Source organism: Streptomyces sp. 2114.4 (assembly GCF_900187385.1).
GTDB classification, from domain to species: domain Bacteria; phylum Actinomycetota; class Actinomycetes; order Streptomycetales; family Streptomycetaceae; genus Streptomyces; species Streptomyces mooreae.
This window is the reverse complement of the sequence record NZ_FYEY01000001.1, coordinates 6877112-6992454: the sequence shown is the minus strand read 5'-3', so window position 1 is coordinate 6992454 and position 115343 is coordinate 6877112. Positions and strand designations below refer to the sequence as shown.

92 protein-coding genes, 2 tRNA genes and 3 pseudogenes (2 of these 97 running past the window's edge) are annotated in these 115343 nt (G+C 71.2%); 46 read left to right on the top strand and 51 right to left on the bottom strand.

From position 1 onward, the window contains the following. From CFW40_RS30865 to CFW40_RS30790, 16 genes are all read right to left on the bottom strand, one after another. Positions 1-477: the start of an aspartate aminotransferase family protein gene (locus CFW40_RS30865; protein WP_088801065.1), read on the bottom strand. It extends 909 nt beyond the left edge of the window; only the first 477 of its 1386 coding nucleotides appear in the window; the start codon lies at positions 475-477; its stop codon lies off the left edge, out of view. Then, positions 474-2354 carry a 1-deoxy-D-xylulose-5-phosphate synthase gene (dxs, locus tag CFW40_RS30860; protein WP_088801064.1) on the bottom strand — a complete coding sequence of 627 codons (1881 nt, stop codon included), beginning with the start codon at positions 2352-2354 and terminating at the stop codon, positions 474-476. Before dxs ends, CFW40_RS30865 begins: the two co-directional genes overlap by 4 nt. A 125-nt stretch (positions 2355-2479) precedes the next feature. Continuing rightward, a complete protein-coding gene (hpnH, locus tag CFW40_RS30855) occupies positions 2480-3505 on the bottom strand; it encodes an adenosyl-hopene transferase HpnH (RefSeq protein WP_088801063.1) in 1026 nt (341 codons plus the stop codon). Positions 3506-3510: 5 nt separating this feature from the next. Then, the gene (locus CFW40_RS30850) at positions 3511-4176 is read right to left on the bottom strand and encodes a 1-hydroxy-2-methyl-2-butenyl 4-diphosphate reductase (protein ID WP_088801062.1); all 666 of its coding nucleotides are present in this window, start codon (positions 4174-4176) and stop codon (positions 3511-3513) included. After that, a complete protein-coding gene (shc, locus tag CFW40_RS30845) occupies positions 4176-6206 on the bottom strand; it encodes a squalene--hopene cyclase (protein WP_088801061.1) in 2031 nt (676 codons plus the stop codon). The genes CFW40_RS30850 and shc overlap by 1 nt, the downstream gene beginning before the upstream one ends. A gap of 107 nt (positions 6207-6313) precedes the next feature. After that, complete coding sequence (locus CFW40_RS30840; protein ID WP_176956330.1) at positions 6314-7378, bottom strand: polyprenyl synthetase family protein; 1065 nt, start codon at positions 7376-7378, stop codon at positions 6314-6316. Positions 7379-7431: 53 nt separating this feature from the next. Further along, positions 7432-8889, bottom strand: a complete 1458-nt coding sequence (gene hpnE / locus CFW40_RS30835; protein WP_371127055.1) for a hydroxysqualene dehydroxylase HpnE — start codon at positions 8887-8889, stop codon at positions 7432-7434. Between the two features lie 100 nt (positions 8890-8989). Beyond that, positions 8990-9943: a presqualene diphosphate synthase HpnD gene (gene hpnD, locus CFW40_RS30830; RefSeq protein ID WP_088801059.1), complete on the bottom strand. Its 954-nt coding sequence runs from the start codon at positions 9941-9943 to the stop codon at positions 8990-8992. Further along, positions 9940-10806: a squalene synthase HpnC gene (hpnC, locus tag CFW40_RS30825; RefSeq protein WP_088801058.1), complete on the bottom strand. Its 867-nt coding sequence runs from the start codon at positions 10804-10806 to the stop codon at positions 9940-9942. Before hpnC ends, hpnD begins: the two co-directional genes overlap by 4 nt. Positions 10807-11255: 449 nt before the next feature. Beyond that, on the bottom strand, positions 11256-12059 hold the full coding sequence (locus tag CFW40_RS30820) for an ABC transporter ATP-binding protein (protein WP_088801057.1): 804 nt from the start codon (positions 12057-12059) through the stop codon (positions 11256-11258). Further along, complete coding sequence (locus CFW40_RS30815) at positions 12052-12981, bottom strand: ABC transporter permease (protein ID WP_088801056.1); 930 nt, start codon at positions 12979-12981, stop codon at positions 12052-12054. The genes CFW40_RS30820 and CFW40_RS30815 overlap by 8 nt, the downstream gene beginning before the upstream one ends. Positions 12982-13059: 78 nt before the next feature. Continuing rightward, a complete protein-coding gene (locus CFW40_RS30810; protein ID WP_088801055.1) occupies positions 13060-13932 on the bottom strand; it encodes a glycosyltransferase family 2 protein in 873 nt (290 codons plus the stop codon). A gap of 23 nt (positions 13933-13955) precedes the next feature. Then, entirely contained in the window at positions 13956-14735 is a 780-nt protein-coding gene (locus tag CFW40_RS30805; protein WP_088801054.1) for a CDP-alcohol phosphatidyltransferase family protein, read from the bottom strand. Continuing rightward, complete coding sequence (locus tag CFW40_RS30800; RefSeq protein ID WP_088801053.1) at positions 14713-15774, bottom strand: iron-containing alcohol dehydrogenase family protein; 1062 nt, start codon at positions 15772-15774, stop codon at positions 14713-14715. Before CFW40_RS30800 ends, CFW40_RS30805 begins: the two co-directional genes overlap by 23 nt. Next, complete coding sequence (locus CFW40_RS30795) at positions 15762-16499, bottom strand: sugar phosphate nucleotidyltransferase (protein WP_069570960.1); 738 nt, start codon at positions 16497-16499, stop codon at positions 15762-15764. Before CFW40_RS30795 ends, CFW40_RS30800 begins: the two co-directional genes overlap by 13 nt. Next, complete coding sequence (locus tag CFW40_RS30790) at positions 16496-18301, bottom strand: DUF5941 domain-containing protein (protein ID WP_088801052.1); 1806 nt, start codon at positions 18299-18301, stop codon at positions 16496-16498. Before CFW40_RS30790 ends, CFW40_RS30795 begins: the two co-directional genes overlap by 4 nt. 558 nt (positions 18302-18859) lie before the next feature. Here CFW40_RS30790 and idi point away from each other — a divergent pair. Next, entirely contained in the window at positions 18860-19471 is a 612-nt protein-coding gene (idi, locus tag CFW40_RS30785) for an isopentenyl-diphosphate Delta-isomerase (protein ID WP_088801051.1), read from the top strand. Here the strand turns inward: idi and CFW40_RS30780 are convergent. The 3 genes from CFW40_RS30780 to CFW40_RS30770 form a co-directional block, all read right to left on the bottom strand. Next, positions 19446-19937, bottom strand: a complete 492-nt coding sequence (locus tag CFW40_RS30780; RefSeq protein WP_088801050.1) for an ATP-binding protein — start codon at positions 19935-19937, stop codon at positions 19446-19448. The two genes, idi and CFW40_RS30780, sit on opposite strands and share 26 nt — an antisense overlap. Positions 19938-20188: 251 nt before the next feature. Further along, positions 20189-20262 (bottom strand) — tRNA-Met (locus CFW40_RS30775). Between the two features lie 119 nt (positions 20263-20381). Beyond that, positions 20382-22055, bottom strand: a complete 1674-nt coding sequence (locus CFW40_RS30770; protein WP_088801049.1) for an ABC-F family ATP-binding cassette domain-containing protein — start codon at positions 22053-22055, stop codon at positions 20382-20384. A gap of 54 nt (positions 22056-22109) precedes the next feature. On the opposite strand from CFW40_RS30770, the gene CFW40_RS30765 reads away from it, so the two are divergent. Further along, a complete protein-coding gene (locus CFW40_RS30765) occupies positions 22110-22880 on the top strand; it encodes an enoyl-CoA hydratase/isomerase family protein (RefSeq protein ID WP_088801048.1) in 771 nt (256 codons plus the stop codon). Between the two features lie 46 nt (positions 22881-22926). On the opposite strand, the gene CFW40_RS30760 is transcribed toward CFW40_RS30765, so the two are convergent. Together CFW40_RS30760 and CFW40_RS30755 are read right to left on the bottom strand one after the other, a co-directional pair. After that, on the bottom strand, positions 22927-23571 hold the full coding sequence (locus CFW40_RS30760; RefSeq protein WP_088801047.1) for a DJ-1/PfpI family protein: 645 nt from the start codon (positions 23569-23571) through the stop codon (positions 22927-22929). Between the two features lie 112 nt (positions 23572-23683). Next, positions 23684-24655 (bottom strand): GlxA family transcriptional regulator, encoded by a 972-nt coding sequence (locus CFW40_RS30755; protein WP_088801046.1) that lies wholly within the window; start codon positions 24653-24655, stop codon positions 23684-23686. Between the two features lie 143 nt (positions 24656-24798). Here CFW40_RS30755 and CFW40_RS30750 point away from each other — a divergent pair, with 143 nt between their 5' ends. Both CFW40_RS30750 and CFW40_RS30745 read left to right on the top strand, forming a co-directional pair. Next, positions 24799-25668: a hypothetical protein gene (locus tag CFW40_RS30750; RefSeq protein WP_088801045.1), complete on the top strand. Its 870-nt coding sequence runs from the start codon at positions 24799-24801 to the stop codon at positions 25666-25668. Positions 25669-25821: 153 nt separating this feature from the next. Continuing rightward, positions 25822-28275, top strand: a complete 2454-nt coding sequence (locus tag CFW40_RS30745) for a Tex family protein (RefSeq protein WP_088801044.1) — start codon at positions 25822-25824, stop codon at positions 28273-28275. Between the two features lie 91 nt (positions 28276-28366). On the opposite strand, the gene CFW40_RS30740 is transcribed toward CFW40_RS30745, so the two are convergent. After that, positions 28367-29344, bottom strand: coding sequence for an alpha/beta hydrolase family protein (locus tag CFW40_RS30740; protein WP_371127248.1), 978 nt, complete (start codon positions 29342-29344; stop codon positions 28367-28369). Positions 29345-29532: 188 nt separating this feature from the next. Between CFW40_RS30740 and CFW40_RS30735 the strand changes: the two genes are divergently transcribed. After that, the gene (locus tag CFW40_RS30735) at positions 29533-30129 is read left to right on the top strand and encodes a TetR/AcrR family transcriptional regulator (protein ID WP_088801043.1); all 597 of its coding nucleotides are present in this window, start codon (positions 29533-29535) and stop codon (positions 30127-30129) included. A gap of 170 nt (positions 30130-30299) precedes the next feature. On the opposite strand, the gene CFW40_RS30730 is transcribed toward CFW40_RS30735, so the two are convergent. Beyond that, positions 30300-32309 (bottom strand): FUSC family protein, encoded by a 2010-nt coding sequence (locus tag CFW40_RS30730; protein WP_088801042.1) that lies wholly within the window; start codon positions 32307-32309, stop codon positions 30300-30302. A gap of 231 nt (positions 32310-32540) precedes the next feature. Here CFW40_RS30730 and CFW40_RS30725 point away from each other — a divergent pair, with 231 nt between their 5' ends. Together CFW40_RS30725 and CFW40_RS30720 are read left to right on the top strand one after the other, a co-directional pair. Beyond that, a complete protein-coding gene (locus CFW40_RS30725) occupies positions 32541-33575 on the top strand; it encodes an FAD-dependent oxidoreductase (RefSeq protein ID WP_256331197.1) in 1035 nt (344 codons plus the stop codon). A 237-nt stretch (positions 33576-33812) separates the two neighbouring features. Beyond that, complete coding sequence (locus CFW40_RS30720; RefSeq protein ID WP_088801041.1) at positions 33813-34685, top strand: D-alanyl-D-alanine carboxypeptidase family protein; 873 nt, start codon at positions 33813-33815, stop codon at positions 34683-34685. A gap of 119 nt (positions 34686-34804) precedes the next feature. Here the strand turns inward: CFW40_RS30720 and CFW40_RS30715 are convergent, their stop codons facing one another. The 4 genes and pseudogenes from CFW40_RS30715 to CFW40_RS30700 form a co-directional block, all read right to left on the bottom strand. After that, positions 34805-35566: a GNAT family N-acetyltransferase gene (locus tag CFW40_RS30715; protein WP_088801040.1), complete on the bottom strand. Its 762-nt coding sequence runs from the start codon at positions 35564-35566 to the stop codon at positions 34805-34807. Positions 35567-35904: 338 nt separating this feature from the next. After that, positions 35905-37688 (bottom strand): annotated as a pseudogene (locus CFW40_RS30710) (BCCT family transporter). A 38-nt stretch (positions 37689-37726) separates the two neighbouring features. Beyond that, positions 37727-39073 (bottom strand): M14 family metallocarboxypeptidase, encoded by a 1347-nt coding sequence (locus tag CFW40_RS30705; RefSeq protein ID WP_088801039.1) that lies wholly within the window; start codon positions 39071-39073, stop codon positions 37727-37729. A 90-nt stretch (positions 39074-39163) separates the two neighbouring features. Next, positions 39164-41128, bottom strand: a complete 1965-nt coding sequence (locus CFW40_RS30700) for a Xaa-Pro dipeptidyl-peptidase (RefSeq protein ID WP_176956332.1) — start codon at positions 41126-41128, stop codon at positions 39164-39166. Positions 41129-41402: 274 nt separating this feature from the next. Here CFW40_RS30700 and CFW40_RS30695 point away from each other — a divergent pair, with 274 nt between their 5' ends. Next, positions 41403-42890 (top strand): M1 family metallopeptidase, encoded by a 1488-nt coding sequence (locus CFW40_RS30695; RefSeq protein WP_088801038.1) that lies wholly within the window; start codon positions 41403-41405, stop codon positions 42888-42890. Positions 42891-42978: 88 nt separating this feature from the next. Here CFW40_RS30695 and CFW40_RS30690 read toward each other — a convergent pair whose 3' ends face one another. Next, positions 42979-43830 (bottom strand): oxygenase MpaB family protein, encoded by an 852-nt coding sequence (locus CFW40_RS30690; protein ID WP_176956333.1) that lies wholly within the window; start codon positions 43828-43830, stop codon positions 42979-42981. Positions 43831-44278: 448 nt separating this feature from the next. Between CFW40_RS30690 and CFW40_RS30685 the strand changes: the two genes are divergently transcribed. Then, positions 44279-44497 carry a hypothetical protein gene (locus tag CFW40_RS30685; protein ID WP_088801036.1) on the top strand — a complete coding sequence of 73 codons (219 nt, stop codon included), beginning with the start codon at positions 44279-44281 and terminating at the stop codon, positions 44495-44497. A gap of 33 nt (positions 44498-44530) precedes the next feature. Then, on the top strand, positions 44531-46222 hold the full coding sequence (locus CFW40_RS30680; RefSeq protein ID WP_176956334.1) for a hypothetical protein: 1692 nt from the start codon (positions 44531-44533) through the stop codon (positions 46220-46222). Positions 46223-46509: 287 nt separating this feature from the next. Here CFW40_RS30680 and CFW40_RS30675 read toward each other — a convergent pair whose 3' ends face one another. The 3 genes and pseudogenes from CFW40_RS30675 to CFW40_RS30665 all read right to left on the bottom strand — a co-directional run bounded on the left by CFW40_RS30675 (position 46510) and on the right by CFW40_RS30665 (position 49214). After that, positions 46510-46893 (bottom strand): hypothetical protein, encoded by a 384-nt coding sequence (locus tag CFW40_RS30675; protein ID WP_088801035.1) that lies wholly within the window; start codon positions 46891-46893, stop codon positions 46510-46512. Between the two features lie 377 nt (positions 46894-47270). Continuing rightward, positions 47271-47531: pseudogene (locus CFW40_RS30670) on the bottom strand (Appr-1-p processing protein); the annotation flags it as partial. Between the two features lie 222 nt (positions 47532-47753). Further along, positions 47754-49214 carry an amino acid permease gene (locus tag CFW40_RS30665; protein ID WP_088801034.1) on the bottom strand — a complete coding sequence of 487 codons (1461 nt, stop codon included), beginning with the start codon at positions 49212-49214 and terminating at the stop codon, positions 47754-47756. A gap of 554 nt (positions 49215-49768) precedes the next feature. Between CFW40_RS30665 and CFW40_RS30660 the strand changes: the two genes are divergently transcribed. Continuing rightward, on the top strand, positions 49769-50530 hold the full coding sequence (locus CFW40_RS30660; protein ID WP_305524011.1) for a MerR family transcriptional regulator: 762 nt from the start codon (positions 49769-49771) through the stop codon (positions 50528-50530). A gap of 153 nt (positions 50531-50683) precedes the next feature. On the opposite strand, the gene CFW40_RS30655 is transcribed toward CFW40_RS30660, so the two are convergent. The 5 genes from CFW40_RS30655 to CFW40_RS30635 form a co-directional block, all read right to left on the bottom strand. Continuing rightward, positions 50684-52888, bottom strand: coding sequence for a 3-hydroxyacyl-CoA dehydrogenase NAD-binding domain-containing protein (locus CFW40_RS30655; protein ID WP_088801032.1), 2205 nt, complete (start codon positions 52886-52888; stop codon positions 50684-50686). Between the two features lie 31 nt (positions 52889-52919). Further along, positions 52920-54134, bottom strand: a complete 1215-nt coding sequence (locus CFW40_RS30650) for an acetyl-CoA C-acetyltransferase (protein WP_088801031.1) — start codon at positions 54132-54134, stop codon at positions 52920-52922. A 66-nt stretch (positions 54135-54200) separates the two neighbouring features. After that, on the bottom strand, positions 54201-55343 hold the full coding sequence (locus tag CFW40_RS30645) for an acyl-CoA dehydrogenase family protein (protein WP_088802467.1): 1143 nt from the start codon (positions 55341-55343) through the stop codon (positions 54201-54203). 211 nt (positions 55344-55554) lie between these two features. Next, positions 55555-56739 (bottom strand): CaiB/BaiF CoA-transferase family protein, encoded by a 1185-nt coding sequence (locus tag CFW40_RS30640; RefSeq protein WP_088801030.1) that lies wholly within the window; start codon positions 56737-56739, stop codon positions 55555-55557. Positions 56740-56916: 177 nt separating this feature from the next. Beyond that, the gene (locus tag CFW40_RS30635; RefSeq protein ID WP_088801029.1) at positions 56917-57285 is read right to left on the bottom strand and encodes an MmcQ/YjbR family DNA-binding protein; all 369 of its coding nucleotides are present in this window, start codon (positions 57283-57285) and stop codon (positions 56917-56919) included. Positions 57286-57444: 159 nt separating this feature from the next. Between CFW40_RS30635 and CFW40_RS38770 the strand changes: the two are divergent. Next, positions 57445-57669: pseudogene (locus tag CFW40_RS38770) on the top strand (MgtC/SapB family protein); the annotation flags it as partial. 320 nt (positions 57670-57989) lie between these two features. Here CFW40_RS38770 and CFW40_RS30625 read toward each other — a convergent pair. Continuing rightward, on the bottom strand, positions 57990-59612 hold the full coding sequence (locus tag CFW40_RS30625; RefSeq protein ID WP_088802466.1) for a sialate:H+ symport family MFS transporter: 1623 nt from the start codon (positions 59610-59612) through the stop codon (positions 57990-57992). A 312-nt stretch (positions 59613-59924) separates the two neighbouring features. On the opposite strand from CFW40_RS30625, the gene CFW40_RS30620 reads away from it, so the two are divergent. Continuing rightward, the gene (locus CFW40_RS30620) at positions 59925-61112 is read left to right on the top strand and encodes a trans-acting enoyl reductase family protein (RefSeq protein WP_088801027.1); all 1188 of its coding nucleotides are present in this window, start codon (positions 59925-59927) and stop codon (positions 61110-61112) included. A gap of 26 nt (positions 61113-61138) precedes the next feature. Here the strand turns inward: CFW40_RS30620 and CFW40_RS30615 are convergent, their stop codons facing one another. Then, positions 61139-61843 (bottom strand): endonuclease V, encoded by a 705-nt coding sequence (locus tag CFW40_RS30615; protein ID WP_088802465.1) that lies wholly within the window; start codon positions 61841-61843, stop codon positions 61139-61141. A gap of 218 nt (positions 61844-62061) precedes the next feature. On the opposite strand from CFW40_RS30615, the gene CFW40_RS30610 reads away from it, so the two are divergent. Together CFW40_RS30610 and CFW40_RS30605 are read left to right on the top strand one after the other, a co-directional pair. Further along, complete coding sequence (locus CFW40_RS30610; RefSeq protein ID WP_088801026.1) at positions 62062-63483, top strand: amidase; 1422 nt, start codon at positions 62062-62064, stop codon at positions 63481-63483. Positions 63484-63664: 181 nt separating this feature from the next. Then, positions 63665-63964 (top strand): YciI family protein, encoded by a 300-nt coding sequence (locus CFW40_RS30605; RefSeq protein ID WP_088801025.1) that lies wholly within the window; start codon positions 63665-63667, stop codon positions 63962-63964. Between the two features lie 166 nt (positions 63965-64130). Here the strand turns inward: CFW40_RS30605 and CFW40_RS30600 are convergent, their stop codons facing one another. After that, entirely contained in the window at positions 64131-65597 is a 1467-nt protein-coding gene (locus tag CFW40_RS30600; protein ID WP_088801024.1) for a sugar porter family MFS transporter, read from the bottom strand. A 454-nt stretch (positions 65598-66051) separates the two neighbouring features. Here CFW40_RS30600 and CFW40_RS30595 point away from each other — a divergent pair, with 454 nt between their 5' ends. The 4 genes from CFW40_RS30595 to CFW40_RS30580 all read left to right on the top strand — a co-directional run bounded on the left by CFW40_RS30595 (position 66052) and on the right by CFW40_RS30580 (position 69567). Continuing rightward, positions 66052-66957 carry an SIS domain-containing protein gene (locus CFW40_RS30595; protein ID WP_088801023.1) on the top strand — a complete coding sequence of 302 codons (906 nt, stop codon included), beginning with the start codon at positions 66052-66054 and terminating at the stop codon, positions 66955-66957. A 70-nt stretch (positions 66958-67027) separates the two neighbouring features. Next, a complete protein-coding gene (locus tag CFW40_RS30590) occupies positions 67028-67909 on the top strand; it encodes a class II fructose-bisphosphate aldolase (protein WP_088801022.1) in 882 nt (293 codons plus the stop codon). A 145-nt stretch (positions 67910-68054) separates the two neighbouring features. Next, positions 68055-68858: a DeoR/GlpR family DNA-binding transcription regulator gene (locus tag CFW40_RS30585; protein ID WP_088801021.1), complete on the top strand. Its 804-nt coding sequence runs from the start codon at positions 68055-68057 to the stop codon at positions 68856-68858. A 397-nt stretch (positions 68859-69255) separates the two neighbouring features. Continuing rightward, on the top strand, positions 69256-69567 hold the full coding sequence (locus CFW40_RS30580; protein ID WP_088801020.1) for a hypothetical protein: 312 nt from the start codon (positions 69256-69258) through the stop codon (positions 69565-69567). Between the two features lie 68 nt (positions 69568-69635). Here the strand turns inward: CFW40_RS30580 and CFW40_RS30575 are convergent, their stop codons facing one another. Further along, positions 69636-70253, bottom strand: a complete 618-nt coding sequence (locus CFW40_RS30575; RefSeq protein ID WP_088802464.1) for a TetR/AcrR family transcriptional regulator — start codon at positions 70251-70253, stop codon at positions 69636-69638. Between the two features lie 142 nt (positions 70254-70395). On the opposite strand from CFW40_RS30575, the gene CFW40_RS30570 reads away from it, so the two are divergent. Both CFW40_RS30570 and CFW40_RS30565 read left to right on the top strand, forming a co-directional pair. Then, complete coding sequence (locus CFW40_RS30570) at positions 70396-72375, top strand: FUSC family protein (RefSeq protein WP_256331198.1); 1980 nt, start codon at positions 70396-70398, stop codon at positions 72373-72375. Between the two features lie 84 nt (positions 72376-72459). Then, complete coding sequence (locus CFW40_RS30565) at positions 72460-72966, top strand: MarR family winged helix-turn-helix transcriptional regulator (RefSeq protein ID WP_088801018.1); 507 nt, start codon at positions 72460-72462, stop codon at positions 72964-72966. 232 nt (positions 72967-73198) lie between these two features. On the opposite strand, the gene CFW40_RS30560 is transcribed toward CFW40_RS30565, so the two are convergent. Continuing rightward, positions 73199-74302, bottom strand: coding sequence for an oxidoreductase (locus tag CFW40_RS30560; protein WP_088802463.1), 1104 nt, complete (start codon positions 74300-74302; stop codon positions 73199-73201). A 556-nt stretch (positions 74303-74858) separates the two neighbouring features. Here CFW40_RS30560 and CFW40_RS30555 point away from each other — a divergent pair. Further along, positions 74859-75272: an SsgA family sporulation/cell division regulator gene (locus CFW40_RS30555; protein WP_088801017.1), complete on the top strand. Its 414-nt coding sequence runs from the start codon at positions 74859-74861 to the stop codon at positions 75270-75272. A gap of 148 nt (positions 75273-75420) precedes the next feature. On the opposite strand, the gene CFW40_RS30550 is transcribed toward CFW40_RS30555, so the two are convergent. Continuing rightward, complete coding sequence (locus CFW40_RS30550) at positions 75421-76053, bottom strand: TetR/AcrR family transcriptional regulator (RefSeq protein WP_088801016.1); 633 nt, start codon at positions 76051-76053, stop codon at positions 75421-75423. 178 nt (positions 76054-76231) lie between these two features. On the opposite strand from CFW40_RS30550, the gene CFW40_RS30545 reads away from it, so the two are divergent. The 3 genes from CFW40_RS30545 (at position 76232) to CFW40_RS30535 (ending at position 79029) form a co-directional block, all read left to right on the top strand. Beyond that, positions 76232-76750 carry a PH domain-containing protein gene (locus CFW40_RS30545; RefSeq protein WP_088801015.1) on the top strand — a complete coding sequence of 173 codons (519 nt, stop codon included), beginning with the start codon at positions 76232-76234 and terminating at the stop codon, positions 76748-76750. Then, positions 76747-78435 carry a PH domain-containing protein gene (locus CFW40_RS30540; protein WP_088801014.1) on the top strand — a complete coding sequence of 563 codons (1689 nt, stop codon included), beginning with the start codon at positions 76747-76749 and terminating at the stop codon, positions 78433-78435. The genes CFW40_RS30545 and CFW40_RS30540 overlap by 4 nt, the downstream gene beginning before the upstream one ends. A gap of 180 nt (positions 78436-78615) precedes the next feature. After that, positions 78616-79029: an SsgA family sporulation/cell division regulator gene (locus tag CFW40_RS30535; protein ID WP_088801013.1), complete on the top strand. Its 414-nt coding sequence runs from the start codon at positions 78616-78618 to the stop codon at positions 79027-79029. 179 nt (positions 79030-79208) lie between these two features. Here the strand turns inward: CFW40_RS30535 and CFW40_RS30530 are convergent, their stop codons facing one another. Next, positions 79209-79979: a polysaccharide deacetylase family protein gene (locus CFW40_RS30530; RefSeq protein WP_088802462.1), complete on the bottom strand. Its 771-nt coding sequence runs from the start codon at positions 79977-79979 to the stop codon at positions 79209-79211. A 147-nt stretch (positions 79980-80126) separates the two neighbouring features. Here CFW40_RS30530 and CFW40_RS30525 point away from each other — a divergent pair, with 147 nt between their 5' ends. From CFW40_RS30525 to CFW40_RS30515, 3 genes are read left to right on the top strand one after another with little or no spacing between them, the layout of a single operon-like run. Continuing rightward, the gene (locus CFW40_RS30525) at positions 80127-80834 is read left to right on the top strand and encodes a response regulator transcription factor (protein WP_088801012.1); all 708 of its coding nucleotides are present in this window, start codon (positions 80127-80129) and stop codon (positions 80832-80834) included. A gap of 17 nt (positions 80835-80851) precedes the next feature. Then, entirely contained in the window at positions 80852-82435 is a 1584-nt protein-coding gene (locus CFW40_RS30520) for a HAMP domain-containing sensor histidine kinase (RefSeq protein ID WP_088802461.1), read from the top strand. Further along, positions 82432-83133, top strand: a complete 702-nt coding sequence (locus CFW40_RS30515) for a GerMN domain-containing protein (protein WP_088801011.1) — start codon at positions 82432-82434, stop codon at positions 83131-83133. Before CFW40_RS30520 ends, CFW40_RS30515 begins: the two co-directional genes overlap by 4 nt. A 73-nt stretch (positions 83134-83206) precedes the next feature. On the opposite strand, the gene CFW40_RS30510 is transcribed toward CFW40_RS30515, so the two are convergent. Further along, on the bottom strand, positions 83207-83800 hold the full coding sequence (locus CFW40_RS30510) for a hypothetical protein (RefSeq protein WP_371127250.1): 594 nt from the start codon (positions 83798-83800) through the stop codon (positions 83207-83209). Positions 83801-84060: 260 nt separating this feature from the next. Here CFW40_RS30510 and mutA point away from each other — a divergent pair, with 260 nt between their 5' ends. The 4 genes from mutA to CFW40_RS30490 all read left to right on the top strand — a co-directional run bounded on the left by mutA (position 84061) and on the right by CFW40_RS30490 (position 90896). Then, positions 84061-85944, top strand: a complete 1884-nt coding sequence (mutA, locus tag CFW40_RS30505; RefSeq protein ID WP_088801010.1) for a methylmalonyl-CoA mutase small subunit — start codon at positions 84061-84063, stop codon at positions 85942-85944. Next, on the top strand, positions 85944-88175 hold the full coding sequence (scpA, locus tag CFW40_RS30500) for a methylmalonyl-CoA mutase (protein WP_088801009.1): 2232 nt from the start codon (positions 85944-85946) through the stop codon (positions 88173-88175). The genes mutA and scpA overlap by 1 nt, the downstream gene beginning before the upstream one ends. A gap of 10 nt (positions 88176-88185) precedes the next feature. Next, the gene (gene meaB / locus CFW40_RS30495; RefSeq protein ID WP_088801008.1) at positions 88186-89193 is read left to right on the top strand and encodes a methylmalonyl Co-A mutase-associated GTPase MeaB; all 1008 of its coding nucleotides are present in this window, start codon (positions 88186-88188) and stop codon (positions 89191-89193) included. A 287-nt stretch (positions 89194-89480) separates the two neighbouring features. Next, a complete protein-coding gene (locus CFW40_RS30490; protein WP_088801007.1) occupies positions 89481-90896 on the top strand; it encodes a DEAD/DEAH box helicase in 1416 nt (471 codons plus the stop codon). A gap of 29 nt (positions 90897-90925) precedes the next feature. On the opposite strand, the gene CFW40_RS30485 is transcribed toward CFW40_RS30490, so the two are convergent. Both CFW40_RS30485 and CFW40_RS30480 read right to left on the bottom strand, forming a co-directional pair. Continuing rightward, positions 90926-91828, bottom strand: a complete 903-nt coding sequence (locus CFW40_RS30485; protein ID WP_088801006.1) for a LysR family transcriptional regulator — start codon at positions 91826-91828, stop codon at positions 90926-90928. Between the two features lie 110 nt (positions 91829-91938). Then, a complete protein-coding gene (locus CFW40_RS30480) occupies positions 91939-92445 on the bottom strand; it encodes an ATP-binding protein (protein ID WP_088801005.1) in 507 nt (168 codons plus the stop codon). Positions 92446-92640: 195 nt separating this feature from the next. Between CFW40_RS30480 and CFW40_RS30475 the strand changes: the two genes are divergently transcribed. Continuing rightward, positions 92641-92883: a DUF397 domain-containing protein gene (locus CFW40_RS30475; protein WP_088801004.1), complete on the top strand. Its 243-nt coding sequence runs from the start codon at positions 92641-92643 to the stop codon at positions 92881-92883. A 112-nt stretch (positions 92884-92995) separates the two neighbouring features. Continuing rightward, positions 92996-93904: a helix-turn-helix transcriptional regulator gene (locus CFW40_RS30470; protein WP_088801003.1), complete on the top strand. Its 909-nt coding sequence runs from the start codon at positions 92996-92998 to the stop codon at positions 93902-93904. Between the two features lie 109 nt (positions 93905-94013). Here CFW40_RS30470 and CFW40_RS30465 read toward each other — a convergent pair whose 3' ends face one another. After that, a complete protein-coding gene (locus CFW40_RS30465; protein WP_088801002.1) occupies positions 94014-94829 on the bottom strand; it encodes an SAM-dependent methyltransferase in 816 nt (271 codons plus the stop codon). A gap of 603 nt (positions 94830-95432) precedes the next feature. Between CFW40_RS30465 and CFW40_RS30460 the strand changes: the two genes are divergently transcribed. Further along, positions 95433-96332 carry a class I SAM-dependent methyltransferase gene (locus CFW40_RS30460; protein WP_088801001.1) on the top strand — a complete coding sequence of 300 codons (900 nt, stop codon included), beginning with the start codon at positions 95433-95435 and terminating at the stop codon, positions 96330-96332. Between the two features lie 97 nt (positions 96333-96429). Here CFW40_RS30460 and CFW40_RS38765 read toward each other — a convergent pair whose 3' ends face one another. Continuing rightward, the gene (locus tag CFW40_RS38765; protein WP_305523230.1) at positions 96430-97806 is read right to left on the bottom strand and encodes a CdaR family transcriptional regulator; all 1377 of its coding nucleotides are present in this window, start codon (positions 97804-97806) and stop codon (positions 96430-96432) included. 194 nt (positions 97807-98000) lie between these two features. On the opposite strand from CFW40_RS38765, the gene CFW40_RS30450 reads away from it, so the two are divergent. Beyond that, complete coding sequence (locus tag CFW40_RS30450; RefSeq protein ID WP_088800999.1) at positions 98001-99515, top strand: hypothetical protein; 1515 nt, start codon at positions 98001-98003, stop codon at positions 99513-99515. Positions 99516-99626: 111 nt separating this feature from the next. Here CFW40_RS30450 and CFW40_RS30445 read toward each other — a convergent pair whose 3' ends face one another. Further along, positions 99627-100205, bottom strand: a complete 579-nt coding sequence (locus CFW40_RS30445; RefSeq protein WP_220457244.1) for a DUF6314 family protein — start codon at positions 100203-100205, stop codon at positions 99627-99629. Positions 100206-100434: 229 nt separating this feature from the next. On the opposite strand from CFW40_RS30445, the gene CFW40_RS30435 reads away from it, so the two are divergent. From CFW40_RS30435 to CFW40_RS30390, 10 genes are all read left to right on the top strand, one after another. Further along, entirely contained in the window at positions 100435-101904 is a 1470-nt protein-coding gene (locus tag CFW40_RS30435) for an aldehyde dehydrogenase family protein (protein WP_088800998.1), read from the top strand. Next, positions 101901-103475 (top strand): APC family permease, encoded by a 1575-nt coding sequence (locus CFW40_RS30430; RefSeq protein ID WP_088800997.1) that lies wholly within the window; start codon positions 101901-101903, stop codon positions 103473-103475. The genes CFW40_RS30435 and CFW40_RS30430 overlap by 4 nt, the downstream gene beginning before the upstream one ends. A 15-nt stretch (positions 103476-103490) precedes the next feature. Then, positions 103491-105053 (top strand): GMC family oxidoreductase, encoded by a 1563-nt coding sequence (locus CFW40_RS30425; RefSeq protein WP_088800996.1) that lies wholly within the window; start codon positions 103491-103493, stop codon positions 105051-105053. Between the two features lie 398 nt (positions 105054-105451). Beyond that, positions 105452-106399, top strand: a complete 948-nt coding sequence (locus CFW40_RS30420) for a MurR/RpiR family transcriptional regulator (RefSeq protein ID WP_088800995.1) — start codon at positions 105452-105454, stop codon at positions 106397-106399. Between the two features lie 105 nt (positions 106400-106504). Beyond that, entirely contained in the window at positions 106505-107983 is a 1479-nt protein-coding gene (locus tag CFW40_RS30415) for an APC family permease (RefSeq protein WP_256331199.1), read from the top strand. After that, positions 107980-109287 carry a glutamine synthetase family protein gene (locus tag CFW40_RS30410; RefSeq protein WP_088800994.1) on the top strand — a complete coding sequence of 436 codons (1308 nt, stop codon included), beginning with the start codon at positions 107980-107982 and terminating at the stop codon, positions 109285-109287. The genes CFW40_RS30415 and CFW40_RS30410 overlap by 4 nt, the downstream gene beginning before the upstream one ends. Continuing rightward, positions 109277-110425 (top strand): amidohydrolase family protein, encoded by a 1149-nt coding sequence (locus CFW40_RS30405; RefSeq protein ID WP_088800993.1) that lies wholly within the window; start codon positions 109277-109279, stop codon positions 110423-110425. Before CFW40_RS30410 ends, CFW40_RS30405 begins: the two co-directional genes overlap by 11 nt. Beyond that, positions 110422-111582 (top strand): M20 family metallopeptidase, encoded by a 1161-nt coding sequence (locus CFW40_RS30400; RefSeq protein ID WP_088800992.1) that lies wholly within the window; start codon positions 110422-110424, stop codon positions 111580-111582. Before CFW40_RS30405 ends, CFW40_RS30400 begins: the two co-directional genes overlap by 4 nt. A gap of 85 nt (positions 111583-111667) precedes the next feature. Next, positions 111668-112915 (top strand): ornithine--oxo-acid transaminase, encoded by a 1248-nt coding sequence (gene rocD, locus CFW40_RS30395; protein ID WP_088800991.1) that lies wholly within the window; start codon positions 111668-111670, stop codon positions 112913-112915. A gap of 300 nt (positions 112916-113215) precedes the next feature. Then, positions 113216-113431 (top strand): hypothetical protein, encoded by a 216-nt coding sequence (locus CFW40_RS30390; protein WP_088800990.1) that lies wholly within the window; start codon positions 113216-113218, stop codon positions 113429-113431. Between the two features lie 321 nt (positions 113432-113752). Here CFW40_RS30390 and CFW40_RS30385 read toward each other — a convergent pair. Together CFW40_RS30385 and CFW40_RS30380 are read right to left on the bottom strand one after the other, a co-directional pair. Then, a tRNA-Leu gene (locus tag CFW40_RS30385) sits at positions 113753-113839 on the bottom strand. 261 nt (positions 113840-114100) lie between these two features. After that, a protein-coding gene (locus tag CFW40_RS30380) for an aldehyde dehydrogenase family protein (RefSeq protein ID WP_176956336.1) crosses the window boundary here: on the bottom strand, positions 114101-115343 show its 3' portion. 353 nt of this gene lie beyond the right edge of the window; only the last 1243 of its 1596 coding nucleotides appear in the window; the start codon falls outside the window, past its right edge; the stop codon is at positions 114101-114103.

The window sequence follows — 115343 nt, the reverse complement described above, 5'->3', positions numbered from 1 at the left end:
GAGGGAGCCGGTGGTCAGGCCGTGGAAGGCATGGGTGCAGTAGAGGATGCGGGGTCTGCCGGTGGCGTAGCGGGCGAACTTCAGGGCGGTCTCGACGGCTTCGGTGCCGCTGTTGCCGAAGAAGACCCGGTCCAGGTGGGGCGCGCAGGTCAGCAGTTTCTCGGCGAGCAGGCCGGGCAGCGGCTGGCAGTCGAAGCGCGTGAGATCGGCGAGCTGGGCGTCCAGGACGTCGTGCAGCGCCTTGCGGACGACGGGGTGGTGCCGGCCGAGGCCCATCACCCCGAATCCGGCGAGCATGTCCAGGTAGTCCTGGCCGTCGGCGTCCCAGAAGTAGGCGCCTTCGGCCCGCTCGTAGACCTTGTCGAAGCCGATGGTGTGCAGCATGCGCGGGAGCTGGTGGTTGAGGTGGCGCACATGCAGGTCGTAGCGCTCGCCGCCGCGTGCGGCGAGCAGTTCGGTGAGATCGAATCCGGTCACGCGTGGCTCTCCTTACGGGCCAGCGCGGCGCTGATCCGGCCGGCGATCTCGGCCGGGGTGAGGCCGAGGTCGGCCAGCAGCTCACCGCGCTTGGCGTGTGCCAAGAACTGCTCGGGGATGCCGAAGGTCCGCAGCGGCACGTCCACACCGGCGTCCCGCAGCGCCTGGCCGACCGCCCAGCCCACGCCTCCGGTCCGGCAGTTGTCCTCGACGACCACCACCATGGCGTGGTCCGCGGCGAGCCGGGGGACGGCGTCGTCGACCGGTTTGACCCACCGTGGATCGATGACGGTCGTATCGACGCCGCGTGCCGTGAGCAGTTCGGCGACCCGCAGACAGGCCGGAGCCAGCGCGCCGACCGCGACCAGCAGGACGTCGGGATGCGGCGCCCGGTGGAGGACATCGACACCGCCGATCCGGTCCACGGCCGGGACCGGATCGTCCACCGGTTCCTTGGGGAAGCGGACGACGGTCGGTGCGTCGGCCACGTCCAGCGCTTCGCGCAGCTGGGCGCGGAGCTGGTCGGCGTCGCGCGGTGCGGCGATCCGCAGGCCGGGGACGACCTGCAGGATCGACATGTCCCACATGCCGTTGTGGGAGGCGCCGTCGGTGCCGGTGACACCGGCCCGGTCCAGCACGAAGGTGACGCCGCACCGGTGCAGCGCCACATCCATCAGCACCTGGTCGAAGGCCCGGTTGAGGAAGGTGGCGTAGACCGCGACGACGGGGTGCAGACCGCCGGTGGCCAGCCCCGCCGCCGACACCACCGCATGCTGTTCGGCGATGCCCACGTCCCACACCCGGTCGGGGTAGGCCGCGGCGAACTTCCCGAGCCCGACCGGCTGCAGCATCGCCGCGGTGAGGGCGACGACGTCGGCACGTTCGGCGCCGATACGGACCATCTCGTCGCCGAAGACGGAGGTCCAGGACGGCCGGGCCGCCGGGGTGACGGGTGCGCAGGTCAGGGGGTCCATCGCACCGACCGTGTGGAAGTGGTCGGCCTCGTCCTCCAGGGCGGGCCGGCAGCCGCGGCCCTTCTCGGTGAGGCAGTGCACCAGGACCGGGCCGTGGAAGCCCTTCGCGCGGCGCAGCGCCGATTCGACGGCCGCGATGTCATGGCCGTCGATCGGTCCGAGGTACTTCAGCCCCAGGTCCTCGAACAGGCCCTGGGGCGCGAAGGCGTCCTTGAAGCCCTTCTTGGCGCCGTGCAGGGAGCCGTAGAGCGGAGCTCCGACGACCGGGGTGCGCTGGAGCACGTCCTTGCCCCAGGCCAGGAATTTCTCGTAGCCGTCGGTGGTGCGCAGGGTGGCGAGATGGTTGGCGAGGCCGCCGATGGTCGGGGCGTAGGAGCGCTCGTTGTCGTTGACGACGATGACGAGCGGGCGGTCCTTGGCGGCGGCGATGTTGTTGAGGGCTTCCCAGGCCATCCCGCCGGTGAGCGCGCCATCCCCGATGACGGCCACCACATGGTCGGTGCCGCCCCGCACCTGCCGTGCCTTGGCCAGGCCGTCGGCCCAGCCCAGCACCGTCGAGGCATGGCTGTTCTCGATGACGTCGTGCGCGGACTCGGCGCGCGAGGGATAGCCGGACAGGCCGCCCTTGGCCCGCAGCTTGGAGAAGTCCTGTCGACCGGTCAGGAGTTTGTGTACGTAGGCCTGGTGGCCGGTGTCCCACAGGATGCGGTCGGCGGGTGAGTCGAAGACCCGGTGCAGGGCGATGGTCAGCTCGACCACGCCCAGGTTGGGCCCCAGGTGGCCGCCGGTACGGGCGACGGCGTGCACGAGGAAGTGCCGGATCTCCTCGGCGAGTCCGTCAAGGCGCTCGGCGGGGAGCGCCTTGAGGTGGTGTGGCTGCCGGATCTTCTCCAGCATCGTCATGTGCGCTCCCCCTCCGGTTCGGCTGACAGGGACCGGCCGGCCCGGCTCGTGCCGCCATGCGGCGCAGGAGCCGGGCCGGACCGGGACGACGGGGCGGCCGGGCGCGGCTCACCGCGGGTCAACGGTCACCCGCGGTTGCCCGCGACGGTCTCCTTGGCCGCCCGGAGGGATTCCTTCAGCGACCCCATGGTGGCGAGGACGGCGGTCGGCTCGTAGCCGCAGTGCGCCATGCAGTTGGCGCAGCGCGGGTCCTTGCCGCGGCCGTACTTGTCCCAGTCGGTCTCCTCGATGAGCTCCCGGTAGGTGGGGACGTACCCGTCGCTCATGAGGTAACAGGGGCGCTGCCAGCCGAAGAGCGAGTAGTTGGGGATCGCCCACGCCGTGCACGGGAAGTCCGCCTTGCCCTCCAGGAAGTCCAGGAAGAGCGGGCTGTGGTTGAGCCGCCAGCGGCGCCGGTTGCCGCCGGCGAAGGCCTTCTTGAACAGCTCACGGGTCTGCTCCACACCGAGGAAGTGCTCCTGGTCGGGGGCCTTCTCGTAGGCGTAGGCGGGCGACAGCATCATTTCGTCGACCTGCAGGTCGTCATTGAGGAAATTGAGGACCTCGATGATGGTCTGCGGGGTGTCGGTGTTGAAGAAGGTGGAGTTGGTGGTGACCCGGAAACCGCACCGCTTGGCCTCCTTGATCGCTGCCACCGCCTCGTCGAACACGCCTTCCTTCGCGACGGATTCATCGTGCCGCTCGCGCATGCCGTCGATGTGCACGGCGAAGGCGAAATACGGCGAGGGGGTGAAGTTCTCCATCTTCTTGCGCAGCAACATCGCGTTGGTGCACAGGAAGACATACTTCCGTTTGGCCACCAACTGCCGCACGATCTCGTCGATCTGCGGGTGCATCAACGGCTCGCCACCGGCAATGGAGACCATCGGGGCGCCGGACTCCAGCACCGCACCGACCGCCTGCGCCACCGGCATACGCTGTTTGAGCACGCCCGCCGGATGCTGGATCTTCCCACAGCCCTCGCATTTCAGATTGCACGCGAAGAGCGGTTCCAGCTCGACAATGAGCGGGAACTTCTCCCGCCGGCGGATCATCTTCTGTTCAAAAAGATAGGTCCCGACCCGGATGGACTGACGGAGCGGCATGGCCATCTGGCTCACCTCCAGGGGAGCAGCAAAGAACGGTGCCATTCGAAGAAAACAGGAAGTACGGAGCGCAGCACGCGGAAGGCCGATATTCCACCGCGCACCGTGCCGATGCGTACGAGTTCATGTTCTGGAGCGTCCACGACCACCCGGACGGCCGCAACCGGACGGATGCCGGCGCGCCGGGCCACCCGGAGGGTCACGGCGGATTCCATGTCCACCGCGACCGCACCCGCGGCATGCAGCGCGGCCCGCTCCGCGCCGCGTACGACGTGGTCGGAGCCGCGCAGCAGCCCGGTGTGCACGGTCAGTCCGCGCTGCCGCAGGGCCCGGAGCAGCGGGCCGTTGTCGTGGCAGAGCGTTTCCGGCGCATCCGCATGGTGATCGCGGGTGGCCTCGGCGACGACCACGTCCCCGGGGCGCATCCCGGGAGCGAGGCCGGCGCAGAAACCGCTGGCCACGACGGGAGAACCCTCGGTGACCGCGCCCGCACGCAGCGCACGGACGAGGGCGCGTTCGGCCGCCTGGGGACCCATGCCGGTACGGAGCGTGACCAGCTCCGGCCCGCCCCCTGGCGCCGCTCCCCCGCGGAAACCGCCGCGCAGCGCGAACCGCTCGATGCCGAGCGCACAGGCGACCAGCAGGGGCGGGCCCGCGTCCGCCGGGGGGCGGGGCATCAGGCCCTCACCGGTGCGGCGGCCGGTCCCCCGCCCAGGTAGCGGCCCAGGGCGGTCAGCGGGAAGACCTGGCGGTAGAGGTGATAGTTGATGGAGAAGTCCCAGGGGAAGCCCGTGCCGGTGAAGTACGGCTCGTCCCAGGACCCGTCCTCGCGCTGGGTCGCGGTCAGCCAGCGCACTCCGCGCCGTACCGCCTCGCTGTCCCGCTCCCCGGCCGCGAGCAGCGCCATCAGCGCCCAGGCGGTCTGTGAGGCGGTCGAGGCGCCGCGTCCGGCCCACTTCTCCTTGTCCTGGTAGGAGCGCTGGTCCTCGCCCCAGCCGCCGTCCTCGTTCTGCACCTGCTCCAGCCAGCGCACCGCCCTGCGCACCGCGGGGTGCGAGGCGGGGATTCCGGCCGCGGCGAGCGCGGGGAGCGCCGAGCCCGTGCCGTAGAGGTAGTTGGTGCCCCAGCGGCCGAACCAGGCGCCGCTGGGCTCCTGTTCGGCCAGCAGCCAGGCGATGCCGCGGCGGGTGCGCGGGTCGTGGGTGTGGCCGACATCGGCCAGCATCTCGACGACATGGGCGGTGACATCGGCCGACGGCGGGTCGATGACCTCCCCGAAGTCGCAGAACGGCAGCCGGTTGGGGAACGGGCTGGTGTTGTCGACGTCGAAGGCGCCCCAGCCCCCGCCCTTGGACTGCATCCCGAAGTTCCAGCGCACCGCGCGGTCCACCGCGGCGGCGACCCGCTGCGGATCGGGGTGCTCGACCCGGCGCAGCGCGAGCACCACCTCGGCGGTGTCGTCGATGTCCGGGTAGTTGTCGTTCTCGAACTCGAAAGCCCAGCCGCCGGAGGGGAGTTGGGGCCGCTTCACGCTCCAGTCACCGGGCCGGCGGATCTGCTCGGCGAGCATCCAGTCGACGGCCTTGACCAGCTGCGGATGGTCGGCGGGCAGTCCGGCGTCGGCGAGCGCGATGGTGGCCAGGCAGGTGTCCCAGACCGGGGACTGGCAGGCCTCGATCATCCGGGTGGGGCCGGCGGGACCGTCCTCGCGCCAGACGGCGAAACGGTCGAGGGAGGCCAGGCCGGCGCGCAGCACCGGGTGGTCGAGGTCGTAGCCGAGGAGGTGCAGGGCGATGACGGAGTAGACGGCGGGGGGCTGGATGCCGCCCCAGCAGCCGTCGTTCTCCTGCCGCTCGATGATCCAGCGGGCGGCGGAGCGCATCGCGGCGCCGCGCAGCTTGCGCAGGGCGACCTTGTGGTAGAGGTGCAGCGCCTTGTCCAGGCGCTGGAAGAGCCCGTCCCACGTGGTGGCGGGGGCGAGCGGCCGCGGCGGGTTGGGCCGGCGCGGATCGGTGTGCAGCTCGTCGAGGCCGAACGGCGCCGGGCGCACCGGGCGCTTCGCCGAGACGATCGTCAGCGGCACGATGGTCTGCCGCGCCCAGCATCCGAAGTCATAGATGTTGAGCGGGAACCACGAGGGGAAGTAGATCAGCTCCGGCGGGAGTTGGGGCAGGTCGTCCCATTTCCACCAGCCGAAGAGCGCCAGCCAGATGCGGGTGAAGACCCGGGCCGCGGCGACTCCGCCCTGTTCGCGGACCCATGCGGAGGCCTTGGCCAGGTGCGGGGCGTCGGGGTCGTCCCCGGCGAGGCGCAGGGCGACATAGGCCTCGACGGTGGTGGAGAGTTCACCGGGCCCGCCGTGGAAGGTGGCCCAGGTGCCGTCCGCGTGCTGCCGGCCGCGGATGTGGCGGGCCGCGGCCTCGGTGATCTCCGGGTCCTGGATACCCAGGAACTGACGGAGCAGCAGGTCTTCGGCGTCCATCGTGACGTTGGTCTCGAGGTCGCCCTTCCACCATCCGGCGGGGTCCTGCACGGAGAGCAGATACTCCGTGGCGCGGGCGGTCGCGCGCCGGGCGGCTTCCGCCGTGTCCTGCGCCGCGGCGGTGCGCGTGGGCGTGGCTGTTGCGGTTGTCTCAGCGGTGGCATCGCTGGCCGAGGGGGCCCGGGGCGGCAGCGCCCCGGTGCTTCCGTCGGTCGTCGCTGTCATGGCTTCCCCTTCTGCAGTGAACTGTGCAAAGCGTGCTCAGGGATTCCGTCGGCCGGCGCCTGGCTGGCGCCGGCCGGCGACTGCGATCTATTCGGTGGAGCTGGTGCTCATCTCTCCCGGACAACGACGAAGTCCGCGAGTGCGACGAGCTGTGCACGGACCTTTTCCGGCATCTCGATCTCGTTCAGGGCGGCAATGGCGGTGGCGTGCTGGCGGCGCGCCTCCTGGGAGGTCCACTCGCGGCCGCCGGCCTCCTCGATGAGGGCCGCGCGGGAGGCGAACTCCTCCTCGGTGAAGTCGGCGATCTCGGTCTCGCTCTTCTTCGCGTCGTCGGCGAGGATGCGGGCGAGACGCTCGGCGGCCGGGCCCTCGGCGGCCAGCGCGGCGACGACCGGCAGCGACTTCTTGCGCTGGCGCAGGTCGCTCCAGGGCCGCTTGCCGGTGGCGTCCGGGTCGCCCCAGATGCCGAGCAGATCGTCGACGGCCTGGAAGGCGAGGCCGAGGTGGTAGCCGTACCGCTCGAGGGTGTCCGCGGTGCGGTCGTCGGCACCACCGAGGACCGCACCGATGGAGACGGCGCAGGCCAGCAGCGCGCCGGTCTTGTTGCCCTCCATCTCCAGGCACTCCTCGACGGTGACCCGCTCGCGGTGCTCGTAGGAAATGTCCTGGGCCTGACCGTCGATCAGTTTGCGGGAGGCCTGGGTGAGCCGGCGGGTGGCCCGGCCGGCGTCGACCGTGCCGAGCTCCAGCAGTATTTCGTTGGCGAGGGCGAACAGCGCGTCACCGACGAGGATGGCCTGTGCGGGCCCGTGTACCTTCCAGACGGTGTCGCGGTGCCTGCGCTGCTCGTCGCCGTCCATGAGGTCGTCGTGCAGCAGCGAGAAGTTGTGCACCAGCTCGACGGCGACCGCGCCGGGGATGCCGGTCTCGGGGGCCGCGCCGGCGGCCTCGGCCGACAGCAGGGCGAGCGCGGGCCGTACGGCCTTGCCGCTGTCGCCCGTGGTGGGGCGGCCCTCGGCGTCGATCCATCCGAAGTGGTAGGCGGCGACGGTGTCCATGGGAGGAGCGAGCCGGTCCACGGCGGCACGCAGCACGGGAGTGGCGAGTGTCCGCCCGCGCTCCAGCAGCGCGGTGACGCTCTCGGTGTCGATAGCTGGGGAAGCCGGGTTCACGGTTTCTCCTCTGTTTCCGGTGCTCGTGCTCGTGGGAGCGCTCGTACTCGTAGTCATGCCGCCTCCTGAGGCAACTGGCCCTGGGGGAAGCCGAGTTCGGTGAGTGCCTCGCGAGCGGCGGCAGTGCCGCTGCGAACAGCGCTTTCCATGGTCGCGGGCCACCCGGTGGCGGTCCACGCACCGGCCAGGAACAGGCCGGGGGCTTGGGTGCGGGCGGCGGGGCGGAGCCTGCCGACGCCCGGCGCGGGCGCAAAGGTCGCGGTGCGCTCGCGGGTGACGAAGAAGTCGTGGATCCTGGCGCCGCGGGCGGCGGGCAGCAGCCGCTCCAGCTCGGGCAGATAGCGGGCGCGGAGCTTGGCGACCGGCTGGTCGATCTCTTCCTGCGCCGCGGACTGCGAGACCGCCAGATACTGGCTGCGCTCCTGGCCGGGCAGGCCCGTCAGCCCGGAGGCGTGGGTGCGGTCGAAGACCCACTGGACCGGGGAGCCGACCGCGGCGAAGAAGGGGCGGCGCAGCACCTTGCGGTCGTAGACGACATGGAGGTTCAGGATGGGGGCGGTGCCGATGTCCAGCAGCCGGTCCTTGCCGTCCAGTGCCGTGCCGGGCAGCAGGGCGTGTGCCTCGCGCTGGGGTACGGCGAGGACGACGGTGTCCGCGGTCAGCTGCTCGCGCTCGTGCGGCCCCTTCTCCACCGTGACCTGCCAGCCGTCGTCGTGACGCAGGAGGGCCCCGGCGCGGGTGCGCAGGGCGATGCGGACGCCGGCCTTCTCCAGGGCCGTGCGGGCGAGGTCGTCGTGGACGTCGCCGAGCGGGACCCGGGCCCAGCCGATGTCCGCGGCACCGGGGGCGGACAGCAGTCCGGTCTTGAAGACCTTGGCGGCCAGGCCCATCGAGGCGTCCTCGGCACGGGCGTTGAGTGTCGCGATGCCGACCAGGTCCCACAGCGCCTCGACGGCGCGGGCGGACTGGCCGTGGCGGCGCAGCCAGCTGCCGAAATCCTGCCGGTCCAGGGCGGGGTCGGCCGGGTCGAGGCCCTTCAGCGCGAGGGTGGCGCGGACGACCCCGGCGCGTTCGGCGGGCGAGAGGTGCGGGTAGCCGGCCAGGCTCCCGGCGAGGTGCAGCGGTACGGGCAGCGCCGTGCGGCGCAGCCGGCCGAGCCGCATCCGGTCGGCGTCGAGGACGGGTACGTCCATCCGGTCCTGCAGGGGCACCAGGTGCGTGGCGCCGAGCCGTTCGAGCAGCCGGCTGTAGGCGGTGCAGCAGCGCAGGAAGACATGCTGGCCGTTGTCGACGGTCAGCTCGCCGACGCCGGACTCGCGGCGGAAGGAGAAGACCAGCCCGCCGAGACGGGGGCGGCCCTCGACAAGGGTGACCCGCAGGCCCGCGTCGGCCAGCGCGAGCGCCGCGGTCGTGCCCGCGAGCCCGCCGCCGATCACCACCGCCGCCGCCCCTTCGGGACGGCCGGACGGCAGGTCGTGCCGCCGGCCGGGCCGCCTGGCTCCCGATGTCATGTGCTCTCCCCCCGTACTGCTGTGAGGGACGCAGCCACCCCCGGGAGGGTTGCCCGCCGCACTGACGCGGGATCACCGCTGTCGTTCGCCGCCCGGCGCATCATCCGCGCCTCCGCACGGACTCCCGGCGGCCGATCGCCCGCGCGTCGAGCCCGGAGAGCCCGCGCACCGCGACGAAGGCCTTCTCGCGGCCGGGCAGGGTGACCCGGCCGCGCAGCACCGCCTCGGGGTCGGCGGCGATCCGGGCCAGCAGCCGGTGGTAGATGCCGGCCATCGCGGCCACGCAGGCGCCGCTGCGCCGGTCGAGCATCGGCAGCAGCCGGAATCCCTCGGCGAAGAGCGCGCGGGCACGTTGCACCTCGAAGTGCACCAGGCCGCTGAAGTCGGAGCCGGGCGGCGGCACGGGCCCCTCGAAGCCCGCCGCGCAGCCGAACTTGGCAAGGTCCTCGGCGGGGAGGTACGTACGGCCGTTCCCGGCGTCCTCGCGAAGATCCCGCAGAATGTTGGTGAGTTGCAGGGCCAGTCCGAGGGTGTCGGCGTACTCGAAGGCGCGCTCGGCGTCCGGTGCGCCCGGTACGGTGCCGAACACGCCCAGCGAGAGACGGCCGATCGCGCCGGCGACACAGCGGCAGTACCCCCGCAGCTCGTCCCAGGTCTCGTAGGTCTCGCCGCGCACGTCCATCAGCACGCCGTCGATCAGCTCGTCGAGACCGTCCAGCGGCAGCGGGAAGCGGCGGGCGGCGTCGGCCAGCGCGACGGCCACCGGGTCGGTGTCGTCCTCGTCGACCCGGCCGTCCTTGATGCGTGCCAGCACCGCCCGGGTGTCCTCCAGGCGGCGTTGCTTGGCGGCGGGTTCCAGGGTGCCGTCGCCGATGTCGTCGACCCGGCGGGAGAAGGCGTAGAGCGCCGACATGGCCTGCCGCTTGTCGGCCGGCAGCAGCCGGATGCCGTAGGCGAAGTTCCGTGCCTGCTGCCCGGTGACGGCCTCGCAGTAGCGGTACGCAGCGAGCACCGGCGCGGACGCGTGTGCGGTTGCCTCCACGGTCCGACTCACCCCTCTCTTCGCAATGTCGCCCCTACCTCGCGCAGCAGGCTGAGCTTGGTCGGCTTGGGCGGTCCAGGGAGTACGTCGTAATCGGCGGCCGCGACCGCCTGGAGTGCAGCGCGTCCGCCGGCCACGAAACCGGCCAGCAGCAGCTTGAGTCTGCCGTGGACGCTACCCACCAGCGGGGTGCCCTCACGCAGCAGCTCACGGGCGCGTTCGGCCTCGTAAGCGATCAGCGCGCGCACCGATGCGCCCCCGCTCGGCGCGGCCAGATCGGCCTCGTCGACACCGAAGCGCTTCCTGTCCTCGGCCGGCAGGTAGATGCGGTCGCGCCCCAGGTCCTCGGCCACGTCCTGGATGTGCTCGACGATCTGGAGGGCGGTGCAGACCGCGTCGGAGTGGCGGATGCGGGCGGGGCTCGCGGTGCCGGTGAGGGCGAGGACGAGGCGGCCGACGGGGTTGGCGGACAGCTCGCAGTAGGCGGCCAGATCGCCGTAGGTGGCGTAGCGGCTCACCCGCTGGTCCTGCCGGTTGGCCTCGATGAGATCGAGGAAAGGCCCGGGGGTCAGCCCGCAGCGGCGGACGGTCGGGCCGAGGCGGCGCAGCAGCGGATGCCCGGGGCCGGGGGCGCGGTCGCTGAAGACGCGGCGCAGGTCCGCTTCGAGGGCGTCCAGCAGCGCGGGCCGGTCGTCGTACTGTGCGCGGTCGAGCCCGAGGAGTACGGCATCGCCGCCGCCGGGCGCGAGATCGCCGTCGCCGATGTCGTCGACGAGCCGGGCGAAGCCGTAGACGGCCATCAGATCGGTCCGCCAGGCACGGGGCAGGAAGAACGGCGCGACGGGGAAGTTCTCGTGTGCGGCCTGATCGAGCACGGTGCGCGTCTGCTCCCGTCCCTCACCTGCCGCCCCCCTCCGGAGGAAGGCGCGACGCGCCTGCTCGTTGTCTCGGCTCACCGGGGGCTGCCCGGCGCAGTTCGGTGCCGGAGCGAACCAGTAGCCATTGCCGTCACGTCTCCCGTTCTACACCGCCAAGACAAAACATCCCATTCCGGACACGCCGCAGTCGGCGCCGCGCCCTGATCGAGACCGCATCACCCGCTTGGGCGAGCATTGCCCGACATATCCCACTTGTGCCGTTCGGCACCCGTACAGCTTACGCCGTACATCTCGCCCGCGTCCGAGGGGGTACCGAAGGCCGGGGCAACCATCCCGCCGACACCCACTACGCCCGAACTGTTCCAGGTGTCAACGGAATTGACCTTTTCCTCACGCTCGAAGGCCCCCGCGAGGCGACTCACGGAGGCCTTCGGGTGCGGGACGGACTATTTGCCCGTCTCCTTTTCGTACGCCTTGATCACTTCATCCGTCGGGCCGTCCATCAGCAGCTCGCCACGCTCCAGCCACAGGGTCCGGTCGCAGGTGTCGCGGATGGACTTGTTGTTGTGGCTGACGAGGAAGACGGTGCCGGCTTCCTTGCGCAGTTCGCGGATGCGAGCCTCGGAGCGCTTCTGGAAGCTGCGGTCGCCGGTGGCCAGGGCCTCGTCGATCATCAGGACGTCGTGGTCCTTGGCCGCGGCGATGGAGAACCGCAGGCGGGCGGCCATGCCGGAGGAGTAGGTGCGCATCGGCAGCGAGATGAAGTCGCCCTTCTCGTTGATGCCGGAGAAGTCGACGATGCCGTCGTAGCGCTCGCGGACCTGTTCGCGGCTCATGCCCATGGCCAGGCCGCCCAACAGGACGTTCTTCTCGCCGGTCAGGTCGTTCATCAGGGCCGCGTTGACGCCCAGCAGCGAGGGCTGGCCGTGGGTGTAGACCTTGCCGCGCTCGGCGGGCAGCAGGCCGGCGACCGCCTTGAGCAGCGTCGACTTGCCCGAACCGTTGGAGCCGATCAGGCCGATCGACTCGCCGCGGTAGGCGGTGAAGGAGACGCCCTTGACCGCGTGCACCTCGCGCACCCCCGTGGAGGGCTTGCGGCGCACGATGCGGTTCAGCGCCGCGGTGGCGCTGCCCTTGCCCGCGCCGGTGCCGTAGACGCGGTAGACGATGTGCAGATCGTCCGCGATCACCGTCGGGATCCGGGCCTCGGCGGCCTCGGTCGGCTCGATGCCGTGCTTCTGTTCAGCCACGTCCGTACCGCTCCTCAGCCTTCCAGAAGTACACAAAGCCGATCACGCCCATCAGCAGCGCCCAGCCGCCGGCGAACGCCCACACATGGGGCGGCAGCTTCGCGGCGGTGAAACTGTCGATCAGCGCGAAACGCATCAGGTCGATGTAGACGGCGGCCGGGTTGGCGTTGAGCAGGACCTCCACGAAGGCGGGGACGTGCTTGCCCTTGAGGATCAGGTCGATGCTGAACATCACGCCGGACGCGTACATCCACGTCCGCATGATGAAGGGCATCAGCTGCGCCAGGTCCGGGGTCTTCGCCCCCATCCGCGCCATGACCATCGCCAGGCCGGTGTTGAAGACGAACTGCAGCGTCAGCGCCGGGAAGGCCAGCAGCCACGACCAGGTCGGGACCTGTCCGAAGCCGAGCAGGATGATCACCAGCACGCCCATGGAGAACAGCAGCTGCTGCAGCTGCATCAGGCAGAACGAGATCGGCAGACAGGCCCGCGGGAAGTGCAGCGCCCGCACCAGGCCGAGGTTGCCGGAGATCGCCCGGGTACCGGCCATCACCGAGCTCTGAGTGAAGGTGAAGATGAAGACACCGGTCACCAGGAACGGGACGAAGTCGGGGACGCCCCGGCTCGTGCCGATCAGTACACCGAAGATCAAGTAGTACACGAGGGCGTTCAGCAGCGGCGTGGCCACCTGCCAGACCTGGCCCAGCTTGGCCTGGCTGTACTGCGCCGTCAGCTTGGCGCTGGCGAACGCGGAGATGAAATGCCGGCGGTCCCACAGCTGCCGGACGTACTCCGGCAGCGAGGGACGGGCCCCGCTCTGCGAGAGCCCGTACTTCTGGGCCCGCTGGGCAGGGGTGAGCCCCTCATCGGAAGATGGCGGGGCACTCATGGCGACCGCACCGTCGTGCGTGGTCTCGCTCACAGTTGACACTTTCGTCCTCAAGGTGCGCTGCCGGGGCCACGCCCCGGTTCGCGCCTGATGCTCTCAGAGATGAGCTTGTCAGATGACGGGAGGGCGGCCCAGTCGGGTCAGTCGCCAAACGGTAGCCCACTTCATGGGGCGCCTGGGACCGCTCGGGGTCGCCCAGCCCTCCTTGAAGCCGCCCAGCCACGCCCGTAGCGCCGGTCGCGAGGGCCGGCGGGCCAGGGTGAGCAGAAACCAGACACCGAGATAGACCGGAACCAGCAGGGCGGGAAGGTTGCGCCGGGCCAGCCATACCCGGTTACGGGCCACCATCCGGTGGTAGACCGCATGCCGGGCCGGTGCCGTCGTCGGATGGAAGAGCACCATGTCCGACCGGTAGTCGATCTGCCAGCCGGCGTCCAGCGCCCGCCAGGCCAGATCGGTCTCCTCGTGGGCGTAGAAGAAGTCGTCGGGCAGCCCGCCGACCTCCTCGAACACCTGCGTACGGACCGCGTTGGCACCGCCGAGGAAGGTGGTGACCCGCGACGAGCGCAGGGGGTCCGAGGCCCGCAGCCGCGGCACATGGCGGCGCTGGGTCTCCCCCGTGTCCGGGTCGGCGATCCGGAAGCTGATGATCCCGAGATCGGGGTCGGCGGCGAAGGCCTCCCGGCACAGCTCGGCGGTGTCCTCCCTGGCCAGCAGCCCGTCGTCGTCCAGGAAGAGCAGGACGTCGACCTCGTTGCCGCCGGGGCCGAACGCCTCGATGCCGACATTGCGGCCGGCCGGGATGCCGACGTTCTCCGGCAGCTCGACGGTCCGTACGCCCTCGGGAAGCTCGGGCAGCGGCGAACCGTTGCCCACGACCGCGATCTCGATCGGGTCGCCCTCCTGCTTGGCGACCGAGTCCAGCAGCGCGCGCAGTTCCTCGGGGCGGTTGCCCATGGTCAGGACAACCGCACCGAGCTTCATGCTCCTCCCCACACCGGCTCCCGTCACTTGAGCCTGCTGGAGGCGAGGATGGACACGAGGTGCAGCAGGGTCTGCAGGAGCGCGATGCCCGCCAGCACGGCGACGCCGAGCCGCGAGAAGAACAGATCGCCCCTGACCGTGTCCAGGACCGCCAGGACCAGGATCAGCAGGGAGGCCTCGACCCCGAGGACCAGGCGGTGGAACTTCAGCGCCGCGGCCGCCTTGCGGGCCAGCGCCATACCGGACGAGCGCGGCTCGGACGCCGTCTCCTTGACCGGCGGAAGACCGCCCTGGTGACGGGCGACACCGACGAGGTCGGTCTCGGCCTTGATCAGGATGGCGCCGAGCGCGGCGAGGGTGCCGAGGAAGGCCCACAGCCAGTCGATCCGGCCCGAGCCCCACAGGTCGGCGGCGCGCAGGCCGAAGCCGACGAGCACCGCCGCGTCGCACAGGTAGGCGCCGACCCGGTCCAGGTACACCCCGCCCAGGGAGAACTGCTTCTTCCAGCGGGCGACCTCACCGTCGACACAGTCGAGCAGCAGGTAGAGCTGGACCATCAGCACGCCGAGCACGGCCCCCGGGATCCCCGGCACCAGCAGGGCGGGTGCGGCGAGGACGCCGGCCACGGTCATCACGTAGGTCAGCTGGTTAGGGGTGATCCGCGTGTTCACCAGGTGGCGGTCGATGCGCAGCGAGAGCTCGCGCATGTAGAGCCGGCCGGCCCAGTGCTCGCCGCTCCGCCGGTCCTTCACCCCCGGGGGGTGAACGACCGGCCGGAGCTCAGCTACCGATGGCTTGTGCATAGTCGGCGTAGGCGTCCCTGATCTGGTCGGTGGACAGGTCGAGGTGTTCGAGGATGGTGTAGCGCCCGGGGCGGGTCTTGGGTGCGTACTCGACGGCCGCGACGAATTCCTCGTCCGTGAAACCGATCTCGCCCGGCGTGGCCGGCAGGCCGTGCCGGCGCAGCACCTCGACCATCAGGTCACGGGTCTCCTTGTCCCCGCGCAGATGCGTGGCGAAGGCGGCGGCGAGGCCGCACTGCTCGCCGTGGCTCGCGGCGCGCTTGGGGTAGAGGATGTCGAGCGCGTGGTTGATCTCGTGGCAGGCGCCGGACGCCGGACGGCTGTCACCGGCCACCGACATCGAGATGCCGGTCAGGACCAGGCCCTCGGCCAGCACCTGGAGGAAGGCGTCGTCGCCGACCCCGCCGGGGTGCCGCAGCACGGCCTCGCCGGCCTGGCGCGCCATGGCGGCGGCCAGTCCGTCGATCGCCTCGCCGGTCTCGCGGTGCGAGAGCTCCCAGTCCGCGACCGCGGAGATGTTGGAGATCGCGTCGCCGATGCCGGAGCGGACGAACCGGACGGGGGCCTCACGGATGATGTCGAGGTCGATCACCACGGCGATCGGGTTCGGCACACCGTAGGAGCCGCGGCCCGCGTCGTTGTCGAGGGTGGCGACCGGCGAGCACAGGCCGTCGTGCGACAGGTTCGTCGCCACGGCGACCAGCGGCAGGCCGATGCGGGCCGCGGCGAACTTGGCGCAGTCGATGATCTTGCCGCCGCCGAGGCCCACGACCGCGTCGTAGTGCCCCTTCTTCATGGCGTCGGCGAGCTTGATCGCTTCGTCCAGGGTGCCGCCGCCGACCTCGTACCACTCGGCGCCGGGCAGCGCGGGGGACAGCCGCTCGCGCAGCCGTGCCCCCGAGCCGCCGCTGATCGCGATGGCGAGCTTGCCCGACGCGGAGATGCGCTGATCGGCCAGCAGGCCCGCCAGGTCGTCCAGGGCGCCGGCGTTGATGTCAACGACGACCGGGGACGGAATGAGGCGGGTCAGTACTGGCATGCGATGTCACGGCCCTTCGCCAGGTCGTCGTGGTTGTCGATCTCGACCCACTTGACGTCGCCGATCGGGGCCACGTCCACCTTGAAGCCGCGGTTGACGAGCTCCTGGTAGCCGTCCTCGTAGTAGAGGTCGGGGTCCCGCTCGAAGGTGGTCTTCAGGGCGTCGGCCAGCTCGTCGGCGGCCTCGCCCTCGATGAGGGTGACGCCGATGTACTCACCGGTCGCCTCGGCCGGGTCCATCAGCTTGGTGATCTTCTGGACGCCCTTGGCGGGGTCCACGACGACCTTCATCTCCTCGTCGGCGAGCTGCTTGACGGTGTCCAGCGCGAGGATGATCTTCTGGCCGTTGCCGCGGGCGGCGAGCAGGGTCTTCTCGACGGAGACCGGGTGCACGGTGTCGCCGTTGGCGAGGATCACGGTGTGCTTGATCGAGTCACGGCCGCACCACAGGGAGTAGGCGTTGTTCCACTCCTCGGCCTTGTCGTTGTCGATGAGGGTGAGCTTGAGGCCGTACTTCTGCTCCAGGGCCTCCTTGCGCTCGTAGACGGCTTCCTTGCGGTAGCCGACGATGATCGCGACCTCGGTCAGGCCGATCTCGGCGAAGTTGCCGAGGGTCAGGTCGAGGATCGTGGTGTCCCCGTCGACCGGCACCAGGGCCTTGGGCAGAGTGTCGGTGTAGGGACGCAGACGCCGTCCGGCGCCGGCGGCCAGCACGAGGCCGATCATGCGGGTTCTCCTTCATCGTGTACGGCGGGTGCTTGGGAGGACACCCAGAAACGGATGCTCTCGATGAGCACCAGCAGCGCCAGGACCACAGCAAGGGCCGTGAGCGCGATTGTGAAATCTGTGGCGAACAGGGCGGCCGCGAGGACGGTGATCACGAGGATCCGTCCCTCATGTCCGCCGGTCGCCCGGACGAGCCACCGCGGCGGGGCTCCGGTGCCACCGCGGATGCGGTAGACCGTGTCGTAGTGATGGTAGGCGAGCGCCGCGACCAGCCCGAACGCCGCGGGAAGGGCTCCGGGCGCCTCTGTGCGGGCGGCCAGGACCAGGATCGTGACGTATTCGCCGGCCCGGAAGAAGGGCGGGACGAGCCAGTCGAGGGCGCCCTTGAGCGGCCGTGCCACGGCGGCACCGGCCAGCAGTGCGGAGCAGACGGCGACGCCGACGGTGAGCCAGGACCTCGGGTCGTCCTGGAAGATCACCCAGACCAGCAGCACGGCGGCTGAGAGGAACGCCATGACCGGCGCCAGGAAGGAACCGGTACGGCCCCGGCCGCGGCCACGGCCGGCGATCAGCTCGGCGAGCGGCCCGGAGTCGGCGAGATCGGCCAGCGCCTGGGCGGCGCGGTCGGTGCGCCGGGCCCGCCGGGTCAGCGAGCGCAGCACCCGGCCCGCGGTGGTGTAGCAGGCGGCCAGCGCACAGCCGATGAGCAGGGCGTAGAAGACGATGCGCGGGGTGGTGAGCGCGGTGAGCACGGCGATCATGGCCCAGCGCTCACCGATCGGCAGCACGATCATCCGGCGCACCCAGACCGTCCAGCCGACGCTGTCGAGCTTGCCGGAGAGCGCGGCGGTGGGGCTGGTGTTGGCCGTGGCGTCGTGGTTCGCCTCGTTGAAGGAGAAGTCGACGACATGGCGGCAGGTCATCAGGACCATCGCGCCGAGCGCCAGCGCCCAGACGTCATCCCCGCCGCGCGCCGCGCCCAGCGCCAGGCCCGCGTAGTACGCGTACTCCTTGGCCCGGTCGAAGGTGGCGTCCAGCCAGGCGCCCATCGTCGAGTACTGCAGGGAGTAGCGGGCGAGCTGCCCGTCGGTGCAGTCCAGGACGAAGGAGAAGAGGAGCAGCAGGCCGGCCACGACGAAGCCGCCGCGGCTACCGGTGGCCGCGCAGCCGGCCGCGATCAGCGCGGTGAGCAGGGACGCGGTGGTGACCTGGTTGGGGGTGAGCCCGCGGCGCGCGCACCAGCGGGCCAGGTAGCGGGAGTACGGGCTGATGCAGTAGGTGGTGAAGAACCCGTCACGGGACTTCACGGCGGTGCGCAGCCGTACGGCCTCGTCGTCGACGGCGGCGACGGCTTCCCGGGCGTCCTCGCGCTGTGCCGGGGTCAGCGCGACGGTGGCGACCAGGCTGCCGAGCTCGACGCGGTGCAGTCCGCTCACCTCGCGGTCGAGGGATTCGGTGAGCGTGTCGGTGAGGACGTCCGTGAGGTGGGCGGTGCCGGCACCGACCGGGATCCTGCCGACCGCGCGGGCCAGCGCGGCGCGCGCCTCGGGCTGCGCGGTGAGCGCGCCCGGCACCGCCGCGGCGGGGAAACGGGGGTCGGTCAGTGCGAGCCGCAGGGCGTGCAGATGGCCGACGAAGCGGGGGTCGACGACGGCGACCCGCTCCTGGGCGGGCACCGCGGCGAGCAGCTCGGCGGCGGATGCGGCATCGTCCGCGATACGCACGTCAAAGCCCAGCGTGCGCAGGTCGGCTTCGAGCGGCGACCCGGCGACCGGCGGACCGGTGAGGATGGCGGTCGACAGTCGAACTCACTCCTTGGATGCTGACAAGGCAGCACGGACGGTTCGTGATCGATCCGCATTCGATACGAACTACCCGGGCAGCGGGCGTGGCACACCTGGCGCCCGGTGGGCTGGGGTGGCACGTCGGCAGAGGCTATCGGATCGCCGGATGCGGCCGTTCACCGCGCATTCACCGCTCGATCGAGTGACCGACGGCTGCGCCTGCCGCGATCATCATGGTGGATCAGGTGGCCCATGAACAACTGGCCCGCGGACCTGGCATTCCCTCCGGTGCCGGTTATGAGCGGGCTGGTCACGGGGCGGGCGAGTTGTGCCGGGGCCGGTGTGGCGAGAGCCATCCCAGGTCCGGGGGTGGCCGGCGTCCGGCGCCGCCGTCACCGGGACGCGCGTGCCGCCCGTATCGGGGGCGAAGGGCGCGGCAGCGGGGTGTGGACCATCTCACGCCCAGGCGCGCAGAAGGAGCGGCGCGCTGGCATGTGGCGCCGCGCACCCACTGTGCCGCTGATGGGGACCTGACTAGGGCAGACTTGGCGTCGAAGACCGACGACAAGGATGGGCATGCCGATCACACCTGCCAACGGACAGACCGCCGGGGACCCGGCGGTGAGCACACCGGGCGGCGCCGCCGAACCGATCATGCTGGAGCTGGTCGACGAGGACGGTACGACGATCGGCACCGCGGAAAAGCTCGCGGCCCACCAGGCTCCCGGGCAGTTGCACCGGGCGTTCTCCGTCTTCCTCTTCGACGAGAAGGGGCGGCTGCTGCTGCAGCGCAGGGCGCTGGGGAAGTACCACTCCCCCGGTGTGTGGTCCAACACCTGCTGCGGCCACCCTTATCCCGGTGAGGCACCGTTCGTGGCCGCGGCCCGGCGGACCTCGGAGGAGCTGGGCCTGGCGCCCGCCCTGCTGGCGGAGGCGGGCACCGTGCGTTACAACCACCCCGACCCGGCCTCCGGCCTCGTCGAGCAGGAGTACAACCACCTGTTCGTCGGGCTGGTGCGGGCCGAGCCGGCGCCCGACCCCGAGGAGATCGGCGAGATCGCCTTCGTGACGCCGGAGGAACTGGCCGAGCGGCATGCCCAGGCGCCGTTCTCCGCCTGGTTCATGACCGTGCTGGACGCGGCGCGGCCGGCGGTGCGCGAGCTCACCGGAGGGTCGGCGGGCTGGTAGCGAGCGGGGTGAGCGGCAGCTCGGCCCAGATGGCCTTGCCGCCGTTCCTCGTGTTCTCGACATCGCACTTGCCACCCGCCTCCGCGGTGAGCGTCTTGACGAGCCACAGGCCGCGGCCGCCGACGTCACCCTGTTCCGCCTCCAGTGCCTTGGGGCGGTAGGGGTGGCTGTCCTCGACCGCTACCCGTAGCCAGTTCGCCCCGATGGTGACCTGGACGGCGATCTGGGGCGAGAGCAGGGCGGCGTGCCGGACGGCGTTGGTGACGAGTTCGGAGACGATGAGCAACAGGCCGTCCATGATCTGGGCGGCCACGGGAACACGCTGTTCGGCGAGCAGATCCCGGACCGCGTGGCGTGCCTGCGGCACCGAAGACTCCAGTGCCGGGGCGGTGAACCGCCAGACACCTTCGTACGCGAGCGGGGAGGTCAGCTCTTCGGGGGGTTCTGCGGGGGGTCCGGAAGGCATCCTCACAGGAAGAGTGTTGAGAATGCGTTGGTCCGGACCGGCCAGCTGAACACAAGTCAGCGCTTATCGACGCCTTATGGCCGATTGCGAATGAGGCGATCGGCCCGGCGACCGATCCTGTTGCTTTTATGGGTTGTTCGCGGACTTACCGGAGGTGACCCCCGTACGATCCGCGCCCCGGGGCAGTGCATCCGGAACGCACAGCGCGGCGGGACCTATGCCTGGGCATCGGTCCCGCCGCGCTGTTTCAGTAGCGGGGACAGGATTTGAACCTGCGACCTCTGGGTTATGAGCCCAGCGAGCTACCGAGCTGCTCCACCCCGCGTCGGTGAACACCACCCTACGGGCCGGCCGCCTCAGGGCCAAATCGATAATCATCGCGGGTGCCGCGGGCCCGCCGGTCGCGGATCACCGCCCGCATCGCACGGTGATCCGCCCGCGGCCTCAGACCGCCCGGTCGGTGACCCGTCCGCCGTCGACCTCGATACGGCGGGTGGTGTGCACCGCTTCGAGCATCCGGCGGTCGTGCGTGACCAGCAGCAGGGTGCCGGGGTACGAGGCGAGCGCGGACTCCAGCTGCTCGATGGCCGGCAGATCGAGGTGGTTGGTCGGCTCGTCCAGGACGAGGAGATTGACCCCGCGGCCCTGGAGGAGAGCCAGCGCGGCGCGGGTCCGCTCCCCCGGCGACAGGGTGCGCGCGGGGCGCAGCACATGCGCCGCCTTCAGCCCGAACTTCGCCAGCAACGTACGGACATCGGCGGGCGGAAGGTCGGGGACACAGGCCCGGAAGGCGTCCATCAGCGGCTGGTCGCCCTGCCCCTGGTCGCCCGGCCCCTGCGCGCCGAAGAGCCGGCCGCGCGCCTGGTCGACCTCACCGACCACCACGCCGGGGCCCAGGGCGGCGTGCCCCGTCTCCAGCGGGAGCCGGCCGAGCAGGGCGGCGAGCAGGGTCGACTTGCCGGAGCCGTTGGGGCCGGTGATGGCGACCCGGTCCGCCCAGTCGATCTGCAGGTCCACCGGGCCGAAGCGGAAGTCGCCGCGCCGCAGGCCGGCACCGCGCAGGGTGGCCACGACCGCGCCGGCCCGGGGCGCGGCGGCGATCTCCATCCGCAGCTCCCACTCCTTGCGCGGTTCCTCGACCACCTCCAGCCGCTCGATCAGGCGCTGGGTCTGCTTGGCCTTGGCGGCCTGCTTCTCGGTGGCCTCCACCCGGGCCTTGCGGCCGATCTTGTCGTTGTCGGGAGCCTTGCGGCGGGCGTTCTTGACGCCCTTCTCCATCCAGTTGCGCTGGGTGTGCGCCCGGGTCTCCAGGGAGGCCTTGGTGTCGGCGTACTCCTCGTACTGCTCCCGCGCATGACGCCGGGCCCGTTCGCGCTCCTCCAGGTAGGAGGTGTAGCCACCGCCGTAGGTGTTGACCTGCTGCTGGGCGAGGTCGAGTTCGACGACGCGGGTGACCGTGCGGGCCAGGAACTCGCGGTCGTGGCTGACCAGGACGGTGCCGGCGCGCAGCCCCGTGACGAAGGACTCCAGCCGGTGCAGCCCGTCCAGGTCGAGGTCGTTGGTCGGCTCGTCCAGCAGGAAGATGTCGTAACGGGAGAGCAGCAGCGAGGCGAGCGAGGCGCGGGCGGCCTGGCCGCCGGAGAGCGTGGTCATCGGCTGGTCGAGGCTGACGGACAGGCCGAGCTGTCCGGCGGTTTCCTCGGCGCGCTCGTCGAGGTCGGCCGCGCCCAGCGCGAGCCAGCGCTCCAGGGCCGTGGCGTAGGCGTCGTCCGCGCCGGGCCGCTCGTCGACCAGCGCCTGGGTGGCGGTGTCCAGGGCGAGCTGGGCGTCGGCCACGCCCGTACGGCGGGCGAAGAAGGTGCGTACGGTCTCTCCCGGGCGGCGGTCGGGCTCCTGGGGGAGGTGGCCGACCGTGGCGGTGGGCGGGCCGAGGGAGAGCGTGCCGTCCTCCGGGGTGTCCAGGCCGGCCAGCAGGCGCAGCAGCGTGGACTTGCCCGCGCCGTTGGCGCCGACGAGGCCGACCACATCGCCGGGGGCGACGACCAGATCGAGGCCGGAGAACAGGACACGCTCGCCGTGGCCGGCGGCGAGGTCTTTGGCGACAAGAGTTGCTGACATCAGGCCGCCGATCGTATCCGCCCGGTCCGCCGTGGTCGCTCTAATATCCGGAGCATGGAACCCGGTCTGAAGACGCATGTCAGCGACGGCACAGCGACCGTCACCATCAGCAATACCGGCAAGCGGAATGCCATGACCGTGCAGATGTGGCGGGACCTGCCGCCGCTGCTGGAGCGGCTGGCGGCCGACCGCGCGGTCCGGTCGCTGGTGCTGACCGGCGAGGGCACGACGTTTTGCGCGGGTGCCGACATCGGGTCGCTGCGGGATCCGGCGGGCGAGTCGCAGGGCCTGGCGGCGGCGGCCGAGGAGGCGCTGGCGGCGTTCCCCGGGCCGACGCTGGCGGCGATACGCGGCTACTGCGTGGGCGGCGGCACCCAGTTGGCGGCCGCCTGCGATCTGCGGTTCGCGGAGGAGGGCGCACTGTTCGGGGTGACGCCGGCCAAGCTGGCGGTCGCCTATCCGGCGGCCGCCACCCGGCGGCTGGTCCGGCTGGCCGGGCTGTCCACCGCCAAGTACCTGTTGTTCTCGGGTGAGTTGATCGACTGCGCACGGGCGCTGCGGACGGGCCTGGTGGACGAGGTGCTGCCCGAGGGCGCGCTGGACAAGCGGGTGGCGGAGTTCTCGGCCGTCCTGGCGAGCCGGTCGCTGCTGACGCAGACCGCGGCGAAGGAGCTGGCCGACGGGACCTGGGACGTGCCGCCGGCCGAGGCCGAGGCGCGCGGCGCCCACTGGGCCGCGCAGGCGCGGGCGAGCGGCGACACCGCGGAGGGTGCCGCCGCCTTCCTGGAGCGCAGGGCGCCGCGCTTCACCTGGCCGACGGGCTGATGCCGGAGCGGGCCTCAGGCGGGCCCACGCCTCGTGGGACGGTTGCTCACTCCTCCCCGGCAAGCAGGAACCGGCTGCGCTCCCGCAGCATCGCGGTGATCTCGGCCGGTGCCTTGTCCGGGGAGCCCGCGTCGTAGGGCGGCTGCGGGTCGTATTCGATGCCGAGCTGGATCGCCTGGGCCGCGGCGTCCCCGGCGATGTGGCCGGCCAACGTCAGCCCCATGTCGATGCCGGACGAGACGCCGGCCGCCGTGACGTACTTGCCGTCGAAGACCACCCGTTCCCCGGTCGGCTCGGCCCCCAGCGCCGGGAGCTGGTCCAGCGCGAGCCAGTGGGAGGTCGCCCGGCGGCCCTTGAGGAGGCCCGCGGCGGCCAGGATCAGCGAGCCGGTGCACACCGAGGTGGTCCAGGTGGTGCCGGCGTCCACGGCGCGGATCCACTCGTGCACCGGGCCGTCCGCCATCTGCGCCCGCTGCCCGGGGCCGCCGGGCACGACGAGGATGTCCGGTGCGGTGACCTCGCCCAGCGCGGCGTCGGCGACCAGCCCGAGCGAACCGAGCTCGTTGCGGTACGGGCCGGTGCGCTCGCCGACGAACACCGCCTCGGCTCCCGGCAGCCGGCTGAGGGTTTCGTAGGGGCCGACGGCGTCCAGTGTGGTGAAGCCGTCGAAGAGAAGGATCGCGAGCTGCATGGCGTTTCCTGTCGGTAGGTCGGTAGGTCGGTAGGTCGGCAGGTCGGTAGCGGTACGTCGGTATCGGTCGATGTGGTGCCCGGCCCGGTGGAGCCCTTGCTGCCGGCCGGGGTCAGGGAGCGGCGACGGGTGGTCCGGCGGTCCGGAAGCGGCGACGGTATTCGGCCGGAGAGGCGCCCAGGACGCGCAGGAAGGCGCGGCGCATCGCCTCGGGGGTGCCGTAGCCACAGCACCGCGCCACCTGCTCGATGCCGTCGGCGGAGTCCTCCAGGTGCCGCCGCGCGGCCTCCAGCCTGACCCGGTCGACATAGCGCCCCGGCGTCATGCCCACTTCGTCGCGAAAGGCACGGGCGAAGTGCCGCGGGGAGAGGCGGGCGCGCTGGGCGAGGGCGTCGACGGAGAGGTCCCCCGCCGGGTTCTCGGTGATCCACTGCTGGACGTCGCGCAGTGGTCTGCGCTGTGCGGTCTGCGCGGCGAGCTGGGCGCTGAACTGGGTCTGGTTGCCGGGCCGCCGCAGAAACACGACCAGATGGCGGGCGACGGTCAGCGCGAGGTCCCGGCCGAGATCTTCCTCCACCAGGGCCAGCGCGAGGTCGATACCGGCCGTCACGCCCGCGGAGGTGGCCAGATCGCCGTCCCGTACGTAGATCGGCTCGGGTTCGACGCGCACCGCGGGGAACCGTTCGGCGAGGGTGTCGCAGAGCATCCAGTGGGTCGTCGCGCGGCGGCCGTCCAGCAGCCCGGCCTCGGCCAGCAGCAGCGCTCCGCTGCACACCGAGACCTTCCGCCGGGCGCGGTGGGCGTTGCCGCGCAGCCAGTCGATCAGCCGGGGGTCGGGGGTGCGGGTGCCCTGGCCGCCGGGCACCAGCAGGGTGTGCGGCGGCCCGGCGGCGCCGAGGGTGGTGTCGGGGATCAGGGTCAGCCCGCTGGTGGTGCGGACCGGGGCGCCGTCGAGGCCGGCGGTACGGATCCGGTAGGCGCCCGGGGCTTCCTGGGCCGCTCCGTGGAAGACCTCGACCGGTCCGGAGACGTCGAGAGCCTGCACACCGTCGAAGAGAACGACGAGTACCTCGCGCTGTTCCATGCCTCCATCCTGGGCAGCGGGGGCGAAGGCGGCAATGACGGATTTCCCACCCTTTCTGCCATCGCACGGGCCGGCAGCGCCCGGTGGCTCCCCTCCGGTGCCCTGCACGCACCTCCATACCGACGGGTCGGTAACCTGCCCGTATGACCACTTCCAGCGCACTGCCCGAGCAGGCCGGCCGTACCTGCCACAACGTCGTCAACCCGTTCCACTCCACGCACTACTTCGCGCCGGAGCTCGCGGCGGAGATGGCCAAGGCCGGCATCGAGAACCGCAGCGCCGCCTACTTCGCCTGCCGCGCAGCGGCCATGGGCGCGGTGGGCCCCGGCACCATCACGGCCACCTTCTACAACTTCAAGCACGACCTCATCGCCGAGCACGTCCCGGACGTCTGGACGGTCACCACGCCGCAGGCCGTGCTGGACGCCCGGCTGCGCGCCGTGGACGCCACGCTCCGCCGGCTCCTGGGCCCGGAGGCCGTCGAGTCGCCGGAGATGGCGGAGGCCGCGCACCTGGCGCTGCGCGCCGTCGAGGGCTGCACCCGCCAGGCCCGGCCGCTGTACGCCGCGCACGCCGACCAGCCGGTGCCCAGCGCCCCGCATCTGGCCTACTGGCACGCCGCGACGCTGCTGCGCGAACACCGCGGCGACGGCCACCTGCTGGCGCTGCTCGACAACGAACTGGACGGGCTGGAAGCGCTGGTCACCCACACCGCCAGCGGCCGCGGGATGAGTTACAAGGGCGTCATGGCGACCCGTGGCTGGTCGGAGGAGGACTGGGCGGCGGCGCAGGAGCGGCTGCGGGCCCGCGGCCTCCTGGACGCCGAGGGCGAGTTGACCGAGGACGGCGTCCGGCTGCGCAAGGACCTGGAGCGGACGACGGACCGGCTGGACCGGGCGCCGTACGAGCATCTGGGCGCCGACGGAGTGGCCCGGCTCACCGAGCTGGCGACCGGCTTCACCACCGCCGCCATGAACGCCGGGGCGTTCCCCGCCGCGCTGTTCGGCAAGTGAGGCCTGCGTAGCGCCATCGGCCCTCGCGGCCGCCCGCGGGCGGGCGCGAGGGCGGCGCGGACACCCCCGGGCGGCCGGGCGGTGCGACAGTCCGGGCCGTCAACCGGCACAATGCAGGCTCACGCAAGCGCTGGAAGGCGGGTCAGGATCAACGTGACGGCATCCACTGAGCCCATCGGGACCCTCGGGTCCATCGAAGCGAGGATCGCCGGGGAGCTCGGCGTCAAGGAGCGGCAGGTGAAGGCCGCGGTCGAACTGCTCGACGGCGGCTCGACGGTTCCGTTCATCGCGCGCTACCGCAAGGAAGCCACCGAAACGCTCGACGACGCGCAGCTGCGCTCGCTCGAGGAGCGGCTGCGCTATCTGCGGGAGCTGGAGGAGCGGCGGACCGCGATCCTGGAGTCCGTACGGTCCCAGGGCAAGCTCGACGCCGCCCTGGAGGCGCAGATCCGCGGCGCCGAGTCCAAGGCGCGACTGGAGGACATCTACCTCCCGTTCAAGCCCAAGCGGCGCACCAAGGCACAGATCGCGCGGGAGGCGGGCCTGGAACCGCTCGCCGACGGGCTGCTCGCCGATCCTTCGGTGGAGCCGTCCGCGGCCGCCGCGGCGTTCGTGGACGAGGGCAAGGGCGTCGCCGATCCGGCCGCCGCCCTGGAGGGCGCGCGGGCCATCCTGACCGAGCGGTTCGGCGAGGACGCGGACCTGATCGGCGAGCTGCGCGAACGGATGTGGTCGCGCGGGCGGGTCGCGGCGAAGGTGCGTGAGGGCAAGGAGGAGGCGGGCGCGAAGTTCGCCGACTACTTCGACTTCGCCGAGCCGTTCACCGAACTCCCCTCGCACCGTGTGCTGGCGATGCTCCGCGGGGAGAAGGAGGAGATCCTCGATCTCGCCCTGGAGCCGGAGGACCCGTCGGCGGCCACCGAGGGTCCCAGCTCCTACGAACAGTCCATCGCCCACCGCTTCGGCATCGCCGACCGGGGCCGGCCCGGCGACAAGTGGCTGCAGGACACGGTCCGTTGGGCCTGGCGCACCCGGGTGCAGGTGCACCTCGGGATCGATCTGCGGCTGCGGCTGCGACAGGCCGCCGAGGACGAGGCGGTGCGGGTCTTCGCCTCGAACCTGCGCGATCTGCTGCTGGCGGCGCCCGCCGGTACGCGCGCCACGATGGGCCTGGACCCCGGTTTCCGCACCGGTGTGAAGGTCGCCGTGGTGGACGCGACCGGCAAGGTGGCCGCCACGGAGACCATCTACCCCCATGTGCCGCAGCAGAAGTGGGACGCCTCGCTGGCCACGCTGGCGAAGCTGGCCCGCGAGCACGACGTCGAGCTGATCGCGATCGGCAACGGCACCGCCTCCCGCGAGACCGACAAGCTGGCGGCCGATCTGATCGCCGCGCAGCCGGAGCTGAAGCTGACGAAGGTGATGGTCTCCGAGGCCGGCGCCTCGGTGTACTCCGCTTCCGCGTTCGCCTCGCAGGAGCTGCCGGACCTGGACGTCTCGCTGCGCGGCGCGGTGTCCATCGCCCGGCGGCTGCAGGACCCGCTGGCCGAGCTGGTCAAGATCGACCCGAAGTCGATCGGCGTCGGGCAGTACCAGCACGACCTGTCCGAGGTGAAGCTGTCGCGCTCGCTGGACGCGGTGGTCGAGGACTGCGTGAACGGCGTCGGCGTGGACGTCAACACCGCCTCGGCGCCGCTGCTTTCGCGGGTGTCGGGCATCGGCTCCGGGCTCGCCGAGAACATCGTGGCGCACCGGGACAGCAACGGCCCGTTCCGCTCCCGCAAGGCCCTCAAGGACGTGGCGCGGCTCGGCCCCAAGGCGTACGAGCAGTGCGCGGGCTTCCTGCGGATCCGGGGCGGCGACGACCCGCTGGACGCCTCCAGCGTGCACCCGGAGGCGTACCCGGTGGTGCGCCGGATGGTGAAGTCGGCGGGCAGCGAGGTCGGTTCGCTGATCGGCAACACGGCGGTGCTGCGCACGCTGAAGGCCGCGGACTTCGTCGATGATTCCTTCGGCCTGCCGACGGTGAGCGACATCCTGCAGGAGCTGGAGAAGCCGGGCCGTGACCCCCGTCCGGTCTTCAAGACGGCGACCTTCAAGGAGGGCGTGGAGAAGATCGGCGATCTGCAGCCGGGGATGCTCCTGGAGGGCGTGGTGACCAATGTCGCCGCCTTCGGGGCGTTCGTGGACGTGGGCGTCCACCAGGACGGTCTGGTGCATGTCTCGGCGATGTCGAAGACCTTCGTCAAGGACCCGCGGGACGTGGTGAAGCCGGGCGACATCGTGCGGGTCAAGGTGCTCGATGTCGACATTCCACGGAAGCGGATCTCGCTGACGCTGCGGCTGGACGACGAGCACGGCAAGGGCGCCCCGGCGACCGGCGGCGGCGAGCGCCGGGGCGGTTCGGGCGGTTCGGGCGGTTCCGGCGGTGGCCGGGGACCGCGTGAGGGCGGTGGCCGCAGCGGTGCGCCGCGCCAGCGGCAGGGCGGCGGCGGGCAGCGCGGCGGCGACCGCCGGGGCGGCCGCGACGCCGGGCCGGCCAACGACGCGATGGCCGATGCCCTGCGGCGGGCCGGACTCCTGGGCACGGAGCGCGGCGGCCGCTGACGGACCACGGCTGCGACCGGCGGCAGCGGGACGGGCGCCCGCTGCCGCCGGTACGGCTGTGGTGCGCAGGTGCTGCGGACGGCCTGCCGGCCTACTTGGATTCGATCCGTCCGACGGGGCGAGGACCGCTCGCCGACGCCTCACGTGCGGCCTGCCAGGTGCGGTCGCCGGGGTGGAGCGCGGTGCGGAGGTAGGCCGCGGTGAGCCGCCCGACGGCGGCGACCCGCTCGGGGCTCTCATCCGTGGTCTCGGCGGCGTCGTACCCCGGGATCCCGCCGAGGGCGTGCCCCGCGCCGAACAGGGTGAGCAGGGACTTGGGGCCGGGACTCAGGGTGTAGGGGTCGGCGTGCCAGCCGGGCCCCCGGTCCGTGAAGTGCGGGGAGTCGTCCTCGTCGCCGGCGACGACCAGCGCGGGCGTGGTCATCGTGGAGAAGTCGGTGGTCCGCAGCACGGGCAGCGCCTGCGCCATGGGCCCGTTGAGCACGTCGCCCCGGCCGGGCGCGGCCAGCAGCACGCCCGCCTTTATCCGGGGCTCGATGAGGCTCACTTCCTCGCCGTCGGCGGGGTCGGTGACCCGGGCGCCGAGCAGGAGGCCGGCGGTGAAGCCGCCGAAGGAGTGTCCGGCCACCGCGACCTTGGTGTGGTCGATCCGCCCGGCGAGCAGTGGCACGGCCTTTTCGATCACGTCGAGCCGGTCGAGGAGGTGCGTCATGTCCTCGGCGCGCGAGCGCCAGAAGAAGGGTGCTCCGGGGGCGTCGGCGAGCAGGCGGCTCAGGGTCCTTGAGCTGAGATGGGTGGGCTGGACGACCACGAACCCCTGTGCCGCCCAGAAGTTGACGAGCGGCGCGTAGCCGTTCAGCGAGGAGAGGTGGTTCGAGGGTCCGTGGCCGTGCGAGAACAGGATGACGGGAAGTCCCGTTCCGCTCGCGGGTGCGGAGACGCGGACCTGCATGTCCACGGGGCGTCCGGGAACGGACAGCACCACCGGGCTGAAGGACAGGACCGGGACGGGCGCGCCCGGGGTGCCGCTGGGGTCGGTGGCGGTGTCGGTGTCGGTGGAGGCGTTCACGAGGTGTGGGTTCCCCTTCTGTGAGCCCGTGCCGCCCGCCGGTCTCGTGCGACCGGCTGCGGACAGGGCGGTAGAGCGCGTCCGGCTTCGGCCAGGGAGTGTCTCCCCCTAAGCTGAAACGGAACGCTGCTCCATTTAATATCCGGATCGGCGCTCCGTTTTGTCAAGACGCACCGAGGGAGAACGTGATGCCCACCGAGGGCCCCGCCGGAGAGCCACCGGCCCGCAGCAAGCGGGCCGACGCCCAGCGCAACCGGCAGACGGTGCTCAGCGCCGCCGCCGACGTGTTCGTCACCTCCGGTGTCGACGCGCCGATCCGGCAGATCGCCGCCAGGGCGGGCGTCGGAATGGCCACGATCTACCGCCACTTCCCGACCCGGGCGGATCTCGTCACCGCGGTCTACCGCCACCAGATCGAGGCCTGCGCCGAGGCCGGCCCGGCCCTGCTGGCCGGCGCCGCTTCCCCGTTCGACGCGCTGCGCCGCTGGATCGACCTCTTCGTCGATTTCCTGGTCACCAAGCACGGGCTCGCCGACGCCCTGCAGTCCGACAGCGACCGCTTCGCCGCGCTGCACACCTATTTCCTCGACCGCCTGCTGCCCGTCTGCGCCCAACTGCTCGACGCCGCGGTCGACGCCGGTGAGATCGGGCCCGGCACCCAGCCGTACGAGCTGATGCGCGGCATCGGCAACCTCTGCATCGGACGCGACAGCGACCCCCACTACGACCCCCGCCGTCTGATCGAACTGCTCCTCCAGGGGCTGCAGCAGCCTCGACCGGCCTGACGGCGGCGTTCACGGACGACGACGTTCACGGGCCGTGGCGTTCACGGGCCGTGGCGTTCACGGGCCGTGGCGTTCACGGGCCGTGGCGTTCACCGACCACGTCGTTCACCGGCAACGAGGTATACGGGCGGCGGCGTTCACCGGTGAAACCGGCAGCGGGGTACCGCGGTTCAGGGCGCCCCCGCATAGCCACGGATGCGCTCCACTTCCGCCACCACATCCGTGAGCGTGGCGCAGTCCGGAACCGGCAGCAGATCAGGGCCCGGCAGCTCGCCGGCCGGCCGGCGGCGCGGGTCCTCCAGGGCGTCGGCCATCGCCGACAGCGCCTGGCACAGCCGCTCGGCCTCGGCCACGCTCGGGCGGCGGGCACCGTGGTCCAGGCGTACCGCGCAGGCGGTCGCGGCGTCCACGATGCGTTCGGCCGCGGTGACCACGGTCAGCCAGTCGGGGTTGCGGTCGCGGGCGGCGAGGAGTTCGGCCGCGGCGGTCTCCGCCGCGGCCCTGGCCTCCCCCAGCGACCGGTAGGCGGCACGGCGCAGCGCCAGCCGCCGGGCGGGGTCCGTGCCCGGTGCCGACTCCAGGACGTGCCGGAGGAATTCCTCGGTGCTGTGCAGCGCGGAGGTGACACGGTGGCCGACCCGGCGGCGCGGGTCGGCGAGCCGTGGCAGATGCCCGACGACGAGCACGATGCCGCAGGCGATGGAGGTGTCGACGACCCGTTCGGCCGCGGCTTCCTGAGAGCCGCTGGCGTAGACGAACGACAGCACCATGAGGGTGATCGCCACGGTCTGGAGCGCGAAGTGGCGCGTGGCGAACGGCAGCAGCGCGCCGCCCGCGCCCGCCACCAGCGCGGGCCACCACGAACCGGTCAGCACCAGGCCCGCCCCGGCGAAGAGCAGCACGCCGGCGACGGTCCCGGCGAAGCGGTTGACCGTACGGGAGAAGAGCGGGCCGAGGTCGGGTTTGACGAGGAAGGTGGTGGTCGCCGGGAGCCAGTACCAGTGCTCGGGGCGCAGCAGCAGGGCCACGGCGGCGCTCGCGGCGATGCAGACGGCGACCCGCAGGCCGTAGTCCCGCCCGGCGGGCCCGAAGAGGCTGCGTCCGCGCCGGGTCCGCCCGCCGGCGGCAGCCACCGCCGCGCGGGCCACGGCGGTCGGCGCGGTCAGCCAGGCGGGACGGCCGACGGGGGCCGGTGCGGGCGGTTTTGGTGCCGGGGACAGCGGCTCCTGGCGGGCGAACGCGACCGCCGCGTCCAGCAGCGCCTGGTCGAAGGCGCCGCGTGCGGCCGTGCTGGTCTCCGGGGCGGACAGCCGGCCCGGGGACCCTCCGGTGCGCAGGGCCTCGGCGAACTTCCGGGGACTTAGTGCCACCCGGGACGGCAGCGGCCGGGCCTCCCACAGCAGTGCCACGCTGGCCTCGCACAGCGCGGTCGCCGCGGCGAACCGCTCGGTGAGCAGGAGCTCTTCGGTACGGGCGGGGCGCCGCAGCAGCCTGCTGGTGAGCCGGCGCAGCCGCAGGGCCTCGTCGGCGCGGTCCAGGGCGGCGGTGAGGCGGCGCCTGGCGGGCTCGGCTCCGGTCCCGCCGGCCGCGCCCAGGGCATCGGCGAGCGCGTCGAAGACCGTGGCGACCGCCGCCCGCTCGCCGCTGAGCGCACCGCCCGCGGGACGGGGCGAGCGCAGGACGAGCCGCAGCAGGAGCAGCCACAGGCAGCCGGCGAGGACGAAGAGGGCCTTCGCCCAGGGCGTCCCGGGCAGCGGCATCCCGGCGCCCAGGACGGTGGTCGCCAGCATCTGCATACCGGCGTTGGAGCGCACCGGCCCGGCGACGCTGCCCGCGCCGGAGACGAAACCGACGGCGAACAGCGCCAAAACGATCCACCAGCCCGCACCGGCCGTCTGCAGCGAGGCACCGATCAGCATGCCGAACGCCGAGGCGAGGGCGGGCAGACCGATGTGGACCATGCCGGTGCGCCGAGTGCCGGGACGGTCGTTGACCCCCGCCAGCATGGAGCCGAGAGCGCTCAGTACGCCGGGGGCCGGGTGGCCGGTGGCGATGCCGGCACCCAGCAGCGGCCCCGCGCACAGCGCACCGCGGGCGACGGCGGCCCAGGGCACGGGCAGCCGCTGCCAGCGGAACGGGTGGGCCAGCCAGGCGGGCACGGCGCGCTGCGCGCGGAGCATGAGCCTCCTCAGACGACGGCGTACGGACGGAAAGAGCGGAATCCGAGGGGCGACATCGGCCAACGGTGCTGCTACCACCCTAAGGTCCGGGCTTGTCCGGACCACCGCCGCGGGGTTACCACAAGATCACGAGCGCACGGCAGGAAGGCGGCGCCCCCCCGCGGTCCCCGGCCGTCCGGTCTTGCCTCCCCCACCCTCGTCAGGGCCCGCCCCACCCGTTACCGTCCCGCCATGGCGATCAACACAGGTGGCATGGACGTAGCGGTGATCGGCGGCGGCGTGATCGGCCTGACCTCGGCGATCGCGCTGGCGGAGGACGGGCACCGGGTGCGGGTGGTGAGCCGGGACGCCGCGGGCGCCACGACCTCGGCGGTGGCCGGCGGGCTGTGCTGGCCGTACCGCATCCGGCCCTACGAGCGGGCGGTCGAGTGGTCCGTGCGGTCCTTCCACGTGCTCACCACGCTCGCCCGGCGGCCGGAGGAGACGGGCGCCCGGATGGTGACGGGCACGATGACGGACGCGACGGGCGGTGGGCGGGACGCGCACCCCGGCGACCGTTCCGACGACGATCTGGCCGCCTGGTACGCCGCGGTGCCCGGATTGCGGCGGGCGAGCGCACAGGAGCTCCCCGAGGGGCATGCGGCCGGGTGGCGGGCCCGTACCCCCCTGGTCGACATGCCGGCCCATCTCCGCTACCTGGAACGGCGGTTGACGGCCGCGGGCGGCAGCGTGGAACGGCGTGAGATCACCTCACTGACCGCGGCCGGCCGGACCGCCGACGTGGTGGTGAACTGCTCGGGGCTGGGCGCGCGTGAGCTCGTACCCGATCCGGACGTCCATCCGGTCCAGGGGCAGCTGGTGATCGTGGAGAACCCCGGTATCGAGGAGTGGTACGTGTCCGCCGACGCGGGTTCGGCGGACACGACGTATGTGCTGCCGCAGCCGTACGGCGTGGTGCTGGGCGGGACGGCGCGGGAGAACGCGTGGGCGCGGGAGCCCGATCCGGCGGTGGCGGAGGCGATCGTGGCGCGCTGTACGCGCCGCTTCCCCGAGCTGGCCAGGGCCCGGATACGGGAGCACAAGGTCGGGCTGCGTCCGGCCCGGCCGGCGGTGCGGCTGGCGGTGGAACGGCTGCCCGACGGCACGCCGTGCGTCCACAACTACGGGCACGGGGGCGCGGGGGTGACCGTGTCGTGGGGATGCGCGGACGAGGTGCTGCGGAGCGTATGGGCCCTCCGGGAGGGTGACGGGCCACGGGGCCGCTGACGGTGGCGACGCCCCGCCCGGCCTCGGCGCCGGGCGTGTGACGCCTGTCCACCGGACGGCCGACGGGGCACCCGGGACTTGTGAATCGGCGCCGGACGAGATGAAGTTGCCGCCCAAGGGCGCACATCCTTTCACCGGTCTCGTGCGTCTCATGAGCAAGCGGCATTTCCATATCGCCGCACTTCAGGGGCATTTGGAGTATACATTTTGAAAAACCGCAAAATCGGCAAAAGGGGCATGCGTCGCGCATCCGCGGCGGTTGTCACCGCGGGAGCCGTCCTGACCGCCGGGGCGCTCGCCGCTCCGGCACAGGCCGCCACGCCCACGCCCCCCACGATCGTCGCCAAGGGCGGCTTCGTGATGAACAACGGCACGGGGAAGTCCCTCTTCACCAAGGCCGCTGACACCCGCAGGTCCACCGGCTCCACCACCAAGATCATGACGGCTCGGGTGGTGCTGGCGCAGGCGAACCTCGACCTGGACGCCAAGGTCACGGTCCAGAAGGCGTACAGCGACTACATCGTCGACAACAACTGGGCCTCCTCGGCCAAGCTGATCGTCGGCGACAAGGTCACCGTCCGCCAGCTGCTGTACGGGCTGATGCTCCCGTCCGGCTGCGACGCGGCATACGCGCTGGCCGACAAGTTCGGCAGCGGCTCGACCCGGGCCGCGCGCGTGAAGTCGTTCATCGGCAAGATGAACTCCACCGCCAAGTCCCTGGGCCTGAAGAACACGCACTTCGATTCGTTCGACGGCATCGGGAAGGGCGCGAACTACTCGACGCCGCGCGACCTGACCAAGCTGGCGAGCAGCGCGATGAAGTACTCCACCTTCCGTACGGTCGTGAAGACGAAGTCGACCACGCAGAAGGTCACGACGAAGAGCGGTGGATACCGCAACATGTCGTGGGAGAACACCAACGGCCTGCTCGGCAGCTACTCGGGCACCATCGGCGTCAAGACCGGCTCAGGTCCGGAGGCCAAGTACTGCCTGGTCTTCGCCGCCACCCGGGGTGGCAAGACGGTCATCGGCACGGTCCTGGCCTCCTCCTCGGTGGTCAACCGCACCGCGGACGCCAAGAAGCTGATGGACTACGGCTTCAAGAAGTAGCCCGTTCCGGGACGTACGAGGGGCCTGTGCGCAGCCATCCGGCCGTGCGCAGGCCCCTTCGGCGTCCCGGGTCCGGCCGCCACCGCTCGGCACGAGGCCGGCCGGGACGGCGCCGCCGGTCAGCCGGTGGCGATCCGCGCCGACACGCAGGGGTCCTCGTTGCGGTAGCCGAGGCGGTCGTAGAGCCGTTCGGCGGGAGCGTTGTCCGCGAGCTGCCACAGCGTGCAGAAGCCGTGGCGGCGTACGGCGTACCGGGTCAGCCACGAGGTCAGGGCCGCGCCGAGTCCCTGACCGCGCTGGCGGGCGTCCGTGGCGACGGACGCCATCAGCGGAGCCCCGCTGTCCCGCAGACTGCTCAGGGCGCCGCAGGCCACCAGCTGCCCGTCCGTGCCGCGGATCCCCACCCACAGGGTCACGTCACTGGAGCCGGGGCCGGTGGAGTGGGCCGGGCTGTGCTCGTTGAGGAAGCCGAGCAGTTCCCCGTGGTGCGAGGCGTCAAGGGTGACCACCCGCTCCTCCGCCGGGTGTACGGGCGGTTCCTCCAGCGTCCAACGGAAGATCCACTCCACGACGTCGGTCACCGGCAGATGTCGCCTGACCTGGCCGGCGGTGCCGCGCGGCCCGGTGAACTCCCGCACCCGCTCGGGCAGGCCCTGCGCGGCACGCAGCACCAGCCCGGCGGCCGGATCCGGTTCGCCGACGCACCACAGATGCCCGCGGGCGTCGTCGAGCCAGGCGGCGGCGCCCTGGCCCGACCAGCTGATGCGGCCGGCCGGACGGCGCCGTGCCGCGCCGAAGCGCAGCAGCGCGCCGCCGGTTTGCCGCTCCAGGCCCTGGTCGAACAGGTCTGTGGTCCGGGGGAGAAGAGTCGTTGCCTGCATCGCTCTCTGAGGAAGTTAAGGGAGGCGAACGGCCCGGACACGCCCATGCGCGACCGGAGACCGTCCATCTGGGTACAGGGGGGAGCCCGGCAGCGGCTGCGCACGCGCGCGCCCGGCCGACCGGGACGGCCCACTGTGACATACCGCCCCCGGCCCGGGGCAAATCCGCTCGGCACACCCCCGGACCCGCACCGGCCGACGGCGGGGTCACGGGCCGCGGCGGGGCCCCGGACGGCCGGAGGGGCCTGCCGGAGGTGGCTCCGGCAGGCCCCTCACCTGCGCCTACGGCACCTCGGTGCGCATTCCCGGAGGGACGCGTCCGTCAGGTGAACAGTTCGTCAAGGAGTCGTGCTCCGGGAGGGTTCGCCGCTCCGGGCCCCGGCGCAGTCGGTGTTCCCGCGGTCCTCGGCGTCCCCACGGTCCTCACCGTTCCCGTTGCCGCCCGGCCCGATCCGGAACTCGAAGTCGCCGTCGTACTGCTCATGGCCCGCGATCACGGCCATCTCGACGGCCTCCTCGCCCTTCTGGCCGCGCACGATCAGCGGATCGCTGCGCAGATCGCGCATCAGCGCCCAGCACATGGCGATCATCACGACCATGAACGGCACCGCGACCAGGATCGTCAGATTCTGCAGTCCGGTCAGGGCGTCGCCCGAGCCGCCGCCGATCAGCAGCATGATCGCGGCGACCGCGCCGGTCACCACCCCCAGAAGACCACCACGAGCCGGGTCGGCTCGAAGGTGCCCTTCTGCGACAGGGTGCCCATGACGATGGAGGCGGCATCGGCGCCGGAGACGAAGAAGATGCCTACCAGGACCATGACCAGGATGCTCATGACCGTGGCGAGCGGATACTGGTGCAGCACGTCGAAGAGGTGGCCTTCGGGGGTGCTCGACCCGCTGAGCTTCTTGTCGGCCTGGAGCTTCATCGCCGAGCCGCCGAAGACCGCGAACCACGCCAGGCTGACCACGCTCGGAACGAGGATGACGCCGCCGATGAACTGGCGGATCGTCCGGCCCCGGCTGATCCGGGCGATGAACATCCCGACGAAGGGCGTCCAGGAGATCCACCACGCCCAGTAGAAGACCGTCCAGCTGCGCAGCCAGCTGCCCACGTCGGCGCCGCTGCTGGCCTCCGTACGGCCCGCCAGTTGCGGCAGCTCGCCGATGAACGAGCCGAGGGAGGTCGGCACCAGGTTGAGGATGAGGATGGTCGGGCCGACCACGAACACGAAGACCGCCAGGATCACCGCCAGCACCATATTGATGTTGGACAGCATCTGGACGCCCTTGGCGATGCCGGAGACCGCGGACAGAATGAAGGCGATGGTCAGCACGGTGATGATGACGACCAGCAGGCTGGTGCTGACGCTGTCCATCCAGCCGAGCACCTTGATGCCGCTGCCGATCTGCAGCGCGCCGAGCCCGAGCGAGGCCGCGGAGCCGAAGAGGGTGGCGAAGATGGCCAGGATGTCGATGACCTGACCGCCCCAGCCGTTCGCCCGCCGGGTCCCGATCAGTGGGGTGAACACCGCGCTTATCGTCTGCCGCCTCCCCCGCCGGAAGCAACTGTAAGCGATGGCCAGCCCCACGACCGCGTAGATGGCCCACGGGTGCAGCGTCCAGTGGAACATCGTGGTCGCCATCGCGGTGTCCATCGCCTGGGCGGCGTCCTTGGGGTCGGTTCCCGGCGGGGGTTTGGTGAAGTGCCCCAGTGGCTCGCTGACGCCGTAGAACATCAGGCCGATGCCCATGCCCGCACTGAACATCATCGCGATCCAGGACACGGTCCGGAACTCGGGGTCCTCGCCCTCCTTGCCGAGGGTGATCCGGCCGTACTTGCTCACGGCGAGCCAGATCGCGAAGATCACAAAGCCGGAGGCGGAGAGCACGAACGCCCAGCCGCCGTTGTCGATCACCCAGTTCAGCATGGATGTCGAGGCGTTCTTGAGGGATTCGGTGGAGGTCGCTCCCCAGGCGATGAAGGCGAGGGTGAGCAGCGCGGTCACACCGAAGACCACACGGTCGGTCTGCGGGGGCCCGGTCCGCCGCGGGTCTTCGGGAAGATCCGCGAGGGAAGGGGTGGCACCCCCGTCTCTGGCTCCTTTGACTGTGTCCGACACGTCAACCTTTCCATGTACTTCAATGGGCCATATTTTCCTTACCCGTTACCCCCTACCACACGAGGGCAGACGTTCATGGGCTTCGCGACCGTAAGGTGATAACCGGCCCGTTGGTCCAACAGCAGCGGGACGAGCGTGCGCAGCGACTGGCGCAGCGGTACCACGGCGCCGTCGCCGGCCCGCTTCCAGAGGACTCCGTGCAGCGCCAGTACGTCCTTGACCTGCGCGAACCGTTCCGCGTCCAGACGGTAGGCGCAGGGCGGGGCGGCCAGGATCTCGTCGGCCCCGGGGAGTTCGTTGTCCGCACCGCCGAGGTAGACCGGGCCGTGGTCGGCGTAACCGGCGAGGCGGGCGGCGGTGGTGGCCGCCTCGATGCGCGGGCGGTGCCGGACGGCGAAGGTGAACGCGGCCTTCAGCGCGGCCAGTTGGGAGTCCACCCGGCGCCGGTTGTTGAACACGGGGTCAGCCTTCTCGGCGGCGGTGAGGGCGTCGACCCGGGTCTCGACGAGCAGTCCGACCGAGCCCTTCACGCCGGTGGCGTTGCGCAGAATCCGTTCCTGGCCGTCGCCCGCGACCTGCTTGACCGGGTCGCCGGTCTCCGGGTCGGTCCAGATGCCGTAGACGCCGGTGGAGAATCCGGCGCGGCGGACGGCGGGTTCGACGAAGTCCCGGGAGAGCGCGGTGGCCTCGCGGTGCACCCCGTCGGCGGTGTTGAGGTTGCGGGGCCACAGGGACAGCAGGTCCTTTTGGTAATACGGCGCGGTGGGGCCGTATTCGTGCAGGTCGAGGAGGGTGTCGGGGCGGTAGTCGCGGAGGACGGTGGCCGTCGCGCGGGACTCGGCGGTGTGCAGGGCCAAGTGGTCGCGGTTGATGTCCACGCCATCGGAGTTGCCCCGGGTGTCCGCGGCCCGGCCGTCGGGGTTGGCGGTCGGGAGGACCAGCACGCTGGTGTGCTCCAGGAGCCGCCGGACGGCCGGGGCCTTGCTGTAGGCGAGGGTGCGGACGGTGGTCAGACACGCCTCGCGCCCGGCGGGTTCGTCACCGTGCTGGGAGCACACCAACAGGACGGAGTTGCCGCGGCGGACGTCCGCCGGGCGCTCGGGGGCCGGGGCGCCGATCCTGACGAGCCGGATCGGGCGGCCCTGCCGCGTGGTGCCGATCCGGTCGACGCGCACCCGCGCCGAGGCGCGGTCGACGGTGGTGAGGAACGTCTGCTCCTCGGCTTCGCTGGTCCAGCGGGCACCATGGCTGGTTTCGAATCCCGTACGGGGTGTGGGGGTTGTGGCCCCGCCGGCGGGAGGGGCCGGCGGGGTCGCGCCGAGGAGGGGGGCCGTCAGTCCGATGACCAGCGTCCCCAGGGCGAGGCGGCAGATACGGGACCTCACGGAGGTGCCTCCCTTGGGTGGGCGGTGGGGGTGACGTGCGGTGACGTGCGGGCCGGGGCGGGGCCGCCCGCGGTGGGCGGCCCCGGGCGGTCATCCGCCGGCCGGCATCCGGCTGATCGCGCGCGGCGGGGCGATCCCGGCCGGCGGTGCGGCGGCTGCCGGGTGCCGGGGCGCGCCCGTGGTGGCCCGTGCGAAGGCCGGGGCGCCGCCGGTCAGCGGCAGTTGGGCAACGGTGCGGGAGAGGTCGAGGGTGAGCTTCGGGGTGGACGCGGGCGGGTCGATCAGGCCGGCGTCGGTTCCGGCCACGATGAGCGCAAGCCGGTGTCCGGTGGGCACGAGGTGATCGCTCGCGGCCAGGTCCAGGGTGAGGGTGTAGCGCTTGCCCGGGGTGAGCGGGCGGCCCTTGTGGGGGTCGGCGTAGGTGCCGAGGTCGGCCCAGCCACGGCTGAAGACGGTGTATCCGACCTTCCGGGTGTCGGCGGCGGTCTCCTTGAAGCAACCGGTGTCGTCCGGGGTGCCGGCGCCCCAGCAGGTGCGCGTGCCGAGGGTGGTGATGCCCTCGCCGTCCGCCGCGTAGTTGCGGATGGTGTCGGGGCCGAGGTCCACCAGGACGGCGGAGACGTGGGCGGTCGTGGTGCTCGGGATGGCGGTCACCGTCACCTTGCCGGAGCCGGACAGCCGCAGGGGTGCGCGTAGCGGTGCGGTACTGAATCCGGCCTTGGCGGGCGTCGGTTCGTCGATCCGGGCCGCCCAGTCGGCCTCGCTCAGCTTCGGGTCGTCGGTGAAGGCCGCACTCGCGCCGTGCGGCGCCTTGGTGGTGCCCAGTACGCCGACGCCGGGTGCGCTGCCGCCGCGCGGCCGCAAGGTGGTGGTCCGGGTGCCGGGGGCGGGCCACTGCGGGTCGGTGGACCAGGTGCCGGGAGAACGCTCGATATCGGCCATCGGGGCCCGGTCGATGCCGTTGTCGTAGCCCATCAGATAGTGGTCGAACCAGTGGTGCAGGGTCGTGACCCACTCGCCGCGGCGGAAGTCGAAGGGGTCGACATGCCCCGTCTGGGAGAGCCAGATCTTGCGCTCGACGCCGTGCCGGGCGAGCGCGTCCCACCACTGCCCGGCGTGCCGGGTGCGGACGTTGAGGTCCTGCATGCCGTGCACCATGAAGACGCTGGCCCGGACCTTGCTCGCGCGGCGCACATAGTCGCGTTCGGTCCACAGACCGGTCCAGTCGCCGCTGCGCGGCGCACCGTCGGCGAGTTTCTTCTGCATCGCGGCGCAGCGCTGGTGCGCGCCGGGGCTGTTGACCAGTTCCGCGAGGGCGTCGGGGCCGGAGTCGTAGAGCGGGGCGCCCTGGGCGAAGTAGTAGTCGTACCAGGAGGAGATGCCGGCGATCGGGACGATGGTCTTCAGCCCCTTGACGCCGGTGGCCGCGACGCCGTTGGCGATGGTGGCGTCCCAGCTCTTGCCGATCATGCCGGTGCTGCCGTTGGACCAGTCGGCGGTGACGGGGGAGCCTCCCGTACGGGCGGTATAGGCGCGGCCTCTGCCGCCGAGCCAGTCGATCACGGCCTTGGCCGACCCGACGTCGGAGCGGCCGCCGACATCGGTGCAGCCGTCCGAGCGGTTGGTGCCCGCGAGATCGACGAGGACGGTCGCATAGCCGCGCGGCACGAAGTAGTTGTCGTAGTAGAGCGGGAACTGGACCGGTCGGCCGTGGTCGTCGTAGGTCTTCTTCTGGCTCTCGTTGCCTCGTCCGCAGCAGGAGTAGTACGGGCTGGCGTCCATGATCACGGGGATCCGGCGGCCCTGTTGTGCGGGTTCGGCGGGCCGCACGATGTCGACGGCGACGCGGTCGGTCCTCCCGTCCGCGTCGCCGTCGAGCCGTGTGTCCACCCAGACCGATTCGCGTATCGCGTGGTCGTAGGAGTAGACGGGTCTGCTCTCGCGGGGCGCCGCCTCTGCGGCGGCCGGTCCGGTCAGGGCGGACAGCAGGGCGGCGACGGCCGCCACCACGAGGACGGTGAAGGGGGTGCGGAGGATCCGCGCGGGATTCGTCACGGGCGGACGGTAGCGCGGCTCAACTCCCGCGCGTAAGAGCCTGTCCCGCAACCCCGGCTGCCACGGCCGTCGCGGAGGAAGCGGCGCCGGAGGACGTGGCCGGGGGCGGCGCGTACCGGAACCCCGTCTGGCCGCTGCGGCCGGCCGGCGGCCAACGGGGCCTGCGGAGGGGGTTCATGTCGGTCATGTGTCAGATAAGGCCATGTACATGACGCCGCCCCTCCCCCGTGCATAGGGTCTGACGAGAGCCATCCCCCTACGAGTTGGAGGACTCGTGCGTCACAGACTCCTGGTCCCGGGTGCCGCCGCACTCAGTCTGCTGCTGGCGATCCCGGCCTCCGCGGCCGGCTTCACCCCGGGCGCTCCGGGCGTGGGCGACAGCTACTACCCCGAGAGCGGAAACGGCGGCTACGACGTTTCCCACTACGACCTGCGACTCAAGTACCAGCCCAAGACGGACCTGCTGGAGGGCACGGCGACGCTGCTCGCCAAGACCACCCAGGACCTCTCGCGCTTCAACCTGGACTTCGGCCTCAAGGTCAGTGAGATCCGGGTCAACGGCAAGAAGGCCTCCTTCGCCACGTCCGGCAAGCACGAGCTGGAGGTCACCCCGGCCACACCGCTGGAGAAGGGCAAGCAGATCAGCGTCGTGGTGCGCTATGCGGGCAAGCCCTCCGAGCTGAAGATCGACAACTACAGCGCCTGGGCCCGTACACCCGACGGCGCGGTGATCGCCCAGGAGCCGGACGCCGCCGTGTGGTGGTTCCCGAGCAATGACCACCCCACCGACAAGGCGACGTACGACATCTCGGTGGCGGTCCCGGACGGCACCCAGGCGCTGAGCAACGGCGTGCTGGCCTCGCAGTCCTCCAAGCTGGGCTGGACGCGCTACAACTGGCGCTCGGACAAGCCGCAGGCGACGTACCTGACGACGCTGGCCGTCGGCAAGTTCGACATCACCACCGACACGACCGCGAACGGTCTGCCGGTCATCAACGCGGTCAGCAAGGACCTCGGTGCGAACGCGGGCTCGGCACGGGCCAGCATCGAGCGCACCACCGAGGCCACCGAGTGGCTGGAAAGCGTCTTCGGCCCCTACCCGTTCAATGCGGTGGGCGGCTATGTGCCGAACGTTCCGGCCCATTACGCCCTGGAGACCCAGACCCGCCCGTTCTACGGCGAGAAGGCCTTCGACCGCGGGACGAACGTCTCCGTCGTCGTACACGAACTGGCCCACCAGTGGTACGGCGACAGCGTCTCGCTCAAGGACTGGAAGGACATCTGGATCAACGAGGGCTTCGCCGCGTACAGCCAGTGGCTGTGGTCGGAGAAGCAGGGCGAGGGCACCGCGCAGGAGCTCGCGGACTACGTCTATGCCCAGCACCCTGCCGACGATCCGTTCTGGAAGGTCAAGCCGGGCAACCCGGGCGCGGAGAACCAGTTCGACGACGCCGTCTACGACCGTGGCGCGCTGGCCCTCCAGGCGCTCCGCAACAAGGTCGGCGACAAGGTCTTCTTCGGGCTCCTCAAGTCCTGGCCCACGGAGCACCGGTACGGCAACGCCTCGGTGGCCGACTTCGTGAAGTTCGCCGAGAAGAAGTCCGGAAAGAAGCTTGACGGGTTCTTCGACACCTGGCTGTTCCAGCCGTCCAAGCCCACGGTGGGCGCGGGCAAGCAGGCGTTCGGCGCGGCGAAGTCGCCGGTCGCCGAGCCCAAGTCGTGGAAGCAGATCGCGGCCACGCACGACGTGCACCGGCACTGACGCTGCCACGGGCGCCCGCTGCGGCGCCCGTGGCAGCGATCCGGCCGGAGCCGGGGTGATCCCCCGGCTCCGGCCGGCTTCATTGCGCCTACCCGCGCGCCGCCTGCCGGGCCCGGCGTGCGACCGGCAGGAAGCGCAGGCGCTCCGGAAGCACCGGGACCACGGCGCGGACGACCCGCCCGAAGCGGCGCAGCCGGCGCTCCTGCGCGTCCGTCCATTCCAGTCCGATGGCGCACCGGGCCTCCGGCGGCATCAGGCCGATCGTGAGGAAGCGGCGGAAGCGGGCGAACCGCGGGCACAGCCACGGCCAGGTCAGCCGGAGCAGCACCCGCAGCCACCGCGGACCACGGTCCGGGACCGGCAATACCGGATCCCTCGCCACCAACTCCCGTACCACCACGGTCTCTTCGAGTTCGTTGTCGAGAACCTTCTGGTAGTACGGCCAGAACTCCTCGATGGACTGCGGCATATCACGGTCGTGGATCCCCAGGATCCGTCCCACCTGGAGCCATTCCGCATACAGCTGCCGCTCCTGCGCCTCGGCGAAGGGGCGCCCCAGATAGCGCTGCGCATTCCGGAAGACCGGGAATCCGGTGGCGTGCACCCAGGCGTAGTACGCGGGAGTGAGCGCGTGGTACTTACGGCCGTGAGCGTCGGTCCCCTGAATGGTCTTGTGCAACTGCCGCAGCCGGCGCCCCTCCGCGGCCGCGCCCTCACCTCCGTACACCCACAGCTGCAATGAGGTCAGCGACCGCTCCCCGCGCCCCCATGGGTCCGTACGGAACACGGAGTGGTCGTCCACTCCGGCACCCACCGCCGGGTGTGCGACCTGCATGGTCAGCGCGGCCGGCAGGGTCAGCAGGATGCGGACGTCACCGGCCAGCGACCAGAGCACACCTCCGACCGGTGGGGGCTTTACGTATGTTTCTACCGTATTCATGTCATTAATCATGATACGGCGGGTTTAATGGCTGACGGACGCCAGGGGGGCGCCCGACCGGTGCGGCCCTTCGGCGTCCTGCCGCATGGGCGCGCCTGGCAGGGCCGGGTCGACAGGGCCGGGCCGGGTCGACATCGAACGAGGCTTGCGCGCGGGCGAGTTGCCCTCAGGCAGGGGTGTACGCACCAGAGGCGGACCACCGCATGCCGCGCACGGCAGACGGACCGCCACGGGCAGCCGTCACAGGCAGAGCACCGCGAGCCACACCGCACCCGCCCCCCTCCCCTGGGCGACATTAGCCCGTAAGGGTGATTTCGCCTTGAGATAAACCCCATGAGCTGGGTCGATGACATCACCGTTTTTCCTTACCGGGCGCAGATAGTGACACGGGCATCACGGAACGCGACACTCGCGACATCTGTCCGAACCACCCAAAAGGAGCACACCCATGTCCTGCCCTCCCCCTCCCCCGCCGATTGACGCCCGCAAGGCACTCGACTTCTTGAGGACGAGCGGACTCGTCGACCTCAGCGTTCCGCTGGAGCGAGTCGTCGATCAGGTCAGCCAGATCGACGATGTGGCGGGCTACGTGCTCGCCTGGGAGCGCTACGTCCTGGTGGTCGCCAACCAGGTCGCCGAGTGCGACGACTCCGCTGCGCGCAACTGACCGTTGACCGCACCGATCGCCGGGAGGCATCCGATGGACACGACGCAACCCGGTGACGGCATGTCACAAAGGCGCGCGGTGGAGACCCGGGCAGTCGCCTGGCTCGCTGCGCGCCGCCATCTGATCGATCCGGCCGAAGCCGCCAAGGACCGGGTGTTGTTCGCCCGCAAGGCCCTCATCGAAACCGCCTTCCTGGTGGGGCTACGGGCGCGTCTCGCCCCCGAGCCGCTGGAGCCCGACTACACGGCCCTCCTCACTCAGATCGAGAAGATCACGGCCCGCCCCTCCTACCGGGAGCTGATCGCCCGGGACGAAGCGGCCCTCCTGCTGTACGCGGGAACCTATGCGGCACTCCGGCTCTGCGGACGGGAGGACCCGGAGTTCCGGCACGTCATCACGCAGGCCGCGGCCGGAGGGTACGCAGCGGTCTTCGAACGGATCCCGTACCGGCAGCTCGATCTGCTGCACACCCTGGAGCTGTGCGGCGTCCGCCACACGCTGCTGGCCATGGACGACGTCCTGCCGTTCACCCTGCTCTGCAACAGCCCGAATGTCGCCAAGCTCACCGACCGCGACATCTACGCCATCACCCACACGATCTTCTACGCCACGGACTTCGGCCTCCGCGAGCCCCACTGGCCACGGAACTTCGACCCGGGCACGGCGGTGGAACTGCTCGAAGCGCTGCTCGTTCTCACCCTTGGCCAGGAGAATGCCGACCTGGTGGGGGAACTCCTGTGCTGTCTGCTGTGCCTGGGGGTGCGGGACTCCCAGGAAGCTGGCCGGGCATGGGAGTTCCTGACGGCGGTACAAGAGGCCGACGGGCGGGTCAACGGACCTCCTGGTGTGGTCCACCCCGAACTGGCCGACGGGGACGACGCGTACGCACACTGGGCCACCGGCTATCACACCACCATCGTCGCCGTCCTGGCCGCGCTCCTGGACCGCAGCCCCAGAGTGGTGCGGAGGGCCCGGCCCTCCGTACCCAAGCTCCACCTGACCGTGGAAGAACCGCTGCGGCGGGCAGTGGTGTGGCTGGCCGACACGACCCGGCGCCATACCCCCGTCACGCACCTGCCGGCCGCCGCGGCCGTCGCGCACGCAGCCGGGGCCCTGGGCGAACCCGAGCTTGCCCGCCCCCTGCTCCTGGACTTCTCCGCACGTCTCGCGGACGTGGACGCGGAGGTGTGGCAGGGACACGGGATGGAGGTCGTGGGCGAGTTCGCGTTCGGCCTGCGGACTCACAAGATCACATGCCCGTCACTCGATGCCTTCCTCAAGTCCGCCGCCGCTGCCGTCGAACTCCTCGACAGGGTTCCGCCGCAGGCCGCGCGCAACGTCCAACGCCTCGTCGACCTGGGGCTGATCTCCCCCGACTGCGCCGCCGCGGCGGCGAACGAGGAAGCCGCCACACCACACTCACCACCAAAGCCGGCAGCCGCCGGCCTGCCCCACGCCTGGAAGAACTACCACCTGGGGCACATCGCCGCCCTGGTCCGGGACTGGGCCCGCGCCGGTCTGGCACCACACCGCATCACCCGCGACGCACTCGCCTTCCTCCTCTCCCAGCAAAACCCTCACGGCGCCTTCGGCCACCCGGCCTGCGACGACCCGGCCACACGGGAACGGACCATGCTCTCGTGGACCCAGAGCACCATCACCGCCCTGGCCGCCGTACACACCGCCTGCAGCCCGGTACCCACTGCCGGGCAGCCGTGCCCGTGACCCAGGACCCGCCCGTGGCGCCGGCCGCTGGCGAAGGAGCGCGTACGAACTGCTGGTGATCCGTGTGCTCCCACGGCATCAGCGGCCACACCCCAGCCAGCCGCGTCACCAACTCTCCGGACAACACACCTAGAGACGCTTCCTTTTGGTTCTCCACCGCTTGAGAAGATCGATCAACTCGCGAGTGCGCTCTGCACGGAGGTCCAGGAGGACGGTCAACATTGCGGCCAGACTTGATACGAGGATGGCACCCATGGCGCCGTACTTCGATACGAGTTCCGTAATGCTCACGGCGTTTCCTCCAGTTCGCACAGGTAGGTGCTGCATCCAGTGCCGATAAGTGTGGCCACCAGGAGGATGAGTGATTGTTGGCCGAGAGCCTCTTTGTCCACGTTGGGTCCGTCCGAGCCAGCAGCCAGGAATGTCACCAGGGCCAGCATGCAGATGTTGAAGACGTTCCAGATCTTGAGCATCTTGGGTGTCTTCTTACGCTTGTGCATCTGCACCTGACCGATCGCTGTCGCCGTGAGGCCCATGCAGACGATGTACAGGTCGGCGCGGCTGGCCAACTCGTAAAAGCTGGGGTTGTGGTGACCCTTTTGCGTGAGTCCCTGCATGAACTTCGCGAACGTTGGCAGCACCGCGAAGATGACCGCGAAGACGAACCACATCCAGAGCTTTTCCAGTGCGTCGCTCCGGGCGGACTTTGCATCTAACGCGCCTTCCGGCGTTGCCGCTGTATCACTGCCTGGAGCGGGAGGAGTAGCGGGACCCCCGTTGGCTGCTTGGGCACCTCCTCCAGGGAAGGGGGGCGGAGCAACTGCCATGCTGGTGACTCCCTGCGACTTGCGGGTCTTCGGCTCGTCTACTCGTACCGGAAAGGAGGCGGGCCCTGGCAAGGATAGGGCGTACAAACCCGTGCCGGTGCGGCTTCGGGCCAGGCCGCCGTGGTGGTGCGCGGCGCAGACACCTCGGGGAGTTCAGCGATCGTAGACCGTCACCGGGAATCCCCTCGGTTCGAACGGGGCCGGGAGCTCGGCAGCGGACTCCCCCGCTGCCCGACGGCGTTGGCCACCCAGAGCTGGTCGGCGACCTGGGCCGCGCCCAGCCCGAAGTCGTTGTGCGTACGCTCGCGGTGCCACCGGCGGTAGGCGGCCTCCGGCTCGGGCCGACGCCGGGAGAGCGCAAGCACAAAGCCCTTGCCCCAGCCGCCCATGTCGTTGCAGAGATGCACGATCACCTTGACGCCCTTGCCGTGCGGCGCTGTGGCGTCCCCCTTGACGTATGAGATCCCCGTTCTCTCAGTCATGTCTCCACGGTAAGGGCGGCCACTGACAATCGACCGGGGTCCGGAGGGGCCGGACGAGGCCCCGACGCGACAGAACCGCGGGCAGGACTGAAGGCAGGACTGAGGGCAGGGCCACCGCAGGGCCCGTCGACCACCGTTGTCCGCCAAGACGAAAGGGCGGTCGCAGATGCCTTCCGGCCTCCGCGACCGCCCTTGATTTCGCAGGCGTGCGTTACTGCGCTACTACTTCGACAGCTTGCGTTCCTCGGCGATTCGGCTCACCCGGCCGCGGACCGCGAACCAGCCGGCGACCAGCGCGACGGCGAGGACCGGGATCAGCATGACGGTCTGCCGGCCGACGCCGTCGTCGAACCACATCAGGACGATGACGCCGAGCAGGAAGGCCATGGTGGCGATATCGGTGACCGGCGTGCCAGGGAGCCGGAAGCGCGGGCGCTCGACCAGGCCCTGCTTCGACCGCCGCACGAACACCATGTGGCAAACCATGATCGTGCACCAGGTGCTGATGATGCCCAGCGCCGCGATGTTCAGGACGATCTCGAACGCCTCGCCCGGCACGACGTAGTTGAGCGCGACACCCAGCACGCACACCGCGGAGGTGAGCATGATGCCGCCGTACGGCACCTGGTTGCGGTTCATCAGACCGGCGAACTTGGGCGCGGAGCCCGCCATCGACATGGAGCGCAGAATGCGGCCGGTCGAGTAGAGCCCGGAGTTCAGACTGGACATCGCCGCGGTCAGCACCACGAGGTTCATCACATCGCCCGCGGCCGGCACACCGACGTTGGACAGCACCGTGACGAAGGGGCTCTGGCCGTCGACGTACTGGTTCCACGGCAGCAGCATCGCCAGCAGGATCACCGAGCCGACGTAGAAGACGCCCACCCGCCACATGATGGAGTTGACGGCCTTCGGCACGACCTTCTCCGGCTCACCGGTCTCACCGGCGGTCACACCGACCAGCTCCACGGCGGAGTAGGCGAAGACCACGCCCTGGAGCACGATCACCACGGGCAGCAGACCGGTCGGGAAGATGCCGCCGTGGTCGGTGAGCAGATTCAGCCCTGGTGAGTGGCCGCCGACCGGGTGCTGGGTGGCCAGCAGGAAGATGCCGATGAACATGAAGACGACCAGCGCCGCGACCTTGATGATCGCGAACCAGAACTCCAGCTCACCGAAGATCTTCACCGAGATCAGGTTCACGGTCAGCACGACCGCCAGCGCGATCAGCGCCATCACCCACTGCGGGATGTCGGTGAACAAGCTCCAGTAGTGGGTGTAGAGCGCGATGGCGGTGATGTCGGCGATACCGGTCGTGGACCAGTTGACGACGTACATCCAGCCGGCGACGTAGGCGCCCTTCTCCCCCAGGAACTCACGGGCGTAGGAGACGAACGAACCCGACGACGGGCGGTGCAGCACCAGCTCGCCCAGGGCCCGTACGACGAAGAAGGCGAAGAGGCCGCAGACCGCGTAGGCAATGGCCAGGGCGGGGCCGGCGGAGTGCAGACGGCCGCCGGCGCCCAGGAACAGGCCGGTGCCGATCGCTCCACCGATGGCGATCATGTTGATGTGCCGGCCCTTGAGGCCCTTGCTGTAGCCCGCGTCGCCCGCATCCTGCTGCGCGCCGCTTCCCCCGTCAGGTGACCTGTGGGCTGTGTCGGTGACGGTTTCTGTGCTCACTGGTGGTGCATCTCGCTTTCGGGGAGGCGCTTGAGCGATGCCGATCCCGCGGATAACGCGGACGGCCGACGGCACACCTTCCCTGAAGACCGCTCCCCCGTCTGTGGGCAAGATCACAGCGTGTATAAGCCATCCAAGATTTGTCCATTTTTGTCGGGAATTATCTGGCGGTTAAGTTTCAGAGAGGTTTCCGTTCCCCCCCATTCCGGCCTCACTCGCCGCCCGGGAACCCGTTGTTCGTGACCGGTTCAGTCCGGTGGAAGCAGATGTTTGTCCGCACGTGAGTGTCTCTGCCGCGCCGAAACCTCCGCGGGACGCCGGTATACGGCCGCCGATTCCCGGGAACCGCGTGCACACACTCCGTAACGATGGCGCCGACTCTCACGGCGCCCGGGCCCGGGCGCGCCTGCCCTCCGGAACGGCCCGCGGGATGCGTCAAGCCGGGCGGTACGGGCCCGACCGCGGCATGGAGCGAGGGCGGTGCGGGAGGAGAACAAGGGGCAGAAGGGCTCAGAAGGTTTTACAGGAGTGGTGAGACAGCAATACTGATGAACATGATGGAGTCAGCCACCGGCCTGACGGTCGACGAACTGGCCGCCCGCGCCGGCGTCACCGTCCGCACGATCCGCTTCTACAGCACCCGCGGCCTGCTGCCGCCGCCGGAGATCGGCCCGCGCCGGGTCGGCCGTTACGGTCCCGACCACCTCTCCCGGCTCGCGCTCATCGAGGAACTGCAGCACCAGGGGCTGACGCTCTCCGCCATCGAGCGCTATCTGGAGCAGCTGCCGCCGGACCTGAGCGCCCAGGATCTGGCCATCCACCGGGCGCTGGTGGCGAGTTGGATTCCGGACAAGGCGGAGGACGCCACCCGGGCCCAGCTGGAGCGGCGGGTCGGCCGGGCGCTGACCGAGGAGGATCTGGACCGGCTGGCGGCGATGAGTGTGCTCGTACGGACCGATGACCCGCAGGTCTTCCGGGTCGATCCGGGGCTGCTGCACCTGGGCGCCCGGCTGCTGGACGTCCCGATCGCGCTGGAGACCATCATCGCGGCGCGCACCGTCGTCATCGAGCACACCCGCTCGGCGGCCCGGGAGCTCAGCAGGCTCTTCAAGGACGAGGTGTGGGAGCCGTACCGGGACGGCGGGGCGGACGAGGAGGAGCTGGCCCGGATGAAGTCGCTCTCGGCCCATATGCAGCCGATGGTGGTGCAGGCCCTGGTCACCGCATTCCAGCGGTCGATGAAGCAGGAGCTGCGGGAGTCGTTCGGCAAGGAGGGCGACCAGGGCCCGGGAGGCGGCCGCACCTCGCTGGAGTGAGGAGCGGACTGCCGGGGCCCGCCCCTCTGACCGGTCGGTCCGTGGCCGGTCGGTCGGTAGCCGGTCGGTCCCTGACCTGTCAGACCATGCCGGTCGGTCCCTGACCTGTCAGACCATGGCCGGTCGGTCCGTGGCCTGACAGGTCAGGACTGTTCAGTCGCTGAACTTCTCGCCCTTCTCGGCCTTTTCGACCAGCAGCGCGGACGGCGCGAACCGGTCTCCGTAGGCCGCCTGCAGCTCGCGGGCGCGGGCCACGAAACCGGGCAGGCCGACGAGTTCTTCCCGCCCCGGTCCACCCTGGTAGCCGTTGATGTACTGGATCACGCCGCCGGTCCAGCCCGGGAAGCCGATGCCGAAGATGGAGCCGATGTTGGCGTCGGCGACGGAGGTGAGCACGCCCTCCTCGAAGCAGCGGACGGTGTCCAGGGCCTCGGAGAAGAGCATCCGCTCCTGCATGTCGAGGAACGGGACCGCGGTGTCCTTCTTGGTGAAGTGCTCGCGCAGGCCGGGCCACAGGCCGGCGCGCTTGCCGTCGTCCCCGTACTCGTAGAAGCCGGCGCCGCCGCTGCGTCCGGGGCGGCCGAACTCGTCGACCATTCGGTCGATCACCGCGTCGGCCGGGTGCGGCTGCCAGGTGCCACCGGACTCCTCGACGGCCCGCTTGGTCTCCTCACGGATCTTGCGCGGCAGGGTGAGGGTCAGCTCGTCCATCAGGGACAGCACCTTGGCCGGGTAGCCGGCCTGGGCCGCGGCCTGCTCGACGGAGACCGGGTCGACGCCTTCGCCGATCATCGCCACGCCTTCGTTGATGAAGTGGCCGATGACACGGGAGGTGAAGAAGCCGCGCGAGTCGTTGACGACGATCGGGGGCTTCTTGATCTGGCGGACCAGGTCGAAGGCACGGGCCAGCGCCTCGTCGCCGGTCCGCTCCCCCTTGATGATCTCCACCAGTGGCATCTTGTCGACCGGCGAGAAGAAGTGCAGTCCGATGAAGTCCTGGTCCCGCTCGACGCCTTCGGCCAGCAAGGTGATGGGCAGGGTGGAGGTGTTGGAGCACAGCAGCGCGTCGGGGGCGACGATGTGCTGGATCTCCTTGAACACCTTGTGCTTGAGCGCGACGTCCTCGAAGACCGCCTCGATGACGGCGTCACAGCCCGCGAGGTCCGCCGGCTCGGCGGTGGGCGTGATGCGCGCCAGCAGCTCATCGCGCTTCTGCTCGGTCGTCCGGCCCCGGGAAAGCGCCTTGGCGAGCAACCCCTCGGCGTACGCCTTGCCCTTCTGCGCCGCTTCCGGGGTGATGTCCTTGAGGACGACCTGCATCCCGGCCCTGGCACAGGAGTAGGCGATGCCCGCGCCCATCATGCCGGCGCCGAGGACCGCGACCTTCTCGACCTTGCGGGGCGCGATGTCCTGGGGCCGGTTGGCGCCGGAATTGACGGCCTGCAGGTCGAAGAAGAACGCCTGGATCATGTTCTTGGAGATCTGGCCGGTCACCAGCTCGACGAAGTAGCGCGCCTCGATGGTCTGCGCGGTCTCGAAGTCGACCTGGGAGCCCTCCACCGCTGCGGCGAGGATGTTGCGCGGGGCCGGGTAGGGCGCGCCGTTCAGCTGCTTCTTGAGGTTGGCGGGGAACGCCGGGAGGTTGGCCGCGAACTTCGGCTGGGCGGGGGTGCCGCCCGGGATGCGGTAGCCCTTGACGTCCCAGGGCTGCTGGGACTCCGGGTGCTCGTCGATGAAGGTGCGGGCCTTGGCCAGCAGCTCCTCGGGCGTGGCCGCGACCTCGTGGATCAGCCCGGCGTCCTTGGCGCGGGTGGCGTTGTACTGGGTGCCCTGGAGCAGCACCTTCAGCAGCGCGTCGGCGATGCCGAGCAGCCGGACCGTACGGGTGACGCCGCCGGCGGCGGGCAGCAGGCCGAGGGTGACCTCGGGCAGGCCGATCTTGGTGCCGGGGGTGTCGAGGGCGATGCGGTGGTGGCAGGCGAGCGCGATCTCGTAACCGCCGCCCAGCGCCGCGCCGTTGACCGCGGCGACGACGGGCTTGCCCAGGGTCTCGATGCGGCGCAGGTCGCGCTTGATGCCGTTGCCCGACTCGAAGGCCTGCTCGGCCTTGTCGGGGGTGACGGCGATCAGGTCGCGCAGGTCGCCGCCGGCGAAGAAGGTCTTCTTGGCGGAGGTGAAGATGATGCCGCGGATGGTGTCCTTCTCGGCCTCCAGGCGGTCGGCGACCGCGGTGAGGGAGGTTTTGAAGGCGTTGTTCATGGTGTTGGCGGACTGGTCCGGGTCGTCCAGGACCAGGGTGACGATGCCGGTCTCGTCCTGTTCCCAGCGAATGGTCGACACAGCAGCGGATTCACTCATGGTGCGTACTCCGTAGTGGGTGGGACGAGGGTCAGAGGCGCTCGATGACGGTGGCGATGCCCATACCGCCGCCGACGCAGAGGGTGGCCAGGCCGTAGCGCTTGTCCTGCCGCTCCAGCTCGTCGATCAGGGTGCCGAGGATCATCGCGCCGGTGGCGCCGAGGGGGTGCCCCAGGGCGATGGCGCCGCCGTTGACGTTGACCTTGTCCAGGCTCAGGCCCATGTCCTTGACGAAGCGCAGCACGACGGCGGCGAAGGCCTCGTTGATCTCGACCAGGTCGATGTCGTCGATGGTCAGCCCGGCCTTGGCGAGGGCCTTGCGGCTGGCGGGCGCGGGGCCGGTGAGCATGATCGTCGGCTCGGAGCCGGAGACCGCGGCGGAGAGGATACGGGCCCGGGGGGTCAGGCCGTAGCGCTCGCCGACCTCCTTGGAACCGATGGCGACGAGCGCCGCGCCGTCCACGATGCCGGAGGAGTTACCGGCGTGGTGGACGTGGTCGATCTTCTCGACCCAGTGGTACTTCTGCAGGGCGACCGCGTCGAAGCCGCCGGCGTCACCGATGGTGGCGAAGGACGGCTTGAGGCCGCCCAGGGAGTCGGCGGTGGTGCCGGGGCGCATGTGCTCGTCGTGGTCGAGGACGACCAGGCCGTTGCGGTCGCGTACCGGGACGACGGAGCGGTCGAAGCGGCCGTCCTTCCAGGCCTCGGCGGCGCGCTCCTGGGAGAGCGCGGCGAACTCGTCGACATCCCGGCGGGTGTAGCCCTCGATGGTGGCGATCAGGTCGGCGCCGATGCCCTGTGGGACGAAGCCGGTGTCGAAGTTGGTCATCGGGTCGGCGAACCAGGCGCCGCCGTCGGAGGCCATCGGAACCCGGGACATGGATTCGACGCCGCCCGCCAGGACCAGGTCCTCCCAGCCGGAACGCACCTTGGCGGCGGCCATGTTGACGGCCTCCAGACCCGAGGCACAAAAGCGGTTCTCCTGGACGCCGGCCACGGTGTCGGGCAGCCCGGCGGCGATCGCCGCGATTCGGGCGATGTCGGAGCCCTGGTCACCGACCGGTCCGACGACGCCGAGCACGATGTCGTCGACGGCGGCCGGGTCCAGCCCGGGGAAGCGCCGGCGCACTTCATGGATCAGACCGACGACCAGGTCGATCGGCTTGGTGCCGTGCAGTGCGCCATTGGCCTTGCCGCGGCCGCGCGGGGTGCGGATCGCGTCGTATACGTACGCTTCGGTACTCAAGTCAACAAGCCTTTCGCATGAGGGTGGAGGCAGGGGGAGCGGGTGGGGACCGGGGCCGTTCCGCGGTCAGCCGAGCAGGGAGCGTCCGATGATCTCCTTCATGATCTCGGTGGTCCCTCCGTAGATCGTCTGGATACGGCCGTCGGTGAAGGCCTTGGCCACGCGGTATTCCGCCATATAGCCGTAGCCGCCATGGAGTTGCAGACAGCGGTCGGCGACGCGCTTTTGCAGTTCGGTGGCCCACCACTTGGCCATCGAGGCGTGCACCGCATCCAGTTCGCCGACGGAGTGGTCGGCTATACAGCGGTCGAGGAACGCACGGGTGACGGCGCATTCGGTGGCCATCTCGGCTATCTCGAAGCGGATGTGCTGGAGCTTGGCCAGCGGCCGTCCGAAGGCCTCGCGCTCCTTGACGTACTCGCTGGTGATCTCCAGCAGGTGTTCGGCACCGGCGACAGCGGCGACGGCGATGCCCATCCGCTCCTGGGCGAGATGGGTCATCAGATGGACGAAGGCGCCGTTCAGCGTGCCGAGCAGGTTCCCCTTGGGGACGCGGACGTCGTGGAAGAACAGCTCGGCGGTGTCCTGGGACTTCTGCCCGATCTTGTCGAGGTTGCGGCCACGCTCGAAGCCCGCCATGCCCCGCTCGACGACCAGCAGGCTCAGGCCGTGCGCCCCGCCTTCCGGTGTCGTTTTGGCCACGACGATGACCAGGTCGGCGAGGATGCCGTTGGAGATGAAGGTCTTGGAGCCGTTGAGGATCAAGTGGTCGCCCGCATCCTCGGCGTGGGTGCGAATGCCCTGCAGGTCGGAGCCCGCTCCGGGCTCGGTCATCGCGATGGCGGTGATGATCTCGCCGCTGCAGAAGCCGGGCAGCCAGCGGCGTTTCTGCTCCTCGGTGCCCAGCGTCGTCAGATAGGGGCCGATGATGTCGTTGTGCAGGCCCACGGCCAGCCCGGCTGCGCCCGCCCGGGTGAATTCCTCGGCCAGCACCGCGCTGTAGCGGAAGTCGTGCTGTCCGCCCCCGCCGTACTCCTCGGGGACCGCCAGGCCCAGGAGCCCCTGCTTGCCGGCCGCCCGCCAGGCGTCCCGGCTGACGATGCCGGCCTTCTCCCACTGCTCGTAATACGGCGTCACTTCCCTGGTGAGAAAGGTCCGTACGACCTTGCGGAAGGCCTCGTGGTCCTCGGTGAAAATCTGGCGCTTCATCTGCGCGGTCATGCTGCGGGCCCTCCTCGGAGCCGGTTCCTGACGGTGTCGGGCGGCGTGGGGCCCGGCCGCCCCACGGGATGGCGCCGGACGGCGCCCATGGCGAGCCGCCCGTTCCACACGTCGCCGGCCCTCCCCAGGGGGAAGGCCGCGGCCTCTTCGGCAGCCGGACGCGAGCCGGCCGCATACGGGGGCGTGGTGGCGGGTGCCATCAGCCGGCCGTGTCCTGCTGCCCGGCGCGGACCGGGCCGGCGGGCGGGTCGTCGGCGACACGCTTGGCGAGGAGGCCGGGGACCTGCCAGTCACGGGCGATCTCCGCCAAGTCGGCGCCGGGCCGTGCGGGGGGGCTGCGTACCGCGCCCGGAGTGCGCGAGAAGCGCGGCGCGGGCGCGGGCTGGGTGAGTCCAGCGTGTTCGACGAAGGTGCCGCGGGCGGCGAGATGCGGGTGCCGCGGGGCCTCGCGCAGGGAGAGCACCGGCGCCACACAGGCGTCGGAGCCCGCGAAGACCGCCGTCCATTCCTCGCGGGTACGGGTCTTGAAGCGGGCGGCGATGGTGGTGCGCAGCTCATCCCAGGCGGTGAGGTCGTCGCGGCTGGGTGCTTCCTGTTCGATGCCCAGCAGTCGGATGAAGGTGCCGTAGAACCGCGTCTCCAGCGCACCCACCGCCATATGGCCGCCGTCGGCGGTCTCGTAGGTGCCGTAGAAGGGTGCCCCGCCGTCGAGCAGATTCGCACCGCGCCGGTCCTGCCAGCCGCCGGCCGCCAGCATGCCGTGGATCATCGCCGTCAGGTGGGCCGTGCCGTCGACGATGGCGGCGTCGACGACCTGGCCCGTTCCGCCCTCGGTGCGGGCGTGCTGGAGGGCGGCGAGGACGCCGATGACGAGGTAGAGGGAGCCGCCGGCGTAGTCACCGAGGAGGTTGGCGGGGATCGCGGGCGGGCCGTCGGACGGGCCGATCATGCCCAGGGCGCCCGTGATGGCGATATAGCCGATGTCGTGTCCGGCGGTGTCGGCGAGCGGGCCCTGCTGTCCCCAGCCCGTCATCCGGCCGTAGACCAGCCGGGGGTTGCGCGCCAGGCACTCCTCGGGGCCCACTCCCAGCCGCTCGGCCACGCCCGGGCGGTACCCCTCGATCAGCACATCGGCACGTTCGGCCAGTTCGAGGACGTGCGCCACCCCTTCGGGGCTCTTCAGGTCCACCAGCACGGAGCGTTTGTTGCGGTTGGTGACGTCGTAGGCCGGATCGACGCCCAGCCCCGGGCCTCCGGGCCGGTCGACGCGGACGACATCCGCGCCGAGGTCGGCCAGGAGCATGGCGGCGAACGGACCGGGGCCGATGCCCGCGAGTTCGACCACCCGCACCCCGCTCAGCGGGCCGTTCCCTGACTCCGTCATCGCGCCCCATGCCTTTCCGCACTGTGACACTTCTGATGTAACACTCGCGATGTTAAGAACGTGTTCCACTTTCCACAAGACCCCCGTGCCAGGTGACACCAGCCAAAAGGCCCGCACCGGCGATGCTCAACTGCCATCACCGTCGCGGGCCTTCGCGCGCCTGCTGCCGCTGCGTCGCTATCCCCCGTCGAGCTCGGCGATGAGCTTCTTAGGGGCTATGAGGCGATACGACTCTTCGGCCCAGTCGCAGAGCAGATCGGCCGGCTCCGCCAGCGGGACCTGCACCCATCCGGACCTGCCCAGGCCGTAGCCCGCGGGCTTGGCACCGGGCAAGGTCAGGGCATGGGCATGCGCTGCGGGATCCTTCAGCTTCAGCGTGACCCCGCGCGGGCGGTCGCCGTCATCGATGCCGAGGAAGACGAAGACCTTCTTGTTGACCTTGATGACGCTCTCGCCCCAGGGGAACTCCTCCACGGTCCCGGGAAGCCCGAGCGCGAACGCGCGCACCCGCTCCCGCACCGCCGCCGGACCCGCCGCCTTCGCCATGCGCTCCTCCACGTCCGTCCCCCGTACGGCACCGCCCGCGGCGCCGCCCGCCCCACGCTCGTCACGCGCGGGCCGCCCAACGCCTTCCACGCTAACGGCGACCACTGACAACGGCCCGCGGAGCGCCGGACACCGGGCCGACCGAGGGACAGTCGCGTCCTGTCCGCCCCGCAACTCACCGCCGCGCTGTTCGACTTCCACAGTGGTCAGGGGCTGCGCCAGTTCACCGAGCCGGCGATAGCGCTGCTGCTGTCCTCGCTGAGCGGCTTCATCGGCGGCGGACTGATCTTCGTCAGGAAGGACGCCGGCCGGGGCCTGACGACAGCCGCCACCATCTGGCTGACCCGCGCCATCGGCATGGCCTGCGGTGGCGGCCTGCCGCTGTCGGCCACCGGCGTGACGGCGGTGCACTTCCTCGTCGTCCGCGGCTTCTCGAAGCTGTCCGACCGGATCCCCTCGCGGCCGTCCTACGCCCGTATCGAACCGCGCATCAATTACCGGTCGGAGCACCGGCTGCTGGGCAACATAGGGGAGATATGCACCGGCAGCGGCTTCCGGGCGACCGAGGTCCAGGTGGAAACCCACACGGACGAGGCAGACCCCCCGGCCGCGGTACTGCTCCGTCTGGAGCAAGACGCTTCCGCGGGCCCCCTGGTCGAGACCCTGTCCGAGCCGGCAGGGGCCCCGCGCCCGGTGGAGCGCCGCTACGCCGAGTCCGGCGGCACCTCCCCAGAAGCGGGGGCAGGAGTGGGAGCGGAAGGGGGATGGGGCGGGGGATGGAGAGAGGGATGGCGAGGAGGAGCGGATGCCCGCCCCATGGGCAGCGCCCCCGCTTCCCCGGCCTCCGGCACAAGGCGGTCTTCGGGTGCCTGACGGTCCACGAGCCGGGCCAGCCGCTGGGGGACATTGCCGCCTACCAGGATGATGACCACGAGCGTCAGTCCGAAGGTGAGCACGGCCAGCGCCCGCCCCAGGGGCATGCCTTCGGCCAGATGCGCTCCCAGGACGGGCGCCACCGCCCCGCCCAGGGCTCCGACGTTGTAGACGAAGCCCAGAGAGGCGGCGCGGGTGGCGGTCGGGAAGTGGCCGGCGAGGTACTTCGGCAGGATGCCGGAGACGCCCTGGCCGAGCGCGAGCAGCCCGAAGACCAGCACACCGAGCGCCGGCAGGCTGTTCTGCACCGCGAAGACCGGGAAGACGAAGGCGAGGGAGGCCAGCAGGGTGCCGGCATAGGCGCGGCGGGTTCCGAACCGGTCGCCGGTGAAGCCCGCCAGCCAGCAGCCCGCCATGGTGCCGAAGCCCGCGGAGAACATCACGTCGGTGACCTCCCCGGGGGCGTATCCGAGGTCGGTCTTGAGGTAGGTGGGCAGCAGGGCCTGGACCGGCCAGCTGTAGAGGAAGGCGCAGAAGACCGTCGCCATCAGGGCCACGTACAGCAGCCACCCACGACGTCCGCCGAGCTGCACGGCGAATGCCACCAGGCACACCGCCGCGACAACGGACAGCCCCGGTACGGCCCCCGCGCCGACGGGTGTGAAAACGCAGAACAGCGCGACCGAGGCCAACGCCGCCAGGGCGGTGTTGATCCAGGGCCGGATGCGGCCGGTGAACAACGGCCGGAAGGGACGGGGACGTTCCCCTTCCGCGCCGGCGGTGCCGATCTGCCGCTGCCAGTCGCCCGCCTCCGGCAACGATCGGCGCATCCAAAGGGCGACCAGGACCGGCAGGACGCCGATCCAGAACATCCAACGCCAGCCCCAGTGCGGGACCACCCACTTGTAGAGCTCCGCCGCGAGGACGGTGCCGCCGGCGTAACCGGAGATGATGAATCCGGAAGCACGATTGCGCCATCGGACAGGCCAGCTCTCCAGCACATACGTCACGCCGGCGCTGTACTCCCCCGCCATGCCCAGACCGATCACCAGCCGCGCGACGAACAGGCTGGTGTAGTCCCGGGCGAAACCGCAGGCGAAGGTACCGAGCGAGTACAGCAGGATGCTGGTGACCATGGCGGTCCTGCGACCGTAGCGATCCCCCATCGCGCCCAGGACGGCGCCGCCCAGCCACCGGGTGATGAAAGCACCCGAGATCAGCGAGGCCGCGGTGGCGGTGCTCAGATGGAAGTCGGCGGCGATCTCGGTCAGTACGAGGGTGATCAGGACGAAGTCGAAGCCGTCCAGGAGATAGCCGACCCAGGCGGCGAACATCGCCTTCCACTGGCCCGGGGTGACCTCCTGCCACCAGTGCCGACAGTTCCGGCTGTTCCGGCTGTTCCGGCTGTTCCGGCTGTTCTCAGGGGTGTCCGCGGGGGTGTCCGCGGGGCGCATCGTCACGGCTGCCCGGCCTCCTCCGGCGATCGGCGGACGGTACGGTTCGCGGCGTCATCGGGGAAAGCCGCTGGGTGGTGGTCGGGGCAGCAGACCAGACATAGGACGTCCCATGTCATCGGTGCCATCGGTGAATCTGGACCGGTCACCATGCTCTATCAAGACTGCGTGCCCCCCATACTGCCCCCGGGAACGGCACGGGAACGGCCAAGACGGCGGCCGGGAACGTACGTTGACGGGGCGGGGGTGACTGCCTGGTGTCCGGGCTCCGTGCCCAGCGGGCGGTCGAGAGGACGCACGAGAGGAAGCACGATGCGACGGCAGGACACCTTCGGACGGGACCATGATCTCGTCCTCTACGGCGCGACCGGTTTTGCGGGCGCCCTCACGGCCGCCTACCTGGCCGCGCATGCTCCCCAGGGCTGCCGCTGGGCGCTGGCCGGGCGCAACATCGCCAAACTGGAGCGGCTGCGCGACGAGTTGACAGCGATCAACCCGGACTGTGCCAAACTGCCGCTGCTGCGGGCGGACAGTGGCGATCCCCACGCGCTGCGCGCCCTCGCCGCCGGTACCAGAGTGCTGGCGACGACCGTCGGGCCGTATCTGCTCCACGGTGAGCCGCTGGTCGCCGCCTGCGCCGCGGCAGGCACCGACTATGTCGATCTGACCGGGGAGCCGGAGTTCATCGACCGGATGTATGTGCGTCACGACGCAACGGCCCGCGCCTCCGGTGCGCGCCTCGTGCACGCCTGCGGATTCGACTCCGTTCCGCACGATTTGGGGGTGCTCTTCACGGTTCGGCTCCTCCCCGAAGGCGTCCCCGTACGGATCGACGGCTTCGTGCGGACCAACGCCACCTTTTCCGGCGGCACTCTGGCCTCGGCACTGGCCGTCGCATCGCGTCCGGTCGCCATGGCGCGGGCCGCCCGCGACCGGCAGCGGGCGGAGCCGCGACCGGCCGGCCGTACGGTGCGGGCGCCCTTCGGGCCGCCTCTCAGGAGCGGTGAAACACGCACCTGGGGCGTGCCGTTGCCGACCCTCGATCCTCAGGTCATCGCCCGCTCCGCCGCCGCGCTGGAGCGCTACGGGCCCGACTTCCGCTACCGCCACTACGCAGGCGTACGACGGCTGCCCATCGCCGTCGGCGGGACGGTGGGGGTGGGGGCCCTGTGCGCGCTCGCCCAGGTGCCGGCCGCGCGGCGCTGGTTGTCGCGGCGTCTGGAGCCGGGTGACGGGCCGGGCCCCGAGCGGCGCGCCCGCAGTTGGTTCCGGGTCCGCTTCGTCGCCTCCGGCGGTGGCGAACGCCTGATCACCGAGGTCTCGGGCGGTGACCCCGGCTACGACGAGACGGCGAAGATGCTCGCCGAGTCGGCGCTCAGCCTGGCCTTCGACGACCTGCCGGAGACCGCGGGGCAGGTGACCACCGCGGTTGCCATGGGGGATGCGCTGACGGCCCGCCTCCAGGATGCGGGCATCACCTTCCGCGTCGTCCAGGGGTAGTCCCGGCTCTCCTTGCCCCCACCCGGTCAGGCGTCGGCGAGCGCCCTCCGGCACAGCGCGTCCGCGGCCCGGGTCGTCTCGGGGAGCCGGTAATACGCTGCCAGGTGGAGCGTTTGCGCACAGGCACGGTCGAGGTCGATGCGATGCCCCACGGAGACGAAGACCGGCTTGACGCCCCTTTGGGTACGCAGCGCACGTCCCACCTCCTCCGTTCCGTCCAGAAGCGGAGAGGTGGCGCCGCGGTCCGGCCCGGGAAGGGCGTAGCGGAAGGTGAAGGGGTTCTTGGCGACACCGATGGTGGGCAGCCCGGTCAGCACGCCCAGGTGGCTGGCGAGCCCGAAGCGGCGCGGGTGCGCCAGCCCGTAACCGTCGCAGACCACGAGGTCAGGGGTGCGGGTGAGACGGGCGAGGGCGTCGAGCACGGTGGGAATCTCACGGAACGCGAGCAGGCCGGGGACGTACGGGAAGGAGATCTGCCCGACGGCGGTCGCCTCGTCGACGACGGCGCGCGTACGGGCGTCCAGCGCGACGGCGGCAGCGGCGACGACGTCACGTGCGTCGTCGTAGGCGACGTCCACCCCGACGACCGTGCCCTCGAACCCCGGTTCCGGACCGGGTTCATCGAGCCGCACGTGGGGCCGCAACCGGTCCTGGACCGCGCGCGCCTGGTCTTCGTCGGCCGGCCAGTTCCGCAGTTCGTCGTCGCAGGAGATCGTTCCGGGAGTGTCCATGGTGACCGCCACGCTACCGAACCGGTGCGAGCCTCTGACCAGGCCGGGATGCCTGACCATGATGCGTTGTCAGTGGCGCTGGGTACCTTGGTGAGCGTGAACCCGGACCCCGCCGACTCCGACGACCGCGCAGCCGCCGCCGAGGGCAGCCCCTCGGCGATCTGCTCGTGCTCCACCACCGGTACCTCGCCGCTCTGAAACAACCCTCCGAGGTCTTCATGCCCGATGCGCTCCATCAGCTCGATGCCCTCGACCTCGCCGCCCGGCTGCGCCGCCGCGACGTCTCCGCGCGGGAGGTCGTCCAGGCGCATCTGGACCGCATCGAACAGGTCAATCCGGCCGTCAACGCCCTCGTCACCCTCGACCCCGAAGGCGCACTCTCCGCGGCCGCGCTCGCCGACGATCGTCTCGTCCGGGGCGCCGCCCTCCCGCCCCTGCACGGGATTCCGATCGCCTTCAAGGACACCCATCTCACCCGCGGTATGCGCACCACACACGGCTCACCGCTCTTCGCCGACCACGTCCCCGACGAGGACGACTTGCTCGTCGACAGGCTGCAGCGGGCCGGCGCCATCCGCCTCGGCAAGACCAATGTTCCCGAATTCGCCGCCGGTTCCCACACCTTCAATCCCGTCTTCGGCACCACCCGAAATCCGTACGACACCACACGTTCGGCGGGCGGCAGCAGCGGCGGCGCCGCCGCGGCGCTCGCGGCCGGGCTGCAACCGCTCGCCGACGGCAGTGACATGGGCGGCTCGCTGCGCAACCCCGCATCCTTCTGCAATGTCGTCGGGCTGCGGCCGACGCCGGGACGCGTGCCCCGGCACCCCGGTGGCGACCTCTGGGACACCCTGTCGGTCCCCGGCCCGATGGGGCGGACCGTGGCGGATACGGCGCTGTTGCTGTCGGTCATGGCGGGTCCGGATCCGCGCTGCCCCATCGGTCTGGAGACCCCCGGCGAGGCGTTCCGGGTGCCCCTCGACCGCGAGTTGCGCGGCCTGCGCGTCGCCTGGACACCGGACCTCGGGGGCCATGCCCCGGCCGACCCGGACGTACTCGCCGTTCTGGAGCCGCAGTTGAGGGTCCTGGAAGAACTCGGCTGCCGTATCGACACCGCCTGCCCGGACCTCACCGGGGCCGACGACACCTTCCGTACGCTACGGGCACACAGCTTCGACCTGGCGCTCGGCGCCCTGCTCGACTCCGACCGGCAGGCCCTCAAACCCAGCATCGTCCAGAACATCGAGCAGGGCCGCCGGCTGACCGCCGCCGACCTGCTTACCGCCACCGCGACCCGCAGCCGGCTGTACCTCGGCATACTGGAATTCTTCTCCCGGTACGACCTGCTCCTGGCCCCGGTCAGCCAAGTCACGCCGTTCGACGCGGAGTTGGAGTATCCCCGCGAGGTCGCGGGCCGGCCCACCCACTCCTATCTGGACTGGATGCGATCGGCCTACCTCGTCTCCCTCCTCGGCGTGCCCGCCCTTTCGGTTCCCGCAGGATTCACCCCGGGCGGCCTGCCCGTGGGGCTGCAGTTCATCGGTGCGCCGCGCGGGGATCTCGCCGTCCTCCAAGCGGGGCATGCCTATGAGTGCGCCACGCGGCACGGGCGGCGCCGCCCGGAGCTGCCCACGGCCTGACCGTGTCTGCGTCCTCTCCTTGAGGTCGCGGCACTTCCGGGACCTGTACGTGCCGCAGAGCCGCGCCAGCGGAGTACGCCGCACCAGCCGGGGACACATGCTGTGGCATCCGCCCTGGCCTGCGCATTCCCTTCCCGTCAGAAGCCGCGCTTCCGCCTGATATCTCGTCTATATTGCACCTATGTTCGTACTGGAGCTGACCTACACCGCGCCCCTCGAACGCGTCGACGCCCTCCTTCAGGAGCACCGGGAGTGGCTGGAGAAGGAGTACGCCGCCGGGCACTTCCTCGCCGCCGGCCGCAAGATCCCGCGGGAAGGCGGCGTGATTCTCGCCGCCGGGACGGACCGTGCGACCGTCGAGCGGATCGTGACCGAAGACCCGTTCGCCCTCGCCGGGGTGTGTGAGTACCGGATCACGGAGTTCGCGGCGACGACGACCGCCCCGGCTCTGGAGCAGTACCGGGAACCACTGCCGTCCTGAGCAGCCGTCCCCGCAGCCCGGAGCGCCGGCGCTCCGGGCTGCGGGCTTGCGGGCACCTCCTTGGCTCTGTGGACGCCGCTTGGCCCGCCCCGCCGCCTTGAGAGCCCCACGGACGGAACAGTCGGCCCTGTACCGTCAGCCCGGTAGCCGCCGCCCCTCCCCTGGGCTACGGAGCCGCCGTCGGGGGCGCCGCTGAACCACTGAGCGAGCCGGAGCTCGCGGGAACGGGCGGGGGCGAGGCGGGCCAGCGCCCCCCGTTGCGCCAGTACTCCTGGATGTCCTCCAACTGACGCCCCTTGGTCTCGGGCGCGGTGGCGGCGGCGAAGACCAGTGCGGCGAGCGCGAGGACGCCAAGGCCCGCGAAGGTCAGGGCCGCACCGGCCCAGGCCATCAAAGAGGGGAAGAACTGGGCGATCAGGAGGTTGGCCACCAGGTCGGCGGTGAGCATCACCGAGGCTCCGGTCGAGCGCAGCTGGGCGGGGAAGGCCTCGCTCGCATAGACCCAGATCAGCGATCCGAAGCCGAAGTTGAAGGCTGCGGTGAACAGCAGGATCGCGGCGAAGCCCACCCAGGTCGAGGCGCCGTGCAGCTCGCCCCTGGCGAAGACCGCGGTCAGGACGGCGAGCATGGCGACCATCGTGCCGATACCGCAGAGCAGCACCACCCGGCGGCCGAGCCGGTCGATGATGAGGAGGGCGAGGACGGTCGCGGCCAGCGAGGCGAGCTGGACGAAGGACGGCAGCAGGAAGTTCTGGCCGTTGCCGGTGAAGCCCATCTCCTCGAAGATCTGCGGGCTGTAGTACGTCACGGCGTTGATGCCGGTGATCTGGCAGAAGAATCCGAGGCCGACGACGAAGAGCGCGGCACGGGCGTACGGCTTGCGCAGCAAGGAGCGCGCCGATCCACCGCTCTCCTGGTCGAGCGCGGACGCCACGACAGCGACCTCCTCACGCGGATCGACGTCCGGGTCGGTCATGGCCATGACCTCGACAGCTCGTTCCGTGCGCCCCTTGAGGATGTACCAGCGTGGGGTGTCCGGCAGCCTGAGCAACGGGATCAGAATGACTGCGGCGGGGATCGCGGAGAGACCGAGCATCCAGCGCCAGTGACCGCCGTCGGACAGGCCCCAGTTGACGAAGTACGTGATGACGATGCCCGCGACCGTGGCGACTTGGTAGGCGGCGACGGAGGCTCCGCGGATACGCGCCGGAGTCGATTCGGCGACGTAGAGCGGGGCGGCGACGATCGAGATGCCGATGGCGATGCCGAGCAGGAAGCGGACGGTGTCCAGCACGACGACGTTGGGCGCGACGGCGGAGAGCGCCACGAATACGGCGTAGGAGCCGGCGACGATCAGCATCGCCGCCTTGCGGCCCAGGGCATCGGCGAGCTTGCCGCCGATCAGCGCGCCCACGATGGAGCCGAACACCAGGATGCTGTTGACCAGGCCCTTTTCGGCCTCGGTGAGATGAAAGTCCTTGCTCAGGAACACCAGGGCACCAGAGATGCTGCCGGTGTCGTAGCCGTAGATGACGCCGACGACGGCGCCGGTGAGCGCGAACAGTCTGCCGGTGCGGCGTGCGGTCCCGGGTGACGGGGGCGGGGGCGTCGCGGAGAGCGTGGCAATGGACATGGGAAGTCCTTTGTGCGGCGGAGCGGGCCTTGCTGCATGACTGAGCTGCGTGGCTGGGCTGCGTACTGGAACTGCACGCTCGAAGCTCGTGCGTGATCTTGCAAGTATTCGGCGCGTTTCACGCAGCTGTCAACACTTTCTCGCACTTCCCGGCACTCCCCTGAGCCTCTCCGCACGCACTCTCGACGCCATGCGACAAGCCAGCATTTACCCAGATGAGACCGGCTCACGAGTCCTCACCAGGCCACCGCACCGCACCTCCCCTCTGGCGCATCCGCCCGAACGAGGGATGGAAGCCTGACGACTTTCTGCGTACAGTCGATTGCAACGAAGGAAAATATTGCACTTTCGTGCAGACCCGCAGACCTGCGGACGCACAGAGACGCAGAGACGCAGACGCACGGACACAGAGATGCAGACCGATGAGCACATGCACATCGCAGGAGGGTGGGCCATGAGCGAGATCTCGTACATGGAGCAGGAACTGCACAGCCAGCCGGAGACGTGGCGGGAGGCCGCGCGGATCGGGGCGGCCGCGAGCCCGCTGCCCAAGGCCGGACAGCGGGTGGCCGTCGTCGGCTGCGGCACCTCATGGTTCATGGCGCAGTCGTATGCGGCACTGCGCGAGGCAGCCGGACAGGGGGTGACGGACCCCTTCGCCGCCTCCGAGGCGTTCCTCGGCACCGACCGCGGCTACGACGCGGTGGTCGCGATCACCCGGTCCGGCACCACGACCGAGGTGTTGCGCGTACTCGAGGCGGTCAAGGGGCGCATCCCGACGGTGACGATCCTCGGTGACCCCGCGACACCGGCAGCGGCTGTCTCCGACGAGGTGGTCGCGCTCCCCTTCGCCGATGAGGAGTCGGTGGTGCAGACCCGTTTTGCGACGACTGCGCTGACGATGCTGCGTGCGCAGCTGGGCGAGGACGTGTCCCGGGCGGTGACCGACGCGGAGGAGGCGCTGGCCGCGCCGGTGGACAAGGAATGGGTGGATGCCGAGCAGTTCGCCTTCCTCGGGACGGGCTGGACGTTCGGCCTGGCCAACGAGGCAGCACTCAAGATGCGGGAGGCATCGCAGAGTTGGACCGAGTCGTACCCCGCTATGGAGTACCGCCACGGTCCGATCTCGATAGCCGCACCCGGCCGGGTGACCTGGCTGTTCGGCCCGGCACCGGCAGGACTGGAGGCCGATGTGCAGCGGACCGGGGCGCGCTTTGTGTGCCATGCGCGCGATCCGCTGGCCGATCTGGTGCTGGTCCAGCGGGTGGCGCTGGAGCGGGCCCGCGCCCGGGGCCTGGACCCGGACAACCCCCGTGGCCTGACCCGCTCGGTGATGCTCGAAACGCCGTCCGCCTCGTAGCGCCCGCCTCCCCCACGTCACCCCGTCTCCCCCCGTCAACCAGCCCCGTCCGCAAGGGAGCCAGCCTCCGATGCCCCTCGTTCCGACCTCATCGATCGTGGACGCCGCCCGTGAGGCGCGGGTCGGTGCCGCGGCCTTCAACGTCATTCATCTGGAAACGGCCGAAGCGCTCGTCACCGCCGCCGAGCGCACCGCCATCCCGTTGATCCTGCAGATCAGCGAGAACTGCATCCGATACCACGGCAGCCTGCTGCCCCTCACCCGCGCCACGCTCGCCCTCGCCGAAGGCTCCACGGCCCCGATTGCGGTGCACCTCGACCACATCACCGATGCCGAGCTGGTCCACCAGGGCATCGCCGCCGGGGTGGGCTCCGTCATGGTGGATGCCTCCGCGCTTCCGTACGAAGAGAATGTGGCCACCACCGCCGAGCTCACCGCCTGGTGCCATGAACGTGGCGCCTATGTCGAGGCGGAACTCGGCGAGGTCGGCGGCAAGGACGGGGTCCATGCGCCAGGGGTGCGCACGGACCCGGACGAGGCCCTGGCCTTCGTCCGCGCGACGGGGGTGGATGCTCTCGCCGTGGCCGTCGGCTCCTCCCATGCCATGCATGAGCGCACGGCCGTACTGGACAAGGCCCTCATCGAGGCGCTGCACACCACTCTGCCGGTGCCCCTGGTACTGCACGGTTCGTCCGGTGTGCCCGACGACGAGCTGCGGCGGGCCATCGCCGCCGGAATGACGAAGATCAATATCTCCACTCATCTGGTCTCCGTCTTCACTCACTCGATACGGCACACGCTGGGCGCCGACCCCTCGCTCGTGGACTCCCGGAAGTACCTCAAGCCCGCCCGGGAGGCAGTGGCCGAGGAAGCGGCGAGGCTGCTGGAGGTGCTGGGCACTCCAGCGACGGTGCCGGACCAGTACGCAGCCCAGGCACCGGCCCGGGGGTGAGACGCCCCGGGGCGAGACGGCGGCAGGCGGCCACCACCGACTCGGCGGCGCTTCGTCACAGCGGAGGGGACGGTCCGGCGCGGCGGAGTACGAGGGCGCCTACGGCGCGTCACTGTGACCTGCTGAGACGAATTAGGCTCGCGCCATGAAGCGCCATGAACGGATGAACGCACTGCTCGAGCTGCTCGGCGACCGAGGCCGGATGGACGTCGAGGAGGCGGCGACCGAGCTGGAGGTCTCGGCCGCCACGATGCGGCGCGACATGGACGCCCTGGCCGAGCAGCAGTTGCTGACCCGGACCCGGGGCGGGGCGGTGCTCAGTTCGGTGGCGTACGACCTGCCCATCCGGTACAAGCATGCGCACCGGTCGGAAGAGAAGGAGGCAGTGGCACAGGCCGCGGCGAAGCTCGTCGAGCGGGGGCATGTGGTCGGACTGAGCGGCGGCACGACGACCACGGCGATCGCGCGGGTGCTTGCCACCCGGCCGGACTTCGCGGAGGCCGGCCCGCAGCCGCATCTGACGATCGTCACCAACTCCCTCAACATCGCCAATGAGCTGGCCGTGCGACCGCAGATCAAGATCGTGCTCACCGGTGGGGTGGCGCACTCGCGGTCGTTTGAACTGGTCGGGCCGTTCAGCGAGTTGGTGCTGCAGCAGATTTCCGTCGACATCGCGTTCATCGGCGCCAACGGCATGGACCCGATGATGGGGGCCACGGTGCACGACGAGGCGGAGGCCCGGGTCAACCGCCTGATGGCCGAGCGTGCCCGGCGTGCCGTGGTCGTCGCGGACTCGTCGAAGATCGGCGAGCGCTGCTTCGCCCGGGTCGGCGACGCGGATGTCTTTGACACGTTCATCACGGACAACGGAGCGAAGGAGGCGGTCCGCCGTGAATTCTCGGATCGGGGACTGAAGGTGGTGGCGGCCCGCCCGCCCTCGGGCGAGTGACCCCAGCCGACAGCCGGAGGCGAGGCCGGCCCTTGTCGGCACTCATCAGTCGGCCTCATCAGTCGGCCATCACCGGTCGGCAGGCTCTCGGCCGACAGGCTCTCGGTCGGCCAGACTCCCATGGATCGTTGCCCCGCCCCCCGCGGATCGCTTGGCCCGCCCCCTCGCCCCGCTTGCCCCGACCATCCCGGCCCGGCCACCCCGGCCCGATCATCCCGGCTCGCCGCCCCCGGCCCGCCCGGAACGGTTCCGGAAGGGCTGCTCTTATGTCGCGCCTTTGTCCCTGTGTGACCCCCGGGGCTGCTTTTCCCTGGGTGGGTATGGACAATGGGAATGAACGTGCGAACCCGATGTGGGGTTCGCGGGGGTGTCCGAGGTTGCCAGCGGGGGAGATGACGTGCGGAAGATCCTGGCCATAGCGCTCGCAACGGTGACGTGCAGCGCCTCGCTGACGCTGGTCAGCGCCTCGACCGCAGCAGCGGCCGACCTGCCGCCGCACTGTGTGGTGGTGCGGAAGTACTTCAACAAGGGTCATCAGCGCTATGTCCGCCTGACGAACCTGTGCAGCCGGCGCACCGCGTGCTACACCATCATCGTCCCGCATCAGCGCGACCCCCACGGGCGCCTCTCCAAAGGCACGACGAAGGACATCCGCTACGGCTCGACCTGGGCCTCGCGCGCCCTGTACGTGAAGAACAGTTCCTGCTGAGCGGGCGCCGGCAGGGCGCTGCGCCGTAGCTGACAACTGCGCCGGCCGCCGCGCCCCTCACGGGTGGGTCAGGCGCGTACGGCGACGCCGTCCAGCACCATCGAGAGGTACTGGCGGGCGATCTCCTCGGGGCTGTGCTGTCCGCCCGGCCGGTACCAGCTCGCCGCAACCCAGACGGTGTCGCGGACGAAGCGGTAGGTGAGCCGGATGTCGAGGTCGGCTCGGAAGACTCCATCCGCCACGCCGCGTTCCAGTGTGCCCAGCCAGGCCTTTTCGAACTTCCGCTGCGAGTCGGCGAGATAGCCGAAGCGGGGCTGCCCGGCCAGGTGCTTGGACTCCTTCTGGTAGATGGCGACGGCCGGGCGGTGCCGGTCGATCTCCCGGAAGGATTCGGTGACCAGGGCTTCGATGGTCTCCCTGGGGCCTAGCCCGGCGGCGAGTACGGCGTCATAGCCGTCCCACAGCTCGGTCAGGAAGCTGGAGAGGATCTCGTCCAGCATCGATTCCTTGGAATCGAAGTGGTAGTAGAGGCTGCCCGCGAGCATGCCCGCCTCATCGGCGATGCGGCGGACGGTGGTGGCGTTGTAGCCGTGTGCGGCGAATACCTCCGCCGCAATGTTGAGCAGTTCGCGGCGGCGCTCCGGTGACGCGTTCGCGGTCGTCGTCTTCTTCTTGGCGGCTGGCACCTGGCCATTGTCGCTCCCCCGCACCAACACTCCCCCTCCCGTGCACCAGCACTCCCCCTCCCGGTTCGGAGCTCTGTTCCCTGAGGCCCGACGTGACGCGACGCATATATTTCGCTAGTAAAACACCTGTTAATCTTTTGCCATGGGGAAGCACGCCAGACAGTCCGGGAAGAGCGCGTACACCGTGTCGGGAGGTGCGGTGCGTGCCCGGCCGCTGCCCCTCAGGAGCACCGTGCGGCTGCGCCGGCCCGTCGACATCTGGCACAAACCGGCGCTCAGCGCGGTGGCGGCGCTGGCGGTCCCCGATCTCACCTTGTTCTTCCTGGGCCGGCTGGATCTGATCCTGTACACCTCGGCGGGGGCGATGTGCGCCCTGTACGCGCACGGTCTTCCGTACGCCGCCCGCGCCCGCACTCTGCTGTGGGTGGTGCTCGGAATGGTGGCGAGCCTCGGTATCGCGCTGACCGCCGCCTCGCTGACCACATCGGCCGCACTGCTCGTCGTGGGCGCCTCGCTGCTGGCCGCGGTCCACAAAATGGTCTGTGACGCCACGCGCATCGGCCCGCCGGCGAACATCATCCTGACGTTCATCACAGCCTCGGCCTTCTTCGTGCCGCAGCACCTCGGCCAGGTCCCCCTGCATATGGCCGTGGCGCTCGGCGCCGGAGGGCTCGCCTGGCTGGTCTGTATGGCACCGGCCGTGATACGGCCGCAGGGGCCGGAGCGGATCGCCGTCGCCCGCGCGCTGGAGGCCGCGGCAGGACTGTTGCGTACTGCCGAACGGGGCCTCGGCGGGGCGCACGGGACCGGTGGGGAACCCGCTGGCGGGAAGCTCGCCGGTGGGAAGTCCGCCGGTGGGAAGCCCGCCGGTGGCGCCGGTCGGGAACTCGCTGGGGACGAACCCGCCGGTCGGGAACCCGCAAATGGCGAACCCTCCGGTGGGGAACTCGCCCGTGAGGAACCCGCCGGTGTGGCGCAGGCGCGGCATGCCACTGCGGCAGCCGTGAACGCCGCCTGGCACACACTGTTTCTGGTCCCGGTGCCCACCCCGGCGAGAGCCGCCGCGCGGGCCGGGCTCGAACGACTGCTGGTGCGGGCCGAATCGGTGCTGGGCCACGACGGCCGGTCCGCCGCAGGTGAAGCCGAGCGACTGGGCACCTGGGCCCGTGAACTGCGCAGCGGGCGGCCGCTGCCCCGGGTTGCGCTCTCGGCCGTGCAAGCCGAGGAGCTGGTGGGCGTCGCCGAGGAGGTGCGGGAGCCGTGGCGGCCTGCGCCCGGCCGTCCGCGTGGGGTACGCGCGGTGCTCGCCCGGCTCGCGCCCGGCTCACCGCTGCTGCCCATCGGCGCCCGGGTCGCCACCGGGTGTGTGCTGGCGGGCTGGGTGTCGATGGCCATCGGCGTCGGGCACCCGTATTGGGCCGTGGTCACCGCGGCCTCCATCTACCAGGCCAACACCACGCTCTCCTGGCAACGGGCACTCCAGCGGACCCTCGGCAACCTTCTCGGTCTGCTGCTCTACACCGCGCTGCTGCCGCTGACGCACCTCGGGGAGCTCGCGATGGTCGCGCTGGCGCTGGTCTTCCAGCTCGGCGCGGAGGCCTGCATCACCCGTAACTACTGGCTCGGCTCGGTATGCGTCACACCGATGGCGCTGCTGTTGACCGAGTTCGGCGGGCGGCTGCCGGCCGGCACGCTGATCGCCGACCGCTGGATCGACACCGTGGTGGGCGCGGTGGTGGGGCTGGCCTGCTGTGTCCTGATCACCAATCGGCGGGCCGCGAACCGGATCGAGGTCGCCCTGGGGCGGGTCGCGGCCGCGGAGACCGCCGCCTTGCGGCTGCTCGAGGCGAGTGCCGCTCCCGGGGCGGACGACAGCCGGGAAACCGGCTGGGCCCACGAGGCCGACCCACCCCGGGGTACCGACCGGGACCAGGAGATCCGCTGGGCCCGGGACCGGCTGGCCGCCGGGCTGGTCGAGCTCCGCGAAGCCGTGGAGGTGGCGGCCGGCGAGTGGTGGCAGCGTGCCCTCCCCGAAGAACGGATCGCCCGAGCCGAGCAGCAGGGCCACCGGACGCTGGCCGGTCTCGTCCGCCGGCGTCCGGCACCGGTTCCGGCCGCCTGACCCGCGGTACCGCCCGGCGCGGCGGCCGGCGCCGCGGCAGGCACAATTGCAGGCGTACACGGCATGGCCGAGAGGAGTGTGCGGGTGACCGAGGACATCGTCGCGGGGGTGCTGCGCCAGTGGCAGCAGGTGCACCCCGGGCTGGACACCGGCCCGATGGCGGTGATCGGGCGGCTCAACCGCTGTTCCGCACTGCTGCAGCAGGCAGCAGATGCGCCACTGCGGAAGGCCGGACTCACCCGTCCCGAGTTCGACATTCTCGGCACCTTGCGCCGGATGGACCGTGAGCTGACCCCTGGGCGGGTGGCCCGCGAGACCTTTGCGTCCGGTGCCGCGGTGACCAAACGCGTGCGGCAGCTGGAGGAGCGCGGGCTGATCGCCCGTCGCCCCGACGACCGGGACCGCCGCGTCGCGCATCTCTCGCTCACCGACGAAGGACGCGCGACCATCGACCGGCTGCTGCCCGAACAGTTGCGGTACGAGGCGGCGCTGCTCGAAGGCGTCGGCGATCAGCGCCAGGAGGAACTTTCCGTGGCGTTGGCCGAGTTGCTGGTGGTGCTGGAGGGGCGGCTCGGCAGCCTGCTGGAGTAACGACGGCCACCGAGGTGGAGGGGAGTGGGTCGGCGTACGACAGCCACCCGAAGGCGGGGCCCGCGCTTGCGCTGTCGGGCCCGCCGCCAGGTCCCCCGCCAGGTCCGCCCCCTCCCGACCACCGCCGGAGAGCCGGGTCCTGACAGGCCCCGCTGACAGGCCCCCCTTTCAGGCCCCGCTTTCAGGCCCCGCTTTCAGGGCCCGCTGGCAGGCCCCGCTGACAGGCCCGCCGTCACGGCTCCAGTCGTGCGACCCGTCCTCGCTCGCCCGCGGCCCAGCAGCCCAGGTCCGGAGCGCAGTCGACGGTGTCGTACGAACCCTGGTCGAAGGTGTGCCAGGTGCGGCCGCCGTCGAGGGTCAGATCGCTGCCGGACGGGCCGACCGCCACGGCGAGGCGCCGGGAATGCGGGAGCCAGGCGGCGCCGGAGCGGTAGGCCCTGGGAGGTTCGGCGGCCGGTGTCCAGGTTCCGCCGGCGTCGTCGCTGACCGCGGCGGCGCGGGGCGAGGGCTGGTCGGGGCGGAAATCACCGCCGACGGCCAGGACATGGGTGCGGTCGCGGAGGGCGAGCGCGAAGACACCGCGGGCCGGGTCGCCCGCCGGTATCGGGGTGTCGGTGGCCGACCAGGTACGGCCGCGGTCGGCGGTGTGCAGGACGCGGGCGGTGGCCGCGCCACCGGTTGCGATCCAGGCATCACGGCTGCCGACGGAGACCAGGCACTGGCCACTGGCGGCGAATGCGGCTTCGCCCGGCTGGGCGGGCGGCATGCCCTCCGACGGCAGTACGCGCCAACTGCGTCCGCCGTCCGCGGTGGACAGGATGCGGTACCTGCCGTCAACGGGGTCGCTGAGCGCGATGCCGTGCCGCCGGTCGAAGAAGGTCAGGCAGTCGTAGAAGGCGTGCGGGTCGGTGTTGCGGAAGCTTTCGGTCCAGGTGGTGCCGGCGTCGTCGGTGCGGAAGACCCGTGAGGCCTCCCCCTCACCGATCGCCAGAACCACCGCACGGCGCGCATCGAACGCCTCGATGTCGCGGAACTCCAGGGCGCCGGCACCGGGTGGGGAGACATCGCTCCAGTGCTTGCCGCCGTCGTGGCTGCGCAGCACGGTGCCCGCCGTACCGGCGACCCACGCGGTCGTACGACTGACGGCCGCCAGGCCGCGGAAGCGGGCGGTGCTGCCGCTGTCCTTGAGCCGCCAGCCGGCGTGCGGGGCGGTGAGCGGTGCCGCCGTTGCCGGCTCGGCGCCTTCCCGTACCGGCGGCACCGCGGGCGAACCCGCCGGGGCCGCGGCCGCCGGCCCGGCTGTCAGGGCGGCAAGCACCGCCATACCGGCCGCCATGGCCGCCGCCCGCCATCGGGCCTCGCGGGTACGCAGCACCCGCCGCGTGCCCCGATCCCCTTCCTGGGCCCGTTCCGGCTCCCGGTCCTCGTGCCGTTCCCAGTCCCGGTGTCCTTCCCGGTCCTCGTGCCGTTCCCGTTCCCGGTCCCGGGAGCGTTCCCCGCACAACAAGCGTCCCGTGCGCCGCACTTCGCCCCACCCCGCTCTGGTTGTGGGCTGGAAGCTAGCCCAGCCCGAACCGGTCGTCCAGACCACCGCCCGCAGCTGTCGAAACCTGTCCCCTCTCTCCGTCGCCGATGCCGCCAGCCACCCCCACGGATGCCGCCCCCTCCACACCCCGCCCACCCACAGCGCCCCCCCGAGCACACCTGACGCCCGATCACATCAGCTGGCCGAGCCCCATCACGCCCACTGGCGCACAGCAAAGAGGGCATTTACGTACATTCAAAGGCCCGTGATGCAGGTCACGCAGGAATCCAATGCACCTGGCGCGATGACCTGCGCGTCCTAGTGGTCACAGCAGCGAGGATCCGCACCGAATACAAGGGAGCCGGCGATGTCCAGCGTCATCGACCAAGCCGTTCAGGCCCGTCTCATCGCGACCGCTCCCCGGTCGCAGGTGATTCCGGCGAGCCTGCGTTATGACCGCGCCGATCCGTTCGCGGTGGCTCTGGTCTTTCCGCCCGCCGCGTCGCTGGACGGGGCCGAGGTGACCTGGACGTTCGCGCGGGAGTTGCTGGAGGAGGGCCTGTGCGAGCCGACCGGGGCGGGCGATGTGCAGATCTGGCCGTACGACACCCACGCCGTGGTGGTGGAGTTCCATGCCGTAGGAGGCATGGCCGTGGTGCAGTTCGACGCGCAGGAGCTGCGGACCTTTCTGACCCGGTCGTACCAGATCGTCGCGAAGGGTGAGGAGGCGCGGCATCTGGATGTCGAGGCCGATCTCGTCGCCCTGTTGCGCGAGGCGTAGCCCTCTCCCCTCCCCCGAGGACGACGGCACGGGCGCGGACGCCGAGAGCCGCGGGCCCCGAGGGTCGCAGCCACCGAGAGCCGCGGCCGCCGAGGATCACGGCCGCTCCACCCGCGCTCGCGGCGATGAGCCCCGGCCCGCCTTCCGCTCACGCGGGCTCCGCCCCGAAGAGGTTCGCCAGCTGCAGATCCAGCAGCCGTAGCGCGGTTTCGGGGTCGTGCACACCCAGCAGGACGTAGGTGGCGAGCCCGTCGGCCGTGCTGATCAGCAGCATCGCCTCGTCCTCGGTGGCGCGTTCCGGCGGCAGCTCACCGCGGTCCGCGGCCAGCCGTAGTTGACCGGCGAAGAAGGCACGGAGCTGGGGGATGCCGTTCTCGGCCTCCGCGCGCAGGGTCTTGTCGTGTACGGCGCGGGCGAAGTAGGCGGCGCTGACCAGCAGCCCGGTACGGCTCTTGGCGTCGAGTGGCAGCATGCCCGACAGGCAGGCGCGCAGCACCTCACGGGGCGTCGGCTCCCTCGCCGGCTCCCCGTCCGGCCCCTCGGCAAGCGACTCGATGCGGGCGCGGATCCGGTCCGCGGCGAGCCGGTTGATGTGCCGGAGGGCGAAGAGCAGCATCTCGTCCCTGGTGCGGAAGTAGTGCTGCAGCCGGCCGAGCGAGATCCCGGCCTCCGCCGCGACATCACGCAGGCTCGCGCCGTCCAGCCCGCGGGTGCTCGCAATCCGCCACAACGCCTCGGAGATCTCCTGGCGTCTGACTTCGTGGTCCACCTTCTTGGGCACGGATGACCTCCCTCCTGCCGTGCGCGACCTTCGCATGGCTCCGACGCGTCACATCGCTACGGCGCATGACTCCGACTCAGGGGGCCGGCTCAAGAGGGCCGGCCCGCTTTTACAAGTCGCTTGTACCGTTATAACGTACCAGGACTCAATACACTTGACTTGGAAACCGGTGACTCTCATGCCCGAGCATGCCGCCCCGCTGCTGCGCCCACCCCGCCACCGAGTCGACCCCCGGGCCCGCCGCTGGTGGACGGCCCAGGCCCTGCTGACCCTCAGCGGTCCGATGCTGCTCGTCGCCCTCGTCATGACGGTCCTTTCCCTCCTCTTCTTCCCCGGCGCGCTGCCGTGGCTGGGGCCGTTGCTGCTGGTCGTGCTGGTGCTGCCGGCCGTCGGCTACCTCGCGGTCATGCCGCGGTGGCGGTATGCGGTGCACGCCTGGGAGCTGGGTGAGCGTGCGGTCTATGCGGCGGGCGGCTGGTTCTGGCAGAAGCGGCGGATCGCGCCGCTGACCCGGGTGCAGACGGTGGACACCGTGCGCGGACCGCTCCAACGGCGCTACGGGCTGGCGACGGTGACCGTCACCACCGCCTCGACCGCGGGCGACATCAAGATCGCGGGACTGTCCGACGCGGACGCCGAGGAGCTGTCACGGCGGATCGGCGAGGCGGCGCAGGACGTACCGGGTGATGCCGCATGAGCACGCCACACGAGCCCTCCGCACCCGGCATGGACCGCGGCATACCGGACACGGCCCCCGCCGCCACCACCCCCTCTGCCGCCCCGTCCGTCACCCCGTCCGACACGGGCCGGTGGCGGCGGCTGGATCCGCGCACCCTGCTGGTGCACTGCGGCTGGCTGGCGGCACCGCTCGGTTCGCTGGCGCTGACGGCACTGGCCACGGGCGGCCGGATCACCGCCCAGGCCTGGATCACCCTCGCCGCCATCGCCGCCTCGTTCGCCGTCGTCACCACCATCGGCCTGATCCGCTGGGCCCGTACGGAGTTCCGGGTCACGCTCCCCGGGAGCCCGGACGGCACGGAAACGGGTACTTCCGGTGGCCCCGGCCGCACTTCGCCCACCCTCGACGTACGCAGCGGACTGCTGACGCGCCGGCTGCGCAGTGTGCCGCTGCACCGCATCCGCACCGTCGATCTGACCGCGTCGCCGCTGCACCGGCTGCTGGGGGTCACCGTGCTGCGAGCCGGCACGGCGGGCTCGGGGGACGGCCGCAGCGAACTGTCGCTGGAGGCGCTGACGGTCCTCGACGCGGAACGGCTGCGCGCCGAGCTGCTTGCGTACGCGGACGCCGAGGGGGCGGCTAACGATCCGGTGGTGGCCCGTATCAGCTGGCGCTGGCTGCGGTACGCGCCGCTCACCTTCTGGGTCATCGGCGGGGTGTTCGTGGTGGCCGGTTCGGTCTACCGGGTCCTGGACGGCATCGGCATCGAGGCCTGGAAGCTCGGCTTCGTCCAGCGGGCGTTCACCGAGTTCGGCGCGAGCGCCCTCTGGCTGACGGTCCCGGCGGCACTGCTCGTCGTCCTCGCCCTCGGCTCGGTCGGCGCCGTCGCCCTCTACGTCGAGAACTGGTTCAACTACTGCCTGGAGTGGACCGATGCGCGCACCCTGCGGGTACGCCGCGGCCTGTTCACCACCCGGTCGGTCACCATCGAACGGGCGCGGCTGCGCGGGGTGTTGCTGCGCGAACCACTGCTGCTGAGGGCCGGTGGCGGAGCGCTGGTGCAGGCGGTGGCAGGTGGCCTGGGCAACCGCGAGGAGAACCGCAAGCGCAGCGGGCTGCTGCCGCCGGCGCCCCTCCCGGAGGCGTTGCGGGTGACGGGCGGCGCCCTGCGGTCGCCGTTCCCGGCAGCGGGCACGTCACCGGTCGCGCTGGCGCCGCACCCCCGCGTCGCCCTTCGCCGGCGCCGGGTGCGCGGACTGCTGTGGGCGGTGCTGCCCGGCACCGCCGTCCTGGCCGGTCTCGGTGCGGCGTTCACCCCCGTCCTGCTGCACTGCGCCTGGGTCTACGCGCTGGTCACCACGGCGCTCGTGCTGTGGCTGGCCCGGGACGCGTACCGCAACCTGGGGCACGGAGTCGACGGCCCCTATCTGGTCGCCCGTTCGGGCACCTTCAGCCGCGACACCCTCGCCCTCCGGCGCGAGGCCATCGCCGCCTGGACGCTCTCGACCTCGCCGTTCACCCGGCGGGCCGGCCTGGTCACGCTCACCGCCGCGGTCGCGGCGGGCGAGGACGGCTATCGCATCCCGGACCTTGCGGCAACCGAGGCGCCGGCCTTCGCCGCGATGGCGGCCCCGGGGATCCTGGAGGAGTTCCTGACGTACCCCGGGGCGCCGGATCACCTTCCGGAGCAGCGACTGCCGTAGCGGAAGGGCACTTCCCGAGGCACGCGGTGCGCCCGCCCCAGAGGTCCCGCGCACCGGGCAACCCCTCCGGCCACATGAGACACATCTCACACCGATGTCGGGTGCACGGAGAGGGTGGGCACACCGTCTTACCGGACGAGCCATTGCCCATGACCCGACAGCCGCAGGGGGACCAGCGCGATGCACACCGTTATCGACCAAGCCGTCCAGGTCCGCCTCATCGCCACCACCTTCGGCCCGCACGCGGTGCCCGCGGTGCTGCACTACCAGCCCGCCGATCCCCTGGCGGTACGGATGTTCTTCCCGCCGGAGATCTCGCTGGACGGCGCCGCCGTGGACTGGGCCTTCGCCCGGGAACTGCTCGACGAGGGGCTTCGGAGACCGGCCGGGCGGGGTGATGTGCGGGTGCGGCCGTCCGGCCCGGACCGCACGGTGATGGAGTTCCACGCGGAGGAAGGCGTCGCCCTGGTGCAGCTGAAGACCGCGGATGTCCGGCTGTTCCTCGCCCGCTCCTACGAGGCCGTACCCGCGGGCGGCGAGCCGGCGCACCTCGGTATGGAGCGCGGCCTCGCGGAGCTGTTCGGCGCGGCGTAAGACAGACGGGCCGTGCGCGGCAGGCAGCGGCGAGCCGCGCACGGTATGAGGCCGGGGGAGGAGGCCGTCGCCCCGGGGGTGGGAAGGCGACGGCGCACACCGGGGCCTGTCCGGCAGGTCGGTGACGGACAGGCCCCGGGTGTCCGGCGGGGGGTGGCGGTCACCCGCCCCCACCCACCTCAGCGCTTCGGAAACCCGAACCCGTAGCCCTGCTGCTGCATCCACGGCAGCAGCCCGTCCAGCGCTTCGACGGTCCGGGAGCGGTCGCCCCCGCCGTCGTGGAACAGGACCGTCGGCCCGTTGGGGAGTTCACCGCGCACCGTCGCCTTGATGCCCTCGAGGGTGCCGCCCTCGAAGTCCTTGCTGTCGACGTTCCAGCCCAGGGGCCGCATCCCGTGATCCGCGGCCAGCTTCCGGCTGTAGGGGGTGAAGGCGCCGCCGGGGGCGCGGTAGTACTCGACCCGGGCGCCGCCCGCCGCGTCCTCGATCATCTTCTGCGCGTCGAGTACCTGCTGCGACTGGTAGCTCTGCGGCTGGTGATCCATACCGGTGTTGTGGCTGACGGTGTGGTCGCAGAGCTTGTGCCCCGCGGCCACCACCTGCTTGACGAGGTCCGGATGCGCCTTGGCCTGCGGACCTATCATGCAGAAGACCGCTTTGACGTTGTGCTTCTTCAGCACGGCGAGCACCTTCGGGGTCCAGACCGGGTCCGGGCCGTCGTCGATGGTGATGTTCAGGCTGCGGCCGGGGCGGTCCGAGGCGTGCACGATCGAGGAATCGACCTTGACGGGGGCGGCCCGCTCGGCCTGGCCGGAGCCGACGGTGTCGGCCTCGGCCTGTGAAGTGGCCCCGAAATCACCGAAGGCGAGCGTCCCCGCGACCGCGAGCGACACCACCGCCGCCGCGGCCACCCCGATGATGCCGCTCTGAATACCGAAGCGCCGTGCCATCCCGACCCCGTCCCTACCCTGCTCGTGTGCGTACCGACCGGCGGTGGCCGCGTTGTGCGCACCGCCTTGCACCACGTGAGATGCAGCAGGGCCCGGGCAGGCTGCTCCTGTTACCGATCCATCATGAAACTTATTGATACTGGACCCATGCCACGAGTACTTCTGATCGAGGACGACGCCGCCGTACGGGACGGCGTGTCCCTGGCCCTACGGCGGCGCGGCCATGAAGTGGCGGCCGCGGCCAGCGGTGAGGAGGGGCTGGAGGTCCTGCCCGGCTTCCGCCCGGACATCGTGCTGCTGGATCTGATGCTCCCCGGCAAGGACGGCTTCGAGGTCTGCCGGCTGATCCGCGCCGAGCGGCAACTGCCGATCATCATGCTCACCGCCCGTGGCGAAGACCTCGACGTGGTACTCGGCCTGGAGGCCGGCGCCGACGACTACATCGTCAAGCCGGCCCGCGGCGAAGTCCTCGAAGCACGGATGCGTGCCGTGCTGCGCCGTACCGCGCTGCCCGCCGATGGCGCACCGGCCGCCGCCGAGCCGGGGCCCGCCCCGGTCGAGACCTACGGCGAACTGGCCATAGACCGCGCCGGCCTGGTCGTCGGCAAGGGCGGCCAGGATCTGGCGCTGGCCCCCTCGGAGATGAAGCTGCTGCTGTTCCTGTCCGCCACTCCGGGGCAGGTCTTCAGCCGCCAGCAGCTGCTGGAGCATGTGTGGGAGCACAGCTATCACGGCGATGCGCGGCTGGTCGATGCCTGTGTGATGCGGCTGCGGACGAAAATAGAGGACACCCCGCGCAGCCCCCGTTACGTCCAGACCGTGCGCGGCTTCGGCTACCGCTTCGGACCCCTGTGAAGCGCCCCGGCCTCCGGATGCCGGCCCTGCCCCGCCTGCGTACGGGGAACCCCCAGTTGCTGCGGGGGCTGCGGGCCCGGCTCGTCGTGGGGTTCCTGGTGGTGGCCGCCGTCAGTGCGCTGACCACGGCTCTGCTGACCTACCAGGAGGCCCGCAACGCCATACTGCAGCGCTCCCAGGACATTGCCGTCAACGACCTGAGAGCGCAGGTCAACTCGCTGGCACCCGAGCTCCCGGTCCCGCCGTCCCAGGCAGATCTGGATTCCCTGCGCGTCCAGTTGGAGCGCTCCGGAAAGTCCCGCGAATGGGACATTTCCGTACATTACAGTGGCGCACGCGACAGTGGCGATGGCAGCCTGGGGGGCGAGGTCGTGATACCGGCCGGCCTCAAGGCGTCGGTGGAGAAGCGCCATGTGCCGGCCTTCCAGCGCGTGGACCGCGGCGGGGACCCCTGGCTGCTGATCGGGATGCCGGTCCGGCAGTCCGACGGCCGGGCCTCCGCGCTGACCGTCTACGCCCAACTCCCGCTGAGCGCCGAGGAGTCCAACGTCGAGGCGCTGGTGAGCGCGGCCCAGCGGGGCGCGCTGCCGGTACTGGTACTGACCGTGGTCCTGGCGCTGCTCGCCGCGCGCGGCGTACTGCGGCCCGTACGGGGTCTGCGGCAGGCCGCCGGACGGATCGCCGAGGGCAAGCTGGACACCCGGCTGGAGGTCAAGGGCGCCGACGAGATCGCGGACCTGTCCCGGACGTTCAACGACATGGCGGCCCGGCTGGAGGAGAGCATGGCCGAGCTGCGCCGCCTGGAGTCCAACTCCCGGCGGTTCGCGGCCGATGTCTCGCACGAGCTGCGGACCCCGCTGGCGGCGATGACCGCGGTGACCGATGTGCTCGACGAGGACGCCGACTCCCTCGACCCCGACACCGCCTCCGCGGTCCGGCTGATCAGCCAGGAGACCGGGAAGCTGGCGCGGATGGTGGAGGATCTGATGGAGGTGTCGCGCTTTGACGCGGGGGCCGCGGCGCTCCATCTGGACGAGGTGGACGTCGGCGAGACCATCCGCAAGACCCTCCAGGCCCGGGCCTGGCAGAAGAGGGTGACGGCAGAGTTGCCCGCGGACGTACGGGCCGGACTCGATCCACGGCGGCTCGATGTGGTGGTCGCGAACCTGGTCGGCAACGCCCTGCACCACGGCGGCGAGCCGGTCCGGGTGCGGCTGCACCCTCCGGAGCCGGGCGCGGACCGACTGCTGATCGAGATCTCCGACAGCGGCCCCGGCATCGACCCCGAGGTCCTGCCGCACGTCTTCGACCGTTTCTACAAGGCGGACTCCGCCCGCGCCCGCTCGGAGGGCAGCGGCCTGGGCCTGGCCATCGCGATCGAGAACGTACGGCTGCACGGCGGCTCCCTGCGCGCCGCCAACTCCCCCGAGGGCGGCGCGGTGTTCACGGTGGATCTGCCGCTGCGCCACCAGGAGGCGGGCGAGCCGGCGGCCGAAGACAGCGGCGGCCCGCCGGACGACGCGGCGGCGGCCGACGGGCAGACCGCGGAGGACGACCGGGGCGGCCTCCGCTGCTCAGCCGGAAAGGAGAGGCACGCATGAGCGCCACGAACGCCCCCCACGCCCTGCGTGTGACACGTGCCCGCCGGCGGATGCTGACCGGCGGGCTCACCGCCGCGCTGGCCGGCGTGCTCACCGGCGCGCTGGCCGGCGGCCTGACCGGCTGCGGTATCGCCCCCACCGATGTCATCGACGCCGGCGAGCCCGCCACCGGCGTGAAGTCACCGGGCCAGCCCGCGGCCGATGTCCAGTTGTTCTTCTACGGGCCCTCCGGCCTGCGCTCCGCGACCCGGCGGGCGAAGGTGCCGGTCGACCCGGAGCTGGCCATCGCGTTGCTGATGAAGGGGCCGAACCACGCGGAGCGGATGCGCGGTCTGTCCAGCGTGCTGCCGAAGTTCCCCGGTTCGCTGACCGTCACCACCCATGTGGGCAGCGTCGTGATCAGCCTGCCGATGAACGTGAAGCGGCTGGACTCCGCCTCGCTGAACCAGTTGGTGTGCACCGCGGCCAATGCCCGGGTACCCGGGAACAAGCCGTCGGGGGAGGTCGCCGTGACACTGGTGAGCAAGTCCGTGCGTGTGGGCCCCATGGTGTGCGGTGGCAACAATGCCTTCCCCGTCGTGGAGCCCAGCCCGACCGGAACCGGTACGCATCAGAGCGGCACCGGCGCGGAATCCGGCGGCGGCAGCGGCACGACCGGACCGGGCCCGGAGGCGGCGGAACCGGACCCGGCGGGCTGAGCTGTCTCCGTTCCGCGGGCCCGTCCCGAAGCTCCCGTGAAGACGGGCGGGCCGGGGCCCGCCCGCACCGCCGTCACCGCCCGGCGGGCCCCGTTCGCACCCGCAGGAACCGCGGCCGGTACAGCTCCACATCGCCGTTGAGCCGGGCATCGGGCGGGACGCCGGGCGGGCCGAGCCAATTGATGTCGTAGCTGACAGCGCCGGGCGGATCGGGGAAGAACGGGCCGGGAGTGGCCGCGGTGCCGCCGGTCAGGGTGCGCACCGGCCGGCCCGAACGGGACATCACCACGGCGGAGTTGTGCCGCAGGAGCGGGGCGCCCCCGGCGTCGGCAGTGCGCCAACGGTGCCGCTCCCCTTGCCGGTTGGGCGGCGGCTGGATCCGGTCGAGGAAGGTGTCGGAGAAGAGCCAGAGCGTGCGGCCGTCGGGAAGGCGCACCGAGTGGGTGCCGTCACCGCCGGTCCAGTCGTCGACCCGGGTGTTGTCGTCGCCGTAGCGGGCGAATTCCGCGGTATGCCGGGAATCGGGGGACCAGGAGGCGATCCGGCGCCCGCGGCAGTCCGCGGCGCTGCCGGGGGGGGCCGCCCCCGGCAGCGCCCACAGCAGCCGGGCAACGGCGAGGAGCAGGGCGGCGGCGGCCGCGGTACGGATCACTGGCGCCTTGGGCATCGCGCTCCTCCGGGGTCCCCCGGTTCCTTGAGAGCTCGGGGAGGGTGCCGGGCCCACGCTACGGAACCTCCGCGGCGGCCGGCAGCAGGCGCCTCCCGCGGGGAAAAGGATGACTCGGCACCGTACGGCCGAACCGTCCCACCTACGTCCCACCTGCCCCTTCCGGCGCATAAATATGAAGATCCATGGGAGGTCAACGAGTGCAAGGTCACAGCGGGAGCCCCTGCTCCAGCTAACGGTCGTTCGCCTAGCCTGCTGCTATGACCGCCGAGTCCCCCGAACTCCCCCTGGCCGCCGCCTTCCCCGATGCCGATCGAGAGCAGTGGCAGCGCCTCGTCGAAGGTGTGCTGCGCAAATCGGGCGTCACAGAGGCGACGGGCCCCGCCGCCGAGGATGCGCTCGCCACCGATCTGCAGGACGGCATCCGCATCCGCCCGCTCTACACCGCCGAGGACGCCACGGGCCCCCTGGGTCTTCCGGGCTTCCCGCCGTTCGTACGGGCCGGCCGGCCCGAGGGCACGACCGTCGCCGGGTGGGACGTACGCCAGCGCCATGTCCACACCGATCCGGTGCGCGCCAATGAAGCGGTACTGGCCGATCTGGAGAACGGCGTCACCTCCCTCTGGCTGGCCGTCGGCGACGGCGGGCTGCCGGTGGACGGACTGGAGCGCGCGCTCGACGGTGTCTATCTGGATCTGGCCGCGGTGGTGCTGGACGCCGGCGCCGATTTCGCGTCGGCCGCCGAGGAGTTGCTGCGGCTGTACACCGCGTCCGGCGCGCCGCTCGCCGAGGCGGTCGGCTGCCTGGGCGCCGACCCGCTCGGCCTGCTGGCCCGTACGGGCGACGACGCCAAACTGCGCCTGCAGGGGGAGTCGGCCGCCCGGATCGCCGCGCGGTGCGCCGCCGAGGCACCCGGCGTGCGCGCGCTGGCCGTGGACGCGCTGCCGTACCACGAGGCGGGCGGCTCCGCGGCCGAGGAGCTGGGCGCCTCGCTGGCGACCGGTGTCGCCTACCTGCGGCAGCTGACGGAGTCCGGCCTGGGCATCAACGACGCCTGCCGGCAGCTGGAGTTCCGCTACGCCGCGACCGCCGACCAGTTCCTGACGATCGCCAAGCTGCGCGCCGCCCGGCGGCTGTGGGCGCGGGTCGCCGAGGTCTGCGGGGCCTCCCCCGCCGCCGGTGCGCAGCGCCAGCACGCCGTCACCTCCACGGTGATGATGACCCGTCGGGATCCATGGGTGAACATGCTGCGCACCACGGTCGCCGGGCTGTCCGCGGGCGTGGGCGGCGCGGACGCGGTGACGGTGCTGCCGTTCGATGCCGCGCTGGGCGTGCCCGATGCGTTCGCCCGCCGGATCGCCCGGAACACCCAGTCCGTGCTGCTGGAGGAGTCGCACCTGTCGAAGGTGATCGACCCGGCGGGCGGTTCCTGGTACGTGGAGAGCCTGACCGACGAACTGGCCGGTGCGGCCTGGGCGTTCTTCCAGGAGATCGAGGGCGCGGGCGGCCAGGCCGCGGCGCTGCGGTCCAAGATGATCGCCGGACGGCTGGCCCGCACCTGGGAGCGCCGCAGCAAGGACCTCGCCCACCGGCGCGAACCGATCACCGGTGTCAGCGAGTTCCCGCATCTCGCCGAGACTCCGGTGCACCGCGAGCCGGCGCCCGCTCCGATCGGCGGAGGGCTGCCGCGGGTGCGCAGGGACGATGCCTACGAGCGGCTGCGGTCGCGCTCCGACGACCGCCTGGCGGCGACCGGTGAACGGCCGAAGGTTTTCCTGGCCGCGCTGGGCCCGGTCGCGGCGCACACCGCGCGGGTGACGTTCGCCGCCAACCTCTTCCAGGCCGGCGGCATCGAGACGGTGCAGGACGCCGCGCCGGTGGACGCGGAGTCGGTGGCCGAGGCGTTCGCCCGCAGTGGCGCGCGGATCGCCTGTCTGTGTTCGAGCGACGCGGTGTACGGCGAGCAGGCGGCGGCCGTGGCGGCCGCGCTGAAGTCGGCGGGGGCGCTGCGGGTGCACCTGGCCGGCAAGCCGGGTGAGCGCCGGGAGGAATTCGTAGCGGCCGGGGTGGACTCCTTCGTCTTCGCGGGCTGCGACGCGGTCGAGGTGCTGTCCTCGGCCCTGGATGTCATGGAGGTGGCGTGATGAACGACACGACACAGCAGACGGGCGCCATCCCGGACTTCAGCACGGTCGAGCTGGGGAAGCCGGCCGCGGCGGGCGCCGCCGGCGGCACCGGGGAGTGGGCCGAGGCCGTGGCGCAGTCCACCGGCAAGGGCGTGGCGGATCTGACGTGGGAGACGCCGGAGGGCATCGACGTCAAGCCGCTGTACACCGACGCGGACCTCGACGGCCTGGACTTCCTGGGCACGTACCCGGGGATCACGCCGTATCTGCGCGGCCCGTACCCGACGATGTACGTCAACCAGCCCTGGACGATCCGGCAGTACGCCGGCTTCTCCACCGCCGAGGAGTCCAACGCCTTCTACCGCCGCAACCTCGCGGCCGGCCAGAAGGGGCTGTCGGTCGCCTTCGACCTGCCCACCCACCGCGGCTACGACAGCGACCACCCGCGGGTGACCGGCGATGTCGGCATGGCGGGCGTCGCCATCGACTCGATCTACGACATGCGGCAGCTCTTCGAGGGCATCCCGCTGGACAAGATGACCGTGTCGATGACGATGAACGGCGCGGTGCTGCCCGTTCTCGCCCTCTACATCGTGGCCGCCGAGGAGCAGGGCGTACCGCCCGAGAAGCTGGCCGGGACCATCCAGAACGACATCCTCAAGGAGTTCATGGTCCGCAACACCTACATCTATCCGCCGCAGCCCTCGATGCGGATCATCTCCGACATCTTCGCGTACACCTCGCAGAAGATGCCGCGCTACAACTCCATCTCCATCTCCGGCTACCACATCCAGGAAGCGGGCGCGACGGCCGACCTGGAGCTGGCGTACACCCTCGCCGACGGGGTGGAGTACTTGCGCGCGGGCATGGCGGCGGGCATGGACGTGGACTCCTTCGCGCCGCGGCTGTCGTTCTTCTGGGCGATCGGCATGAACTTCTTCATGGAGATCGCCAAGCTGCGGGCGGCCCGGCTGCTGTGGGCGCGTCTGGTCCAGCGTTTCGAGCCGAAGAACCCCAAGTCCCTCTCCCTGCGCACCCATTCGCAGACCTCGGGCTGGTCGCTGACCGCGCAGGACGTGTTCAACAACGTCACCCGCACCTGTGTCGAGGCGATGGCGGCGACGCAGGGCCACACCCAGTCGCTGCACACCAACGCCCTGGACGAGGCGCTGGCGCTGCCCACCGACTTCTCCGCCCGGATCGCCCGCAACACCCAGCTGTTCCTGCAGCAGGAGTCGGGCACCTGCCGGGTCATCGACCCATGGGGCGGCAGCGCGTACGTCGAAAGGCTCACCCACGACCTGGCGCGGCGGGCGTGGCAGCACATCGAGGAGGTCGAGGCGGCCGGCGGGATGGCGAAGGCCATCGACGCGGGCATCCCCAAGCTGCGTGTCGAGGAGGCCGCGGCCCGTACCCAGGCCCGGATCGACTCGGGGCGGCAGGCGCTGATCGGCGTCAACAAGTACCGGGTGGAGACCGACGAGGAGATCGACGTCCTCAAGGTCGACAACTCCTCGGTGCGCGCCCAGCAGATCGAGAAGCTGAAGCGGCTGCGCGCCGAGCGCGACGAGGACGCCTGCCGGGCGGCGCTGCGCGCGCTGACCGCGGCGGCCGAATCCGGCCCCGGCGAGGGGCTGGAGGGCAATCTGCTGGCGCTGGCGGTGGACGCCGCGCGTGCGATGGCGACCGTCGGCGAGATCTCGGACGCCCTGGAGTCGGTCTACGGGCGGCACTCCGGCCAGATCCGTACGATCTCCGGTGTGTACCGAGACGAAGCGGGCCCCTCCTCCGGTGTCGAGCGCACCCGGGACCTGGTGGCCGAGTTCGAGCGCGCCGAGGGGCGCAGGCCGCGCATCCTGGTGGCCAAGATGGGCCAGGACGGCCATGACCGCGGCCAGAAGGTGATCGCCACGGCCTTCGCCGACCTGGGCTTCGACGTCGATGTCGGCCCGCTGTTCCAGACCCCGGCCGAGGTCGCCCGCCAGGCGGTGGAGGCGGACGTCCACATCGTCGGGGTGTCGTCGCTGGCGGCCGGGCACCTGACCCTGGTGCCCGCGCTGAAGGAGGCACTGGCCGCCGAGGACCGCGAGGACATCACGATCGTGGTGGGCGGGGTGATCCCGCCGCAGGACGTGCAGCCGCTGCGCGACATGGGCGCCGCCGCGGTCTTCCTGCCCGGCACGGTCATCCCGGAGGCCGCGCACGACCTGGTGCGGGACCTGGCGTCGGTCCTCGGCCACGAGCTCTGAGCGGGGGGTCATGCCTGCGACGATCGATGTCGAACGGTACGCCGAGGGGGTCCGCGCGGGTTCCCGCGCCTGGATCGCCCGCGCCGTCACCCTGGTGGAGTCCAGCCGGCCCGACCACCGGGCGGCGGCCCAGCGGCTGCTGGTCGAGCTGCTGCCGTACTCCGGCGCGGCCCGCAGAGTGGGCATCAGCGGGGTGCCGGGCGTCGGCAAATCGACCTTCATCGACGCGCTCGGCTCGCTGCTGACCGGCACCGGGCACCGGGTGGCGGTGCTCGCCGTCGACCCGTCCTCCAGCCGTACCGGCGGCTCCATCCTGGGCGACAAGACCCGGATGGAGCGGCTGGCGACGGACCCGGCGGCGTTCGTCCGTCCCTCCCCCACCTCCGGCACGCTGGGCGGGGTGGCGCGGGCCACCCGGGAGTCCATCGTGGTGATGGAGGCCGCGGGCTACGACGTGGTCCTGGTGGAGACGGTCGGCGTCGGCCAGTCCGAGACCACCGTGGCGGGCATGGTCGACACCTTTCTGCTGCTGACCCTGGCGCGCACCGGTGATCAGCTCCAGGGCATCAAGAAGGGAGTGCTGGAGCTGGCGGACCTGGTCTCCGTCAACAAGGCCGACGGCCCGCACGAACGGGACGCTCGCTCGGCGGCCCGCGAACTGTCCGGCGCACTGCGGCTGTTGCAGCCCGCCGACGCGGCCTGGACCCCGCCCGTCCTGACCTGCAGCGCCCGCGAGGGCACCGGTCTGAAGGGAGTCTGGGAGCGGGTCGAGCAGCACCGCACCCTCCTGGAGTCCACCGGGGCGCTGGCCGAGCGGCGCCGCGCGCAGCAGGTCGACTGGACCTGGTCGATGGTCCGCGACCGGCTGATCGACCGCCTCCAGGAGCACCCGGAGGTGCGCCGGCTGGGCCCCGGAGTGGAACAGGCGGTGCGCGACGGCGAGATCACCGCGACGCTGGCGGCGGAACGGCTGCTGGAGGCGTTCGGGCTGGGAGACGGGGCGACGGCGGGGGCATAGGCCGCCGGCCGGGCGGTCGCAGGCCGGACGGTCGCAGGCCGAGCCGTCGCAGGCCGCCCGGCCCTCGCGCCTCCCGGCCCCTCATGACCCGGCCCTCTCCGACGCGAGGCGGAGCGATCAGCACCACACCGCCGGGGCGAACTGTCACTGTGTGTTAGCCTCACATGTTTGGACGGCTGCGACGGTCCGCGATTCCGTCCGTCCGGTCCCCTTGTTCGCTGGCTGCTCATTCCCTTCATTCCCTGCCGGGCCTTCCTCGGTACGTTCCCCCTTGCGGAAGGCTCTTCATGAACCACCCGGACCGCCCCGCCACCTCACACGGCGACGTCGCCCAGCCGGCGCCCCTCGCCTCGACGGTGCCCCCTGTCGCCTCCTTCGCCGATCTGGACCTGCCGGCCGAGGTGCTGCGCACGCTCACCGAGCGCGGCGTGCGCGAGCCCTTCCCGATCCAGGCGGCCACGCTGCCCGACGCCCTCGCGGGACGCGACGTCCTGGGGCGCGGGCGCACCGGATCGGGCAAGACGCTCGCCTTCGGTCTGCCGCTGCTCGCACGGACGGCCGGGCGGCGCGCGGAGCCGAAGCAGCCCCTCGCTCTGATCCTGGTACCTACCCGGGAGCTGGCCCAACAGGTCACCGAAGCGCTCGCGCCGTACGCCGACGCGCTCCGGCTGCGGATGGCTACGGTCGTCGGCGGTCTGTCGATCGGCCGGCAGGCCGCTGCGCTGCGCGACGGGGCGGAGGTCATCGTCGCCACCCCTGGTCGCCTGCACGACCTCGTTGAGCGGAAGGCCTGCCGCCTGGGACGGGTACGGATCACCGTCCTCGACGAAGCCGACCAGATGTGTGACATGGGCTTCCTGCCGCAAGTCACCCAGGTGCTCGACCAGGTGCACCGCGACGGCCAGCGGATGCTGTTCTCCGCCACCCTGGACCGCGACGTCGGCCGGCTGGTCAGCCGCTACCTCCACGACCCCGTCGTCCACTCGGTTGACGCATCCGCGGGTGCGGTCACGACGATGGACCACCATGTGCTGGTCGTCCACGGCCCCGACCGGTACGCCGTCGTCACGGAGATCGCCGCCCGCGACGGCCGCGTACTGCTGTTCCTGGACACCAAGCACGCGGTCGATCAGCTCACCCGGCACCTGCGGGCCAGCGGGGTGCACGCAGCGGCCCTGCACAGCGGCAAGCCCCAGCCACACCGCACCCGCACCCTCGCGCAGTTCAAGAACGGCCAGATCACCGTCCTGGTGGCCACCAACGTCGCGGCTCGCGGCCTGCACGTCGACGACCTCGATCTCGTGGTCAACGTCGACCCGCCCACCGAACCCAAGGACTATCTGCACCGCGCGGGCCGCACGGCTCGGGCCGGTGAGTCCGGCTGCGTCGTCACGCTGGTGCCGTCCGGCCTGCGCCGCGAGATGAGCCGGCTGATGGCCGAGGCCGGCATCGAGCCGACGATCACCAAGGTGCGCTCGGGCGAGGCGGAGCTGAGCCGGATCACCGGGGCCAAGGCCCCCTCCGGCACCCCGCTCGACGGCGGGCCCGCCGCGCCCCGGGCCAAGAACACCCACGCCCCCTTCCGCGGCCTGGGCACCAGCAAGGACGCCTCCCGCAGCACCGGCGGCAAGTCCCGCAAGGCCACCGAAGCCCGCAAGCTCGCCGAGGCCCGCAAGGCGGCCCGGGTGCGCCGCGGCAACTGAGCGCCGCTGCCCCGCCAGGCCCGAACCGACTACCCAGCAGAAAAGGTGCGTTGCGCCCGCTCGGCGAAGTGCGCCACGGCCATGTCACGGAACCGCCCGGCGGCCGTGGAGAGGTAGCTGTCCTCGCGCCGGACCAGGCTCAGGGTCCGTACGCAGTCAGGGGTGTCGAGGTGAACCCAGGCGAGCGGCACCTGCGGGAGTTCGGCGCGGGCGAGCGCGGGGATCAGGCCGATGCCGAGGCCGGCCGCGACCAGGAAGTGTGTGGCACCCGGTTCATCGCCCTCGCAGGAGATCACCGGCCGACGCCCGATCGCGCCGAACAGCCGCTCCAGCAGCGCGCGTTGCCAGTGCCCCGTCCTGGTCGTGATGAACGGCTCATCGGCGATCTCGGCCACCGTGACCCGCTCCCGGGCGGCCAGCGGATGTCCGGCGGGCACCACGAGCAGCACCTCTTCGCGCAGCAGCCGCACCGCGCCCAGACCGGGCCCGGACAGCGGCTGGGAAGCGATGCAGAAGTCGACGTCCCGGGCACGCAACTGATCGTGCATCACCTCCGGAGTGGCCTGCAGGCACCGGACGGTGACCCCGGGGTGGGCGGCACGGAAGCCGGCCAGCAGTTCGGTGAGGGGCAACAGGGTTTCGGCGGCCACGGCGACGGAGCCGCCGTCCAGCCCGGCGGCATCGGCCATCTCCCGGCGGGCGTCGTCGAGTTCGTCCAGGGCCCGCTCGACCCGGGCCAGGAACGCGGCGCCATAGCGGTTGAGCCGGATGGTGCGGCCCTGCCGGTCGAAGAGCGGCACGCCCAGCTCGGCCTCCAGCCGGGCGATCGTCCGGCTCACCGAGGGCTGGGCGACCCGTAGCTCCTCGGCGGCCCGGCTGACGTGCTCCCGGCGCGCGACCTCCCGGAAGTAGCGCAGGGACAGCAGATCCATCGGCTTCTCGGGCCTTCCGCTCGGGTGACGGCAACCCGGGAATCGTCACACACGGCAGGTCGGTGTCCCGATCCGCTGAGGCGGGCCCGCCCCCCGTACGGGCCCGCCTCTCAGCCGCGCCTCGACACCGTCGCCCACACCGTCTTCCCGGTCCGGTCCGGCGGTGTCCAGCCCCAGGAGTCGCTGAGCTGGTCGACGATGTGCAGCCCCCGTCCGGATTCCGACAGGGCGTCCGGCGGCTTGACGACGGGGGCGTCCGTTCCGGCGTCCGAGACCGCGCACAGCACGGTGGAGTTCTGCCGGGTCAGCGCGAGCCAGGCGTTGCAGAAGGGGACGGGCGCCCCGGCGGCATTGTCGTCACCGGCGGCCTTGACGCCGTAGCGCAGGGCGTTGCTGACGAGCTCGGAGACAACCAGGGCCACGTCATCGGCCACGTCCGCACACATCTGCCAGCCCGCGAGAGTCACCCGGGCGAACCGCCGGGCCTCCGGCACGGTGCGCGCCGAGCCACTGAGGGCGCAGGCGGCGAAGCCGTCGGGGGCGGGCATCCACCATCCGCCCTCACACGGTTCCTCCCGAAGGGCGTCGTGCACGGTCTCTGCCGGATGTGTGGTCATCAACATCTCCGCGAGGGGGATTTCGGGGCTGGGCCGGACTGCCTCGGAGGGCTAATATCCTCGTCAGCCGTCACAGGATGCAAGTGCATCTGCAATTACATCAGCAAGGACGGTCGCTCAGGGGCTTGTTCACGCCAAGGTGAGCGCAGGCTCGGGATCGGTCGGAGGAGAGACCTCCAGCAAGGAGCAACTGTTATGGAGCCGGTGACCAACGGCATACAGGCGACCAGCATCGAAGGCGCCGTCTGGCGCAAGAGCCGCCGCAGCAATCCCAGCGGAAACTGTGTGGAACTGGCCGTTCTTTCGGACGGCGGGGTGGCGGTGCGCAACTCCCGGTTCGCCTCGGGTCCGGCGCTCGTCTACACCCGCGACGAGATGGTGGCTTTCGTCCAGGGAGCCAAGGACGGTGACTTCGACGATCTCATCGCCGGCCACTGACGGTGTGCCGTCGCAATTGGCGCATATGTCGTTCGGATAGTCGCCCCGGCTGTACGCAGCGCGCGGGGCGGTGGGACACTGGGCGCTCGCCCGACCACTCAGGGGAGTCAGCATGACCGCCGCGCAGCCGAGCAGCGATCCGTCCCTGCGCCGCTATCTGGAACATCCACGGGGCGGCCCGACCGTCCTGCGGATCGTGCTGGGCACCCAGCTTCGCCGGCTGCGGGAAGGGGCGGGCATCACCCGGGAGGCCGCCGGGGACGCCATCCGGGGCTCGCACGCGAAGATCAGCCGCCTGGAGCTGGGCCGGGTGAGCTGCAAGGAGCGGGATGTCGCCGATCTGCTGACGCTCTACAACGTCACGGACGACGCGGTCCGTTCGGACTTCCTCAAGCTGGCTCGAAAGACCAGCAGTCCGGGCTGGTGGCATCAGTACAACGATGTCCTGCCCGGCTGGTTCGAGACGCATATCGGCCTCGAAGAGGCCGCCTCGGTGATCCGTACCTACGAAGTCCAGTTCGTGCCGGGCCTGTTGCAGACCGCGGACTACGCCCGCGCGGTGGCGCAGCTCGGTCATCCGCGGTCCGCTCCGGAGGAGATCGAGCGACGGGTGCAGCTGCGCGTGCAGCGTCAGGAGCTGCTGACCGTCGCGGACGCTCCGCGGGTATGGGCAGTGATCGACGAGGCGTCGCTGCGTCGTCCGCTCGGTGGTCCTGAGGTGATGGCAGGCCAGCTGAGACATCTGCTGAAGATGGCCGAGCTGCCGAACGTCACGCTGCAGATCGCGCCGTTCAGCCTCGGCGGTCTGGCGGCGGCCGGTGGTCCGATCACGATCCTGCGGTTCCTGGAGCCGGATCTGCCGGACATCGTCTACCTGGAGCAGCTGACCAGCGCGCTCTATCTGGACAAGCGCGATGATGTCGATCATTACCTGGCGGTGATGGACCGCCTCAGCGCACAGTCCGAGTCGCCCCGCGAGTCCCTGGCGATCCTGGAGCGGCTGCTCAAGCAGGAGAGCTGAGGCGCGGAACCGGAACGCGACAGGGGGGCGGGGTTGCTCATCGGGCGCCCCGCTCCCCTTGTCTGTGGTGCGGTCTGTCTTGCCTGTGCGGTCCGTGCGGTCCGTGGGGCTACAACTTGCGGGCCACTCCGCCGAATTCGATCCATTCCTGGGTGAGCTGCTTGGGACCGAGGTCCGCGTCCGGCTTCCAGGTGGAGACCTCCACCAGGCCCGGCTCCTGGATCTCCAGCCCCTCCAGGAACCCGGCCAGCTCATGCGCCTGCCGCACCCGGCCCCACTGGCCGTGCGTGCTGACCCGCATGAATTCGGTGACGAAGTCGCGGGTGGCGGCGTCCTCGCTGACCAACTGGCACACCACCAGGAAGCTCCCGGGCGCCAGCCGGTCGGCGACCCTCTTGATGAGCCCGGCCGGGTCGTCGGCATCGGGTATGCAGTGCAGGACCGAGACGAACAGCGCGGCGACGGGCTGGTCGAAGTCGATCAGCCGCTCGACCTCCGGACTGCCGAAGATGCCTTCGGTGTCCCGCATATCCGCCTGGATGACGGCGGTGTGGGCGTTCTCCTCCAGCAGTGCGCGGCCGTGCGCCAGCACGATGGGGTCGTTGTCGACGTACACCACCCGGGAGTCCGGGTCGACCTGCTGGGCGACCTGGTGGACGTTGTCCTGGGTCGGCAGGCCTGAGCCGTGGTCGATGAACTGACGGATGCCGTGTTCGCGAGCCAGCCAGCGGACCACCCGCTGCAGGAATCGCCGGTTGTTGATCGCCAGCACCTGAGTACTGGGGACGACCTTGCTCAGCTCTTCGCAGGCCTCGCGGTCAACGGCGTAGTTGTCCTTGCCGCCCAGGTAGTAGTCGTACATCCGCGCCACACTCGGGATGCTGACATCGACGGCACCGGACTGCGGTCGTGATTCCTGGCTCATTCCACACTTTCCCGTCGCTTCGACAGTCATCAGCCATGGGGCAGGGGTGATCGCTCCGTACAGGAGTGACCACACGCTGCGAGCCCCCAACATACCCATCGGAAGGCGGTTGCCGCAGACGAGCGGCAGGGTCCCTGGGAAGAAGTGGCGGGTGCCGGCCGGTCAGTACGGACGAGAGGCCCAACATGCGTACGAATGCGGGGTGTTCAATCAGCCAGATCGCCTTCCCGGTGCCGACGATCAACCGTATTCAGACCTCTTGCCAGACCCCGTATCGGGCCCCGCGCCCAGGAACCGAAGCTCCTGGCGGGGGTACGGGCCGCCGCCACGCCACTCACGGGCGGCGGCCCGTTCCTGTTCCCCCGGCGACACCCAGCGCCGGGCACGCCCCCCGCGCGGCCGGCCCCGGGCAGGAGCACCCCCGGGCCCGGGCCGCATCCGGTTCCGCCTCGGCAGGCACCCGAGCAACAGCCGTTGCGGAGCGGGGCGTTGTGTGAATCGCCTACCACCGTCGGCCCGCTTTACACCCATGAGTAAGGGCACCGAGGGGCCCGCGCCCGGCCGTACTGGCCGGCTCCCCCACCCGGCCGGTACAAGAGAGGGATGACCACAGAGCAGAGTGAGCTGTCGAACGCCCCGGGGGCATCACCCCTCACCGCGGGACCCACCGCCGAGGAGCCCACCACCGAGGAGATGGTGCGTGCCAACCAGGCGAATTGGGATGCCCGTACGCCGGTCCATGTGGCCAGCCAGTTCTACGGCCTGGACGGTTCCCGGACCGCCGAGGACTGGTTCGCGCCGTTCGAGTGGACGGATCTGGGCGAGCTGGCCGGGCGGGACGTCCTGCATCTGCAGTGCCATCTGGGCACCGAGACCGCCGCGTTCGCCGAGCGGGGCGCGCGTACGGTGGGGCTCGACTTCTCCGCGGCGGCGGTCGCGGAGGCGCGGCGGCTGGCCGAGGAGGGCGGCCGGAGTGTGGAGTTCGTCCGGTCCGATGTGCACCGGGCCGTGGAGGCGCTGGGTGAGCGCCGGTTCGATGTGATCTACACGGGCAAGGGCGCGCTGTGCTATCTCCCCGATCTGGCCACCTGGGCCGGGATCGTCAGTGCGCTGCTCCGGCCCGGCGGGACGTTCTACCTCGTCGAGTTCCATCCCCTGCTCGACTCCCTGGGGCCGACGCCGAGCCCGGACCGGCAGCAACTCCAGCTCCATCACGACTACTTGGGCGGCCGCGGTCCGCTCAGGAGCGATACCCCGTCCACGTACACCGACGGTCCGCCGGTACAGGGGGCCACGACGAGTTACGAGTGGCGGCACGGGCTCGGGGAGGTCATCTCCGCCGTGATCGGGGCGGGGCTGACCGTGGAACTGGTCCGGGAGACCGAGCTGCTGCCCTGGAAGCGGTTCGACGCCATGGTGCCGTCCGAGAACGGCTGGTGGCGCCTCCCGCCATCGGAGCCCATCATTCCGCTGCTGTATGCGCTGCGGGCGGTCAAGGCCTGAGCCGCCGGCCGGCACGGGCGCCCGGCGACCCGGTAGTCCGGCCGCCCGTCGGCCCGAGCCGGTCGGTACCGGGTCCGGCGGGCGCCTCATGAGACTTCTAGCTCGTCGGCCCGTGGATCCTGCGGTGTGTCAGCGCCCACCAGACCTCCGCCAGATCGGCCGGGTCACGGAGGCTGGTGCCGGTGATCTCCTCGAAGCGCCGCAGACGGTTGCGCAGGGTGTTGGGGTGGACGTAGAGGGTCCGCGCGGCGGCTTCCAGACGCAGCCCCTGCTGCAGATAGGCGGCAGCGGCCTCCTCCAACTGGGTGCCGTCCTCGCCCCGTTCGGCCAGCGGCGCCAGGCGGAGTCCCACCAGTTGTTCCCCCAGGGCCGGGAGCGCCACGACCGTCGCCCGCAGCCCCAGCTCCTCACGGGTGAACGCCCCGACGAGTCCGAAACCGACGGCGGCCCGGAGCGCCTGGGTCGCCCGGGTGAACTCCGCGGCGAGTCCGGACGCGGGTGCCGGGGCGCCGAGCCCCAGGATCAGACCGCGGCACAGTCCATCCGGTCGCCCCGTCAGCAGCCCCGCCACCTCCCGGTCCACGGTCGTGACCAGAGGTTTCCCGGTCTCGTCCAGGGCGAGCCAGGGGCGCAGCAGGGCGGTGATCCGGTCGAAGGCGCGGTCGCCGGGGCCGGGGTGGGCGCCGGCCTGCGGGGCGGGTCCGGGCTCCGGGGTGCGGTCCGGTGCGCCGGGCGAGGGCTCCTCGGGCAGGCGCGCGCGGAAGGGCAGACGGAGCGCACTGTGGTCGTACCCGCCCTCCGTGGCGGCCTCGTCATGGGGGTAGCCGCCGGCGCGGTGCCCGTCATCGGGGTAGCCGCAGGCGCGGTGGCCCTCGCCGGTGCCGCCGTGGGCCGGCCCGGGGTCCCACGCACCGCCCGGAAGACCGGCGGCGCCCCACCGCACCTCGCCGAGCAGCAGGGCGCGGACCAGCGCCGCGCGCCGACGGTCCGTCATCGATTCGCCCTGGGTTCCCACGACCCGGTAACTGCGCACGATGCGCAGGGTGTTGGCGTCGGCCCAGGCACGCAGCGTCTCGGCGATCGGAAGCAGGTCCTCGGCGGTGCCGCGCCGGGCCGCCATCTCCTCGCCGAACCGCCGCCAGACGATATCCGTGCCGATCCGGTAGGCGGAGATGATGTCCTCGGCGGGCAGTGAGCGCGCCAGGGCCGTCACCTCGTCGAGGTGGGCCTCCGGGATGCCGTACGCCAGCCCGTCGCCCTGTCCCTGCGGTGTCCTGCGCTTCTCGGACCAGCGCTGCACCAGCGACAGGCCGTTGCGCAGGGACGCCTGCACCCGTGGCCGGAGCTGTTCCGCCGACAGTGCCGCATAGGAGGGGAGTTGGGCCCGGAGGCCGCCGATGACCTCGTCGGTGAGGGCGCCGATCCCGGCGTGCAGCGCGGCGACGGCCTCCGGCACCGTTGTGGAAGTCTCCACCCGTCCCCTCCCGACTCGGTGTCTTTCCCCATGGCGAAAGCGATCATTCGTCGCCATGCTACGAGGAAGCCGCCCGAACCCCTACAGATGTTCGATCCTGGACGACTTTTCCCCGGCCGTCCGGTATTCGTTCGGCGTTCGGCGCCCGGCCCCGCTGTTCCTCCCCGACACCCCCCGCACCACCAAGGAATCCCATGGCTGTTTCCTGGCGCCGTATCGCGGTGCCCGCCGCCGCGGTCGGCGTACTCGTCCCCGCGGCCCTCGGCACCCATGCGCTGCTCTCGGGCCCCGACACCCCCCGCACGTCCTCGGCCGGCATACCGGCCACCGGGGCGACGGTCCCCGGTGCCGTGCCGGACGATGCGCGGGCCTCCGGTCCTGAAGGCGGTGCCGCGGTCGCCAGGCCGTCCGAGGCGCCGACCCGTACGGGCAATTCGGTCTCCGTGCAGCTCTCGTCGTACGACGCGCACCGCAAGCAGGCGGAGCTCAAGCCGTCCGCCGGAAAGACCGTACGGACCGGTGATGTGATCGCCGCCGCGCCCAACCGGCACGCCCCCTCGGGTGCGCTGTTCAAGGTCGGCAAGGTCACCGGCTCCCACGACGGCAAGGTCCGGGTGACCACCGCTCCCGCGACGCTCTCGGAGCTGCTGGGCGATCAGAAGGTGGACCAGCGCACGGCGTTGCGGCCCGGTGAGGTCTCGGTCAGGCCGCTCTCCTCGGGTGTCACCGTGCACAAGCCCGCTTCCGGCACCGGTGCGGACGACGGCCCGGCCACTGGGTCCGGCGGTCCCCACCCGCCGTCGGGCACCCCTGACGCCACCGCCACCGGCTCCCCGAGCCCGTCGGCATCCTCCTCCGGGGTCCGCACCCAGCTCGTTCCTTCCGATAAGCGCCCCACCCCCACCCCCTCCGCCGGCACGCTGTCGCCCGACGCGCGCAAGGCGCTCACCACCCTGCGGCTGGGCGTCAATGTGCCGCTGCCCAAGGGCGTGGAGGCGACCGGTAAGTCTCCCGCGCGGCTGGCCGGTGAGGTGACGTTCCGGCCCGAGCTGATCTTCCAGTACGAGAAGCGCGGCGGGCTGAACCTGCTGCCGCAGCGCGCGGCCATCGGCCTCGGCGGCTCGTACGGGTACGGCTGGCAGGTGCACGGCAAGGTCCGCAAGACCGCTGACACCGGACAGATCGCGGTGCCGCTGGCGGCGGTCACCGGACGGCACGTCTTCTGGGTGGGCCCGGTCCCCGTCGTGGTCAGCACCGAGGTCACCTTCACCTACCGCTTCACCGCGGGCGGCCGCATCGTGCTCGACGCCGACCAGCGCACCTCCGGTGCGTTCGCCGTCGGTGCGAAGTACGACCGGCAGCACGGGTGGCAGCCGCTGCACGAGGCGTACCAGCAGACGAAGGGGGCGACTCCCCGCGTCGAGGGTGCGGCCTCCGCGACGGCCCGCGTCGGGACGCGCGCCGAGGTGTTCCTCTACGACACCGCGGGCGTCGGCGGTGAACTCTCCGTCCACCTCACCGGACGTGCCGCGGCGGCCAGTGACGGCGGTGCCCCGGCGTGGGAACTGCGCGCGGGGTACGACCTCAAGACCGAGCTGATGCTGCAGCTGAAGATCTTCGGTATTCAGATCGCCGATCTGCGCACCACTCCGTTCGCGCTGCACGACGAGCGCAAGCTCTTCGGACGCGGGAAGCTGCCCGCCGCCTGAGCCATCGCTCCGCCCACACCGGACGGCGCCGCCGGGGACATCCGTGCCCGGCGGCGCCGTCCGTGCGTCCGCGTACCGGCCGGTGGCCGCCCGCGTCCGGCGCCGCCGCTCTCACCTCAGCCGTCGGTACGCCGAGCGCAGCAGCTGCTCCTTCGCCGGCCCGCCGACCCGCCACTCCAGATGCCAGGTGTCCGCCCCGGTGACGGTGAACGTGCCCTCGTAGCGGTCCTCGGCGCAGGGGTGGACGGCACGCCAGAGGCCGGTCCTGAGATCGAGGTCGTGGAAGGGCCGGCCGTCGGCGAAGCCGATCTCGGCGGTGCCGGCCGGGCGGGGCCGCAGTCGCAGGGTGCGGCTCGCCGGATACACCGCGGCGCCCCACCGCAGTTGGCCCTCCTCGACGTGCAGCAGCCCCTCCCCCGCCGGGTCGGGCCGGAACTCGGCGGTCCCGCGGAAGCTGCCCTCGGTGCCGGTCCGAAGGTCGCACACGGTGCGCTCGATGCCCCAGCGGCCCAAGAGGTACGCCGCGGCATCGGGGACCGGGTGCGGGGACGTTTCGCCGACCGGCTCCGGCTCCGGCTCCGGCTCCGGCTCCGGCTCCGGCTCCGGCTCCGGCTCCGGCTCCGGGGAACGTATCGGCTCCGGGGCCCGCCCCGGCTCCTGCCTCTGCCCCCGGTCCAGCTCGCTGCCCATCCCTCCATTCTCCCGTGCGCCCGCGGGCGTCACTCCGTCGGCCCCGCCCGGCGGCGCTCTCCTCTCCCCCGGCCCCTCGTACCGTGCGGAGCCGCACCGCCCGTCTTACTCTCGGTTCAGTGATCGTCACCGAGGCCCGCACGGCGGCCGCCCGTCGGCCCGATGCCGTCGGCCGGGCACCGCGGCCGACGCTGCCGCCTCGTACGAGCCGGAGACCGGAGGCACCACCATGCCGGAGCTGTTCATCGGCGGTCAGTGGACCGCAGCGGCCGACGGGCAGGTGCGCGAGATCCGCTGTCCGGCGGACGGCACGCTGGTCGCGACCGTCGACGAGGGCGGGCCGAAGGACGTGGCGGCGGCGATCGGTGCCGCCCGGACGGCCTTCGACGACGGGCCCTGGCCGCGGACACCGGCGGCCGAGCGCGGCCGGCTGGTGCTACGCGTCGCCGAACTGCTGGAGCGCGACAAGGACGCGCTGGCCAGGGCCGAGTCGCTGGACACCGGCAAGCGGCTGGTCGAGAGCGCCTACGACATGGAGGACATCGCCAACTGCTTCCGCCACTTCGGCAACCTCGGCGCGGCCGGTGGGACCGACCGGGTGGTGGACGCCGGCACCCCGGAGATCGCCAGTTCGGTGCGGCACGAACCGGTCGGCGTCTGTGCGCTGATCACCCCGTGGAACTACCCGCTGCTGCAAACCGCCTGGAAGGTCGCCCCCGCCCTGGTCACGGGCAACACCTTCATCCTGAAGCCCAGTGAGCTCACCCCGCACACCGCCATTCACCTGATGCGGCTGCTGGCCGAGGCCGGGCTGCCGGACGGCGCGGCCAATCTGGTGCTGGGCACCGGCCCGGTGGTGGGCGCGCCGCTGACCGAGGACCCCCGGGTGGACATGGTGTCGTTCACCGGCGGCCTGCTCACCGGCCGGCGCATCATGGCCGCCGCGGCGCCCACGGTGAAGAAGATCGCGTTGGAGCTGGGCGGCAAGAACCCCAACATCGTCTTCGCGGACGCCGATTTCGACACCGCCGTCGACTACGCCCTGATGGCGGTGTTCCTGCACTCCGGGCAGGTCTGCTCGGCGGGCGCCCGGCTGCTCGTCCAGGAAGAGCTGCACGATGCGTTCGTCGACGAACTGGTCTCCCGCGCCCAGCGGATCCGGCTCGGCGGGCCGTTCGACGAGCATGCCAGGACCGGCCCGCTGATCTCGGCCGCGCACCTCGCGAAGATCGAGGCGTATGTGGCGGCGGGGCTCGACGAGGGCGCCGTCCTGCTCTGCGGCGGCGCCCGGCCCGACGATCCGTCGCTGGCCAACGGGTTCTACTACCTGCCGACCGTGCTGGACGAGTGCACCCCGGACATGACCGTCGTGCGCGACGAGAGCTTCGGCCCGGTACTGACCGTCGAGCGCTTCCGCACCGAGGACGAGGCGGTCTCGCTCGCCAACGACACGGTGTACGGGCTGGCCGGGGCGGTCTGGACGCAGGACAGCGGGCGCGCGCACCGGGTCGCCGCCCGGCTGCGGGCGGGCACGGTATGGATCAACGACTTCCATCCCTATGTGCCGCAGGCGGAGTGGGGCGGGATGAAGCAGTCGGGCATCGGGCGCGAGCTGGGGCCCGCGGGACTGGCCGAGTACCAGGAGGCCAAGCACGTCTGGCGCAATACCGCGCCACGTCCGCAGAGGTGGTTCGAGTGACCGATCCCGCAGCGTCCCGGCCCGATTCCGGGGCCGGCCACGGGCACGACGACGAGGCGATCGCCGAACTCGGCTACAAGCCGGAACTCAAGCGCACCCTGGGCAACTTCCACACCTTCGCCGCCGGCATCAGCTATATCTCCATCCTCACCGGCACCTTCCAGCTCTTCTACTTCGGTATCGCCCACGGCGGCCCGGCGTACTGGTGGTCCTGGCCGATGGTCTTCCTCGGGCAGCTGATGGTGGCGCTGTGCTTCTGCGAGCTGGCCGCCCGCTATCCGGTGGCCGGGTCGGTCTACAACTGGTCCAAGAAGCTCGGCGGCCCGCACATCGGCTGGCTCGGCGGCTGGATGATGCTGACCGCCACCATGGTGTCGCTGTCCGCGGTGGCGCTGGCGTACCAGGTGACGCTGCCGCAGATCTCGTCGTGGTTCCAGTTCATCGGCGACGGCACCGGCCAGTCCGCGGCCGAGAACGCCGTGGTGCTCGGCACGATCCTGATCACCTTCACCACCCTGGTGAACGCCTTCGGGGTCAAGCTGATGGCACGGATCAACTCCGCGGGCGTGGCGATCGAGCTGATCGCCGCCATCGTTCTGGTCCTTCTCCTCGCCGCGCACGTCACCCGCGGCCCCGACGTGGTGCTCAACACCTTCGGTCTGGGCAGCGGCCAGAACCTCGGCTACTTCGGCGCGTTCCTGACCGCGTCCCTGGCCTCTGCCTACGTCATGTACGGCTTCGACACCGCCTCCTCGCTCGGTGAGGAGTCCAAGGACCCCGGCCGCAACGCCCCCCGCGCCATCCTGCGGGCACTGGTCGCGTCCTTCCTCATCGGCGGTCTGATCCTCCTCTTCGCCCTGCTCTCGGTGCCCGATCTGCACTCCGCGAAGCTGTCCGTGGACGGCCTGCAGTACGTGGTGCTCTCCACGCTCGGCTCGACCGTCGGGCAGATCGTGCTCTGGTGTGTGGTCATCGCGATCACCGTGTGCGAGCTGGCGGTGCACACCGCGGGCATCCGGCTGGCGTTCGCGATGGCCCGGGACAACAACCTCCCGGCCGCCTCGCTGCTCGCCAAGGTCAGCCCGCGCTTCCAGACGCCGGTACTGCCGGCCGTGATCATCGGCCTGGTGGCGATCGGCATCCTCCTCATCAACGTCAACCAGCCGCAGATCTTCTCGGTGATCACCAGCATCGCGATCATCATGATCTATCTGGCCTACCTGGCGGTCACCCTGCCGATGCTGTTCCAGCGGCTGCGCGGCAAGTGGACTCCGGCCCGGGGGAGGTTCAGCCTGGGCAAGTTCGGCATCCCGGTCAACATCCTCGCCGTGCTCTGGGGCTTCGGCATGTCCCTCAACCTCGCCTGGCCGCGCGCCGCGGTGTACAACGCGACCGGCCCGCAGCACTGGTACCTGCGCTGGGGCGCCTTCTTGTTCATCGGTGTCGTGGCGATCGGCGGGTTCACCTACTACTGGTTCGTCCAGCGCAAGCGCACCGGAGTCCTGGCCATGCACGCCGCCGTCGCCCCCGGCAGCGGCGGGCCGGGCAACAGCAACGCCCCCACCCCCTGATCAGGAGACGGCGCGATGTCCCAACAGGCCCCTGTGGACGAGTTCGACTACGTCGTGGTCGGCGGTGGCACGGCCGGCGCCGTCGTGGCGGCCCGGCTCAGCGAGGACCCGACGGCCACCGTCTGCCTGCTGGAGGCCGGCCCCTCCGACGTCGGCGACGAGAACGTGCTGCGCCTGGACCGCTGGATGGGACTGCTGGAGTCCGGCTACGACTGGGACTACCCGGTCGAACCGCAGGAGAACGGCAACAGCTTCATGCGGCACGCCCGCGCCAAGGTGCTCGGCGGCTGCTCCTCGCACAACTCCTGTATCGCCTTCTGGGCCCCGGCCGAGGACCTTGACGAATGGGCCGCGATGGGCTGTACGGGCTGGAGCGCGGCCGACTGCTTCCCGCTCTACCAGCGGCTGGAGAGCAACGACGCCCCAGGCGACCACCACGGCCGCAGCGGTCCGGTCACCCTGCGCACCGTCCCGCCCCACGACCCGTGCGGGGTGGCGCTCCTGGAGGCCTGCGTCGCGGCCGGCATCCCGACCACACCGTTCAACACCGGTCAGACCGTCGTCCGGGGCGCGAACTGGTTCCAGATCAACTGCCGCCCGGACGGCACCCGTTCGTCCGCTTCGGTGTCCTACCTCCACCCGCTCATGGGCACCCGCCGGAACCTGGAGGTGCGCACCGGACTCCAGGCCAAGCGCCTGAATTTCGACTCCGCCCGGCACTGCACCGGCGTGGACTACCTCGCCCCCGACCTGATCCACACCCGCACCGTCAACGCCCGCCGCGAGACCGTCGTCTGCTGCGGCGCCATCGACTCCCCGAAACTCCTCATGCTCTCCGGTATCGGCCCGGCCACCCATCTGCGGGCCACCGGTGTCGAGCCGATCGTCGACTCCCCCGGCGTCGGCTCCCGTCTCCAGGACCACCCGGAGGGCGTGATCATGTGGAACGCCAAGCAGCCCATGGTCAACTCGTCCACCCAGTGGTGGGAGATCGGCATCTTCACGAACACCGAGCCCGGCCTCGACCGCCCGGACCTGATGTTCCACTACGGCCAGGTGCCCTTCGACATGAACACCTACCGGCACGGCTATCCCACCTCGGAGAACGCCTTCTGCCTCACCCCGAACGTCACCCGTGCACGCTCGCTGGGCACGGTGCGGCTGCGCACCCGCGACTTCCGCGACAAGCCCAAGGTCGACCCGCGGTACTTCACCCACGACCACGACATCCGCGTGATGACCCACGGCCTGCGCCTCGCCCGCGAGATCGTCTCCCAGGCGCCCATGGTCCAGTGGGCCGGTACCGAACTCGCCCCCGGCCCGTCGACCCACTCCGATGCCGACCTGTTCGACTACATCCGCGCCACGCACAACACGGTCTACCACCCCGCGTGCACCGTTCAGATGGGTGCCCCCGATGATCAGGCGACGCCCCTCGACCCCCACTTGCGCGTGAAGGGCGTGACCGGCCTGCGGGTGGCCGACGCTTCGGTGATGCCGTTCCTGCCGGCTGTGAACCCCTGTATCACCACGATGATGATCGGGGAGAAGTGTGCGGATCTGATGCGCAGCGACTGATCGACGCGCAGCGGCTCCACGCACACCGACGACCTACGAGGTGGGCTCCCTTCGCCGGCATTGTCCGGATCAGGTGCTAGGGGTCGCCGTCCGGTCTTCCAACCTTCCGGCCTCTCAGCCCGGCCTTTCTTCACGTCCTCGGCGGCAACCAGAGTTGCCTTCCCCGAGGCCAGTCCGGTCGGACTCCCTCGCTCGCCCCGTAGGCCTAGATTCAGGGTACTCCCCCACAAAGGGGATGGAACAGGTTATTCACACTTTTTCTCGGCCGGACCGGATCACCGCGCCGAAGCCGCGCACGAAGGGCGAGGCGGGCCTCGAAACCCCGTGGTCCACCGCGGCGCCCGGTTTCCCGGCTGTGTCACGATCGTCGCGTCACGCAGGCCGGAGAGGGGACGCGCATGGCTGGTCGGGCCGCAGAGCACAGCAAGCACACGGAAGGCGGCACGGAGCCGGAGCCGGCGGAGCGGGACGCCGGCTCAGGGGCGGACACCGGCTCGGGGACGACCGTGGCCGAGCGGGTGCGGCAGGTCGAGGGCGGCCTGTCTCCCGCCGAGCGGAAGATCGCCCGGGCGCTGACGGCCAACTACCCGGCGGCCGGCCTGGAGTCCGCCTCGGGGCTCGCCTCCCAGGCCGGCGTCAGTGCACCCACCGTGGTGCGGTTCGTCGCCCGGCTCGGCTTCGAGGGCTACCGGCACTTCCAGCAGTCGCTGCGCGAGGAGGTGCAGGCACGCCACGCCTCGCCGCTGACCCTGGCGCCCGTGATCGGCGCGGACTCCCCCACCTCCGAACTGGTCGAGGCGGCGCAGCAGGTGAGCAGCGCGACGCTGAGCCAGACCTTCACCGCCCTCCCCGAGCAGGAGTTCGACCAAGCGGTCGGTTTGATCTGTGACCCGGCCAAACGGATTGCCTGCTTCGGCGGGCGCTTTTCGCAGCTCCTGGCCGAATACCTCGACCTGCATCTGCGGCTGCTGCGCCCGGGGACCCTCCTGCACACCGCGGCACCGGGGCGCGATGCGGGATTCCGCCTCGACCTGAGCCGACGGGATGTGTGCGTGGTCTTCGACTTCCGCCGCTACCAGGACGACACCGTGCGGCTCGCCCGGCACGCGCACGAACGCGGGGCCAAGGTCGTACTGTTCACCGACCCGTGGCTCTCACCGGTGGCCGAGTTCGCCGATGCGGTGCTCCCGGCCCGCGTCGAGGCACCGAGTCCATTCGACAGCATCGCCGCCCCCCTGGCACTCGTCGACGCCCTGGTCGCCGCGGTGCATGCACGCCTGGGAGCGGCGGCCGACGAGCGGATGCGGGCCGCGGAGGAGGAGTGGTCCGGAGAGGCCGAAGCCTGAAAAATTCATTTCAACACACCTCTTGACGCTCCACTTGTAACGAATATTTCATGAGGGTGTCTCGGGCCGCGCCCCTGCGGCCCCCCTCCTGCTCGGGAGTGTGTTGTGCCCGATCATCCTCATCCCTCACGCAAGCTGCGGCTGTGGGAAGCCCTGGCCCTCTCCGTCGGCCTCATGGGGCCGACCCTGGCGATGGGCCTCAACGGGGCCGGCGTCGCGGCCACCGTGGGCAAGGCCGTGCCCCTGGTCTTCCTGCTCGGTCTGCTCGGTGTCGGCCTCGTGGGCTACGGCTTCTGGCGGCTGACCCAGCACTTCCACCACGCCGGCTCCGTCTACGCCCTGGCCGGAGCCACCATCGGACCCCGCGCCGGCTTCTTCGGCGGGTTCGCCCTGCTCGGCACCTACCTCGCCTTCCTGGTGTGCACGCTCGCCGCGACCGGGGTCTTCGCCCACGCCTTCCTGCACGCGCTGGGCCTGGCCTCCACCGGCCCATGGGCCGCCGTCGCGGTCGTTGCCGCCCTGGGCGTCACCCTGCTCAACTCACGCGACACCCGTCGCACCGCCCGCACCCTGCTCATCACCGAAGGCATCGGCATCGCGGCCATGCTGGTCCTCGCCCTCGTCGTCATCGGGCGTACCGGCACCGGATCGGCGCCCCGCCACCAGTCCCTCGACCTGTCGGTCTTCACCCCCGGCGGAGCCTCCTTCGGCGCCGTCATGACGGCGACCGTCTTCGCCTTCCTGTCCTGGGCGGGCTTCGAGGCGTGCGCGTCACTGGGCGAGGAGACCGACGACCCCCGGCGCAACATCCCACGCGCCCTGGCGGGAAGCGTGCTGCTCACCGGCGTGCTGTACCTCCTGATGATGTTCGTCCAGACCATCGGGTTCGGCACCGACGGCAAGGGGGTGAAAGAGTTCGCCGGGGCGGAATCGGCTCTTGTGGCGCTCTCCGACGACTACCTCGGCACCTGGTTCTCGCTCGTCATCGCCTTCACCGCGGTCGCCTCCGCCTTCGCCGCCGCACTGTCCTCGTCCGCCGCCGCGGCTCGCATGGTCTCGGCGCTGGCCCGGGACGGCTTCGGTCCGGCCGGGCTCGCCCGCACCGATCCGGTCACCGGCGCCCCCACCAGGGCCCTGTGGCTGTGCGGGGCCCTGGCCGGCGCGCTCACCGCCGTCATGTACGGCCTGGGCACCACCGCCTTCGACACCTACTACTGGTACGCGACCCTCGGCGTGCTGTGCGTCCTGGTCGTCTACGCGGTCGCCGGTGCGGGCGTGATCGTCTTCACCCTCTCGCGCCGCGGCGCTATCCCCCGCCGCGAACTGGTCATCCCGCTCGCCGGTCTGGGCTACCTCTGCTTCGTCTTCTACCGGCAGTCCACCGGCCAGGACGCCCCCTACACCTACTTCCCCTGGATCGCCGCCGCCTGGTGCGCGACGGGACTCGCCGTGGTCCTGTTCGCCCCCTCGCTCGCCGGCCGCATCGGCGCCCGTCTCACCAGTGAACTGAACGGAGGCCAGGGCCCCCACCAGGAGCAGAGCCCGGAGCCTCCGGCAACCGACAGCATGAAGGTGATCTCATGACTCCCCGCGCCGACGACTACGCGACCGTCTTCGTCGCCACCTGCGATCTGGCCGGTCAGGTACGGGGACGTGCCGTACCGCCCTCGGAACACGACGCGGTCCTGCGCAGCGGCACCGGCTGGGTCCCCGCGAACCTCGCGATCTCCTCGTTCGGCCCGATCGCCCCCGACAACGTCTTCGGCTCCCGGGGTGACCTGCGGCTGGTTCCCGACGCCGGCACCGCGGTCGGCATCCCGGCGGACGGCACCGCTCCGGGGATGCTGCTCTACCTCGCCGACCAGACGCTGCCGGACGGACAGCCCTGGGCATGCTGCCCGCGCACCTTCCTGCGGGACGCCCTCGCGGAGCTGCGCGACCGCACCGGCCTGGAGGTCGTCGCCGCCTTCGAGCACGAATTCGTGCTCGAAGGCCTGCCCGCGAGTGCTCCGTTCTCGCTCCGGCGCTTCCGGGAGGCCGAACCGTTCGGATCCGATCTGGTACGGCTGCTGGAGCACGCGGGCCTCGAACCGGAGACCTGGATCCCGGAGTACTGCGACGGCCAGTTCGAGGTCACCCTGCGCCCCGCCGCTGCCGCGGTCGCGGCCGACCGGGCCGTCCTCCTCAGGGAACTCGTCCGCGACCTGGCCCGCCGCCGTGGCCTGCCCGTCACCTTCGCCCCGCTACTGGACGCCGCGGGCGTGGGCAACGGCGTTCACCTCCATCTGAGTCTGCGCGACGCCGACGGGCACCCCGCGCTGTACGACCCGCAGCGCCCCGGCCGGCTCTCCGCCCTCGGCGCCCGTTTCAGCGCCGGCGTCCTGGCCCATGCCTCGGCGCTGACGGCCCTGACCGCGCCGAGCCCGGTGTCCTTCCTGCGCCTGACCCCGGACCGCTGGAGCGCCGCCGGGGCGTTCCTGGCCGAGCGCAACCGCGAGGCGCTGCTGCGCATCTGCCCCACCACCGAGCTCGCCGGCTCCGGCCCCGCCGCCCAGTTCAACCTCGAATACCGGGCCGCCGACGCCACGGCCAACCCCTGGCTCGCCCTGGCCGTCCTCGTCCGGGCCGGTCTGGCCGGTCTCACCGGGGACTACGACGAGCCCACCGTGTGGCCGGAGGACACCGACCGGTCCGCTCTCGCGTCGGCGCCGCCCCTGCCCGCAACCCTGGAGGAGGCCCTGGAGGCCCTGGAGAAGGACCACGTCGTCCGGTCCTGGTTCGACCCACACCTGCTGGCCACGCACCTCTCGGTCAAGCGCTCCGAACTCGCCCAGCTGGACGGTCTGGACGACGCCGCACGCATTCGGAAGGTCCGCAATGTCTACTGAACGACTCCTCGCCGAGATCACCCGGCTCCCCCTGGTGGACCACCACGTCCACGGAGCCCTCCGCCACGACGCCGACCGCGGTGCCCTGGAGCAGCTGCTCACCGAGTCCGACCGCCCGATCCCGGCGTGGATGACCCAGTTCGACTCGCAGATCGGCTTCGCCGTCCGCCGCTGGTGCGCCCCGGTCCTCGGCCTCGAACCGCACGCCGACCCCGAGGCCTACCTGGCCAGGCGCTCCGCACTCGGCACCGACGAGGTCAACCGCAGACTGCTCGAAGCCTCGGGCATCGGCCACTACTTGCTGGAGACCGGCTACAAAGGGGAGGACATCCTCGGCCTCCAGGGCATGGCGGCCGCCTCAGGGCGCCCTGTCGACGAGGTGGTGCGCCTGGAAGCCGTGCTGGAGGACGTGGTGCGCGAGGGGGTCACCGCCGCCGGGCTCCCCGACCGGTTCCGGACGGCCCTGGCCGCGCGCACGGTCACCGCGGTCGGTCTCAAGAGCATCATCGCCTACCGCCACGGCTTCGACTTCGACCCCGGACGCCCCGACGACCACGAGGTGACCGCCGCCGCGGGCACCTGGCTCGCCGAGTACGAGGCCACCGGCGCCCTGCGCGTGAGCCACCCGGTACTGCTGCGCTTCGCCCTGTGGTGCGGTGTCGACCGCGGTCTGCCGATCCAACTGCACGCCGGATACGGCGACCCGGACGTCGAACTCCACCGCTGCGACCCGCTGTTGCTCACCCGGTTCATCAAGAACGTGGAACCGCACGGCACCGACCTGCTGCTGTTGCACTGCTACCCCTTCCAGCGCAACGCGGGCTACCTCGCCCAGGTGTTCCCGCACGTGTACTTCGACGTCGGCCTCGGCATCAACTACACCGGCGTACGCTCCGCCGCCGTCATCGCCGAATCACTGGAACTCGCCCCCTTCGCCAAGATCCTCTTCTCCTCCGACGCCTGGGGGCCGCCGGAACTGCACCACCTCGGCGCCCTGCTATGGCGTCGCGGCATGGCCAAGGCCATCGCCGCGTGGACCGAGAGCGGGGAGTGGGACGTCGATGAAGCGCTCAAGGTGGTGCGCATGACCGGCCACGACAACGCCCGCCGCGTCTACCGACTGGAGGACCGGGCATGACCGGCCGCCACCTGTCCGCGCTGACCGCCGCGCTCGACGAGGAGCTGCCGGCCGCCGCCGCACTGCGCCACCGCATCCACGCCCGCCCCTGCCTGTCCGGCGCCGAGGCCCCCACCCGCGACCTCGTGCTCGCCGCACTGCCCGCAGGCGCCACCACCAAGGTCGCCGACACCGGCGCCGTCGTCCGGATCGGCGGACCGGGCCCCGCCGTCGCCGTCCGCGCCGAACTCGACGCCCTCGCGGTACAGGAGATGAGCGGCGCGGCCTGGGCGTCCGCACACCCCGGCCTGATGCACGCCTGCGGCCACGACGTACACCTGGCCGCGCTCACCGCCCTGGCCCGGGCCGTCGACCGCACCGGCGGTCCGGCCCCCCTGCTGGCCGTCCTGCAACCGAGGGAGGAGACCTACCCCTCCGGCGCCCAGGACATCGTCGAGGACGGCATCCTCGACCGGGAGGAGTGCCGGGCGATGATCGGAGCGCATGTCCAGCCCCTGCTGCCGGCCGGCACCGTCGCCTGCACCCCCGGCGGCGTCAACGCCTCGTCCGACGAGTTCACGATCACGGTGCGGGGCCGCAGTGGCCACGCCGCCTACCCGCACCTCACCCGCGACCCCGTCGTCGCCCTGGCCCATCTCGTCGTCGCCCTGCAGAGCCTGGTCAGCCGCGGCACCGACCCCATGTCCCACGTCGTCCTCAGCGTCAGCACCCTCGCGGCCGGCACCGCCGCCAACGTCATCCCCGGCACCGCCGAAGCCCGCGGCACCCTGCGCGCGCTGGGCAGCGGTGACCGCGAGATGCTGCACACCCGGCTGGCGGAGGTCGCCGCACTGGTGGCACAGACCCATGGCTGCACCGCGCAGACGGACATCATCCGCGGCGAGCCCGTGCTCGACAACGACCCGGCGCTGACCGCCGCCACCAGACCGCTGCTCGGCAGGCTCGGTCTGAGCGCCGGTGACGACCTGCGCTCCGCCGGCTCCGACGACTTCTCCTTCTTCTGCGCACAGCTGCCGTCGCTGATGCTGTTCGTCGGCACCCACGGCGGCACCGAACAACTGCACTCGCCCACGTTCCTGCCCCCCGACGAGCGGATCCGCGACGTCGCCCACGCCATGCTCGCCGGCTACCTGGCCGCCGCGGAACCACTCGCCTGAACTCCGGTGCGCCTCCGCACCCTTCGCGCCCTTCGCGCCCTTCCCCCCTCTGCACCTCCGCACCTCCGCACCCAAGGACCACCTCATGACCACCACCGAAGCGCACGGCATGCCCCGCCCCGGCTCCACCACCCGGCACCACGTATCGCTGGCCGAGACGGCCACCGCCCACAACTACGCCCCCCTGCCCGTGGTGCTGGCCTCCGGCCAGGGCGCCTGGGTCACCGATGTCGAAGGCCGCCGCTACCTCGACTGCCTGGCCGGGTACTCCGCCCTCAACTTCGGCCACGCCCACCCCCGGCTGACGGCCGCGGCCCAGGAACAGCTGGCCCGCCTCACCCTGACCAGCCGGGCCTTCCACAACGACCGTCTCGGCCCGTTCTGCCGCGACCTCGCCGACCTCGCCGGCATGGACCGCGTGCTGCCGATGAACACCGGCGCCGAGGCCGTCGAGAGCGCGATCAAGGTCGCCCGCAAATGGGGCTACGAACGCAAGGGCGTGGCCCCGGACCGCGCCACCGTCATCGTCGCCGACGGCAACTTCCACGGGCGCACCACCACGATCGTGAGCTTCTCCACCGACCCCGTCGCCCGCGACGGCTTCGGCCCCTTCACCCCCGGCTTCCGCAGCGTCCCCTACGGTGACAGCGCGGCGCTGGAAGCGGCGGTCGACGAGAACACCGTGGCCGTGCTCCTCGAACCCATCCAGGGCGAAGCCGGCGTGGTCCTCCCCCCGCCGGGCTACCTCCAGGCCGTGCGGGACGTCTGCACCCGCGAGAACATGCTGTTCCTCGCGGACGAGATCCAGTCCGGACTGGGCCGCACCGGCACCACCTTCGCCTGCGACGCCGAGGGCGTCACCCCCGACGTCTATATCCTCGGCAAGGCCCTCGGCGGCGGCATCGTGCCCGTCTCCGCCGTGGTCTCCCGCCACGATGTCCTCGACGTCATCCGCCCCGGCAACCACGGCTCCACCTTCGGCGGCAACCCGCTCGCCGCCGCCGTCGGGCATGCCGTGGTGGAGCTGCTGCGCAGCGGTGAATACCAGGCCCGTGCGGCCACATTGGGCGAACGGCTGCGCAACCGGCTGGAGGATCTGACCGGCCGCGGCGTCCTCGCGGTCAGGTCCCGCGGCCTATGGGCCGGCATCGACTGCGACCCCACACTCACCACCGGCCGCGAGACCTGCCTCCGTCTCCTGAACCGCGGCGTGCTCGCCAAGGACACCCACGGCTCCACCATCCGACTCGCCCCACCCCTCATCATCGAGCCCGACCAACTGGACTGGATGTGCGACCAGCTCGGCGAAGTCCTGGCCCAGGCCGGCGGCTGAGATTCGGTGGGCGGGGGCGGGCGGTGTGGTGTCCGCCGCAGCGGAGGGCACCTTCCCCCGCCGGCTTGATGTGCCGGACCGCTTCGCTCTCTGCGCGACGAACGCGGCCTCCCCATAGGCCATAAAAAATCGATTCATCGATAGATCGCTGCCATTGCCCTGCTGGAAGCGCGAAGGGTCAGGCCTTAATCTGGCTCGTGGCAGGACAGGGCCCCCAGAAGGGCCGAAGAAATGCGGCCACTCACCAGCTCGGGAGGCATTCGGACCGACCCGGGCTGACACATCCGGGGGGAGTGCGTAGTGACGCACACCGGCTCTCCACACAGCGCCAGCTCCAAGACGTTGGTCGTCGCGCTGATCATCGCCATCGGATTTGCGACCGGTTGCCTGGTCACGACAGCCTTCATGGCTAGTGGGTCAGGCTTGAAGGACAGCTTCTGGGCAGGCGGGATCGCCTTCGTAGCCTTTACGACACTGCTTCTGCTGGCAGCCAAGGCAGCGGGATACGTCGACTGACGAGAGGGCCCCGGAGTAATCCGGGGCCCTCGCCGTTCGGTCATGCACTCCTGTTCGCCCTTCTCAGGACGGAGGAAGAGGCCGGGGGAGAGGCCCCCGTAGAGGTATCCGCCGATGTCCGCCACCACTCGCCGAGCTACACAATGGCCCGGTACGGCCAGTCTCGTAAGGACGGAGCACGCCGGCTGGCAGCCTCCGGTGCGGGCTGACTCGGCCTGTCGCCCCTGGTCTGACCTGGGGATTCGCTAGGCCGTTGACCCGATGGCGGGTCACGCCACTGCCCAGAAATGCAGAAAACCCCTGATCAACAGGGGTCTTAGCTGGTGTCCGAGGGGGACTTGAACCCCCACGCCCGATAAAGGGCACTAGCACCTCAAGCTAGCGCGTCTGCCATTCCGCCACCCGGACTAGGTGTGATCTTCGCGGGGCGTTCCCCGCGGCGACATGGACAACAATACCAAGGTTTCGGAGTGCCTTTCACCTGCGTATCCGCCCGCCACATAACCTCGATTTATGGGCAATGGGGGACATGTCGTGCATATCGGTGGTCCCGCTGGCCACGGCGCAGCGCCCGCCGCTGCGGCGGGCGCTGCAGTACACGGTGTCCGATGGGTCCTGTGGCCGCACGGCCTTACGGCGGTGCGGCCGTACCGCCCTGCCGCCCTGCAGCTACGGCATCAGGTGGTAGTCCGGGAAATTGCCCGGCAGCCGTTCGGACGCGGGGCCCTCGGTCACTGCGCGGACCAGGAGTTCGCCGCCGACGAAGGCGCCGCTCCAGGAGTTGCCGAAGCCGCCGAAGAGCTCGTCGCGGTCGCCGCGGGACCGGGGCTTGCCGTGGCCGACCTTGAAGGCCCGGATCTGTGGGGCGAGACGGTCGTAGGTGTCCTTGTCGTCACAGGACAGGCTGGCGACCAGGGCGCCGTTGCTGGCGTTCATGGCGGCGAGGAGTTCGGCCTCGGTGTCGACGAGTACGAGGGTGTCGACGGGACCGAAGGGCTCGGCGTGGTGGAGCGGTGAGGAGGAGGGCGGGGCCAGGAGGGTGGTGGGCGGGAGGTACGCCGAGGTGTCCTGGGAGGGGAGGAAGTGCCCCTCGGCGAGGCTGCCGCGGTGCAGGGGAACGGCGCCCCGGGAGATCGCCTCGGTGGTGAGGTCGGCGAGCTCCTTGGCCTTGGCGGCGTTGATCAGCGGGCCGAAGTCGAGCTCGGGAAGGGGGTCGGCGGGGTCGGCGACGGCCAGGGGGTGGCCGAAGCGGACGCTGCGTACGGCCGGGAGGTACGCGGCGAGGAAGTCGGCGAAGGCCTCGCGCTGGACGACGAAGCGGGGGTAGGCGGTGCAACGCTGCTTGGCGTAGTCGTAGGTCTTGCGCACCAGGGGGGTCAGGGACTGCCAGTCGGTGTAGTTCCAGATGCCCCAGGTGTTCAAGCCCTCCTGTTCGAGGATATGGCGTTTGCCCAGGTCGGCGACGGCAGTGGCGACGCGGGCGCCGGTGTCCCGGCCGCCGACGAAGGAGACACAGCCGATCTCCGGCGAGCGGACGAGGGCGGGCGAGAGTTCCTTGCCGCTGCCGCTGACGAGGGTGGCCGGGACCCCCTCGCGGGCGGCCAGGGCGCAGGCGAGGGTGAGGCAGACCAGCCCGCCGTCGGTGGGGGTCTTGGCGATCACCGCATTGCCGGCCAGCGCCTGGACGAGCATCGCGTGGATCAGCACCGACATCGGGTAGTTCCAGCTGGCGATGTTGCTGACCGGGCCGGGCAGCGGCGTGCGGTCGACGAGCATCCGGTCGATCTCACGGACGTACCAGCGGACGCCGTCGATGGCGCGGTCGACATCGGCCTGCGCGAGCTTCCAGGGCTTGCCGATCTCCCAGACGAGCAGCAGCGCGAGCAGTTCGCGGTGCTCGGTCAGCGCGTCG

Excerpts from the sequence above, each read along its gene's own strand:
- dxs (WP_088801064.1), bottom strand. The coding sequence starts at position 2,354 with ATGACGATGCTGGAGAAGATCCGGCAGCCACACCACCTCAAGGCGCTC.
- hpnH (WP_088801063.1), bottom strand. The coding sequence starts at position 3,505 with ATGGCCATGCCGCTCCGTCAGTCCATCCGGGTCGGGACCTATCTTTTT.
- CFW40_RS30850 (WP_088801062.1), bottom strand. The coding sequence starts at position 4,176 with ATGCCCCGCCCCCCGGCGGACGCGGGCCCGCCCCTGCTGGTCGCCTGT.
- shc (WP_088801061.1), bottom strand. The coding sequence starts at position 6,206 with ATGACAGCGACGACCGACGGAAGCACCGGGGCGCTGCCGCCCCGGGCC.
- hpnE (WP_371127055.1), bottom strand. The coding sequence starts at position 8,889 with ATGACATCGGGAGCCAGGCGGCCCGGCCGGCGGCACGACCTGCCGTCC.
- CFW40_RS30810 (WP_088801055.1), bottom strand. The coding sequence starts at position 13,932 with ATGAAGCTCGGTGCGGTTGTCCTGACCATGGGCAACCGCCCCGAGGAA.
- CFW40_RS30805 (WP_088801054.1), bottom strand. The coding sequence starts at position 14,735 with ATGCACAAGCCATCGGTAGCTGAGCTCCGGCCGGTCGTTCACCCCCCG.
- CFW40_RS30800 (WP_088801053.1), bottom strand. The coding sequence starts at position 15,774 with ATGCCAGTACTGACCCGCCTCATTCCGTCCCCGGTCGTCGTTGACATC.
- CFW40_RS30795 (WP_069570960.1), bottom strand. The coding sequence starts at position 16,499 with ATGATCGGCCTCGTGCTGGCCGCCGGCGCCGGACGGCGTCTGCGTCCC.
- idi (WP_088801051.1), top strand. The coding sequence starts at position 18,860 with ATGCCGATCACACCTGCCAACGGACAGACCGCCGGGGACCCGGCGGTG.
- CFW40_RS30780 (WP_088801050.1), bottom strand. The coding sequence starts at position 19,937 with ATGCCTTCCGGACCCCCCGCAGAACCCCCCGAAGAGCTGACCTCCCCG.
- CFW40_RS30770 (WP_088801049.1), bottom strand. The coding sequence starts at position 22,055 with ATGTCAGCAACTCTTGTCGCCAAAGACCTCGCCGCCGGCCACGGCGAG.
- CFW40_RS30765 (WP_088801048.1), top strand. The coding sequence starts at position 22,110 with ATGGAACCCGGTCTGAAGACGCATGTCAGCGACGGCACAGCGACCGTC.
- CFW40_RS30760 (WP_088801047.1), bottom strand. The coding sequence starts at position 23,571 with ATGCAGCTCGCGATCCTTCTCTTCGACGGCTTCACCACACTGGACGCC.
- CFW40_RS30755 (WP_088801046.1), bottom strand. The coding sequence starts at position 24,655 with ATGGAACAGCGCGAGGTACTCGTCGTTCTCTTCGACGGTGTGCAGGCT.
- CFW40_RS30750 (WP_088801045.1), top strand. The coding sequence starts at position 24,799 with ATGACCACTTCCAGCGCACTGCCCGAGCAGGCCGGCCGTACCTGCCAC.
- CFW40_RS30735 (WP_088801043.1), top strand. The coding sequence starts at position 29,533 with ATGCCCACCGAGGGCCCCGCCGGAGAGCCACCGGCCCGCAGCAAGCGG.
- CFW40_RS30730 (WP_088801042.1), bottom strand. The coding sequence starts at position 32,309 with ATGCTCCGCGCGCAGCGCGCCGTGCCCGCCTGGCTGGCCCACCCGTTC.
- CFW40_RS30725 (WP_256331197.1), top strand. The coding sequence starts at position 32,541 with ATGGCGATCAACACAGGTGGCATGGACGTAGCGGTGATCGGCGGCGGC.
- CFW40_RS30720 (WP_088801041.1), top strand. The coding sequence starts at position 33,813 with ATGCGTCGCGCATCCGCGGCGGTTGTCACCGCGGGAGCCGTCCTGACC.
- CFW40_RS30715 (WP_088801040.1), bottom strand. The coding sequence starts at position 35,566 with ATGCAGGCAACGACTCTTCTCCCCCGGACCACAGACCTGTTCGACCAG.
- CFW40_RS30690 (WP_176956333.1), bottom strand. The coding sequence starts at position 43,830 with ATGAATACGGTAGAAACATACGTAAAGCCCCCACCGGTCGGAGGTGTG.
- CFW40_RS30685 (WP_088801036.1), top strand. The coding sequence starts at position 44,279 with ATGTCCTGCCCTCCCCCTCCCCCGCCGATTGACGCCCGCAAGGCACTC.
- CFW40_RS30680 (WP_176956334.1), top strand. The coding sequence starts at position 44,531 with ATGGACACGACGCAACCCGGTGACGGCATGTCACAAAGGCGCGCGGTG.
- CFW40_RS30675 (WP_088801035.1), bottom strand. The coding sequence starts at position 46,893 with ATGTGGTTCGTCTTCGCGGTCATCTTCGCGGTGCTGCCAACGTTCGCG.
- CFW40_RS30660 (WP_305524011.1), top strand. The coding sequence starts at position 49,769 with ATGATGGAGTCAGCCACCGGCCTGACGGTCGACGAACTGGCCGCCCGC.
- CFW40_RS30655 (WP_088801032.1), bottom strand. The coding sequence starts at position 52,888 with ATGAGTGAATCCGCTGCTGTGTCGACCATTCGCTGGGAACAGGACGAG.
- CFW40_RS30645 (WP_088802467.1), bottom strand. The coding sequence starts at position 55,343 with ATGAAGCGCCAGATTTTCACCGAGGACCACGAGGCCTTCCGCAAGGTC.
- CFW40_RS30640 (WP_088801030.1), bottom strand. The coding sequence starts at position 56,739 with ATGACGGAGTCAGGGAACGGCCCGCTGAGCGGGGTGCGGGTGGTCGAA.
- CFW40_RS30635 (WP_088801029.1), bottom strand. The coding sequence starts at position 57,285 with ATGGCGAAGGCGGCGGGTCCGGCGGCGGTGCGGGAGCGGGTGCGCGCG.
- CFW40_RS30625 (WP_088802466.1), bottom strand. The coding sequence starts at position 59,612 with ATGCGCCCCGCGGACACCCCCGCGGACACCCCTGAGAACAGCCGGAAC.
- CFW40_RS30620 (WP_088801027.1), top strand. The coding sequence starts at position 59,925 with ATGCGACGGCAGGACACCTTCGGACGGGACCATGATCTCGTCCTCTAC.
- CFW40_RS30615 (WP_088802465.1), bottom strand. The coding sequence starts at position 61,843 with ATGGACACTCCCGGAACGATCTCCTGCGACGACGAACTGCGGAACTGG.
- CFW40_RS30610 (WP_088801026.1), top strand. The coding sequence starts at position 62,062 with ATGCCCGATGCGCTCCATCAGCTCGATGCCCTCGACCTCGCCGCCCGG.
- CFW40_RS30605 (WP_088801025.1), top strand. The coding sequence starts at position 63,665 with ATGTTCGTACTGGAGCTGACCTACACCGCGCCCCTCGAACGCGTCGAC.
- CFW40_RS30600 (WP_088801024.1), bottom strand. The coding sequence starts at position 65,597 with ATGTCCATTGCCACGCTCTCCGCGACGCCCCCGCCCCCGTCACCCGGG.
- CFW40_RS30595 (WP_088801023.1), top strand. The coding sequence starts at position 66,052 with ATGAGCGAGATCTCGTACATGGAGCAGGAACTGCACAGCCAGCCGGAG.
- CFW40_RS30590 (WP_088801022.1), top strand. The coding sequence starts at position 67,028 with ATGCCCCTCGTTCCGACCTCATCGATCGTGGACGCCGCCCGTGAGGCG.
- CFW40_RS30585 (WP_088801021.1), top strand. The coding sequence starts at position 68,055 with ATGAAGCGCCATGAACGGATGAACGCACTGCTCGAGCTGCTCGGCGAC.
- CFW40_RS30570 (WP_256331198.1), top strand. The coding sequence starts at position 70,396 with ATGGGGAAGCACGCCAGACAGTCCGGGAAGAGCGCGTACACCGTGTCG.
- CFW40_RS30560 (WP_088802463.1), bottom strand. The coding sequence starts at position 74,302 with ATGGCGGCCGGTATGGCGGTGCTTGCCGCCCTGACAGCCGGGCCGGCG.
- CFW40_RS30555 (WP_088801017.1), top strand. The coding sequence starts at position 74,859 with ATGTCCAGCGTCATCGACCAAGCCGTTCAGGCCCGTCTCATCGCGACC.
- CFW40_RS30545 (WP_088801015.1), top strand. The coding sequence starts at position 76,232 with ATGCCCGAGCATGCCGCCCCGCTGCTGCGCCCACCCCGCCACCGAGTC.
- CFW40_RS30540 (WP_088801014.1), top strand. The coding sequence starts at position 76,747 with ATGAGCACGCCACACGAGCCCTCCGCACCCGGCATGGACCGCGGCATA.
- CFW40_RS30535 (WP_088801013.1), top strand. The coding sequence starts at position 78,616 with ATGCACACCGTTATCGACCAAGCCGTCCAGGTCCGCCTCATCGCCACC.
- CFW40_RS30530 (WP_088802462.1), bottom strand. The coding sequence starts at position 79,979 with ATGGCACGGCGCTTCGGTATTCAGAGCGGCATCATCGGGGTGGCCGCG.
- CFW40_RS30525 (WP_088801012.1), top strand. The coding sequence starts at position 80,127 with ATGCCACGAGTACTTCTGATCGAGGACGACGCCGCCGTACGGGACGGC.
- CFW40_RS30520 (WP_088802461.1), top strand. The coding sequence starts at position 80,852 with ATGCCGGCCCTGCCCCGCCTGCGTACGGGGAACCCCCAGTTGCTGCGG.
- CFW40_RS30515 (WP_088801011.1), top strand. The coding sequence starts at position 82,432 with ATGAGCGCCACGAACGCCCCCCACGCCCTGCGTGTGACACGTGCCCGC.
- CFW40_RS30510 (WP_371127250.1), bottom strand. The coding sequence starts at position 83,800 with ATGCCCAAGGCGCCAGTGATCCGTACCGCGGCCGCCGCCGCCCTGCTC.
- mutA (WP_088801010.1), top strand. The coding sequence starts at position 84,061 with ATGACCGCCGAGTCCCCCGAACTCCCCCTGGCCGCCGCCTTCCCCGAT.
- scpA (WP_088801009.1), top strand. The coding sequence starts at position 85,944 with ATGAACGACACGACACAGCAGACGGGCGCCATCCCGGACTTCAGCACG.
- meaB (WP_088801008.1), top strand. The coding sequence starts at position 88,186 with ATGCCTGCGACGATCGATGTCGAACGGTACGCCGAGGGGGTCCGCGCG.
- CFW40_RS30490 (WP_088801007.1), top strand. The coding sequence starts at position 89,481 with ATGAACCACCCGGACCGCCCCGCCACCTCACACGGCGACGTCGCCCAG.
- CFW40_RS30485 (WP_088801006.1), bottom strand. The coding sequence starts at position 91,828 with ATGGATCTGCTGTCCCTGCGCTACTTCCGGGAGGTCGCGCGCCGGGAG.
- CFW40_RS30480 (WP_088801005.1), bottom strand. The coding sequence starts at position 92,445 with ATGACCACACATCCGGCAGAGACCGTGCACGACGCCCTTCGGGAGGAA.
- CFW40_RS30475 (WP_088801004.1), top strand. The coding sequence starts at position 92,641 with ATGGAGCCGGTGACCAACGGCATACAGGCGACCAGCATCGAAGGCGCC.
- CFW40_RS30470 (WP_088801003.1), top strand. The coding sequence starts at position 92,996 with ATGACCGCCGCGCAGCCGAGCAGCGATCCGTCCCTGCGCCGCTATCTG.
- CFW40_RS30465 (WP_088801002.1), bottom strand. The coding sequence starts at position 94,829 with ATGAGCCAGGAATCACGACCGCAGTCCGGTGCCGTCGATGTCAGCATC.
- CFW40_RS30460 (WP_088801001.1), top strand. The coding sequence starts at position 95,433 with ATGACCACAGAGCAGAGTGAGCTGTCGAACGCCCCGGGGGCATCACCC.
- CFW40_RS30450 (WP_088800999.1), top strand. The coding sequence starts at position 98,001 with ATGGCTGTTTCCTGGCGCCGTATCGCGGTGCCCGCCGCCGCGGTCGGC.
- CFW40_RS30445 (WP_220457244.1), bottom strand. The coding sequence starts at position 100,205 with ATGGGCAGCGAGCTGGACCGGGGGCAGAGGCAGGAGCCGGGGCGGGCC.
- CFW40_RS30435 (WP_088800998.1), top strand. The coding sequence starts at position 100,435 with ATGCCGGAGCTGTTCATCGGCGGTCAGTGGACCGCAGCGGCCGACGGG.
- CFW40_RS30425 (WP_088800996.1), top strand. The coding sequence starts at position 103,491 with ATGTCCCAACAGGCCCCTGTGGACGAGTTCGACTACGTCGTGGTCGGC.
- CFW40_RS30420 (WP_088800995.1), top strand. The coding sequence starts at position 105,452 with ATGGCTGGTCGGGCCGCAGAGCACAGCAAGCACACGGAAGGCGGCACG.
- CFW40_RS30410 (WP_088800994.1), top strand. The coding sequence starts at position 107,980 with ATGACTCCCCGCGCCGACGACTACGCGACCGTCTTCGTCGCCACCTGC.
- CFW40_RS30405 (WP_088800993.1), top strand. The coding sequence starts at position 109,277 with ATGTCTACTGAACGACTCCTCGCCGAGATCACCCGGCTCCCCCTGGTG.
- CFW40_RS30400 (WP_088800992.1), top strand. The coding sequence starts at position 110,422 with ATGACCGGCCGCCACCTGTCCGCGCTGACCGCCGCGCTCGACGAGGAG.
- rocD (WP_088800991.1), top strand. The coding sequence starts at position 111,668 with ATGACCACCACCGAAGCGCACGGCATGCCCCGCCCCGGCTCCACCACC.